Origin of the sequence: Paraburkholderia lacunae, assembly GCF_003353175.1 — a bacterium.
Classification (GTDB): domain Bacteria; phylum Pseudomonadota; class Gammaproteobacteria; order Burkholderiales; family Burkholderiaceae; genus Paraburkholderia; species Paraburkholderia lacunae.
On the sequence record NZ_QHKS01000010.1, the window covers coordinates 171,735 to 281,314 of the forward strand.

Below are 109,580 nucleotides of genomic sequence, written 5' to 3' on the forward strand. Positions count from 1 at the left end.
GCCGCGCGCAACGTGCCGAGCAGCTCGAGCAGACTGTCGGGCGAATTGATGAAGCGCTGCTGATCTTCACGCGGCGCACGCGAGCCGAAACCGCTGTACTGATACAGCACCGGCAGCATCGTCATGCCGATGCCGCTCGCCGATGCGGCGTCCACCACACGCTGCGCGAGTTCCGCCTGATTGACATAGCGGCTGCCGTCCGGCATGTGATGCACGTAGTGAAACTCGCAGACCGACGTATAGCCCGCTTTCAGCATTTCGATGTAGAGCCACTGCGCGACGGACGCCAGCCCTTCCGGTGTGATCTTTGCCGCGAAGCGATACATCAGATCGCGCCAGCTCCAGAAATTGTCGGTAGCGCCGGTGCCGGATGCGGCGCGATATTCGGTGAGGCCGGCCATCGCCCGCTGGAAGGCGTGCGAGTGGAGGTTCGGCATGCCGGGCAGCACGGGACCGGCGGCCTTTTGCACGCCGGCAGGCACGGCCGCCGAATCGGGCGTGACCGACTTCAAGATGCCGGTTGCGTCCCACTCCAGCAGCACGTTGCGGCGCCAGCCGTCCGGCAGGTACGCATGGTCGGCGAATAACGATTGCTTCGATTGCGTCATCTTCAGGCCTTAGTTCAATTCACGCCGCGTATAAACCGTCTCGCCCGAGCGCACGACCCGCGCGCACAACGGACGCCCTATCCAGTAAGCCAACTCCGCCAGCGACTCGACCGACCACACCGCGAAGTCCGCTGCGCGCCCTGCCTCCAGCGAACCGTGCGTATCCGCCTTGCCGAGCGCGCGTGCCGCGTGGGACGTCACGCCCTGCAGCACTTCGGGCACGGTCATGCGGAACAGCGTGGTCGCCATGTTCATCATCAGCAGCAGCGAGGTGGCGGGCGACGTGCCGGGGTTGCTGTCGGTGGCAATCGCGATCGGCACCTGATAGCGCCGCAGCAAGTCGAGCGGCGGCAATTGCGTCTCGCGGATGAAGTAGTACGCGCCAGGCAACAGCACGGCAACCGTGCCCGCTTCTTTCATCGCGGCGACGCCGGCTTCGTCGAGGAATTCGAGGTGATCCGCGGACAGCGCGTGGTGACGCGCGGCGAGAGCCGTGCCGCCGCCATTCGACAGCTGCTCCGCATGCATCTTCACCGGCAGCTTGTAGCGCTCGGCGGCTTCGAACACGCGCTCGCTCTGTGCAAGCGAAAAACCGATGCGCTCGCAGAACACGTCGACCGCATCGACGAGGCCTTCGCCGGCGAGCGCCGGCAACATCGTGTTGCAGACTTCTTCGATGTACGCGTCGGCGCGGCCTGCAAATTCAGGCGGCAATGCATGCGCGCCGAGAAAGGTCGTGTAGACCGACACCGGATAGCGTTCGCCCAGGCGGCGTGCGACGCGCAGCATCTTGCGTTCGCTCGCGAGGTCGAGGCCGTAGCCGGATTTGATTTCGACGGTTGTCACGCCTTCGGCGAGCAGCGGTTCGAGCCGCGCGGCGGATTGACGGAATAGCGACTCTTCGTCGGCCGCACGCGTGGCGCGCACCGTGGAGACGATGCCGCCGCCCTGCCGCGCAATCTCTTCGTAGCTGAGCCCGGCCAGACGCTGCGCGAATTCGTCGGCGCGCTGGCCGCCGTACACCAGATGCGTATGACAATCGACGAGACCCGGGCTCACCCACGCGCCGTGCAGATCTTCGCGCGGCCACGCGGCGTATTCGGCGGGCAGTCCGGAGGCTGCGCCGAGCCACGCGATCCGGCCGTCTTGCACGGCAATCGCGGCGTCGGGCAACGTGTGTTGGGGATCGCCCTGGGGGCAGAGTTTGAGGTGATGCCAGACGGTTTGCTTCATCGCGTGCTCTTTGCAGCTCGTTGCGTGTCTGTAGTGGTTCGCGGTGCGCTTGTTCTTCCAGCGTGGCCGCGAACCGTCGTCATCGTTGCGCGTAACGCAGGCTGATCGCGAGCAAGGCGCCCGCGCCTTCGACCGTGCATGACAGCGCGTTCGGCGTGTCGATGCGCAGCGTGTCGCCGGTATCGAGCGCGAACGGCTGAACCCCGGCGCCGAGCGAAATGGCAACCGGGCCGCTCGCGCAGAACAGCAGCACGACGTCGGCGGACAAGTCGCGCTGCGTACCGCCGCGCCATACTTCGACCTCGCCCGCCGCCGCGCCACGCCGCACCATCAGGTTGAAGTCGCGCGTCTCGCCGTCGACCAGACGCGCGTCGATGTGCGCTTCGCCCGCGAAACGCGCGATATCGAGCGGTTGCGTCAACGCATGCGTATTCAGCACGCTCGCGTGATCCGTTTCATCGAGCAACATACCCGCGCCGGACAACAGCACGAGCGTGCGGTCGATGCCCGCGAAACGCGAGAACGGCCCGGCCTGAGCCACGTCGGCCACGCTCACGCGCCACACGAACGTGTCGAGTCCGGCGCCTTCGGGAAACGCCGCCACTTCGCGCGTGATGCCGCCGCCGTTCTTCCATGGCGTCGCCACGAGGTCGGCGCCGCGGATCAGCGTGGTGCTGGCCGGCTGCGCCGTCGTGCCGTCACGCGTGCTGTGAGGCGTGCTGTGAGGCGTGCTGTGAAGCGTCACGATCAACGGCCCAGCATCGGCATATTCAGGCCTGCCTCGCGCGCCGTTTCCTGCGCGAGTTCATAGCCCGCATCCGCGTGGCGCATCACGCCGGTCGCCGGGTCGTTGAACAGCACGCGGCCGAGACGCTCTTTTGCCGCCTCCGTGCCGTCGGCCACGATCACGACGCCCGAATGCTGGCTGAAGCCCATGCCGACGCCGCCGCCATGATGCAGCGAGACCCACGATGCGCCGCCTGCCGTGTTCAGCAGTGCGTTGAGCAGCGGCCAGTCGCTCACTGCGTCCGAGCCGTCCTTCATCGATTCGGTTTCGCGATTCGGGCTCGCCACCGAACCGGTGTCGAGGTGATCGCGGCCGATCACGATCGGCGCCTTCAGCTCGCCGTTCTTCACCATTTCGTTGAACGCCTGGCCCAGACGATAACGATCCTTCACGCCGACCCAGCAGATCCGCGCCGGCAGCCCCTGGAACGCGATACGTTCGCGCGCCATGTCGAGCCAGTTGTGCAGATGCGGATCGTCGGGAATCAGTTCCTTGACCTTCGCGTCGGTCTTGTAGATGTCCTCCGGATCGCCCGACAGCGCGACCCAACGAAACGGACCCTTGCCTTCGCAGAACAGCGGGCGGATGTACGCCGGCACGAAGCCCGGGAAATCGAACGCGTTTTCGACGCCCATTTCCAGCGCCATCTGGCGGATGTTGTTGCCGTAATCGAGCGTGGCCGCGCCGCGTTCCTGCAGCGTCAGCATCGCCTGCACCTGCTTGGCCATCGACTGCTTGGCGGGCGTGACGATCGAATCCGGCGCGGTCTTCTGACGCTCGCGCCAGTCTTCGACGCTCCAGCCTTGCGGCAGGTAGCCGTGAATCGGATCGTGCGCGCTCGTCTGGTCGGTTACGCAATCCGGCGTGATGCCGCGTGCGACGCATTCGGCGAACACGTCGGCTGCATTGCCCAGCAGGCCGATCGACACCGGCTTGCCGGCCTGCTTCGCTTGTTCCAGCATGGCGAGCGCTTCGTCGAGCGTCTTCGCCTTCCTGTCGACGTAACGTGTCTTCAGACGGAAATCGATGCGCGTCTCGTCGCATTCGACGGCAATCATCGAGAAGCCTGCCATCGTCGCGGCGAGCGGCTGCGCGCCGCCCATGCCGCCGAGACCGCCCGTCAGAATCCAGCGGCCTTTCGGCTCGCCGTTGAAATGCTGGTTCGCCACCGAGAAGAACGTCTCGTAGGTGCCCTGCACGATGCCCTGGCTGCCGATGTAGATCCAGCTGCCCGCGGTCATCTGGCCATACATCATCAGGCCCTTGCGATCGAGTTCATGGAAGTGTTCCCACGTCGCCCAATGCGGCACCAGATTCGAATTCGCCAGCAGCACCCGCGGCGCATCTGCATGCGTGCGGAACACGCCGACCGGCTTGCCCGATTGAATCAGCAGCGTTTCGTCTTCGTTCAGATCCTTCAGCGACGCGAGGATCTGGTCGAAACAATCCCAGTTGCGCGCGGCACGGCCGATGCCGCCGTACACGACCAGCGCATGCGGATGCTCGGCGACTTCCGGGTCGAGATTGTTCTGGATCATCCGGTACGCGGCTTCCGCGATCCAGGTCTTGCAGATCTTTTCCGCGCCGCGCGGGGCGCGGATCGTGCGGCTCGGGTCCAGACGCGGGTCGATGTGTTTCGGGTTGTTCATGATGGCCCTCGGAATGCTTGAAGATGTTCGGGAAATGTTCGAAAAAAGCGGCGAAATCAGAAATGTCCGGTGAAGCGATAACGGCTGCCGGGATGCCAGAGATTGGCGATCGAGGCGACCTGGCTTTGCGACCACGTGCGCCGATGCAGCACGAGGCAAGGCTCGGTTTCGTCCATGGTCAGCAACTGGCGCGTAGCGGCGTCGGCGGCGAGCGCCTCGATGCGGTACTCCACGCGCTGCAACGGCGCCACTCTCACCAGATACTGATTCGGCGTGGTGTTCGTGAAGTCCTGCAACGCATACTCGGGCGCGACCGCCGGGTTCACCCAGCGCTCTTCGAGCTGCACCGGCTCGTCGTTTTCGGAATGCAGCACGCGCGAATGAAACACCGGGCTACCCTCGCTCACCTGCATTTCTTCGGCGAGCGATTCGTCCGCGATGGTTGCACCGATGTGCAGCACCTTCGCCTGATAACGATGACCGCGCGCGACGATTTCGTCGGAGATGCTGCGGATCGCCACCAGCGTCGATTCGTACTTGGGCCGGGCGACGAAGGTGCCCGAGCCCTGCACGCGAGTGAGGACCTGCTCCGAGGTCAGCTCGCGCAGCGCGCGGTTGACCGTCATGCGCGCGACGTTGAATTCGCGCGCGAGCTCGTTTTCGGAGGGCACCTGGTCGCCTTCAGCCCATTCGCCCGCATGGATGCGCGCGAGGATGAAGTCCTTGATGCCCTGGTAGGCCGGTGCGTTCATTGGCTTGTTCTGCCTGACTGAGTGCTGGGCGCCCGCTTACTGTTCGGACACGAACGAGAACGGGCTCAGCTTCGCGATCGTGCCGTCCTGCACGAGACGCGTCACGGCCGCGATATCGGGCGCGAAGTAATGATCGAGCTCGTAGTGCGCGACGTCCTTGCGCACCGCGTCCATCACTTTCTGCAGGCTCGGGCTGGTCTTATGCGGCGCGCGCAGATCCACACCTTGCGCGGCGGCGAGCAGTTCGATCGACAGGATGTTCGCGGTGTTCTCGGCAATGTCGCCCAGCTTGCGCGCGGCGAAGGTCGCCATCGACACGTGATCTTCCTGGTTCGCGGAAGTCGGCAGCGAATCGACCGAGGCCGGATGCGCGAGCGTCTTGTTCTCCGACGCGAGCGCCGCAGCCGTCACGTGAGCGATCATGAAGCCGGAGTTCACCCCACCGTCGCGCACGAGGAACGGCGGCAGGCCCGAGAGCGTCGCGTCGATCAGGAGCGCGATGCGGCGTTCGGCCAGCGCGCCGATTTCGGCGGCGGCGAGCGCCAGATTGTCCGCTGCGAACGCCACCGGTTCAGCGTGGAAGTTGCCGCCCGACAGCACTTCGCCGGTGTCCGGGAAAATCAGCGGATTGTCCGACACGGCGTTGGCTTCGATCAGCAGCACGTCGGCCGCATGGCGCATCTGGTCCAGACACGCGCCCATCACTTGCGGCTGGCAGCGCAGGCTGTACGGGTCCTGCACCTTGTCGCAATCGGCATGCGAGACGTTGATGCCCGAGCCCTGCAGCAGCGAACGGTAAGCGGCTGCCGCTTCGATCTGACCTCGATGGCCGCGCAGCTCCTGGATGCGCGCGTCGAACGGCTTGACCGAACCCGCCGCGGCGTCCACCGACAAGGCGCCCGCCACCAGCGCGGTGCGGTACAGGTCTTCGATCGCGAACATGTTGTAGAGCGCGAGCGCGGTGGAGGCTTGCGTGCCGTTCAGCAGCGCGAGACCTTCCTTGGCTTGCAGCGTGAGCGGCTTGAGGCCGACGAGCGCGAGGCCTTCGGTGGCCGGCATGCGCTCGCCCTTCGCGAACACTTCGCCGACGCCGAGCAGCACCGCCGACATATGCGCGAGCGGCGCGAGGTCGCCCGACGCGCCGACCGAGCCCTTGACCGGAATCACCGGCAGCACGTCGGCGTTGTACAGCGCAATCAGCGCTTCCATCACTTCGCGGCGGATGCCCGAGTGGCCGCGGCCGAGGCTCGACAGCTTCAGCGCGATCAACAGGCGCACGACCGGACGCGACATCGGCTCACCCACGCCGACCGCGTGCGAGAGCACCAGATTGCGCTGCAGCAGTTCGAGCTGGTCGCGGGGGATGTGCGTGCTGGCAAGGCGCCCGAAGCCCGTGTTGATGCCGTAGGCCGGTTCGCCCTTGGCGGCGATATCGGCCACGGCTTTCGCACAGGCGTCGATGGCGGCATGGCTGGCGGGATCGAGTTGCAGCGCGACGTGTTCGCGTGCGATCTGGCGCAGTTGCGGGAGGGTCAGGTAGCCGGGCTTCAGAATCATCATGGTTTTGTGTCCTGTCTATACAATTTGAAAGAAGTCTAGCGGCGTCGTCTTGTATATACAACTTGTTTTTGCAGGTTTCGGCCCAGGGCTTTCCATTAGGGCGGGATGCTTGCCTGGCGCTTGATATACAGCTTGCATAACGGTATGCCGCCAGAACCCTGACCCCGCGCGCCGGGGGCACCCGGCACGGCATTCGGTGCTTCACTCACATCAACTTGTCTATACACGTTACACGTTCAAAATGTCCCCAGACAAGCGGACAAAAAGATTTCGCGCGCCCGGCGCAGCCCGCCCGAACCTCGCCCCGCCGCCATGAGACAGGGTCCGGGCGCGCGCAGCCGGTTCAGTTCGTGATTGGCCACTCTTGGTCTGATTGTTGATTTCAAATCAAGATTGATTTGTTACTCAAGCGCTTTTTGCGAGAATCAAGACGACGGATACTGTTTTCCTGTCATCGCATTTCCACTCACAGGAGAACGTCTTGAAGATTTTCATCACCGGTGCAAGCGGCTTTATCGGCGGTTCCGTCGCGGCTCATCTGGTGCGCGCCGGCCATCGCGTGCGCGGTTTGATCCGCAAGCCCGAACACGCCGCCGAACTGCAGCGCCTCGGCATCGAACCCGTCATCGGCACGCTCGACGACCGCGCGCTGCTGATCAGCGAGGCGCAAGCGGCGGACGCCGTCATCAATGCCGCGAGCAGCGACCATGAAGGCGCCGTCACAGCGCTGATCGAAGGCCTTGCCGGCTCCGGCAAGCCGTTTCTGCACACGAGCGGTTCGAGCATCGTCGGCGATGCATCGGGCGGCGAAGCGGGCGAGGCGCGGATCTATCACGAAGACGCCCTGCCCGAGCCGGGCGCGGATAAAGCGGCACGTGTCGCGATCGACCGGCTCGTGCTCGACGCGGCGCAACAGAACATCCGTTCGGCCGTGCTGTGCAACACGCTGATCTACGGCAACGGCGCGGTGGCCGGCAGCGCGAGCGTGCAGTTGCCGCGGCTCGTGCGCCAGGCGCAGAAGAGCGGTGTGGTGCGGCATGTGGGCAGCGGCGGCAACATCTGGTCGAACGTGTATCTCGACGACGTCGCCGAACTCTATCGCCTCGCGCTGGAAAAAACGCCGGCCGGCACGTTCTATTTCGTCGAAAGCGGTGAAGCGTCGTTCCGCGACATGAGCGCCGCGATCGCCCGCGCGCTGAAGCTGGGCGCGCCGCAAGACTGGCCGCTTGAAGAAGCGCTGAAAGAATGGGGCTATGAAATGGCGTCGTACGGGCTCGGTTCGAACAGCCGGGTGCGCGGCGAGCGCGCGCGCAAGCTGCTCGGCTGGCAGCCTGGCCGCACATCCGTGATCGACTGGATCGAGCACGGCATGCTGGCCCACTAGGGGACTTCCTCCCCGGGGCGCCCCCCAAGAGGACTTCCTCCGGTGCGCCCCCTAAGGGGGCTTCCTCCGGGGCGTAAGCCATGTAAGCGCCGGCGTTGCGAATACGTAAGCTCGGCTCGTTAGAATCGCGCGAAATTAATAGCGCGATTCGACAATCCGGGTCGCGCGCAAGCCCGGGGTTGATCGATGAACTTGGTGCTGAACTTCGACTGGCTGACCAATTTTCTGGCGATTCTTTTCGTCGTGGCGTGCCTGTACGATGCACGCTACGACGAATACGGCACGCTGACCCTGTCGGCGGCCGCGATGAGCCTCGCCGTGATGGCGATCGAAGTCTTCCTCAGGCCAGCGTTCGAGATGGCGCTATAAGCGTCAAACCGCGACTTCCGGCGGCGCCCGGCGAAAGCCCCGCGTGAGCCAGCCCAGATAGCACAGCCCCGCCACGAACCACGCCGCGCCGAGCACCAGCGCGGTCTTCTCCAGGCTCACCAGCAGCCATACGTCCGCGATTGCGCCGGCCAGCGGAAACAGCAGGCCGCCGATCACCCCCATTGCATGCGCGCCGCCCTTCGCATTGAAGAACTGGCGGATCACGCACAAATTGACCGCGGTGAACGCGAGGAATGCGCCGAAGTTGATGAACGAGGTCGACGTCGCCACGTCGAGCTTCAATGCGACCAGCCCCACCGCGCCGGCAATCGCGATGTTCAATGCCGGCGTCTTGAAGCGGGGATGCACGAAACCGAAGATGCGCCTCGGCAGCACCTCGTCACGGCCCATCGCATACAGCAGACGCCCCACGCTCGCCTGCGCCGAGATGCCCGAGGCGAACTGAGCGAGAATCAGGCCGGCCAGAAACACCGTCACGAAGATATCGCCGCCCACTTTGCGCGCGACTTCGAACGCCGCCGAATCGGGGTCCTTGAACACCGCGCCCGGATGCGCCAGTTGCACCGTGTACGCGGCGATCACGAAGATCGCGCCGCCGATCAGCGCAATCAGCACGATCGCGCGCGGCATGGTCTTCTCAGGCGCAACGGTTTCTTCAGTCAGCGTGGAGACCGCGTCGAAGCCGAGATACGAGTAGGCGGCAATCGCGGCGCCGGCCATCGTCGCCGAGAACGGCACGTGCGGCTTGAAGAATGGCTCGGCTGAAATCAGGCCGCCGGGGCCGGCGGCTGCCGTCACGTAGTGGCAGCACAGCACGACGAACAACGCGACGATCGCCAATTGCACCACCATCAGCACGATGTTGAAGCGGTTCGCGAGTTCGATGCCGAGAATGTTCAGCGCGCTCGTCAGCACAATGAACGCAACGATCCAGATCCAGCTTGGAATGTGCGGAAACGCGGCGCTCAGGTACGCGGCGCCGATCAGCCAGATCACCATCGGCAGAAAGAAGTAATCGAGCAAGGTGGCCCAGCCGATCATGAAGCCCAGATGCGGATTGAAGGTCTTGCGCGTGTACGTATAGGCCGAACCGGCCACCGGAAAGAGCCGCGCGAGCTTGCCGTAACTAAGCGCGGTGAACACGATCGCGACCAGGGCGATCAGATACGCGAGCGCGGCGGTGTCGTTGCTGGCGCCCGCGAGCACGCCATAGGTGCCGTAGACGATCAGCGGTGCCATATAGGCCAGTCCGAACAGCAATACCGAAGGCAGGCCGAGCGTGCGCTTCAGATGCGCGGCCTGTGTGTCTGGGCGTTCTGCGGTGGATGAAGGGGTCATGCGATGTCTCCTCAGGCGAATGGGCGAGCGTCGCCGCGAGCGGCGCAGGTGCCGCCCGGTCGAGTCTCGGGTTCTATCAATCAGACTTGCCGGATGCGCGGGTTGCACGCCTTGCGGGTTTTCCTAAGTACGGCTCGAAGTGCAGCCCGGAATGCGGTTCGCCGCGCGCCTTAAGGTGCGCGGATCACCCGCGCACGTGCTCCCCGCTCGCCTTCCACGGTGGCGAGATCGAGCGCGATGCGCGTGTCGTGCAGATAACGGTAATGTTCACGCGCGCCCTCCAGACGCGCCGGATCGAGCGTGGCGCGCAGCACTTTCTCGCCGGCGCCCGCGTCGCACACCACGTCGCCGAACGGGTCGATCAACGCCGATTCGCCGGGGAACGTGAGATCGCCGTCGCCCGAACCCGTGCGGTTGACGAGCGCGGCGAACATCTGGTTCTCCATGGCCCGCGCAACGATCGCACGGCGATGCACGGGTCCGAACGGGTCCATATTGCCGTTGGTCACGATCAGCAGATCCGCGCCGAGCGAGGCGACCGCGCGCGCCGTTTCGGGAAACTCGATGTCGTAGCAGATCAGCATGCCGACGGTCATGCCTTTGAAGCTGCACACTTCGTAACGGTCGCCCGTTTCGAACACGCCGACGTCCGACGCCCAGAGATGCGTCTTGCGATAGCGCAGCGCGATGTCGCCGCGTTCGTCGACCAGCACCGTGGTGTTGAAAAAGCGGCTGCCGTCGCGCTCGGCGAGACCTACCGCGACCGCCACGCCCGCTTCACGCGCGGCACGACGCACCGTGGTCAGCGACGGCCCGTCGATCGATTCGGCGATTTCACCGATGTTGTGCCGCGTCGGGAAACCCGACAATGTGGCCTCGGGAAAGACGATCAGCTCCGTGCCGGGCGCGCGGTGCGCGATGGTGTCGAGCACGCGCCGCAAGTTTGTGGCGGTGCCGCTGTCTTCGATCGGGATCTGCGCGAGTTCGAGTTGAATCAATTTTGTCTCCTGTCCTTGCCGCCCCGCTTCGCGTTAAATGGCGGCTGCTGTGAGCCCCTTGCGATCAGGTCGGGCCTATTATTACCAGACATATTTTTGTTCGTAATCACCCGGCTGGGTTACCCTCAACGGAGCACGCATGGAACTCGAATGGCGCGATCTGGCGTTTCATCGGGAGATCGGTGCGGTCATCGAAGCACTCGATAGCGCGCAATTCTGGACCCGCCTTACGCGCGCGCTCGAACGCTATGTCGCGTTCGACAACTGGGTCGCGCTGCGCTTCACGCGAGAAGCCGCGCCGCTCGTATGCGCCGAATCGCCGACGCCGGACGGCGCGGTGGATGTGATGTTCCAGGACTATCTGGCCGCGCTCTATCAACTCGACCCGTTCTATCTCGCCGCCATCGAAAAGCCCGCGTCGGGCTTCGTCACCCTTGCCGACGTCGCGCCCGACAACTTCACGATGACCGATTACTACCAGCGCTACTTCAGGAAGAACATCGTCGGCGACGAAGTACATTTCAACTACATGATCGACGCGCGGCACACGCTGGCGTTCTCGCTGGGCGCAACGCAGCGCTACGGCGAGCGCGATCTCACGATGCTCGCCTCATGCGCGCCGTGGGTGATCGCGCTGATGCGGCAGCGCCTGCCGTACGAGGCGTTCGACACATCGGGCGCGTCATCGAACCTCGCGGCGACGGAAACAGAAACGCTCGCGCCGACCGACGCGCCAGCCTACGCGGCGCGCTTCGAACAGGTATCGTCGGTGAGCGGCCGCGCGGCGCTCACCGCACGCGAAGTGGAAGTGGCCATGCTGACGCTGAGCGGATTCTCGACGCGCGCAATCGCGGAAAAACTGACGATCTCGTTCGAGACCGTGCGCGCGCACAAGAAGCACATCTATACGAAGCTGAGCGTCAATTCGCAGTCGGAGCTGTTCGCGCTGTTTTACGAGGCGGGACGCAAAGGCGCGTGACGACCCGCTTTTTCAAGCAGGGATGCGCGTGCCGTCTGATGCGTCGACAAGATTCAGCGGGGAGGGAGCGGGCAAAAAAGATACGCGGCGTATCGCAGACAAACCCTGCAACGTGCCGCGTCAAGGTGGAGAACAACCGACTACTCGTTCGAGCAAAGCAGCCGGAAGTGACCGCCCCGCTCTCGCGCTACCGCAACATTCAACAACCTCAGATCGCCCAGCCGCCGACATAGAAACCGACCAGCACAACAGCGATCGCGACGGTGCCGACGTTCAGCTTGCGATACTCGCCGCTCACCACGCGGCCGATCACCAGCGTCGCGAAGCCGAGCATGATGCCCGTCACGATGTTGGCCGTCAGCACGATGAACACCGCGCACATGAGGCCCGACATCGCGTCGACCATGTCGTCCATATGCAGCTTGCTGACGTTGGACAGCATCAGGAGCCCCACGTACATCAGCGCCGGCGCGGTCGCATACGAAGGCACCAGGCCGGCAAGCGGCGAGAAGAACATCACCACCAGAAACAGCAGACCGACCACCGCCGCCGCCATCCCCGTCTTCGCACCGGCTGCGACGCCGACCGTCGATTCGATGTACGCAGCCGCCGGTGCGCCGCCGAGCAGTCCCGAGAAAATCGAGCTCAGCGAGTCGGCCGTCAACGCACGACCACCGTTGATGATGCGGCCGTTCTCGTCGAGCTGGCCCGCTTGTCCGGCGACGGCGCGGATCGTGCCAGTGGCGTCGAACACCGCGGTCATCACCAGTGCCAGCACGCTGGGCAAGACCGCCATCGACAGTGCGCCTTTGATGTCCATCGCGCCGATCAGCGAAGCATGGCCCGGCGCGCTCAGCGACGGCAGCGCGAATACGCCATGGAACGCCACCGCCGGATCGATCAGCAATCCGATCGCCGAGATCGCGACGATCACGATCAGGATCGAACCCGGCACGCGACGGCGCACCAGACCGAAGATCGCGGCCAGACCCGCCACCGACATGATCGCCGGCAACGCCGTGATATGGCCGAGCGACACCGGCAACCCGGCGCCCGGATTCTTGACGACGAGACCGACATCGTTCGCGGCGATCAGCAGCAGGAACAGGCCGATACCGATGCCCGTGCCGTGCGCGATGCCCGTCGGCAGATTGCGCAGGATCCAGGACCGCACGCCCGTTACCGAGATCCCGGTAAAGACGACGCCCATCAGGAACACCGCGCCGAGCGCGACGTTCGGATGCAGGCCCTTGCCGAGCACGAGACCGAACGCAGTGAACGCGGTCAACGAGATCGCGCAGCCGATTGCGATCGGCAGACGCGCCCACGCGCCCATCAGCAGCGAGCCGAAAGCGGTGGTCAGGCACACGGCGACGAACACCGCGCTGGTATCGAAGCCCGCTTTGCCGAACATGCCCGGCACGACGAACACGGAGTAGACCATCGCGAGGAAGGTCGTAATACCCGCGACGATTTCCTGACGCTGCGAACTGCCGCGCGAGGAGATTTCGAAGTAGCGGTCGAGAAAGCCCTTTCCGTCGAATGATTCGGCGCCGACTTCGGAAATCGGTTGGGCGTGGGGTTCCATCATGATGAGTGCCTCCTTTATCAGCGTACTGAAACGGCCGTCGATCCGGCCGCCATCAGGTTCGTCTCGTTGAGTTTGTCTAATCTTCTTTTGCTGTCCCGAAATGTAGGCCAACACAAATATGTCTCCAATCGCATGAATGGCATGCTCGACATGTCACGATGCTTATATCGTTCAGGCGACGGCCGATCGCGCGCGCAGTCCGCGCGTTTACACCTACGGTTTGCCATCGAATGGCGAAGCGGGTTTTTTGTTTCTCGCAGTTTTTTCTGCGGTTTTGAGGGGCTGAACGAGGTGCTAAAGGACGAAAGGCGGCACGAACCGTGCGTGCAGCGGACCTGCCGGATGGCCTGCAAAAGCGGCCGGCCCGGCGTCGCGGGTTACACTCTGGCCCGTAACAGTCTTGATTGCGCGCCTTGACGCGCGCCTTAATTGCGGCGGCCCACAGTGCTCGTCCGCACTGGTCCATGGAGTCCTTCTTGATGAGTGGCGGTTTCGCACGTCCTGCCTGGCGTCTTCTGATTCTTGCTGTGTTCGCAATGCTCGCGCTGTCCGGTTGCAGCCTGCTGTGGGGTCCGGTGCAGGCGCCGATCGTCGAAGCCACGGTCATGCCCGTCGAACCCGCGAGCGCGCCGGTAGCCGCCTCCGAGCCGGAACCGGCCGAGACCGAAACGGCCGGGCCCGAGCAGCCGCAAAAGCCGAAGAAGCCGGTCGTCAAGCCTCACAAGGTCGAACCTCCGCCGCCGGTCGCCGCGCCCGCGCCCGCGCCGCCGCCTCCGCCGCCCCCGCCGCTGATCGTGTTGCGCACGATCGAGCGCAACGAAGCGCACGGACTGCTCGATAGCCCGGTGCAGAAACCCGACGGCAAGGTGGTCGGCCGCGCGGTCGACATGCTCACGGACGCGGGCGGCAAGCCACGCGAGATGGTGGTCAACCTGCAGGGTTTCCTCGGCGTCGGCGATCGCAAGGTGAATTTCCCGTGGAGCGCGTTCCGCTTCACGCCGACCGCGAAGACCGCGCCGATCACGCTCACCGCACCGGCCGTGCCGGCGCCCGCGGTCAAGTCCAACGTCGCGCAGTTGCCGTTGCTCGACGCGACCGTCGAGCGTTCGAACGGCGCCAAGGTTGGCCGCGTGATCGACGTGCTGATCGACGGCAACGCGCAACCGCAAGCCGTCGTGCTCGACGTCAACGGGATGGTCAGCACGGAGCGGCGCACGATTGCCGCGAACTGGTCGGCGCTGCGCTTCGTCACCAAAGACAAGGAACTGCATCCGCTGATCGATCTGAGCGACGCGCAGATCAACGCGACGCCGCCTTACGCCAGCGACAAGCCGATCCGCGCGGTGTCGCCCGCGCCGCCGCCCGCGCCCGCGCCTGCACCCGCCCCGGCGGTAGCGGCCCCGGCGGCGCCGGCCACTGCCACGGCGGTTTCCAGTGCACGGGTGACCCGATGACGGGCCGCACTCTGGTCACTGCGCGCAGCCTGCGCGCGCTCGATTGGCTGAACTTCTTCGTTGCCAATGTGCAGACGGGTTTTGGGCCGTTCATCGCGTCGTACCTTGCGTCGCACAAGTGGACGCAGGGCGAGATCGGTATGGCACTCTCGGTCGGCACCATCAGTGCGATGGTGAGCCAGGTGCCGGGCGGCGCCGCGGTCGACGCATTGCGCAACAAGAAAGGCGCCGCCGCCTGGGCGATTTTCGCGATCATCTTCAGCGCGGTGCTGCTGGCCGCGAGCCCAACCGTGCTGCCCGTGATCGTCGCCGAGGTATTCCACGGCTTCGCCAGTTGCATGCTGACGCCCGCGCTCGCGGCGATCTCGTTCGCGCTGGTCGGACGTGCAAATCTTGGCGACCGGCTCGGGCGCAACGCGCGCTGGGCGTCGATCGGCAGCGCGGTCGCGGCCGGGTTGATGGGCGTATTCGGCGAATACTATTCGCCGCGAGCCGTCTTCTGGCTGACTGCGGCGCTCGCGCTTCCTGCGCTCTTTGCGTTGACGATGATCCAGCGCACCGACACGGTGGAACTGCCGAAGGCCGCACCCACGCCGGCACAGATCGAACGGCGCGAGAGCTTGCGCGAGTTGCTGCGCGACAAGCGCATGCTGCTGTTCGCTGCGTGCATCGTGCTGTTCCATTTGTCGAATGCGGCGATGTTGAATCTTGCCGCCGGCGAGGTGACGGCCGGCATGGGAGACAACGTTCAGCTCGTGATTGCTGCCTGCATCATCGTGCCGCAGGCGATTGTGGCGATGATGTCGCCGTGGGTCGGGCGTTCCGCCGAGCGATGGGGACGCAGGCCGATCCTGCTGCTCGGGTTCTCTGCTCTGCCGATACGGGCGTTGTTGTTTGCCGGGATCAGCAGCCCTTATTTGCTCGTGCCGGTGCAGATGCTGGACGGCTTGAGCGCTGCCGTGTTCGGCGTGATGCTGCCGTTGATTGCCGCCGATGTGGCCGGCGGCAAGGGACGATACAACCTCTGTATCGGGCTGTTCGGGCTGGCGGCGGGGATTGGGGCCACGTTGAGCACAACGGCTGCCGGGTTCATTGCCGATCACTTTGGCAATGCCGTGAGCTTTTTTGCGCTGGCGGCGGCCGGCGCGATGGCCGTGCTGCTGGTCTGGGCAGCGATGCCCGAGACGCGCGATGCGGCGGCCGATGATGAAACGGCCGCTGTGCCTGACGGGGGGAAGCCGGCGAAAAGTTAGGCTGGTTTTTTTGCCTTTGGCGGCAAATTCAGACACCCCCGTCAAAGGCAAAAACAAGCCTCAATCGATAGCTTGTCCCGCGGTCTCCCGCATAAACGGAAGCGGCAACAACGACACCACGCCACATCCAATCAGATACCACGCCGGCGCCAGATTATTCCCGGAAACCTGAATCAGCCAGGTGGCGAAAAACTGCGCAAACCCGCCAAAAATCGACACACCCAGACAATAAACAATCGACATCCCCGTAGCGCGAATCTCGCGCGGAAACAGCTCCGGCAGCATGACGATATTGGGCACGGCGGTAAAAGCCACGAACACCGCCAGCACGGCAACGACCGACAACAACACAGGCACCGTCGGCGACGCATTGATGATCATGAACGCGGGATACACCGCCACGATCAACAGCGCGCGAGCCACCCACAACACCCGCTTGCGTCCGACGCGATCGGACAACGCCCCCGCGAACGGCGAGCAGATCACCGTGACAACCGCCGCGGTCCAGGCGGCCCATAACGCCGACGACATCGGCAAATGCAGAATCCGGATCGCGTAAGTGGAGAGATAAAACAGCACGATATAGTTGGCCGCTGTCCCGCCGATAGTCGTCAGCACGCCCGTCGTAATCACCCGCGAATGGTCGCGAAACAACTTGCGCACCGGTTGCGCGGCAGGCATCGAATCCGCCTGAACCGTACCGTCTTCGACGCCCGGCAGCGTCTCATCCAGATGCCGCCGGATATAGATGCCGATCGGACCCATCGCCATGCCGATCACGAACGGCACCCGCCAACCCCAGCTTTCGAGCGCGGCCGTCGACAACGCCGCCGCCAGCGCAACGCCGAGCAAGGAGCCGCAGACCGTGTTCAATCCCTGGCTCACGAACTGCCAGCTGCCATAAAAACCGCGCGTCCTGTCGCTGCCGTATTCGAGCAGCAGCGAAGTCGATGCGCCAATCTCGCCGCCCAGCGCAAAACCCTGAATCAGCCGCGCGAGAATCACCAGCAGCGGCGCGGCCACGCCAATCGCCGCGTAAGTCGGCGCAAACGCGATGATCGCCGAGCCGAGCGTCATCAGCCACAGCGTCAAACTCATCGCGGCCTTGCGGCCTGCGCGGTCCGCATACGCGCCCAGCACGATGCCGCCCACCGGCCGCATGATGAAACCCACGCCGAATGTGCCGACCGCCAGCATCAGTTGCGCAAGCTGGCCTTCAACCGGGAAATACAGCTTGCCGATGATGGTCGCGAAGAAACTGTAGATCGTGAAATCGAAGAACTCGAGTCCGTTGCCAAGCGTGATCGCGGCGATCGCTTTCACGTGGCTCGTGCGCTGAACGGGCTGCGCGGCCAGTGTGTCCTGCATGTCGGCGCCCGTGGGTTGCGGTGTAGCGGAATAGTCCATCTGTGTCTCCATCGTGTCCCCCCTGCTGATGGGCGGCTCTGCGACCGCCTGCGTTCGATCTGCGTACGATCGCAGCTCACTCAGACGAGGAACGTCTGTGCGAGCCGCACCCAATAGGCCGCGCCGGTGGCAAGGCAGGCATCGTTGAAGTCGTAACCGGGGTTGTGCACCATGCAACCGCCCTCGCCGTCGCCATTGCCGATGATCAGGTAGCTGCCGGGGCAACGCTCCAGCAGGAACGCGAAGTCCTCGCTGCCGGTGAGCGGCTGCATATCGGCAATCAGGCCGTCTTCACCGAGCCAGTCGAGTGCGACTTGCCGCGCGAGGCCGGTCATGTCGGCGTCGTTGACGAGCACCGGGTAGCGGCGCTGATAGTCCACCTGCGCCCGCGCGCCGAACACCGCTGCCTGTGCGCACGCCACCGCCGTGATGCGCTCCTGCAAATAATCGCGAACCTCGGGCTTGAGCGCACGCACCGACAAACGCATCTCCGCGGTTTCAGGAATCACGTTGGGCGCAACGCCCGCGTGAATCGCGCCGACGGTGATGATCGCCATGTCGAGCGGCGCGATATTGCGCGACACGATGGCCTGCAACGCCAGCACGATCTGCGCGCACACCACCACCGGATCGACCGCCTTATGCGGCACCGCGCCGTGACCGCCGCGGCCGGTCACGGTGATGATCACCGTATCGGACGACGCCATGAACGAGCCCGCTAGGAAGCCGAACTTGCCCGTGGGAAAGCCAGGCATGTTGTGCATCGCAAAGACTGCGTCGCAAGGAAACTGATCGAACAGGCCGTCTTCGAGCATTTTCTTCGCGCCGGCCTGGCCTTCTTCGGCAGGCTGGAAAATCAGATTGAGCGTGCCGTCAAGGCACTTTTGCTGCGCGAGATGTTTGGCCGCGGCCAGCAGCATCGCCGTGTGGCCGTCGTGGCCGCAAGCGTGCATCTTGCCGGGCACCTTGCTCGCATACGGAAGACCGGTGGTTTCGTGGATCGGCAGCGCGTCCATGTCGGCGCGCAAGCCGAGTGTGCGCGTGCCCTTGCCGACTTTCAGCTGCCCGACAACACCGGTGCGGCCCAGCCCGCGATGCACGGTGTAGCCCCACGCCTGCAGGCGCTCCGCCACCAGGTCGCCGGTGGCGAACTCTTCGTAGGCCAACTCGGGCTGCGCATGAATGCGATGGCGCAGCGCGATCATTTCGTCTTCGAGTTCGGCGATGCCCGCCGGGATGGCCATGGTGTTCACGATGTCGTCTCCGTCTATGAAAGCGTGGACCGAGCATAGCGACGCCGATTTTCCAGCGGCAGGCGTAGAATCGTTGCGGCAGCAACCTATGGTTGCCACCTCCCTAACACTTTGTCAGATGAAACTGCATCAACTCAGTACCTTAGCGGCGATTGCGGATACCGGCAGTATCCGGGCGGCAGCCCGCTCGCTCGACCTGTCGCCGGCCGCCGTCACCAAGGCGATGCGCGAACTGGAGGCCGATCTGCACGCGCCGCTGCTGCTGCGCGGCGCAAGCGGCGTCGCGTTCACCGAGTTCGGCCGCGCGCTGGTCGTGCACGCGCGGCTCGTGCTGGGTCAATTGCAGCGCGCCGAAGCGGAGATCGAAGCGCTGCGCGGCGCGGCGGCCGGCAAACTGTCGATCGGCGTCACGCCGTGGGTCGCGCTGACGTTTCTGCCGCCTACCGTGCAGCGGTTCCGGCAACGCATGCCGCAAGTGCAGCTGGAATTTTTCGAAGGCTTGCTGGCGGTCGTGCAGCCGCGCTTGCGCGACGGCAGCCTCGACTTTTCGATCGGCCGCCCGCCCCCTGCATCGCCGCAATCGGAATTTCACAACGTGCCGCTCTTTTCCACGCATTCGGCCGTGGTCGCGCGCCGCGATCATCCGAAGGCCGGTTGCCGCACGCTGCTCGAACTGGAAGACGCGGAATGGGTGCTGAACTGGGACCCGGCGAGCCGCGAGTCGATTGCGGACAATCTGTTCCGCAAGCGCGGCATGAAAGTGCCGCACACGATCCATCTCGCGCATTCGCTCGCGATCGTACTCGGCTTGCTCGCGCAAACGGACATGCTCAGCATCTTCCCGTGGCCGCTCGTCGAGGTGAGCATCGCGAAGGAGAAGTTGTGGGCGCTGCCGCTGCGCGAAACGGTCGATGAAACCACCGTCAGCATCACGTCACGCCGCGGCGCGCCGACGAGTCCCGCGGCCACCTGTTTTCTCGATTGCTTGCGTGAAGTGATCGACGAAGGGGCGCGCTCGCAGGACCCCGAGCAGCGCCGCCTGTTTCATTCGATCGAACTGCTGCTTTAGGCGAGGCGCTTAAGCGGCGTAACCCACCACGCCCTTGATCTCCAGAAAATCCTCGAGACCGAACTCGCCATACTCGCGGCCATTGCCCGATTGCTTGAAGCCGCCGAACGGCGCGTCGGGACTGTAGTCCGCGTAGTTCAGATAGATCGTGCCGGTACGCAAGCGCTTCGCCACCGCACGCGCGTGCTCGATCGAACTGGATTGCACGTAGCCGGCGAGACCGTAGAGGCTGTCGTTGGCCATCGCGATCGCTTCGTCTTCGGAGTCGTAGGCGAGGATCGACAGCACCGGACCGAAAATCTCCTCACGCGCGATCGTCATATCCGGCGTGACGCGGCCGAACACCGTGGGCTTGACGAAATAGCCCTGGCCCGCACCTTCGGGACGCCCCGGGCCGCCGGCCACGAGCGTCGCGCCCTCTTCCACGCCGGCGCCGATCAGCCGCTGGATCTTGTCGAACTGCTGCTCGCTGATGACCGGCCCGAGATCGGTACCCTTCGCATCCGCCGGGCCGACCACCAGCGCTTCAGCCGCTTCCTTCGCATACGCCAGCGCTTCGGCTTCGCGTGCACGCGGCACGAACATGCGCGTGGGCGCATCGCACGACTGGCCGCTGTTGTCGAAGCAGGCGCGCGCGCCGCGCAGCACGGCTTCCTTCAGATCGGCGTCCTCGAGAATCAGATTGGCCGATTTGCCGCCCAGCTCCTGATGCACGCGCTTGACCGTATCCGCCGCTGCCTTCGCGACCTGCACGCCCGCGCGCGTCGAGCCGGTGAACGACATCATGTCGATGTCCGGATGACGCGACATCGCCTCGCCCACGGTACGGCCCTCGCCGTTCACGAGGTTGAAGACGCCGGCCGGCACGCCCGCTTCGTCGAGGATTTCGGCGAACAGCAGCGCGCTCATCGGCGCCAGTTCCGAAGGCTTGAGCACCATCGTGCAGCCGGCCGCCAGCGCCGGCGCGACCTTGGTGGTGATCTGCAAGGCCGGCCAGTTCCACGGCGTAATCAGCCCGCATACCCCGACCGCTTCCTTGCGGATCAGGATGCTGTTCTTCGTGTACTCGAACTCGAAGGTATCGAGCGTGCGGATCATCGTTTCCAGATGCGCGACGCCGGTCCACGCCTGTGCGTCGTTCGCGTATTGCAGCGGCGCGCCCATCTCGCGGCTGATCGCATGCACCATGTCGTCGTAGCGTTTGCGGTACACGTCGAGAATCGCCTGCAGCAAGTCGATGCGCTGCGCGATTGTCGTGTCGCTATACGCCGGGAAGGCGCGTTTCGCAGCCGCCACGGCGCGCTCGACATCCGCGGCGCTGCCCAGCGATATCTGCGCAAACGCGGCGCCGGTGGACGGATCGATCACGTCGAGCGCAGCGGGTTCGAGCGAGTCGGCCGGTACGACAGGGTCGACCCACTTGCCGTCGATGTAGAACCGTTTGGCGTGTTGCATGGGCTTGTCCTTTACATGAATGGTTTGGATCAGACGTCCAGTCAGCGTCACCACCACTGCTTCACTACTGCTCGATAAGGAACCGCACCCCGTAAGGTGCGGGTTTTTTATATTGGCAGCAATAAAAACTTGCTGCCGCCGCGGCCCCGGTCATTACATCGGAAAGCCCAGCGCCTTGATCGATTTGATCCACAGACGGCGCCAGCCGCCGCGACGCCGAACCCAAACTCAGACCTGCCCTCAGCTCGCGCGCCGCCGCTTGGCCGCCGCCAGGGTGGGCAGCGGAATCGGCACTGCGCCGGACACGCCCTGCTCGATCAGAAAATCGCGGAACAGGCTGGCGACATGCGGCAAGCGTTTATCGGACACGTGCATCACATACCAGTCGCGCTCGATCGGATTGGCGGGCAACGGCAGCAACGCGAGCAAGCCGGCCTGAAACTCCAGCGAACAGGCATGCAGCGACAGAAACGCGATACCCAATCCCGCTTCGACCAGTTGCTTGATCGCCTCGTTGCTCGACAGCTCAGAACCGATATGCAGTTTGTGACCGGCTTGCCGAAACAGATTCTCGACAGTCGAGCGTGTGCCCGAGCCCCGCTCTCGCACGAAGAGATTCGCGCTTTGCAGGTCGTCGAGCGACAGACGCTTTTTTTTCATCAGCGCATGCGCGGGCGAGGCGACGAACGCCATCGGATGCTTCGCGAACGCGGTGGCCACCGTGCGCAATTCGCGCGGCGCGCTGCCCATCACCGCGAGATCGATCTCGTGCGTGGCGAGCATGCGGATGATGTCGGCGCGATTGCCGACCTTGAACTGCACCTTCACTTGCGGGCGCAATTCGGTGAAGCGCACCAGAAACGGCGGGATCAGATATTCCGCGGTGGTGATCGCGCCGATCCGCAGGGTGCCGCCCTGCTCTCCGTGCAACGCGGCCAGATCGTCCGCCGCGCCGTTCCATAGATCGAGAATCTCCAGCGCGTAGCGAGCGAGGATTTCGCCCGCCGCCGTCAATTGCACGCCACGGCCGACCCGCTGCAATAGCGGCGCGCCGGCGGCGTCTTCGAGCAGACGCAGCTGCAGCGATACCGCCGGTTGCGTGAGGCGCAACTCTTCCGCCGCGCGCGACACGCTGCCGAGTTTCGCGACGGTATGCAAGGCCTTCAATTGACGGAACGTGGCTGCCTTTAACATAAGTCCTAACCTATATGTTCTTCATAAACATTAAATTGTGCTGCTGATTAGGCCGATTCTATACTGGCCCTGACAGATGAGGTCCGCGCATGGTTTGTACGGCGCGTCGACAGGTTGACGGCGTCTGCGGCTCATTGTGAATAACCAGTGCGGATAAGCAGCTCGGATAAGCAGCTCGGATAAGCAGTTCGAATAACTTCGGGAGGATACGGATCATGGGCGCAGTCGATCGGCAAGCATGCTCTACAGCAGCAGAGCTCACGCGAAGCGCGGCACACAGGATCGTGATCGTCGGCGGTGGCGTCGGCGGCCTTGGGCTCGCTACGCGTCTGTCCGAAACGCTCGGCCGCGAGGGGCTCGCGAAGATCGTGCTGGTCGACCGCTGGCCGACGCATTTCTGGAAGCCGTTGCTGCACGAAGCCGCTTCCGGCCAGCTCGATCCAGCCACGCATCAGCTGCAATACGCAGTGCAGGCGCAGCGGTACGGCTTCGAATTCGAACAGGGTGAACTCGCGGCGCTCGATCGCGCGCAACAGCACATTACCGTGAACGCGCTGCACGACGCCGACGGCCGCGAAATCCTGCCCGCGCGTCAGCTTGGGTTCGATACGCTGGTGCTGGCAATGGGCAGCGTCACGCAATATTTCGGCGTGCCCGGCGCGGCAGAACACGCATTGCCGCTCGAATCGGTCGCGCATGCGGAAGCGTTCCGCCGCAAGCTGCTCGACACCTGTCTCCGCGCGAACCATGCGCGCCGCGCTCGCACTTCGCAGGCGCACACCCCCGTGTCGATCAACATCGTCGGCGCGGGCGCGACCGGCGTCGAACTCGCCGCGGCCCTGCGCGACACCGTGCGTTTGCTGAAGCGCTATAGCCCGTTCGCACTCGATCCGGTGCATGACTTTCGCATCCGTCTGATCGAAAGCGGCCAGCGTGTGCTGCCCGGGTTGTCCGACACGATTTCGACACGCGCGCAACGGATGCTCGAGAACCTCGGCGTCGAAGTATTGATCGCGACGCGCGTCACCGAAGTGCGCGCCGACGCTGTGTTGACCGACGACGGCGCGCCGCTCGCGAGCGACATCGCGATCTGGACCGCGGGTATCGCGGGGCCGCCGGTGTTGCGCACGCTGGACGGCATCGCGGTCAATCGCAACGCCCAGGTGCTGGTGAACCGCACGCTACAGTGCACGAACGACGCGAACCTATTCGGGCTAGGCGATTGCGCGGCCTGCCCTTCTGACACCGCGGGTGCGTTTCTGGCGCCGCGCGCCCAGGTCGCGCATCAGCAGGCGCTGTTCCTTGCGCGGGCGTTGAGGTGTCGGGTGGCCGGCGAGGCGTTGCCCGAGTTCGCGTATCGCGACGCCGGCACGCTGGTCGGTTTTGGCCGTGAAGGCACGATCGGCAGCCTGAGCAGCAGCTTGCTGACGCGGCCGGTGTTCGTCGACGGCTGGCTGGCAACGGCCGTCTACAAGCTCATCTACCGCCGCCACGTGATGACGCTGACCGGCTTCGCTCGCATGGCGCTCGATACGGCGAGCCACTGGTTGCGCAGGCGCGTGCATCCGGTGATCCGGCTGCACTGAAGCCGGCAAGCTTCGACAAGCGCCGCGGATCTGCTTCGGAAGGGCCGCGGGCGGCCTCAGTCGAGAAACTCGGCCGCCCGTTGACGCAGCATCGCGCCGAAATCGTCGAGCCAGCCGATCGAGAGACGCCAGCTCTGCCAGTACAGATCGACGTCGAGATGCTTGCCGGGCGCCATCTCGACCAGTTCGCCGCTGGCCAGATACGGCGCGATCATCCGTTCCGGGCACATGCCCCAGCCGAGCCCCATCACGCCGGCGCGCAGGAAGCCGGCAACGTGCGGAATCCAGTGCAGCGGCGGATCGAGGTCCGCCCGCGTGATGCGGCGCATGAAGCGCCTTTGCAACTGATCCTTCGGATTGAAATCGACACACGGTGCGCGCCGCAAGGTCTCGCGCGTGACGCCACCGGCGAAATAGCGCGCCAGAAAATCGGGCGAACAGACCGCCAGATAGCGCATCCGACCGAGGCGTGTCGAGCGGCAGCCCTGCACCGGCTCGGCTTGCGTCGTCACCGCGCCCTGCACGCTGCCGTCGCGAATCCGCTCGGCCGTGTAGTCCTGATCGTCGATCACCAGATCGAGCAGCATTTCCCGCTCGGCACAGAAACCCGCCACCGCATCGATAAACCAGGTGCCCACACTGTCGTCGTTGACGGCCACGCGGAGCGCCGGCCACGGCTCGACCAGCGCGCCGGGCAGCGCCGGCAGCCGGCCGGTCAGCTCCGCCTCCAGTAACTGAACGCGTTCGGTATGGCGGCACAGCAACGCGCCCGAGGTGGTCGCCACGCACGGCTGACCACGCTTGACAAGCACGCTGCCCACCCGCTCCTCCAGCAGCTTGACCCGTTGCGATACTGCGGACGGTGTCACATTCAGCTCGCTGGCCGCGCGGTCGAACGAGCCGTGACGCACCACGGCGGCCAGCGCATCGAGCAGTGCATAGTCGAGCATTAGCGCTCCTTAATCTGCATTAAGTAAATTAGCTTCTCTTAGGCGAAGCAACACCGCAGACTAGCGCTGTTCGTTTCCCCCGTCTACTGGATCGATTATGAACTGGCTGTCTTTTTCCCACGGTGCGGCGCTGTGCGCGTCGCTGATCGTGACGATCGGCGCGCAGAATGCGTTCGTGCTGCGGCAAGGGATCATGCGCTCGCACGTCGGCAAGATCGTCGCGTTGTGCGCGCTCTCGGACTTCATCCTGATCGGCGCGGGCGTCGGCGGCGCGTCGGTGCTGGTGGAGCGCTATCCGGTGTTCGTGCACGCCATGCTGTACGTGGGGCTCGCCTATCTGGCGTGGTTCGGCATCAATGCGCTGCGGCGCGCGCTGCGGCCGGGGCATGCTGTTCTGGACGCGAACGCGAATGGCACGGTTACGCCTCCCGTGCAGCGCGCGATGCCGATCATCCTGATGACGCTGGCCTTTACGTGGCTCAATCCGCACGTGTATCTCGACACGTTCCTGCTGATCGGCACGGCCGGTGCGCGTGAACCGGAAGGCGCACGCGTGGCGTTCGCGCTCGGCGCCATGGCGGTGAGCGGGATCTGGTTTCTCGGCCTGGGTTACGGTGCGCGAGCGTTGGCGCCGCTGTTTCGCCGCGCAACCGCCTGGCGCGTGCTGGACGGTGCGATCGGCAGCATGGTGTTGCTGCTCGCGGTGACGCAGCTTCGTTGAGCCTTCGTTGAGCGGGTCGTCGAGCGTAACAGCGTTCGCGCCGGATTCTGCGCCGCCGTCGGCACGCGCGGCTCGCTTTCGCATCAGCCGAGGTGCAGTTCCTCGCAGAGAAAGGTCTGCAAAGTCTGCACGGCAGCCTCCTGCGCACCGGAGACCGCGCGCATGAAGAGCCCGAAATCGGCGGTGGGCGCATCGGGCAAACCATCGGCCTGGCTTAGCACACGCATCGACTCGGAGCGGATATTGCCCTCGAGCAGCACCGACACGCCGAGCCCCGCTTCCACCGCCGACTGCACCGCCGGCAAGCTCGTGCTGGTACACACGATGCGCCAGGCAATCCCCGCGCGCCGCAGCGCCGTCAGCACCTGCTGTTGCCACAGGCACGCGCCGCCGAATGCCACGACCGGCAATGGCGCTTCACCGTCATGACTGAAACCGCGCGCGCCGACCCAGAAGAGCGGCTGAGTCCATGTCAGCAGCGGCGCCGCATCGACCAGCGCGGGATCGCCGACCACCACGTCGAGGCCGCCGTCGGCGAGACGCTTCGACAGCGCCGCGCTCGTATCGACGACGATCTCCAGCGCCACCTGCGGATACGCCGTCGAAAAGCGCCGCAACGCGCGCGGCAGCCGCCCGACCGCGATGTCTTCCAGCATGCCGAGCCGCACGGCGCCGGACACCTGCTCCGCGCTCAGCGCTCGCCGCGCGTCGGCCCCGGCGCCGAGAATCGCATGCGCATAGGGCAGCAGCAGATGCCCCGCCTCGGTCAGTTGCACACCGCGCGGAGAACGGTCGAGCAAGCGCTGCCCCAGTTCCTCCTCGAGCCGGCGCAACTGCATGCTCACTGCGGCCTGGGTGCGCGCGAGGCGCACCGCGGCCGCTCCGACCGCGCCGGTCTCCACGACGGTGACGAAGGCGCGCAACAGACTGCTGTCGAGATCTCGCATCATCAAATTTATTGAAGATCGCATAAGAAATATCAACTTATCTTAATAGCGCTTGCGCCGATAAGATAGCCTCTGACGAACGCCGCGAACCACCACCGCAAACCACCCCATCAAATCGCCATGCAAGACACCACCATCAAACCGGCGCTGAACCCCGCGCCCAGCGCAACAACGCCGCTGAAGACCGGCAACGCGGCGGCCGGCGCGGCCCTGCTGTGCGTGCTGTCGATGTCGAGCGTGCAGTTCGGCGCGGCGCTCTCGGCGCCGACGATGGCCGCGTACGGCTCGCTCAGCACCACGTGGCTGCGTCTATGCTGGGCAGCGCTCGTGCTCGCGCTGCTGGTACGCCCGCGGTTTCTCGCCTACTCGCGTTCACGGTGGCTCGCGGCCGGCGCCTTGGGTGCGGCGATGGCCGGCATGACGCTGTGCTTTTTCGCGGCGCTTCAGCGGATTCCGCTGGGGCTTGCCGTCGCGATCGACTTTCTCGGCCCACTGGCGGTGGCGACCTTCGCGGTGCGCCGTGCCCGAGCACTGTTGTGGCCGGTGCTCGCGATTGCCGGCGTCGTGCTGCTGGCGCGCGATCGCGCCGGCTGGATCGGCGAGCCGCTCGGCGTGCTGCTCGCGTTCGGTGCGGCGCTCGGCTGGGGCAGCTACATCGTGCTGATGAAAAAGACCGGCAAGATGTTCGAGGGGCTCGAAGGATTGTCGGTATCGCTGCTCGCGGCGGCGCTGGTGGCCGCGCCCTTCGGTCTTGCCGAGAGCGGCGTGCACATCGCCACCGGACAGATTGCGGCGACCGCGGGTCTCGCGCTACTGGTGCCGCTTCTGCCGTATGCGCTGGAAATGGTGGCATTGCGCCACATGCCGGCCGCTTCGTTCGGGATCCTGATGAGCGTCGAGCCTGCCATCGGCGCACTGGCCGGTTTCGTGGTGCTGCATCAGCCGATGGGCCTGTTGCAGCTGGTGGGCACGCTGCTGGTGGTCACCGCCAGCGTCGGCGCGGTGGTGGCCATGCGCCAGGCGGCGCCTCGCCGTAGTCGGTTGCCGCCTACGGTTGCATGAAGCTGCCTGCGCTGCTTCTGGTTGCCGCGCGCCCCCTCAGGCGAAGTTTTCCGCTTCGTAAAGCCGCCGCCCGGCCGCATCCTTCGCGCCGAGGGTCGGCATGAAATCGATCGGCCACTCGATACCGATGTCCGGATCTCTCCACAAGATGCAGCGCTCGAGTTCGGGGAACCAGTATTCGGTGGTCTTCCACAGGCATTCGGCGCTGTCGGACAACACCACGAAGCCGTGCGCGAAGCCCGGCGGCACCCATACCTGCCGATGGTTGAGCGCGCTCAGATGCACACCGCACCATTTGCCGAAGCTCGGTGAACGAAGCCGCACATCCACCACGACGTCGAATACCTCGCCCACTACCACCCGCACGAGCCGGCCTTGCGGGCGCTGCACCTGATAATGCAGACCGCGCAGGACGCCACGCACCGCACGCAGATGACGATCCTGCACGAAGCTGAATCCGTGCGCCACGTCGTCGGTAAACTCGTCCGCGCTAAAGCTCTCGAAGCAGAAGCCAAATTCGTCGCTGAACACCTCAGGCTCGATGATCTTCACATCCGGCAATGCCGTCGCCGTTACCTTGTTGCCCATTGCCACTGTGCCCGAAAGAAGCCTGCCCGGCGAAAGCACGGCCGGCAATCCAGCCATGTCGAACGGTTTGAACGGTTTTGTTCCCTGCATCGTCGGCCCGGCGCCGGCGTAGGTCTACGCCTCGCTCGTTACGCGGCTGCGTGCACGATATTCGGTGGGCGACAGCGCCATGCGCTTGCGAAAGATCTTCGCCAGACGATCGCCGTTGCCGGTGCCGCTGCGCCGCGCGATCTTGTCGACCGGCAATTCGGTTTCGGTCAGGAAGTTGCAGGCAATGCGCAGCCGCATCTGCAGCAGATAGTCGGATGGCGTCACCTGCATTTCATGCTTAAAGCGGCGCAGGAAATTGCGCTCGCTCATGGCCGCCACCTGCGCAGCATCGGCAACCGACACCGGACGGTCGCAGTTCGCTTCCATCCAGCGCGCGGCGGCACGGATTTTTTCCGCCACGCTGAGCGTGCCACCTTCAGCCGGCAGCGGCACCCATGCGGCGGCCATGCCCGGCATCACACGATTGGCGACGCTGCGCGCGAGATCCGCGCCGAGATCGCGTTTGATGAACATCAGCGCGCTGCGCGCGCAGTCGTGACGGTCGTCGGCGGAGTTGGGCGCGGCCTCGGCCGCAACGCCGCCCAAATGACGGCTCGCCTGCAGGCCGTCACGCTCGAGCGGGCCGGCGGCTTCCAGCACGAGACGGCCCTCGCCGATCGTTTCGATCGTGCGAGTGCGCGTTTGCACCGATCGCAGCCAGCTCAACAGCCGCTCGTCGCGCGCGGCCACATGCGCGCCGTAGCCTCCCGCGATGAACAGCACGTCGAAACCGGCGCCGTAACGCGCATCGATCCGGTCGGTCCAGATGCGCACCGACGAAGAACTGGCGACGCTGCCGCCGTCCATCGACAGAAACTGCACTTCATAGGGCGGGTATTCTCCGGTCCTTGAACCGGCGAGTTCGTTGGCGGTCTGGAACATCTCGACCACCGTGGCGGGTCCGAGCAGCCAGAAACCGTCGAACAGCAATACGCCGATGCGCCGCGCGGCGGAACGCACGTTCAGGGTCGGCGTGCGTAACCAGGTGATCCTCGCCGTATCGATGCTCATGTGCGACATGATCTTTCCCCAAAGCGGTAATGCATTGTGGACCCCGTTGAACCGTCAGGCCGGCCGATATAAGTGTGTGTATTATGGCCTCTGAAATTCGCCGGCAAGGTTGTTTGGCTGATTATGCGAGATGTTAGCGGAATGCACCGCCATAGTAAATTTCAAAAAACAATCCGTCAGTTCAAATCCGATCGGTCAGCGCGAATCGGAATGTATGAAGAAAACCATTTTCGCGTGTTTCATGCGAGCGCAAGGAGATAAGCCCGCGAAACTACGGACTACGGCGGATTCGCGGCGAAGCGCGCCGCGCCTCGATCTCGCAGACCCTTATGCACACTACCTTTCAAGCCGGGTCAGGCGCGCGTCGGACAACCGCCCCAGTTTATTCCCACACTGTGAATCCGTCGCTTCGACTCGCGACTCCGGCTGACAAAAGTGTTTCAAACCTGAAATACAAACCTCGCAGATAATGAACATTCAATCCGGTTTTAAATTCGCAAACCGGGAATTTATTGACTCGACAGACGTGGTAATCCGCGCATTATATTGCTGCACGCCAGATTAAGTAATTCGGTGCCGGATTTGGAATGACAAAAATTGTTTCATTATTGAAACATCAGAGATCTTAATATCTTACATAACTTGACGATCTTGCATCGCGACATCGAAAACATCAGATGATTGAGCGGTTCGAATATCCCTTCGCTCCCCTGTACTTAAACAGAGCTTCATCCGCTGAACAGAGTTTCAGCCGCGGATCGCTGGCGTGGGTTTTTATGTCTTGATCCATAGGCTCATAAGGTCAATTCAAACGATCTCGCCAGGATGCCGGGCAATTGCATGCCGCCGGTTGCGCGCTCGCCCCATGTCGAGTCGCTCAGCAGCAACTCGGGTTGTGCGCCGAGCTGTTCGAGCTCGCCGCCGAGCAGCCGGTACAGGCTGTCGTCGAAACGCATGGCTTCGAGCGGCGCGACGATCTGCCCTTGCTCGACCCAGAAGGTCGCGAAGCGCGTCATGCCGGTCAGGCGGCAATTCATCCGGTCCGAGAAATTCACGTACCAGAGATTGCCGATGTAGAGGCCGGTATCGAGTTTCGCCAGCACGTCCTGTTCCGCCAGATCGCCGCCCTCCATCGAGAGCGCCGCCGGCGATTCGCTCGCCAGCGCGCCGTTGGGCGTCAAACCGTACTCTCGTGCGCTGCGGGCATTGGTCAGGCGTTCGGCGCTCCGCCCCGCCCGGATCAGCGGCACGCTTTCGCGCAGATAGCCGTCGTCGTTGAAACCCGGCGTGATGCCGAGATCGAGGTCTTCACTCAAGCTCACGCGCGGATCGAGCGCGACTTCGCCGGTGTGCAGTTTGTACAACTCGCTGCGCGAGCTCGCCTGGGCTCGCGCGGAGAAACCGCTCCATGAGCTCGTGCCGAGCAATTCCGCCACCGCCGCGGGCGCCAGATACGAGCGATAGCGCCCCGGCGCCAACGCACGCGGCGTGCGCGCGAGCACGGCAAGGCGGCCCGCCGCCTGCTCGACTTTGCGCGCGAAAACGGCATCGCTCCAGTCGTCGCCGGCGTAGGTCGTTTTGATCGCGCGGCCGCTCGGGTCGTACAGCGACCAGCTGAAATTGAAGTTGTCGACCTCGTACCAGCCGCGGCTGCCGCGGGTGGACGCGAAGCCGCGCACGATCGTGCCGCCCGCGTAAAAGCCGACGAAATCCAGCCCTTGCGCGCACCCGGCGACGGTGCGCAACAACGCTTGCGGATCCGGCAGCTTGCCGGAGCGCTGCGTGGCGCGCTGCCATCGCGATGTATCGAACAGCAGATGCGGATCGTCCGCCGCGTTGCGCAGGCCGTCGCGCAAGGTGTCGAGCGCCGCGCTCACCTCGTCCAGATCCTGTTGCAGGTCGCCGCATACGGTCAGTGTCGAATAGGCCTGGCGCGCGCCGTCGATCAGCCGCACGGTCAGCTTGCCTTGCGACACGCTGCCGATCTGCCGCACCTTGCCGGCATTGAAGCGAATGAAGTCGGACTGCTCGCCGGCAAACGAACTCAGCGTGATTTCACGACCCTGCTGCAAGCGCTCGATCGCCTCGGCCAACGCCGTGAAATGCTGCTGCCAGTCGAGCGACGCACCGGTTCGAGAGGACATGAACTGGCTCATCAGGCGCCTCCGAACACGTCGACGTTGCTGAACACGCAAGCCGGCGAGGCATGGCCGACGCGAATGATCTGCGCCGGTTCGCCCTTGCCGCACATCGACGTGCCGTACACCTCGCGCGTGCCCGCATTGCCCACCGCGCTCAGGCTGCGCCAGAAATTCGCCGAGATGCCGCGATAGTTCGGCTGCTTCACGACCTGGGCTAGCTGGCCGTTTTCGATCAGCTGGCCGAACTCGCAGCCGAACTGAAATTTGTTGCGATGGTCGTCGATCGACCAGGAGGTGTTGGTGCGCATCAGAATGCCGTGTTCGATGTTGCCGATCATGTCGTCCAGCGAACTGTGGCCGGGTTCGATATTCAGATTCGCCATGCGGTCGATCGGCGGCCGGTTCCAGTTCGACGCCCGCGAATTGGCGACGCCCGGCATCTGCGCGCGTTGCTGCGAGAGCGCGCCGCCAAGCGGCCGTTCAAGCACGCCGTCGCGAATCAGATACTGCTTGCGCGCTTCGCTGCCGTCGTCGTCGAACGCGTACGCGGCGGCTTCCTCGCGCAGTTCCGGATCGAAAGTGACGTTCAGCAGCTCCGAACCGTAGCGGTACGAACCGAACATCTCCTGCTTGACGAAGCTCCAGCCCGCGAAGTTGCGCTCGTCGCCGAGAATGCGGTCGAGTTCGAGCGGATGGCCGATCGACTCGTGAATCTGCAGCATCATCTGATCGGGCATCAGCAGCAGATCGCGCTTGCCCGAAGGGCAATTCGGCGCGGCCAGCAACTGCAATGCTTCATGGGCGACCCGCACGCCCGAGCCTTCGAAGCCGAAGCGCGCCAGCACTTCGATGCCGCCCTGCCCGAGCGTGCCGTAGTCGCCGCCGAGCGTGCGCACCTGGGTGTCCCCGTTCGCATGAGCGGCCACGCTCAATTGCGGCATGACAAAGCGGAACTGCTGATCGATCCGCACGCCGTCGCCGGTGATGTAAAGCTGATCGGTATGCGTGATCTGCACAGCCGCCACCCGCTCGACGATACGGGCATCGAGATTCGCGCTCGCGCATTCCACGCCCAACAGGTCGAGCCATTCGGCGCGGCCGGGTAACGCGCGCTGCGCATTCGGCGACACATAGCGGCCGCTCGCAGCCGGACGCGCCACCTCGCGATGATCGATCAGCGAGAGCGCGGCGCTCGCCTCCGCGCGCGCGGTCGCTATGTCGAGCGCGGCCTGCAAACCAGCGGCGGACAGATTCGCCGTGGCCGCGTAGCCCGCTCCCGCGCCCACCCAGGCGATCAGCATCGCACCGCGATCGCGCACCGTGCGCAGCGGCTGGGCGATGTCGTTGCGGATTTCATGGTCGTCGATCTGTTCGTCGACAATGCGCAGCGACCAGAACGCCGCACGGCTCGTCAGCGACCGGGCGGCTTGCGCCCAACGTTCGTCAATCATTCGAGGTTCCCGTATGAGTCCGTGCTCAGCCAGCCGCCGGCACAACCAGCGACGATGCCAGCAGCGACTGAGTATAGGGATGCGAAGGCGCGTGCAACACGTCGAGCGTGTCGCCGGCTTCCACGATGCGTCCCGACTTCATCACGATCACGCGATGCGCCATGGCTCGCATTACCGCCAGATCGTGCGTGATGAACAAGTAGCTAAGCTTGTACTTTTTCTGCAGATTTGTCAGCAGGTTCAGCACCTGCTTCTGGATCGACACGTCGAGTGCGCTGGTCGGCTCGTCGAGCACCAGCAACTCGGGCTCGACCGCCAGTGCGCGCGCAATCGCAATGCGCTGGCGCTGCCCGCCGGAAAACTCATGCGGATAGCGCAGCATCGCGTCGGCGGGCATGCCGACCTCTTCGAGCAGACCGGCCACGCGCGCGCGCCGCGCCTTGGCGTCCACTCCCGGCCGATGCATGACGAGACCCTCGCCGACGATCTGCTCCACCGTCATGCGCGGCGACAGCGAACCGAACGGGTCCTGAAACACGACCTGCATGCGCGAATACAGCGCACGGCGCGAGGTGGCGGTCTTAAGCGTCGACAACGGCATGCCGTCGATGTGGATGTAGCCCGCGGCCGGCTGCTGCAAGCCGAGCACGGTGGCCGCCAGCGTCGACTTGCCGGAACCCGACTCGCCGACGATGCCGAGCGTCTCGCCGCGCAGCACGCTCAAATCGACCTCCTGTACCGCGCGAAATGTCGAGCGCTGGAACAGCGAACGCCAGCCTTTCGCGGACGTGCGGTAATCGACGGCGAGCCCCTGCACTTCGAGCAGACGCCGCGTGCCGGCTTCGATCGGCTCGATCGCGCGTTGCGGGGCGCTGTCGAGCAGGCGCTTTGTGTACGGATGCTGCGGATCGGCGAACAAGGCTTCGGTCGTATTGGTTTCGACCAGCACGCCCTTCTCCATCACCGCGACGCGCTGCGCGAAGCCCCTGACCAGATTCAGGTCATGCGTGATCAGCAGCACGGCCATGCCGCGCTCGGCCGCCTCCTGTTCCTGCAACGCGATCAGCAAATCGACGATTTGCTGGCGCACGGTGACGTCGAGTGCGGTGGTGGGTTCGTCGGCGAGGAGCAGGCGCGGACGGCACGCGAGCGCCATCGCGATCATCGCGCGCTGCCGCTGGCCGCCGGACAGTTGATGTGGAAAGCTGTCGATGCGCCGCTGCGGCTCGGGAATGCCGGTCCGTCTGAGCAATTCGATGCCGCGCTCGCGCGCCGCGTTCGGCCGCAGGCCCTCGTGCAGGCGCAAGCTTTCGGCGATCTGCTTGCCGATCGTGAAGAGCGGATTGAGCGCCGTCATCGGTTCCTGAAACACCATCGCGACGTCGGCGCCGCGAATCCCGCGCATCTGCTGCTCGGTTTTTTGCAGCAGATCTTCGCCGTCGAGCAGCATGCGCCCGCTCAACCCGGCATGCTCGACGAGGCGCAGAATCGACAACGCGGTGACGCTCTTGCCCGACCCCGATTCGCCGACCAGCGCAACCCGCTCGCCGCGCGCGATCGAGAGGCTCAGTTCGTGCACTGCGACCTTCTCGCCGAAACGCACGGAGAAGCGGTCGATTTCCAGCAAAGGGCGGTTCAGCTTCGGGTCGCTCATCGCGGTCCTCCGCCGAAGGCCGAGCCGCGCGAGCGCGTATCCAGCGCGTTGCGCAGCGCGTCGCCCATGAAGGTCAGCAGCAGCAGCGTAGTCACGAGCGCCGCAAACGCCGACAACGAAATCCACCAGGCGTCGAGATTGTTCTTGCCCTCCTGAAGCAACTCGCCGAGGCTCGGTGTCGGCGGCGGCACGCCCAGGCCGAGAAAGTCGAGACTCGTCAGCGAGAGGATCGCCGCGCTCATGCGAAACGGCAGAAACGTAATCACCGGCGTCAGGCTGTTGGGCAGGACATGACGCCACATGATCTGCCAGTTCGACAGGCCCATCGTGCGCGCCGCCTTCACGTAATCGAGTGAACGGTTGCGCAGGAATTCGGCGCGCACGTAGTCGGACAGCACGAGCCAGCCGAACATCGAAAGAAGAATGAACAGCAGCCAAAGGGTCGGCTCGAATATCGACGCGAAGATGATCAGCAGATACAGATCCGGCATCGAGCTCCATATTTCGATCAGGCGTTGCCCGATCAGATCGGTGCGTCCGCCGTAAAAACCCTGCACCGCGCCGGTGAACACGCCGATCAGCACGCCGGACACAGTGAGCGCGAGCGCCATCAGCACGGACAAACGGAAGCCGTACAGGAGCCGCGAGAGTACATCGCGACCGTACTGATCGGTGCCGAGCCAGTTGTTCGAGGACGGCGGCGCAGGATACGGATGCGCCGCGAAGTAGTCGATCGTGTCGTAGTGGAAATGATTCGGCGGATAGAGGGCAAAGTTGCCTGCCGACTCGAGCCGCGAACGGATATACGGATCGAGGTAGTTCGCGCGGGCCGGAAAGTCGCCGCCGAACAAGGTCTCCGGATAGTCCTTCACGATCGGAAAGTAGTAGTGGCCGTCATAGCGCACCACAAGCGGACGATCGTTGGCCAGCACTTCGCCGAGCAGACTGATCGCGAACAGCGCGGCGAAGATCACGAGGCTCCAGTAACCGAGCCGCTGGCGCTTGAAGCGCAGCCACGTGCGCCGCCAGGGCGAAGGCGACGCCGCGTGCGCGACGCCCGCCGCGTCAGCGGTCCAGGCGGTTGAATTGGATGCGGGGGTCGACGAGGACATAGCAGACGTCAGCAATAAGTTTGGTTACGAGGCCGATCAGCGTGAACAGAAAGAGCGAGCCGAGCACGACCGGATAGTCCCGGCGAATCACCGAGTCGTACGAGAGTTGACCCATGCCGTCGAGCGAGAACAGCGTTTCGATCAGTAGGTTGCCGTTCAGGAAAGCGCCGACAAATGCGGCGGGCAAACCTGTCAGCAACGGAATCGCGGCATTGCGCAGCACGTGCTTCCACAGCACGTCGCGCTCCGGCGCGCCCTTGGCTCGGGCGGTCAAGACATATTGGCGGCCGATCTCTTCGAGAAACGTGTTCTTGGTCAGAATCGTGACGATCGCGAAGTTGCCCACTACCGAGGCCGCGACCGGCAGCACGATGTGCCACAGATAATCGAGTAACTTGCCGAAGGTGCTGAGTTCGCCGAAGTTGTCCGACGTGAGACCGCGCATCGGAAACACCTGCCAGAATGTGCCGCCGCCGAACAGCATCAGCAGCAGCACGCCGAGCACGAAGCCGGGAATCGCGTAGCCGGCCAGCACCAGCATGCTCGTCACGGTATCGAAGCGCGAGCCGTTGCGCACCGCTTTCGCAATGCCCAACGGCACCGATATCAGATACGTGAGCAGCACCGTCCACACGCCGAGCGTGATCGACACCGGCAGCTTCGAACGGATCACGTCCCACACGCTGTCGTGCTGGAAGTACGACTGGCCGAGGTCGAAGCTCGCGTAGTGCCTGAGCATCAGCAGGTAGCGCTCGAACGGCGGCTTGTCGAAGCCGAACTGCTTCCTGATCTGTTCGATCTGCAACGGATCGACGCCCTGGCTGCCGTGATAGCCGCCCGATCCCGCCCCCGCCTCTCCGCCACGGCCAGTGCCGTGGCGGAGTTGCGTCATCACCTGTTCGACCGGCCCACCCGGCACGAACTGCGTGACGACAAAGGTCAGCGTGACCACGCCGAGCAGCGTCGGCACCATCAACAGCAAACGTCTGAGAATGTAGGCAAGCATGCTTTACCCCGGTGAACTCGGTGCGACCTCAATGAGCCGCGGAGGTGACGGTCTGCGCGGTCTGTGGTTTCGCATACCAGTAGCTGACGACCCAGTCTTCGTACACATAGGACACCGGCACGACCTTCGGAAACCCAAGCGTGGTCTTGTAGCCGATCCGCGCGCCCGGCGCGTAGTACTCGGGCACGAGATAAAACGAGTTGATCAGCACACGGTCGAGCGCGCGCGTGGCTGCCTGCAGGTCGTCCAGACTGGTGGCCGCAAGCGCGGCGTGAATCAGCGCGTCGACCGCGCTGGAACGGATCCCCGGATAGTTGTCCGAACCGGGCTGTGACGCAGCCGCACTACCGAAGCGGCGCTGCAGTTCCGCGCCCGGAATCGTCACCGGGGGATAGATGTACGTGGTCATGTCGTACTCGAAATTGTCGAGCCGCTTCTGGTACAACGCACTGTCGATCTCGCGCATATGCGCCTCAATGCCGAGCGTGCCGAGCGCCTGCATGTACGGCAGGATCAAACGGTCCATGCCGGGCTGGTCGTCCATGATCTCGATGGTCATCGGCGTGCCGTTCGCATCACGCAACGCGCCGTCGCGATAGTGCCAGCCGGCTTGCGCGAGCAGATCGCGCGCCACCCGCAGATTGCCGCGCAATGAATTCGGCGCGATGGTGTCGGGCTGCCTGAGCATTGGACCGAACACTTCCGGCGACAGGCTCGCGCGATACGGTTCGAGCAGAGCGAGTTCCTTCGGGCCGGGCATGCCGGTCGCGCCGAACGGACTCGCGTCGAAATAGCTGTTGGTGCGCCGGTATTGACCGTGGAACATCATGCGGTTCATCCAGTCGTAGTCGAAGGCCATCGTCAATGCGCGGCGCACGCGCACATCCTGAAACATCGGCTTGCGCAGATTCATCAGGAGGCCCTGCATTTGCGCGGGACCGTCGGCGAACTCGCCCTTCTTCAGCAGACCGTTCCCGAAGTTCTTCCCGACGTATTTGCGCGCCCACTGGGTCGCGCTGTATTCGACGATGACGTCCGCGTCGCCGGCCTTGAAAGCTTCGAGCTGGGTGTAGTGATCGTGATACAGCTTGAACGTGATGCTCGCGAAGCGATACATGCCCCGCCGCGACGGCAGATTCGCGGCCCAGTAGTTCGGGTTGCGGCGATAGGCGATCTGCTTGTCGTTCTTGCGCGCTTCGATCAGATACGGGCCGCTCGCGATCGGCGCCTGGTTCGCAATCTGATCGAACGGCGCACGGGTGCCGTCGGCGCGCATGCCCCACTTCGGCGAGAAGATCGGCAGGTCGCCGGCAATCAGCGGCGCGCCGCGCTCGGCGCGCTTGAAATCGAAGCGCACCGTGGCCCGGTCGACCACCACGGCGCGCTTGATAACCGAGAACTGCGCGTTGTATACCGGCGAAGCTTGCGGGCTCGTCAGCGTATCGAACGAATATTTGACGTCGGCAGCGGTGATCGGATCGCCGTTCGAAAAGCGCGCAGCCGGATCGATGTGGAAGGTCGCCGAACCGAGGTCCGGCGCCACCTCGACGTCATCGGCGATCAGCGGATACTCCGAGGCCAGTTCGTCCCAGCTGCGCTGCATCAGCGTATCGAACATCAGATGCAGAATGTCCGGTGCGGGCGCGCCGCGCACGAGGAACGGGTTCAGCGAGTCGTAGCTCTGCAGCTCGTCGAAGTTCTGGAAGCTGAGCGTGCCGTCGGCCGGCGCCGTCGGATCGGCGTAGTCGAAGTGCGTGAAATCAGCGGGATATCCAGGCTCGTCGTATTGGGAAATCGACGGTTTGGCCTGCGCCGGCGCCGCGCTCAGGCTCACGCCAACGCACAGCGCGGCCAGCCATGCAGCGCCCAAGGTCGGCACCGGCATGCGCGCGATCGCCCACACGGCGCGCGGCCAGCGAAACGTCACAAGTCTCATCTTCGGCATGCTTGAAGACGCACGCCGGTTGGGAGCCGGCGCGCGGTACATCGAATCGGCGCGAGCGGCGGCCGGTCGCCATCGCTCGCGTTGCTTTCCCCGGCAGCGCAGCACTGCGCCCCGGCTTACTGGTCGTCGTCGCCCGGTGTGGTCTTGAACGAGAATGCGACTTCACCGACATAAGCCTCGGCGTTCTTCTCGCATCGATACGACTTCGCCGCGGCGATGACCGCCTCGTTGAACACCGAAGTGGGCGGGGTCACGCGCATGATCTTCACGTCGCTGACGCTGCCGTCCGGGCTGATCGACAGATGCGCGATCACGGTCGCCGAAATCCCTTCCTGCAGCGCGCGCCGCGGAATCTGCGGCTGTACGGCCTGACAATGACCGCGACCGTCGACCACCCCGTGCAACGCGGGTGGCGCCGCCGGCGCGGGCGGCGCGGCGGGCGCCGTGGCAGGACCCGGCGTCGCGTTCGCGGTCGCCAACGCGGGCGCGTTCGCGCTCGGACTGGCAGCGGGCGCGATGTTGGCCGGCTTCGGCGTGGGCGACGGCACAGCAGGCGGCGGCCTGGGTGTCGGCAGCGGCTTGGGCTGGACCTGCTTCGGCACCGGCTTCGCAGGCGTGGGCGCGGGCGGCGGCTCGAGCTTCTTCACCTCGGGCGGCGGAGGCGGCGGCGCCATCTCCACCTGCATCACCTTGCGCTCGGGCGGCGGCGGCTGTTTGAAGCTCACCTGCGAAAGCCCGACGATCACCAGCAGCTCGACCGCGAGCGCGACCCCCACGGCCGTTTTCATGGACATGCGGCCATGATGCGCCGGCGTGGACGATGCCCAGAGCGCGCCGTTCAGGCGCCTTTGCGGGTCTTTCATGTCGAGTACCGGAGAGCTCATGTCGTCGGATTTGTCGCCAGTGCAACCGAACTGATGCCCGCCGCGCGCACCAGGTCCATGACCTTGACGATGTTCTTGTAGCTCGTGCCTTCGTCGCCGGCGATCGCCACATCGACCTTCTTCGAGTCGTGCACCAGCCCTTGCAGATGCGCGGTCAGTTCAGTCGGCGTAACGGGCTTCGCGTCCAGGTAAATCTCGTCGGTCTTGGTGACGCCGATCGACACCTTCACCGTCTGCTGCAACTGCTCCGCCGTGCTCGATTGCGGCAGATCGAGCTTGATGCCCGCGCCCTGAATCATCTTCAGCGTGGCGAGCATGAAGAACACCAGCAGAAACATCATGATGTCGATCATCGGAATGATCTCGATGCGCGCCTTCTCTTCCGCGCCCAGGTAATGGCTGCGATGGTTACGCATGATCCTTCTCCTTCGATGCGGATTTTCAGGCGGCGAACCGCGACACGAGCAGCGATTTGATCAGGTCGAACTGGTTGACCGTCATGCGGATGCGCTTGTTGAAATAGTTCAGGAAGATCACGCAGATGATCGCGATCGTCAGACCGCAGGCGGTCGCCGTCAGCGCGTGGCCGATGCCGCCCGTGACGCCGTTCGGGTTCGCCGTGCCGCTCGTGCCGAGCACGTTGAACGACTCGACCATGCCGATGATCGTACCGAGCAGGCCGAGCAGCGGGCCGAGCGTCACGGCCGTATCGAGAATCCACAGATTGCGGTCGAGACGCGGCATCTGGAACATGATGGTTTCTTCGAGCTCGCGCTCCACCACCGCCTCCGGTTTGCCCTGGACCTTCAACGCGCTTTTGACGAGTTCGCCTTGCACGGTCTGCTTGTAGTGTTCGGCGACCTTCTGTGCGTCGGACAGATTAGCCGGCTCGACCATCTTCAGATCATGTTCGAGCGTCTTGCCCGCCTTGACCGCCCGCGAGAAGAACATGAAACGCTCGACGATGATCGAGATGCCCAGCAGGAAGATAAGGGCCAGCAGCGGAATCAGGCCCATCGATTGAACTGAATAGTTGATAAGGGTATTGAGCACGGGGAACTCCAAAGTACGTCTATAACAAAGTTAAGCCGCTCCGGTGAGGATGACCGGGAGCCGGAGCGGCCGACCGACTAAACAGACTGCGGGTGCATCAAAAAAGCGTTAGAAGCGGTACGTCGCACCGACCTGGAAGAAACGGCCGATATTGGTGTAGAGCGACTGGTCGTAACCCGTGATATCCGGGGTGGCCTGCCACTCGACGTCAAACGGCGGCTTGCGGTCGAAGATGTTGTTGATGCCGCCGTAGATCGTCCAGTTCTTGAAGCCGCGATACGTGGCCATCAGGTTGAACTGGCTGTACGACGCCACCGACAGCGTCCCGCCGTCGCCGAATTCGGCTGCCACCGCGTTGGTGTACGGACCCGTGTATTGCCAGGTCAGCGTCGTGGTCAACTTGCGGTAATCCCACGTCAAGCTCGTGTTGCCCTTCCAGCGCGGATTGCTGGCGCCGAACGGCTGCAGCAGCGCGAGGTTGTTGCCGGCGAAGTCCTGCGTCGGCGCGCCCGGACTATTCAGCTTGAAGTGCCACACGTAGGTCCAGTCGCCCGCCAGCGTGAACGTGCCGTATTTCGTGCCGACCGACTTGCGGAAATTCATGTCGAAGCCGTCGGTGTCGAGCGAGCCGAGGTTGATGAACTGTTCCTTGATATAGGCCACCGTGCCGTCCGGATTGCGGATCACCGTGGACGGGTTATTCGCATCGATCACGGCATTCGGATCGTTGGTGCCGATCACGCCATCGATGTGAATCTTGTAGAACGCCGCACCGATATCCGTCGACGAATCCGGCGAGAGCTGGAAGCCGATGTTGTAGTTCTTGGTGTGCTCAGGCTGCAGATTCGGATTGCCGTTGACCTGTTCGGTCGTGAAGTGCTTGGTCGGCACGCCGCTCGGATCGTTCGGATCGACCAGGTTCTGGTGCGCGAGGTAAGTCGCCTGCGAGTTTTCCACCAGTGTCGGCGCGCGAAAACCGCGGCTGTACGATGCGTAGGTCGTGACTGCCTGCACCGGCTGATAGCGCAGCGCGAAGCTCGGCGAGAACGCACCGCCGAAGTCGTTGTAGTGGTCGTAACGGCCCGCTTGCGTGAAGGTCAGGTTGCGGATGATCGGAATATCGACCTGATAGTAGACCGCGGCCACGTTGCGCGAACCGTCGACCGTCTGCACGTTGGCCGGCGCGCTGATGCCCAGCGCGCTATAGGTGCGCGAGTTGATCAGCGAGCTCTCGTGACGGAACTCGGTGCCGAAACCGACGCCGACCGGGCCGCCCGGCAGATTGAACAGGTTGCCGGTCGAGGTCTTCGCCGTGACGCTGTCGAGCTTCGAGATCGCCTGATCGTAGTCGCTCATGAAGACGCCGTTCAAGCCGTTCGGCGTTGCCGACGGGTTCGAGAAGTTGAACACGCCGTTCTGCAGAATGTTTTCGACGCCCGCCGCGTTCAGCACGTTCGAATAGTGCGTGTCGACCGTGCTCTGCGAATGACCGTAGTCCGCAGACCAATCCCAGTCGCCGAGCTTCTGCGTGGTGAACGAGCCCTTCACACCGGTCGATGCTCTCCAGAAGGTGGACACCGTGTCTGCCGAAACGGTTTCCGGGAACGTGTAGTTGATTTTCGCCGGCAAACCGAACGGGTTGTACGGATTGCTCGCCGGTACGATGCGCGACAGCGGCAAGGCCGAACCCGTGGCCGGATTGAATGCGTTGGTGTTGCTGCTCAGCGCCGCCGGACCCTGGTTCTGCACGGTTTCGTTGCGGCTCACCCAGAAGTCGGCATACGCCTGCGTCTCGTCGTTGATCTTGAAGGTGCCGCGCACCTTCGCGTTCAGGCGCGTGGTCGACGGCACCAGCGACGTGGCATTGGCGGGATTCGACTTGCACTCCGCGCCGCCGTCCGCCGATACGCTGCCGGGCGGGCATGGGTTGAGCGCCGTCTTGGTGCCGTCCGGCGCTGTCCAGTACGACTGCTGATTCGGGCCGAGCGGACCGGCGAGGCCGCCGGGAAACTGGCTGAAATCCTGGTTCGCGGTGAAATCGCGGTCGCCGAGCGACGAGCCGGTGTCGCGATAGTAGCTGGCCGCGGCCGTGACGTTGAAGCGGTCGGAATTCAGATCGCCAAAGCCGCCGAGCACGCTGAAGGTGCCTTGCGCATCACCCGGATGCTGCGCCTTGCCAAGCTGACCATCGATCTGCAAACCCTGGAAGTTTTTCTTCGTGATGATGTTGACCACGCCGGCAATCGCGTCGGAACCGTACACTGAAACAGCGCCGGTCTTCACGATGTCGATGTGGTCCACCATGTTGAGCGGAATCGAATTGACGTCGAAGAACGTGTCGGTGAAGTTCACCGCCTTGCCGTAATTCGCCACCCGCTGTCCATCCACCAGCACCAGCGTGTACTTTTCACTGAGCCCGCGCAACGCGATCCCCGCGCCGCCCTGCGCGGAACTGTTCATGTTGGTTTGCCCCCAGCTGCTGGCCGAGTTCACGGACGTGCCGCGCAGGAAGTCGGCGACCGTCGTGTAGCCGCTCTGCTCGATTTCCTTCGGCGTGATGGTCTGCACTTCCGTGTTGCCGACCCTGTCCGACGTGCGGATCAGCGAGCCGGTCACTTCGACCCGCTGCATCTTCGTCACGTTGCCCGAGTCCGTTGCGGCCGGTGTGGCTTCAGACGCCGGTGCTGCAGCAGTACTGCCGGTCGTGACCGGCTGGCTTTGTGCGAACGCCGGAGCGGCAATAGCAGCCGACAACGCGAGTTCAGCCCAAAGTATTCTTTTTATGGCTAACGCCAATGCCCTTTGTTTCATTTTCCCCTTCTCACTCGTCAGTAAGACCCACACCTGTTGTGCAAAGAAAAGTCTTGTGAACTTCTCCCTCGATTTGCAGCGACGACGCACCACGTTTAGCCAAAGTTGCCCCGTATCTGTGCAAAAACGCCTAATCGGTCAAGACGACCTGAACCGATTCGGCAATACCAGAACACTTCGGTCATTTTTTAATATCGCCGTCCTAATTTCTTACAAAGCAATTGGCGACTAACTTTCCAATTCATTTCAACCCGCGCGAATCGACTCACTCACGGAATGTCTTTTCCATGGGACTTCAGTCGGTGGGATTGAAATATATAAACTCTGTATAACTAATCTTTATTTCTTGATTGCTTCGCAACTTCGGCTGTGCCTATCCAGCTAGAACAACCTCGGCGTGCCAACCCAAACCAGCACAGTCTCTTCACCTGCGGTGTTGGTCCATGCATGCGGGACCGTTGACTCGTAATGCGCGGTGTCACCCGCCTGCAACACAAATGTCGTACCTTCGAGCGTGAGGGAGATCTCGCCGCTCATCACGTACAAGAACTCTTCGCCGGCATGCGTCGTCACTTCCGACGGTTGCTGGCCCGCCGGCATCCTCACCAGGATGGCTTCCAGCTTCCTGCTATCCGATAGATTCGTCAGCCTGCCGAACAGGTTGGCCGAATCGGCAAAACCAAAGTACTTCAACTCGGCGCCCCGGCATACCGACCCGGCTTCTGTCGGCGTGTCGATGAAGTACTGCACCGTCACACCCAACGCACGCGCAATGCCGACGAGAGAGGTAATCGACGGCGTCGCCTGACCGCGCTCCACCTGCGACAGAAACGGTTTCGATATCCCCGCCGCGGTCGGGTGTCTTCCAGCGTGCGCTTGAGCCTGTGACGCAAAGCGCGAATCTTTCTACCTATCGCCCGCGTTACAACCGCGGCCTGTTCCTTGTTATCGGGTGGCGGAAACATAGCAAGACAGAATCGTGGAGTCAAAATTTGTTTGATATAAGTAAATATTGTTTCATTCGGTGCGACATACCGTATCTGAGACTTGTATGAAATGAACGGCGCTCGCCTGAGACGGAAGCCGGACTGACATCCGGTCGCCCAGGCGACGACGAGAAAATCCAGCGCGAGCGAAAGACGCGGCCCGCATGCAGTCGCGCGACTTTTTAATCGACGTGTGGAAGCTTGAAGACAAACGATGCGCAGAACTCGCGCGTGTCTCGCCGGCCAAGCGCTAATCGTTGTAAAAGCGCTTAATGGAAGGGGACGATATCAAACCAAAATCGCGCGTCAAACTTTTTTTGATGGAGACATACCTTATTTGGAACCACGGCCCCAATTAGAAGGATGTCTCTAAAAATATGAGCGTGATGCGCGCACGCCGCCTGATGAACAGATCAGGCCGCAACTAAACAACGTGTCGCCGGGGACGAAACAATTCGCATGGCTCACAAAGCACACGGCCTGCATCGCGTTGCCGCGAAGCAGGCCGTGTGATTGCGCTGATATGCATCGCGCGTTCGTGCTAACCGTTGGTGCCTTCGCCCGCTTCGAGTGGCGCGACGCGCCCGTTTTCAGTGCGAGCCAGCACCGGTCTTAACGCCGCCCCCGTGTGACTCTCGGGTACTTGCGCTAGCCCTTCGGGGTCGGTGGCCGCAACGATCGAACCGCCGCCTACGCCACCTTCGGGACCAAGATCGATGATCCAGTCGGCCTCCGCAATCACGTCGAGATCGTGCTCGATGACGACGACGCTATGGCCGCCGTCCGCGAGACGGTGCAGCACGCGAATCAGCTTCGCGACGTCCGCCATATGCAAGCCGACCGTCGGCTCGTCCAGCACATACAGCGTATGCGGAGGCTTCTGTCCACGCCGCGTGAGGTCGTCGCGCACCTTGCTCAACTCCGTGACCAGCTTGATGCGCTGTGCTTCGCCGCCCGACAACGTAGGCGACGGCTGCCCCAGCGTGAGATAACCGAGCCCAACGTCCTTCATCAATTGCAACGGATGCGCGATGTTGGAAATCGGCGCAAAGAACTCGACGGCTTCGTCGATTTCCATAGTCAGCACGTCGCCAATGTTCTTGCCGCGCCAGGTGACCGCGAGCGTCTCCGGATTGAAGCGTTGACCGTGACAAACGTCACACGGCACTTTCACGTCGGGCAGGAAGCTCATGCCGATGGTGCGCACGCCTTGCCCTTCGCAAGCGGGACAGCGGCCTTCACCCGTGTTGAACGAGAAGCGCGACGCCGTGTAGCCACGCGCGCGCGCTTCGAGCGTGCCGGCAAACAGCTTGCGAATCGCATCCCACACGCCGATGTAGGTCGCCGGACATGAACGCGGCGTCTTGCCGATCGGCGTCTGGTCGACTTCGAGCACCCGGTCGATGGTTTCCCAGCCGGTCACCGCATCGCATCCTTGCCAGGCGTGCGTAACGTTGAGCGGTGCGCGGGGCGCCGTGCGCGCCAATACGCTCGAGCGCCGGTTCGCCGCAGGTGGCTCCTGAGCAGCCGCCGCACGCGCACGCCGCGTAGCCGGCGACGACAGCACCGAGCGGCCGACCGCATCCAGCAGATTGGCCATCAGCACATCGCGCGCGAGCGTCGACTTGCCGGAACCGCTCACACCCGTCACCGCGACCAGCCGCGCTAGCGGAATGCCGACCGTCACGTTGCGCAGGTTGTGCAGCTTGCCCCCATGCACCGTCAGCCAGTTCTCGGGGACGGCCGCTGCCCGTTTGGTCGGCGCGGCCACCTTGCGGCGCGGCTGCAACGGATGCACGATCGGCTGCGCGAGAAACTGCCCGGTCAGCGAATCGGGTTGCGCCGACAGATCGGCAACGCTGCCTTGCGCGATGAGCGTACCGCCGCGCTTGCCCGCGCCGGGCCCGATATCGATGATGTGATCGGCACGCCGAATGGTGTCTTCGTCATGTTCGACCACCACCAGCGTATTGCCCTTCTCCCCCAGCTTGCGCAATGCGTTCAGCAGAATCTGGTTGTCGCGCGGATGCAGACCGATCGTGGGTTCGTCGAGCACATAGCACACGCCTTGCAGATTGCTGCCGAGCTGTGCGGCGAGCCGGATGCGCTGCGCTTCGCCGCCCGACAAACTCGGCGCCGCGCGATCGAGACTCAGATAGCCGAGCCCGACTTCTTCGAGGAACTGCAGACGGCTGCCGATTTCACTGATCACGTCGCGCGCGATTTCCGCATCACGGCCCGTCATGTCCAGCGTGTCGATCCATTTGCGCGTATCGGAGACCGTCCACTGCGCGACATCGACGATCGCTTGCGCTTCGAACGTGACCGCGCGCGCGGTCGGATTCAGACGCGTGCCGGCGCAATCGGGACACGGTTCGTCGACGAGTCCTTCCGGTTCCTGCTCCTCCGACGGCAAGCTTTGCTCGCGGCCGCGATTGTCGTCGACGATCACGGTGTCGTCGTACGCCGCGCGTTGCTCGCGCGTCAGCGCGAGGCCCGTTCCGACGCACGTGGTGCACCAGCCATGCTTGCTGTTGTACGAGAACATGCGCGGGTCGAGCTCGGGATAGCTCGTGCCGCACACCGGACACGCGCGTTTGGTGGACAGCACCTTCACCGTGCCGAGGGTGGCCGTGGGATGGCCGCCGCTGATCGCGTCGTGCAAACCGTCGAGCGGCGCGAGCAGATGCATCACGCCCTTGCCGATTTCGAGCGTCTCGCCGAGCGCGCGGCGCCATTCGGCTTCGTTGTCCGGCGACACGACGATGTCGGCCACCGGCAACTCGATGGTGTGCTCGCGAAACCGATCGAGCTTCGGCCACGGGTCCACCGGCACGAACTCGCCGTCCACGCGAAGATGCGTATTGCCGCGCGCTTTCGCCCACTTCGCGAGATCGGTATAGACACCCTTGCGGTTCACGACGAGCGGCGCGAGGAAGCCGACGTGCTCGCCTTTGTGATCGCGCAGCAACTGCGCGGCAATCGATTCGACACTCTGCGACGTGACCGGCGTGCCGTCGTGAATGCAATGTTGCAGACCGAGCTTGACATACAGCAGACGCAGGAAGTGCCACACTTCCGACGTGGTCGCCACGGTACTCTTGCGGCCGCCGCGCGACAAACGCTGCTCGATCGCGACGGTGGGCGGAATGCCGTACACCGCGTCGACTTCGGGGCGCCCGGCCGGCTGCACGATCGACCGCGCGTAGGCGTTCAGCGATTCGAGGTAACGGCGCTGCCCTTCGTGGAACAGAATGTCGAAGGCGAGCGTGGACTTGCCCGAACCGGACACGCCGGTGATCACGTTGAACTTGCCGTGCGGAATATCGACGTCGAGCGCCTTCAGATTGTGCTCGCGCGCATTGACGATGCGCACCACGTCCTCGCCTTCGATCGCCCGGCGCGCACGCGCTGCGCTCAGCGCCTTTTGCAACGGAATACCTTGTGGCGACGGCTCGGCTGCGGCGCTCATCGCACGGTCGTATTGCAGCAGTGCCTCGCCGGTATGCGATTCAGCGCACTGCTTGACGTCTTCGGGCGTGCCCGCGCACAGCACCCGGCCGCCGCCGTCCCCGCCTTCGGGGCCGAGATCGATCAGCCAGTCGGCCGCGCGGATCACGTCGAGATTGTGCTCGATCACGATCAGCGAATGGCCGCTTGCGAGCAGCTTGCCGAACGCCTGCATCAGCTTGGCGATGTCGTCGAAATGCAGGCCGGTGGTCGGCTCGTCGAACATGAACAGACGTTTCGCGACCGCCTGTTTTGCGCTGCGCGCGGTGCGCGCCTGCGCCGCTTCCGCGAGGAACCCGGCGAGCTTGAGTCGTTGCGCCTCGCCGCCGGATAGCGTCGGCACAGGCTGGCCGAGCTTCACGTATTCGAGGCCCACGTCGACGATGGGCTGCAGCACGCGCAACACTTCGGCATCCTTCGCGAAGTAGGCGGTGGCTTCGCTCACCGTCAGTTCCAGCACGTCGGCAATGCTCAAGGCGCGCGCAGGCTCGCCTCGCTCGATCTTCACTTCGAGCAGTTCGGCGCGATAACGGCGGCCGTCGCAATCCGGACAGCGCAAATACACGTCGCTCAGGAACTGCATTTCGATGTGCTCGAAGCCCGAGCCGCCGCAGGTCGGGCAACGTCCTTCGCCCGAGTTGAAGCTGAACATGCCGGGGCCGTAACCGCGTTGTTTCGCCAGCGGCGCCCTGGCGAACAGCTTGCGGATTTCGTCGAACGCGCCGACGTAACTGGCCGGATTCGAACGCGCGGTCTTGCCGATCGGCGACTGGTCGACGAATACGACGTCCGTGACCTGATCGGCACCCGTCAGGCTCCTGAACGCACCCGGCGATTCAGTGGCGAGACCGAAGTGCCGTGCCATGGCCGGATACAACACGTCCTGCAGCAAGGTGGATTTACCGGAACCCGACACGCCCGTCACGCAGACGAGGCGTTGCAACGGAATATCAACCGTGACATCGCGCAGATTATGTTCGGTCGCGCCCTCGAGCACGATGCGCGGCGTGCTTGCATCGACCGGACGCTGCGACCAGTGCGCCGCGTCCGCCACGTGCCGGCGCCCGCCCAGGTACTCGCCGGTCAGCGTGCCGGACGAACGGATCGCCTCGGGCGAGCCGTCGTAAATGATCGAGCCGCCCCGTTCGCCCGGCCCCGGGCCCATGTCGATCAGGCGGTCCGCCGCGAGCATCACCGACGGATCGTGTTCGACCACCACCAGCGTATTGCCCGCGTCGCGCAGCCGGTGCATGGCTTCGACGATCCGGTTCAGATCGCGCGGATGCAGGCCGATGCTCGGCTCGTCGAGCACGAACAGTGTTTTGGTGAGCGACGTACCGAGCGCCGTGGTGAGGTTGATCCGCTGCACCTCGCCGCCCGACAGCGTGCGGCTTTGCCGGTCGAGCGTCAGATAGCCGAGACCGACGTCGCACAGATACTTGAGACGCGTACGCACTTCGGCGAGCAGCAGTTTGAGCGCGTCGTCGAGCAATGCGCTCGGCAGGCTGATCTCGTCGAAGAAACGCCGGATGCGCTCGATCGGCAGCAGCATCAGATCGTGCACGGTCAGGCCCGGCAACGCCTCGAGCTGCGTGCGCCGCCACTCGACGCCGCACGGCATGAAGCGCCGTTCGGACGCGAGCACCGAGTCGGCATTCGCTTTGGTGCCGAGGCGCCACAGCAGCGATTCCGTTTTCAGGCGCGCGCCGCCGCAGGTTTCACACGGCGTATAGCTGCGGTACTTCGACAGCAGCACGCGAATGTGCATCTTGTACGCTTTCGACTCGAGATATTCGAAGAAGCGTTTGACGCCGTACCAATGGCTTTGCCACTTGCCGTTCCAGTCCGGCGAACCGTTGATGACCCAATCGCGCTCGGCATCCGTCAGTTCGCCCCACGGCGTGCCGCGCCGGATGTCGGCTTTTGCCGCATAGCGCATCAGATCGTCCTGGCACTCCTTCCAGGCCGGCGTCTGCATTGGCTTGATCGCGCCTTCGCGCAGCGTCTTGCGCGCGTCGGGAATGACGAGACCGAGATCGACGCCGATTACCCGGCCGAACCCGCGGCAGACTTCGCACGCGCCGTAAGCCGAGTTGAACGAGAACAGCGCCGGTTGCGGGTCGGCATAACGCAGATCGCTTTCTGGATTGTGCAGACCGGTGGAAAACCGCCAGATTTGCGGCTCCGCTTCGTTAGCCTCGGGCGCTTCCGACGCTTGCGGCAGCACGTAGAGGTTGACGCGGCCACCGCCGCGTTTGAGCGACGCCTCGATCGCTTCGACCACCCGCTGCTTGTCGACCTGGCGCAAACGGAAGCGGTCGGCCACCACGTCCAGCAGTTTGCGCCTGCCGGTGGGCGAATCGACTTCGCGCTGCGCCTGCACCCGCGTGTAGCCGCTCGCGGACAGCCATTGCTCGACTTCCTGCTGCGACGCGGACTCCGGCAGCTCCACCGGGAACGTGACGACCAGCCGCGGATCGTGTTCCGCGGTGCGCGCCAGCAGATCCGCGTAAATCGTTTCCGGCGTGTCGTGGCGCACCTGCTGCGCGGTCTTGCGATCGAACAGCTCGGCCGCCCGCGCGTAGAGCAGCTTCAGATGGTCGTTGAGCTCGGTCATCGTGCCGACCGTGGAGCGCGAGCTGCGCACCGGATTGGTCTGGTCGATCGCGATGGCGGGCGGCACGCCGTCGACACGGTCGACCTGGGGCCGGTCCATGCGGTCGAGAAACTGCCGGGCGTAAGCGCTGAAGGTTTCGACGTAGCGCCGCTGCCCTTCCGCGTACAGCGTGTCGAACACGAGACTCGATTTGCCGGAACCGGACGGGCCGGTGACGACCGTCATTTCGCCGGTTCGCACGTCGAGATCGACGTTCTTCAGGTTGTGCTGACGCGCGCCGCGAATCTTGATAATGCCGTTAGATGCCAATTTATCCGACCGTCTGAATGAGTGGGCCACCTCTCACGGACGCCTCGCGACCGCGCAAGTTCGGCGCACCCTGGGCCCGCGGAACGACTCGCTGAAGGCCAGGCTGCAGCGGGATACTATACTGTATATTTATACAGTTTTCCATGCCGCGGCACGGCGTCGCTGCGGCACCGCTTCGGCCAATAGCCGGCGACGCCGGACACGCGCCGTCTGGCCGGTCAGCGTGGGTTGGGAGCGATTTGAAAGGGTGGCGTAAAACCGTGAGCGGTGGCGCTCCGGCAGCGGCCGGACCGGCGCCGCGGGTGAAGCGATCGAACGCACTGCGGGTTATGTGCTGCGCATCGGCTAGCCCGATCTAGCCGTATACGCTCGCCATGTTGAACCGGTCCGTCGTGGGCGCTGCTGAATCGACCAGCGTGTCGGCCGGCGTGTTGGCCGGCGTATCGACCGGCGTGTCGACCGGCACATAGGCACCCGAACTATCAGCCGCCCTATTGCCACACAGCGTCTCGCCAGCACCTCGGCGGGATCGATCAGCCGCACCACCAGTCCGCCGGGCCGCGCCAGCGTCGAGCCGCGCAGCAGCAGCGGCAGCTCGGTGCAGCCCAGCACGATCACCTGCACGCCTTGCGCGACCAGGTCGTCGACCGCGGCGGCGACGTCGTCGCTGCACTCGCCCGACGTATGGCCGGCCTTGGCGCCATGGCGTCCGTACACCGCGTTCATCAGCCGCGCCTGTGCCGCCGCGGACGGCGCGACCTGCACGAGGCCGCGCGCTGCGAGCGCTTTCTCGTAGACGCGGCTTGCGAGCGTACCCGAAGTCGCCAGCATGCCGACTTCGCGCAGGTTCGGGAACGACTCGCGCAGATAATCGGCGGTACAGGTCAGCATATTGACGATCGGAACGTTAAGCGCAGGCTGGATCCGCTCGACGAACGCATGCGCGGTATTGCATGGAATCGCGATGATATCCGCGCCGCCCTCTTCGAGCGTCTTGCAGGCCGCGTAGAGGGCGAGCGTCGGATCGTCGCCGTTGCCGAGCAGGGCTTCGGTGCGATCCGGAATCTGCGGATTCTGTTCGACCATGACCTTGATATGGTCCTGATCGCGCGCAGCCGGCGTGTTGCGCACCAGCTTCGCCATGAAATCGACGGTCGCCGCGGGTCCGACACCGCCCAGCACGCCCACCTTGAAGCGCCGCTGCGGCTGCGGGAATTGTGCCGCCGCGACGTAGCGCGCGTAGACCCGATTGGCGTCGACCAGCGGCACGTCCAGCGTTCCGAGCGCGCGCGCGACCATGGCGATTTCGGCGAGCCCGGGCACGATGATTTGCGCGCCTTGCGCGACGAGGTCCACGCAGGCCGCCCGCAGCAACTCGACTGGCCGGCCGTAGAGACGGCCGCTTTTAATGCCGTCGTCGCCATACACCGCGCGGGCGACGCAATCCACGCCGTGTTCATTGCGTGGATACAGCACGTCGTATTGCGCGGCGTCGAAATAGCGCTCGAAGAGGCCGTTGCCGCGTATGTAATGGGAAGTAAGGACACCGACGCGCCGAACCGACGGAAAGGCCTGCCGCACGTGCAGCGAAAGCGCCCGCATGATGTCGGCGATCGGGAGGGACGCGTTCGCCGTCAGCTCGTCGATGAAGGTATGGCTAAGGAAGCAGGGCAATACGATGGCATCGACCCCGCGTTTTTCGAAGGTACGGATCGAGTCGAAAACGTGGAGTTTGAATTCGGCGTTCGCCGCGTCGATCAACGCCGGGCCATGCCACGGCTGTTGCTCGAGCACGAGGTCGAATCGTCTTGCGGTGGGCGAACGGCGCCCGCCGGCGGTCATCTTGCTCAATACGTCGGCGCTCGCCAGCGGCGCCGCGCCGGTCACGATGCCCAGCGAACGATAGCGTTGCATGATGACCCCCGTCGGCTTGGTTGGCTTTGATATTAGGCCGCTTTTGCGCGGTTTGAAGATGGCATTATGGGGTTGTTGTATGACATGGGGTTAACGTTGAGCGGGTTGAGCGGTTCCTTGGGCGGCGGCATCTGTCTGGACGCCTGCCGCCTGCGGCCTCGATCATTGCCTGGTTGATTGCCTGCGCGCAGGCAATCAACCTCAGCCCTCGTCGTCTCGCGAACCATAAGCCGCCAGCATCTTGTGTGCAACCATATCCATAGCCGGCTTGACCAGGCCATTTTTGTCGGTCCAGACCTTGGGCGTCAACGCCCCGCTCAGGGCGACGCTATCGGCATCGCCCAGCGCCAGCAGTCCACGTTGGACATCGTCATCAAACGCAATCACATTGACGAAAATCGTATCGCCGTCATTAGTGGCGGCCCGCACCTTGCAGGTCACGAACCGCTTGCCGTTTTGCCCCGTGCGAACCTGCGCGTCGCCGAACAGCCTCCCGCCCACCAGTCCATCGATCATTGCCCTGCTCCTCTTATCCGCTCATCGTGCAAAAAAACAATATCGCCGGCACGGCACGCATGATCCCACGCTAAACAGCACCTGAGTTCAGTGCATGGCCTCGCGTTCACGGCGAGCCATTGGCCGCGCCGGCGGCTTCGAAGATATCGCGCAGCCACTGCGCAAACACCCGCACGCGCGACGACAACTGGCGGTTCTGCGGATAGAGCACCGACACCGGCAGCGGCGGCGGCGGAAAATCCGCCAGGATGACCTTCAACCGCGCTGAGGCCAGTTCTGCCGCCACGCGGTACTGCGGCACCTGCACGATGCCGAGGCCGGCCAGCGCCGAGCCGGTGTAGAGATCGGCGCCGGTCACCGACACCGTCGCCGGCAGATACACCGCGCTCTCGCGGCCGTCGACAGTGAATTCGAGCGGCACCGCTTTGCCGGTCGCGCTCGACAGGTAGTTGACCGCCCGGTGCGCGGACAGCTCCGTCGGCTCGGCAGGCTCGCCGTGGGCCGCCAGATAGGCCGGGCTCGCCACTGTCACTTGCGGCAGTTGCGCGACGCGCCGCCCCACCATCGACGAATCCTGCAAATGCCCCGCTCGCAGCACGCAATCGATCCCCTCACGCACCAGATCGACCAGCCGGTCGTCCTCGCCGATCGTCAGCTCGATCCCGGGAAACTGCGCGAGGAACTCCGGCAGCGCCGGCACGACGAAGTGCCGCGCCAGCGTGCCCTGCAAATTCACCCGCAACAGGCCCTTCGGCGCGATGTTCGTGAACGAGCCCTCCGCCTCCTCCATATCGGCGATGAGACGCACGCAACGCCGGTAATACGCCTCGCCGTCATGCGTGAGGCGCACCGAGCGCGTGGTGCGCTCCAGCAGCCGCGCGCCGAGCCGCTGTTCCATGCGCTTCATCAGATTGGTGACGGTGGCGCGCGGAATCTGCAGATCGTCTGACGCCCGCGTGAAGCTCTGCCGCTCGGCAATCCGCACGAACACCCGCATTTCCTCGAAACGATCCATGTTCAACGCCTATATATCGGGTCCGCCGGAAGGCCACCCGATAATTATTAAAGCAAATGGAATTCTAATAGCAATTTCAATCTGATTATCTCCGAGAAGAAAACACCGATGATTCGTCTCACCCACTCATCACACAGAAGGAAACGAACCATGAACACGATCAAAAACGCTCGAGTCGCCATCGTGACCGGCGCGTCCCGCGGCATCGGCGCAGCGGTTGCGCAACGCCTCGCTAAAGACGGTTTCGCAGTCGCCGTCAACTACGCATCGAGCTCGACGGAAGCCGACGCACTGATCGCCGAACTGAAGGCTGCCGGCGCCAGGGCGATCGCAGTGAAGGCCGACGTCTCGAAGGCCGACGAGGTACGCCGCATGTTCGAAACCACCGAACAGCAACTCGGCAAGGTGGACGTACTGGTCAACAACGCCGGCGTGCTGAAGACCGTGCCGCTCGCCGACACCAGCGACGCGCTGTACGACCAGACCTTCGACATCAACGTGCGCGGCACCTTCAACACCTTGCGTGAAGCCGCGGCCCGGATGAACGACGGCGGGCGCATCGTCAACTTCTCGAGCACCACGCTCGCGCTGAACATGCCTGGCTACGCGGTCTACAACGGAACGAAGGCCGCAGTCGAAGCGTTCACGCACGTGTTCGCCAAGGAACTGCGCGGCCGCAACATCACCGTCAACGCCGTTGCGCCGGGCCCGATCGCCACGTCGCTGTTCCTCGACGGCAAGACCGAAGAGCAGATCCAGACCTTCGCGAAGATGCCGCCGCTGCAACGCCTTGGCCAGCCGGACGATATCGCGTCGGTGGTGTCGTTCCTCGCCGGTCCGGACGCCGGCTGGGTCAACGGCCAGATCCTGCGGGCCAACGGCGGGCTCGCCTGAAACCGCGTGAACCTGTTCAAAAGGCGCCCTCGCCCGCCGCCGCTATGACGGCGAACTGTTCGCCGCTCCGGCCGAACTCGTGAAACGACGTCGGGCCGGAGAACGTTGACGCTTATTGCAAAGCGCTTAAACCGGCGGCGGATTGCGCTCGGCAAACCCTTCCTGATGCCAGTACGGATAAGCCGGACGCACGGCGCTCGCGGCATCGAGTTTGGTCACCTGTTCGGGCGTCAGATTCCAGCCGACCGCGCCGAGATTCTGCCGCAACTGTTCTTCGTTGCGCGCGCCGATCAGCACCGTGGATACCGTTGGACGCTGCAACAGCCAGTTCAGCGCGATTTGCGCCACCGTCTTGCCGGTTTCGGCGGCGACCTCGTCGATCGCGTCGAGCACACGGAACAGATACTCGTCCGGCACCGGCGGCCCCATGTCGGCGGTCTTATGCAGACGGCTCGTATCCGGCAGCGGCTGACCGCGTTTGATCTTGCCGGTCAGGCGCCCCCAGCCGAGCGGACTCCACACCACCGCGCCCACGCCTTGATCGATGCCGAGCGGCATCAGCTCCCACTCGTAATCGCGGCCGACGAGCGAGTAGTACGTCTGATTCGCGACATAGCGCGGATAGCCGTAGCGATCCGCGATGTCCTGCGATTTCATCAGTTGCCAGCCGGAGAAATTCGACACGCCGGTGTAGCGGATCTTGCCGGCGCGCACGAGATCGTCGAGCGTGGACAGGACTTCGGCGATCGGCGTCTTCGCGTCGAAGCCGTGCAACTGGAACAGATCGATGTAGTCCGTTTGCAGGCGCTTGAGCGCCGCATCGACCGCCCGAATCAGATGAAAGCGGGATGAGCCGACACTGTTCGGATCATCGTCGAAGCGGAAGGTCGCCTTGGTCGAGATGATCGCTTTGTCGCGCTTGCCCTTGAGCGCTTCGCCGAGCACCGACTCGGAAGCGCCGCTCGAATAGATGTCCGCACTGTCGAACATGGTGACGCCCGCGTCGAAGCAGATGTCGATCAAACGGCGCGCCTCGGCCACGTCGGTGGCGCCCCACGCTTCGAAGAATTCGCCCTTGCCGCCGAACGTGCCCGTGCCGAAACTCAGCACCGGCACCGTGAAACCGGACGCACCCAAATGTCTGTATTCCATTGATGAATCTCCATGGCATAGCCGTCGATAAACGGACATTCAGTCTACGCGCGTCGGCGCAAACACGTCAGCTGGCTCGCCGCCGCGCGCCGCGCTTCGGGTTTTTATCCTGGGTCTGCCGCCGGCAAGGCCGCACTACTCCATGCGGCCAGCGCGTCGCGCACGGCTCGAATCACGCTGTCCCAATCGCCCAGGGCCGGCTGCCGGAACAGGGTCGCGCACGGATACCACGGCGTATCCGTGCGCTCGAGCATCCAGCGCCAGCACGTGTCGAAGCGATTCAGAATCCATACCGGCTTGTCCAGCGCACCGGCCAGATGCGCGGTGGACGTATCCACCGAAATCACCAGGTCGAGGTTCGCCACCAATGCCGCGGTATCGGCGAAATCATCGAGTTCCGCGGTGTAGTCGAAGACGCGGTGAGCCGATTCGTCGGCGGGCAGTTGCTGCGCCGCCGAACCTTTTTGCAGACTGAAGAACCGCACGTTCGGCACGTCGAGAATCGGTGCGAGCCGCTCGAACGTAATCGAGCGGCGCGCGTCGTTCTTGCGAAGTTCGGCGATATGCGGCCGATTTCCGCCGGCCCAGACGAGCCCGACTTTCAGGCGGCCGTCCGCGTGTGCTTCGATACGGTCATGCCACAAGCGGGCGGCCTCGCCGTCGGCGAACAGGTAGGGTGTCTTCGACGGAATGCTCGCGATGCCGGTTCTGAATGCGAGCGGCAAACTCAGCAACGGGCAGTGACAATCGAACGGCGGCAGCGCCTGTCCGGCTTCGACCCATTGATCCACGCCGTCGAGTGTGGACATGAGCCGCATCAATTCGGGCGGCACTTCGAGCACGACTTTGGCCCCGAGCTTCGACACCAGCGCGGCATAGCGGCAAAACTGCAGCGTGTCGCCCAGGCCCTGCTCCGCGTGCAGGAGAATGGTTTTGCCGTCGAGTGAAAAATCGCCCAGCCAGAGGGGTTCGGCAAAGCGGCGCCTGCTTTGCTTGATCCGGCTGCGTTCCCAACGCCACTCGTACTTCTGCCACCCCGCTTCGAGCCGCCCCAGTTGCAGCAGACACAGCGCTTCGTTCCAATGCGTCTCGGCGGAAGCGGGATTCAACGCCAGCGCGCGCTCGTAGCTGAGCAACGCCTGCGCGTGCTCGTTGAGATCGATCTGAGTCAGGCCGAGATTGTTCCAGGCGTCGGCCAACGCGGGCGCGAGTTCGAGCGCGCGCCGATAGCTGCGTTGCGCCTCTTCCGGCTGGTTCAGATCGCTGAGCGCATTGCCGCGATTGCTCCAGGCGTCGGGATAATTCGGCTGCAAGGCGAGCGCGCGATCGCAGCTTGCCAACGCATCGGCCGGACGGCCCAGATCGCGCAGCACGCAAGCGCGATTATTCCAGGCTTGCGCGAAATCCGGCATCAAGGCGAGCGCGCGATCAAAGCTGCCGAGCGCCTGCGCGGGCCGATTCAGACCCGCCTGCGCGTTGCCGCGATTGTTCAACGCGTCGGGAAACCTGGCCTGAAGCGCCAGCGCGCGATCGGCGCTCGCGAGGCCTTCGTCGAAACGCTGCAACGCGTTGAGCGCATAGGCGAGATTCGAATGGATCGGCGCCTGTTTCGCATCGATGCCGATGGCTTTCCTGAGCAGCTCGATGCCCTCTTGCAGCCGGCCCGCTTGCAGGGCGAGCGCGCCCAGCAGTTGCAGCGCGCCGACATGGCGTGGCTTGAGTTCGAGAATCTCGCGATAGAGTTCTTCGGCCTCGGCGAATGCGCCGTTCTGCTGAAGCGCGACGGCTTGCCGAAGCATGTTGTCCAACTGTTGCGGCAGATTGGCAGGCTTGCTCATGGGTGAGCTTTTATCGAATGCGTGTGGGATCGGAAGACAGCTTTCGAATTGCTGAACCGCGCAAAACGCTGCGCAACCCTGACTCGAAAGAATGACGCCGATTATCGCCGAAAAGAACGCATTCGAACGGCCGCAACTACGCGACTTGAATCACCGCGCACGCAACGGGCGATGGTAGTAGCGCGCGTCACGCCGCCGCGTGACGCGCTTCAGGCATTACTGCGCTGCTGCGTGCAGATGCTTGCGTTTAGCGAGTTCCTGAGCCATGGCGTAGTGTTCCTGGACGGTCGGGAGCCCCTTTTTCGCTACGTCCTTCAATTGTTCGTCGCGACCCGACGCGATTTCCGCCTGAAATGCCGAGATTGCTTTTTGCTCGCCGGCGAGCGCGACCTGCTCGATGTAGGTCTTGTCGAATTCGGCGCCGCGCAGGTTGTTGATGCTCGCGAGCAGCGCGGTGTCCGGATCGTTCTTCGGCACGTCGACGCCGCGCGGGCTGGCGGCGCGCAGTGCCTCCGACAGTTTGGCGTTGTCGTTCGACACGCGTTCGGCAAATGCCTTGACTTCCCTATCGGTGGAGCGCGACGTGGCGATGCGCGCGGCATCGCGCTGCGTGGAGACGGCCCGGGTTGCATCCGCGATGAACGCCTGATCGGCGCCATGCAGACGACCGGCTTCCGGCGTTGCGGCCGACGGCGCAGCTGGCGAAGTTTGAGCGCTGGCGGCCGTAGCGACAACCAGAAGGCTGGCCATGCAGGCGCTGGTGATGGCGAGAGGCAAGCGAATCATACGTTCTCCTTGTAATGGAAGCGAAAGAGCACCGATGCGCGGTGCATGGCTACCGGCTTGCAGTTGACTTGCTGGCGAGTAGCGATGCCGCGATCGATCGCTTTGCATTCTAGGAGCCGCTTTACGTGGTGTGTGCAACGGTGCTGTCGTTTCTGTAACCTTAGGTAACGGTTTATTTTTTGGATTTTTTTCGGGTTTTTTTGCCTTGCAAAGCGTGTATTTGGGTGCCCCGCCTTATCGCAACCTTATCGCAGCCTTATCGCAGCCTTATCGCAGCCTTATCGCAGCCGCATCGCGGATTCGCGTTCCAGTCTTTGCAGCAGCACGGCAACGAAGGCCTCCGTCGCCGGCGACAGCGTTCGTCCGCGCTTTCTGATTAGCGCGATCGGTCGCACGAAGGCCGGTTCGTCGATCGGTCGGGCCACCAGGTTCGGCTCCGCCAGCACTTCGCGCGCGGAGCCCGGCAGTATCGTCACGCCGAGGCCGCCGCGCACCATCGCCACCGCCGTCATCATGTAGGTGGGCTCGCAACTCACCTCGGGCGTGCAGTGAGCGTTCGCCAGCGCGGCATCGACGACCGCGCGCACGCTCGTGCCGCGCGCCGTCAACACGAGCGGCACGCTGACGAGATCCTTCAACGTGATGCGGCGCTTGCGTGCCAGCGGATGATCCTGTGGACAGACCACGACCAACCGGTCTTCCCCGACGTGCAGCACCTCGAGCGCCGAATCGGATAGTTCGCCGCCAGTCAAGCCAACGTCGACCTCTTCGTTGCGCACCAGCGTGTTCACCATGCCCGCCACCACGTCGCGAATATGAAATCTCACGCGCGGGAAATCGTGTTTGAACGCGCGAATCAGATCGGGCAGCAGGCTCGCCGCAAACGACGGCAAGCACGCAACGCGGACCGTCCCCGTCGAACCGTCGCCGAGCGCGCGGGCGTCGAGCAACACATGCTCCATGTCGTAGAGCGATTTTTGCAGCACCGGCAGCAGCTCGCGTCCTGTCGGCGTCAACGCTACGTTGCGGCTATTGCGATCGAACAGCCGTGCGCCGACCGTCTCCTCGAGGCGGCGGATTTGCACCGTCAACGCAGGCTGCGACAGATGCAACTGCGCCGCCGCGCGCGTGAAGTTGCCTGTCTGCGCCACAGCGATGAACGCCCGGATATCGCGAAGATTCAGATCCATTACATTCCGTGATTGCTGCGATCAAATCATTTCAATTGCTTTATTGTCACCGCGAAACTACGCTGGAACGCACTAAAAAACAAGTTCGGAGACAAGCAGATGCTGCCATTGCTGGGGCTCGCCACCATCGCCGTCCTGCTCGGGGCGATCCTTTCAAAACGCATGTCGCCGCTGGTCGCGCTGATCATCGTGCCGATCGCCGCGTCGCTGATCGGCGGCTTCGGCTTGCAAACGAGCAAATTCGTCATCGACGGACTCAAGAGCCTCGCGCCGGTAGTCGGCATGTTCGTGTTCGCGATCCTCTATTTCGGCACGATCACCGATGCCGGCACACTCGATCCCATCATCGATCGCATTCTTCGCGCGGTCGGCACGAAACCGACGCGGATCGTCGTGGGCACCACGCTGCTCGCCCTGCTGATTCACCTGGACGGCTCCGGCGCGGTCTGTTTTCTGGTGACGGTGCCTGCGATGCTGCCGCTCTATGACCGCCTGAACATGGATCGGCGCGTGCTGGCCGCGGCGGTATCGATGGCGGCGGGCATCAACTTTCTGCCGTGGACAGGACCGATGATCCGTGCGTCGGCATCGCTTCATCTACCCATTTCCGCGCTGTTCAATCCGCTGATTCCAGTTCAGATCGCCGGCCTCGTGTTCGTCTTCGGCGTCGCGTTCTGGCTCGGCCGGCGTGAAGAAAAGCGCCTCGGCCTGTCCGCCGCCGACGGCGCCATCCCGATGCCCAAACGTGAACTCACGCAGGAAGAACAGGCGCTGCGCCGCCCGCAAAACTTCTGGTTCAACATTGTGCTGACGTTGATCGTGCTGGGCACGATGGTCGTGATGGGCGAGAAAATCCCGCCGGCGATCATGTTCATGGTCGGTTTGTGCATTGCGTTGATGGTGAACTATCCGAACGTGGAGCTGCAGCGCAAGCGGATCGATGCGCACGCGCGCGCCGCGCTGATGATGGCGGGCATTCTTCTCGCGGCAGGCGTATTCACCGGCATCATGCAGGGCAGCGGCATGCTCAAGGCGATGGTGCAGGCGGCTGTCGGCTTCGTGCCGCCCGCCATGGCCGGCCACATCCCGGTCGCGCTCGGCCTCGTTGCGATGCCGCTCAGCATGCTGTTCGATCCCGACTCGTTCTATTTCGGCGTGCTGCCGGTCATCGCCGAAGTGGCCGCGCAGCTCGGTGTGCCGGCGGTGCATGTCGGTCAGGCGGCGCTGCTCGGCCAGATGACGACGGGCTTTCCGGTCAGTCCGCTGACGCCCGCTACGTTCCTCGTGGTCGGCTTATGCGGCATCGATCTCGCGGACCACCAGAAATTTACATTCCCGCTTCTGTTCGGCGCATCGATCGTGATGACGATCGCGTGTGTCGTGCTGGGCGTTTTTCCTCTATGAGCGCATTCACGGGCGATACCAGCATGGCAGCAACTTCACACGCGCGCGTGGTCCGGCTTGGCGCGGGCGCCGGCTATTCAGGCGACCGCATCGAACCCGCGGTCGAACTGGCGGAACATGGCGCACTCGATTACCTCGTATTCGAGTGCCTGGCCGAGCGGACCATCGCGATCGCCCAGCAGGCGCGGCGCAAAGATCCTGAGCTTGGCTATGACCCGCTGCTGACGGCACGGATGAACGCTGTCTTGCCCATCGCCGTACGCAATGGCGTGCGGATCGTCTCGAACATGGGCGCCGCCAATCCGCGCGCCGCTGCGCGCGAAACGGCGCGAATCGCACAGGCGCTCGGCATCACCGGCTTGAAGATCGCCGCGGTCACGGGAGACGACGTGCTCGACGTCGTGCGACAAGGCGATTTCCATTTCGAGGAATCGGGCGAAAGCGTCGCGTCCTTTCATGACCGCCTCGTTTCGGCAAACGCCTATCTCGGCGCCGCGCCGATCGCGGAAGCGCTGGCGGCCGGCGCAGACATCATATTGACGGGCCGGGTCGCCGATCCGTCGCTCTTCACCGCGCCGCTGATTCACGAATTCGGCTGGAACATGGACGATTGGGCGACGCTGGGACAGGCGACCGTCGTCGGCCATCTACTCGAGTGCGCGGGACAGGTGACGGGCGGATACTTCGCCGATCCGGGCTTCAGGAATGTGCCGAACCTTGCGCGCCTCGGCTTTCCGATCGGCGAGGTCAGTGCCGATGGTTCCGTCTCCATCACGAAGGTGCCGCATGCGGGCGGCTGCGTCACCGAGGCGACCTGCAAGGAACAATTGCTCTACGAGATTCACGATCCGCAACGCTATCTGCAACCGGATGTGGTCGCCGACTTTACGCAGGTTCGCGTGATCGAGGAAGCGCATGACCGCGTGCGTGTCACCGGCGGCCGCGGCACGCCGCGCACGGATACGCTGAAGGTATCGGTTGCATATGTCGACGGATTTATCGGCGAAGGGCAAATTTCTTACGGCGGTCCGGGCGCGGTCGAACGGGCGCGGCTCGCACTCGATATCGTTCGGGAAAGGCTCGAACTGAGCGGCGTCGAAACGCGCGAATTGCGTTTCGACCTGATCGGCCTGAATGCCTTGCACGGCGAAAAGGCGGGCGCGCGCGGCGCCGAGCCGTATGAGGTGCGCGCTCGCGTGGTCGCGCGCACAGCCTCGGCCGAGCACGCCGAGCAGATCGGCAACGAGGTCGAGACGCTTTATACCAATGGCCCCGCAGGCGGTGGCGGCGCGACGAAAGCAACCCGCGAGGTGCTCGCCGTGCAGTCGATTCTGTTGCCGAGGACGCACGTCAGCCCGTCATTCGAATGGGTGGAGGCTTGAGATGAAACTGCGGGACCTCGCCCATTCGCGAACCGGCGACAAAGGCAATACGCTGAACGTTTCGGTGATTTGCTACGACGCGCGGCATTATGAGCATCTGCGGCAGCAAGTCAGCGCCGAACGCGTGAAAGCCCATCTGGCTGACGTCGTGCAAGGTCCGGTGACGCGTTTTGAATTGCCCAACCTCGGCGCGTTCAATTTCGTGCTGACGCAAGCGCTAGGCGGCGGCGTCACGCGCTCGCTCGCCCTCGATGCGCACGGCAAGTCTTTGAGTTCCGCGTTGCTGGATCTGGAGATCGACGCACCGTCATCGTAAGTATGCAGGCACAACAAACGGGAGCCGCCGCCCGGATTCACGCAAAAAACCTGGCTGGCCCATTCGACGGGTAACGAGGTTTCTGTGCAGCGCCGCGATGTTGTGCGAACATCCGGAAACCTCACTGCGGCACCGGAGTTGGCAATGACTGACCACGACACGCTGCATCCGTTACGTCCCTTCCTGAAGAATTACGTGTGGGAGCATGGCCGGGTCGGGACGCGCTATCTCGACTGCGTCGATGGCGAAATCAAGTTCGACGACGGCAAGAAGTCGCGTTTCGCCGCCGAGAAATACGTCTACGTGGCGCTCGGCAAAGACGCCGCTGACGATCCGCAGGCCGAGGGCCCCGCCATTCAGGAAGCCGGGCTCGCCCGCTTCCTGCGCGCCGCCCAGTTCGGCAAACCGGAAGAAGCGGGTTCGGCGGCCGAGGTGCAACGCGCGGTGCACGATTGCGTCGAGCTTGGCATCTTTAGCGCCTATCAGTTCGATGCCCAGCAGGCGATGGCACGCTACGCACAGGAAGCGATGTTCGACGATGAAATCCGCGCTGCCGTCGTCGCCGATATCCGGCGTGTGTATGTCGGCATGCGTGAACAACTCGCGCTTTATGACTTCACCGTGCTGCACGGCTTGCCCACGCCACTGCTCTTTAGCGAAACACCGTTTATCGATTGGCGGGTGCGCGCGAGCCCGGCTTTGCCGCTCGTCTCGCTTCCGCTTGGGCCTTACTCCCTGCTGGTCGGCACGCCGTCCGGAAGAACGAGCCGTGTCGCGCCGGTGGCGTGGAAAACCGCGGTCTCGATGGGCTCGTTGAAGGATCACAACCGGCATATGGTCGAGCGGGCGCGCTTGTGGCTCGTCGCCATCAGCGACGATCAGCTCGTTGCCGTGCAGAGCCGCTTCAAGCCGGCCGACCCGGGGGGCGCAAAGCCCGCTTGACGATGACGCACACGAAGCGTTAGGCAACGCTCGTACACGTGCCGTTACTGCGGACGCGGTTCAAGCGCGAGCGTGATCGAAAGATGTCCCGTTTCGATGCCCATCGTGTTGCGCATCGGCGGTGTGCGGTATGCATCGAGGGGGGCGCGTTGCTGCGCTCCGGCGGCATCGGCAAGCTTCGCAAAGAGACGCGCAAGGCGATCGAGCGCAAACGCCGGCGTCGGCAGATTGCAGCCGTCGGTCGCCCATTGCACGGCATCGTCTGCCAGATCGCATACGTCGGCAACCGTATGCTTCACGCGAGCCTGCAACGGATGTTCGGGCAGGTGATAGTCCTTCAGCGCCGCGCCGATGGCCTGCGCGCCGGCCAGCATGCCCGCGTGCTTGCCCGAGCAATTGCTGCACACCGCGCCCGGTTTGAAGTCGCGCTTCAGCCAGTCGACATAAATGGCATCGGACAAAGGAGGATGGCCGCCGCAACGCAAATCCGCCTCGCTGACCTGCGCCTTCTCCAGCATCTGCCGGGTGCGTTCGATATGGCGCGGCTCGCTGCTGTGAGAAGCGCACATCAGCGCGAGGTCGGCTTCGTTGAAACCAAACCGCTCGAGCGCCCCGGTTTCGATCACGGCCAACGCCTGCGCAGGCTTCGCCACGGAGCGCACCAGCGTCAAGCGCGACGGATCGCCGAACGAATACAGCAGGCGGCCGTCGGCCTGAACTACCGCAACATGAGCGATGTGCGTGTTCTCGATCACGCCGCCACGATAGACTGCGGCCGCGATCGGCCCGGTTTCGCGTTGACTCATGCTTGTGCTCCTCCCGTTTTTTCGATCGCGATGCATTCGCTAGGTAGCGTCGTCAAGCGAGCGATTCTACGTTTGTCTTTCGCGCAAGCCAAATCCGCGCCGCGCGACGCGCCTAACCTCTCATCACGCCGTGTCGTGAATATGCCCGACGAGGTAATCGATCAACGCCGCCACCTGTGTGCGTGACCAAACGCGTGATGCGCGATTCGTCGTTGCCGCCTTTGTCGGTGACCGCGGCTCAGTCGGGCGTGGTCGCCGCCGGCGGTGCGGCGCTGGCGTGGCTATTTGCGCAGCAACCCTGGAGCGGAGGTAAAGGAGCCGAGGTAAAGGAGCCGAGGTAAAGGAGCCGAGGTAAAGGAGCCGAGGTAAAGGAGCAATACGCATGATAATGACGATCGAGTGACGTAGACACCATCCTAGCGGATCGAAGCCCGCGTCAAATCATGCGCGCGACGCTTTCCGCAGTTGCGCGAGCTCCGCCTCGAGCGCTTCGATGCGCCGGTCGCGTTCGTCCAACGCAGCGGCCACGTCCGCTGCGTCGAAACGCTGCGGAATATGCTGCGGGCAGTTCACGTCCCATGCGCTCACCGTCATCACGATCGTGCGTTCGCCGCGCGCTTTGTACCCTTGCGGCATCAGCTTTGCCAGCAGCGCGGGATCGTCTTCGACCACGCGCGCCTCGCCCCAGACCTTGATGCGCTGCTGGTGTGCGTAGTCGATCAGAAACAGGTACGCCTTCGGATTGTCCGCGAGATTGCCCTGCGTAATGTATTGGCGGTTGCCGGCGAAATCGGCGAACGCAATCGTGCGGTCGTCGAGCACATGCAGGAAACCCGCGGGGCCGCCGCGATGCTGAATGTAGGGTTGCCCTTCGTCGTTCGCGGTGGCGAAGAACACGCTCGTCTGGCGTTCGATGAATCTCGCGACATCCGGCGTAATGCGGGTCTGCCAGCCGCGTTCGGTTTCCATGCGCGCATAGGCGGCACGCGAGCCGTGCCGCGTCTGGAACGCCTTCACAGTGGGCGTGAACGCGATGTCGCTCGAATACGGATGTGGGCGAATCATTGAACGGCTCCTTTTTCGCGGATGCCTCAGCAGGTGGCACGTCCAACGTTACAGGCTTCCATGTTCAACGAGAACCCGGCGATATCGGGAACCAGTCTTTCAAAAACTGAGAACATGGGCATGGCGCCTGGCCAGTTGCGCGCCCCACCACCCTGCCGTCACGGCGGATTCGAACTAGCCCGGTTGATTCGACATTCAGATTAAAAAATGAATTGACCTCGCTCACGCGACCCGGCATTTCGTCCGGCATACGCAGTTGCACGAGCGATAACCGCACCACTACGCTGTTGGTTTCCGTTGCATCGGACCAAAGTCCAATTGTCCATGCATCGCACCGTTTGTAGCTTGAATGACGTGATACTTGCGTTCGAATGAAACCTGTGCCGCGCGGATACGGACCGTCCGTTTCAGTTGGGTCAACGCCGAAAATAAGGCCACACGCCGCTCAGGCTGATCGCTGCGCGCCTCGTTCGCCATGCACATAAGACTTGTCTTAATTCAAGATAATTAATCCATCCGGAGTCCTATTCTGAGAATGCGTCTCAAATTCTAAAATCCAGATTACCCAATGGAATAATTAATTGGGTTGTGCCTTTTATTTTTATTCAAGGCAATTTAAATGGAGCGTGCGGCGTTTGCCGTCGCTTTTGTCCTGTCATTTCGCTGGAAACCAACCAAGTGAAAAAAATCACTCGTCTCGTCATGGCCGGCGCCGTCGCCGTCGCCTGTTCGTCCGCCTTCGCGGATTCGTTCGACATCAAGGTCAGCGGCGTCATCAAGCCGGCCGCCTGTACGCCGACGCTGGCCGGTGGCGGCACGTTCGACTACGGCAACATCGGCACGGCGGCCCTCAATCCGACCGCGCTCACGTTGCTCGACGTCAAGTCCGATACGCTCACGATCACCTGTGACGCCGTCGCACGCGTCGCGCTGAAGGGCGCGGACAATCGCGCCGGAACCGGCGCGTTCACCAGCACCGTCGCGTTCTTTGGCCTGAACGTTGATGCCAACTTGCAGTACGGTCTCGGCACCGCATCGGGCAAGAACATCGGTTCCTATGCGTTCCGCTTCAAGCCGGGCACGTTCACTGCGGACGGCACGAAGGTCGACTCGATTTACTCGACCAACGCCGGCAGTAGCTGGACGTCGTCATCCGGCTTCCTGGCGTCGAACGGTTCGCAGATCCAATCCTGGGCCAAGACCGGCCTGACGGTTCCCGTCGCGGCGAAGGTCTTCACCGGCACGCTGGAACTGCAAGCCGCGATCGACAAGACCTCCAACCTCGACATGAGCAAAGAAATCGACCTCGACGGTCTCGCTACCGTGTCGCTCGTCTACCTGTAACCCGGAAGCCACCCGCGTCTATTCATGCAGCGAGGCGCGCTCCCTCCAGGGGCGTGCCTGTTCGTGCCGCGACGTGTGCCGCGTCAACTCATACATCTCATATGCAATTCAATCTTCCGAAATGCCTCATGGCCGGCGCCATCGCCGTCGCCTGTTCGTCCGCCTTCGCGGATTCGTTCGACATCAAGGTCAGCGGCGTCATCAAGCCGGCCGCCTGTACGCCGACGCTCGCCGGTGGCGGCACGTTCGACTACGGCAACATCGGCACGGCGGCCCTCAATCCGACCGCGCTCACGTTGCTCGACGTCAAGTCCGATACGCTCACGATCACCTGTGACGCCGTCGCACGCGTCGCGCTGAAGGGCGCGGACAATCGCGCCGGGACCGGCGCGTTCACCAGCGCCGTCGGGTTCTTTGGCCTGAACGTTGGTGCCAACTGGCAGTACGGTCTCGGCACCGCATCGGGCAAGAACATCGGTTCCTATGCGTTCCGCTTCAAGCCGGGCACGTTCACTGCGGACGGCGCGAAGGTCGACTCGATTGACTCGGCCAACGCCGGCAGTAGCTGGACGTCATCATCCGGCTTCCTGGCGTCGAACGGTTCGTGGATCGGATCCTGGGCCAAGACCGGCCTGACGGTTCCCGTCGCGGCGAAGGTCTTCACCGGCACGCTGGAGCTGCAAGCCGCGATCGACAAAACCTCCAACCTCGACATGAGCAAGCAAATCGACCTCGACGGTCTCGCTAGCGTGTCGCTCGTCTACCTGTAACGTCTGTTCGTTCGGCAGGCGCGAATCACCGGGCCGCCCCAGGGCGGCAGCCCGGTGCGCTTGCCGGACCTTCCCATCCATACCTGCCCGATCGGCGCGAGCGCGCCGACGAATCCGCGTTCGCGCGCCTGATCTCATGAAAAACCCGTCGATTCGCAAGCTTGCAACACTCCTTACGGCCCTCATCGCCTGCCTGCTCGGTGCGGGCGCCTCGCACGCGATGGGCGTCGTGCCCGAAACATCGGTCATCATCGTCAACGAAGCGGACGGCGAAGGTTCGATCACCGTCAAGAACACCGACAGCACGCCCACGCTGCTCTATACGACGATCCGCCACATTCCCGAGGACCAGGCCGACCTGCTCGTCGCGACCCCACCGATCGCCCGCGTCGAGCCGGGGGCGTCGCAACTGGTTCGCTTCGTGCTCGACACCAACGAGCCGCTCAAGGCGCAGCGTCTGAGCCGCGTGATCTTCGAAGGCATCCCGCCGAAGCGGCCCAGCAAGAACGAGATCCAGACGGTCATCCAGCAGAACCTGCCCGTCATCGTCAGCCCTCGCGACCTCGCACGCAACGATGAGCCGTGGAAGCTGCTCAAGTGGTCGAGCCAGGACGGCGAGCTGATCCTGCGCAATGACAGCCGCTATGTCGTGCGACTCGAACAGAAGGTTCAACTGCTGCCGCAGCAACAGATCGTCGTGCTGCCGAAGCCCTACGTGCTGCCGGGCGACTCGATCAAGGTCGCGCTCGAGTCGCCCGTCGACGCGCAGCAGGTACGGATCTTCCCGGCTACGGTCTACGGCTATTCCGTCGAGCATTACGATGCCCCCCTCGGCGCTACGGCCGACGGTATCGCGGAGCACTGATAATGGCCAACGGGTCGAGCGTCTCGACACGCGATCTCGGGCGATATACGCGAAGGGGCACGATGTGCCTCCTGATGTGCCTTCTGTCGTTCGCGCTGAGTACCCGCGCCGCTTTTTCCAGCATCGCGCCAGCGCCGGCTGATCCGCATCCCGGCACACAAGCCGATTCGATCGAGTTTGATGCCGGAGCGTTATCCAAGCTTGGTATCGATACGAGCCTCGCTCGCCGCTTCGCGGATGCGCCGCGCTTCTTGCCCGGCGTGGTGCCGGTTCAAATCAGCGTCAACGGCCGGAAGAAAGGCCGCGCGGACGCGCGCTTCGACGACAACGGCCGGCTATGCGTGTCGCCGGCGCTGCTGCGCGCGGCCGGCCTCGTCGTGCCGCCGGCATTGCGCGACGACACGCCTTGCTATGACTATCGCAGTGCGTTTGCGCAGGCGGTCGTCACGTTGCATCCGGAGAAAGCCGCGATCGACTTCGTCGTGCCGACCGACGCGCTCGCCACGGCAACGCGCCGCGCCACCGACTACGCGACGGGCGGCGTCGCCGGACTCCTCAACTACGACCTGCTGTCGATGTCCGCCCGCAATCCGGGCGGCACGTCGCAGTACTGGCAAGCCGCGACCGAGCTTGGCGTCAACGCCAGCGGCTGGATCGTGCGCAGCCGCCAGATCGCCACGTCCCAGGACGGCCGCACGCGATTCGATCATCAGTCCGCGTACGCGCAACGAACGTTCGCAGCGCACGAGACCGTGTTGCAGGCCGGCCAGATCAACCCGCAGTCGACGCCGTTTGCGATCGGCTCGCTGTACGGCGTCCAGTTATTTCCCGAAGAAGCGCTCGTCGCGCCGCCGGAGTCCGGCGCCGTCGTCAGCGGGATCGCGCGCACGCAGGCGCGCATAGAAGTACGCCAGCTCGGCGCGCTGATCTACTCGTCGCAGTTGCCGCCGGGACCGTTCGCGCTGCGCGCGCTGCCGCTCGTCAGCGGTAACGCGGACCTCGACGTCACGATCGTCGAAGAGGATGGCGACAGGCAGCACTTCGTCGTGCCGGCGGCGTCGTTCAACCGGAGCGGATTCGGCGCCGTGCAAGGCTTGTCGTTTGCGGCGGGCCGCCTGGAGGGCGCCGGTGACGGGCAGACGCCCTGGCTTGCGACCGTTAGCCGGGGCTGGCAGTTCGGCCAGCGCGTCAACGTCAGTGCGGGCCTGCTGGCGTCGGCACCTTACCAGGCAGGCGCCGTGAGCGCCGAGTTCGCGCCGCTGCTCGGCATCCAGGCGGCCACCCGGCTTTGGCTCGCGCGCGCAACAGGAGGCGCGACGGGCGCACAGGCCGCCGTCTCGTTGAATAGCGCGTGGGAGGGCAACTTCAATTTCTACGCGTCAGTCAATCAGCGTACCGCCGGATACCGGGATCTTGCCGATGCCATACAGGAGGACGGCCAGGCCGCGCCGTCCTTTCGCACCCAATACTCGGCCGGCGTGAACTGGAACACCAGCGTACTCGGCTATTTCACGCTCGGCTACACACGCACCGAACAGTTCGGCGCGTCGAACATGCAACGCGTCACTGGCGCCTGGACCCGCGCGTTCAAGCGCGCTGCAGTGTCGCTGAACCTGGCCAAAAGCATCGGTGGCGGCACGCCCGGCGGCGATCAGCTCTACCTGAGCGTCAACGTGCCGCTCGGCAAGCGCAGCGTCACGACTTACGCGAACCTGTCCGATGGCGCCGCGCGCTTCGGCTCCCGCTATGCCGACCAGTTCGGCCGAACCGGACGCTACAGTGTCGCTGCCGACTACGACAACGCGCGTCGCACCGCATCGGCGCGCGCCACGCTGAGCGCCGTTCCGCGCTATACCCAAGTGGGTGTCACGGCGAGCACCTACGGTGCTGCCAGTTCGTCGTTCACGGCGAACCTGCGCGGCGGAGTCGTCGGTTACGGCGGCGGTGTCGTGTTGTCGCCTTACGAGGTGAGGGACACGTTCGGCGTGGCGACCATCGGCAAACAGCCCGACATCGAACTGTCGACGCCGTCGGGACCGGTGTGGACCGACCCGCGCGGCCACGCCGTGCTGGCCTCGCTGCCCGCGTATTCGAGTGCCCGGATCATGATCAACACGAAAACACTGCCGCGCAACGTCGATCTGAAGAACAGCGTGCAGGAGGTCGACGTCGCGCGCGGCTCGGTGAGCCAGCTCGACTTCTCGGTGCAACAGACGCGACGCGTGCTGTTGACTGCAAGACTCGCGAACGGCGAACCGCTGCCGAAACTGACCACGGTCATCGACAGCGGCGACCAATTCGTCGCGGTCGCCGGAGAGGACGGCAGGCTTATTCTCGAAGGGGCGGCGCTTTCCTCGTCGCTGCGGGCGGAGCTGCCGGACGGGACGGTTTGCCGCCTGACCTACACGCTGACGGACACGCCGTCGAAGCAGGCGAGGTTCTATGAGCGCGCCGACGCGCAGTGCGTGGCGTGATCGCCTACGGTCCCCGGTCGTGGTGCGCCGCTATAGTCAGGGACGTCGGCCTTCAGCGAGTGGTTAGGCGTCCGTGTGCCCTTGGCGCCGTAGGACGACATGGGTGGCCTTCTCCGATGCTACGAATTCAACGCATTCGTATCCCAGGGCCCGCAAGTCAACCCCTCCGAACAGCGATTCTCCCCGGCCGAGCAGGACCGGCGCGATAGCAATGTGCAGTTCATCAATGAGGCCCTCACGAAGATACTGCTGGATTGTGTCCGGCCCACCGCCGATCCGCACGTCCATTCCGGCAGCGGCCTCGCGTGCACGGTCGAGCGCCTCGCGAATGCCTCCTGTTATGAAGTGGAACGTCGTGCCGCCTTCCATCTCGATACGGGGACGAGCATGATGGGTCAAGATGAAGACTGGAACGTGATACGGTGGATTGTCTCCCCACCAGCCTTTCCAGTTTGTGTCCGGCCAGTCCCCACGAATGGGTCCGAACATGTTCCGCCCAAGAATCCAGGCCCCAACATTCTGAAAGCCACAGGCGGCGAAATCATCGTCAACCCCGGTCGTACCGCCGTCCTTGCCGAACAAGGCCCGCTGGAACGTGCGTGTTGGGACAAGCCACTGGTGCAGTTCCGTTCCGCCAACGCCGAGCGGATTGTTGATGTCTTGATTCGGGCCCGCTCCGTATCCGTCGAGCGAGATGGTGAAGCCCTCAACGCGAACTCGTGTCATCGTTTGCCTCCGTTTAGACGCCTAGCGTAATGTGAACAGCAAATCTGCAAGCCTCGCACCTTCGCCCAGTCCATGACGCTTTCAATGCGACCACGGACGCGAATTGCGGTCTCGTTCTTCGTCAGCCAGATAGGATGCGGCACGCGTAGCACGAGGTCCGTATCGATATCCTGCGGGCGTAGTGCCCCGATGACAGGAAAGGCATCGGTCTTTAGCGTGTTCGTCCACTGCTGCGCATGCTTTGAGTTTATCCATTCCGCACCGCGGGCTCCGACGTACGCCTCGGCGCATTGCCGGAACGTCATCGATTGCGCGGACTCGACCTTGCGTCGAGCCTTGTCGTGTTTAGGCAAGGTCGCCGGATGGTCGCCCCGTGAGACGGTCACCCGATGGTCGTTCCGCGCCGTCCGGGCCTGCTCAGGCGTGACACGCGGGTACGGCCCGATCTGGATCAGGCCTTCCCGGCCATCCGGCTTGGCGTATCGGAACTGCCAGTACTTCAGCCCGGTCGGCTTGATCAACAGAGCCAGGCCGCCGCCATCGTTCAGGCGATATACGTTCGCGCGTGGCTTGGCTATGCGGCATTGCAAATCGCGTAGAAGACTCGCAGGCATCGTCGTGAAATCGGCGTCAAAAAGTACCCGAAAGAGTACCCGGCAAATTGCTCGATTTTACGACTTTTACTGAATGCTCGCGGAGGTATCGGATCGCCGCGAAGCCTTATACAGCGTGGCTTTGCGGGTCGTCTTGAAAACACATGGAAGGTAATTCTGGCGGAGAGAGGGTCCGCTGTTGTTCTATATCTGACAACGGTTTCCACGATATTCACCACCTCTACCCACCAATGCACCCACCAAAACAGAAAATGAGGTGCCGCGCGCGCTGCTTTGCCAGCGTTAGCGCCGTAAACATAATGCCCGCAAGGGTTTGCTGGCATTTTTCACGGGTTTTGTTACGTGCGTAGTGTGTGTGCTATTGAAGAGGAGAGGCACGGAGGATAAATTGGCTGAGGGAATGCCCGGTCGCCCCCCCTTGTTGCCTTACCCCAAGCGTATGACGGAGGCACGAATGCCATCATCTAGTAAGCGTCCGTCGGATCTTGAATTCATTGCTATTGCCCGGGGCAAGCGCGTAAGCGCGACCGAAGCGGCCGAGATCCTCGGCATCCCGCGTTATGCCATAAGTAGACTCGACCGGGCCGGTGAGGTCATCAAACGGTACAAGCTCGGTCACAAAACCCACGTGTATGAACTCGACTCGCTCTACGAATTTCTTGCATCATGCCAATCGAAACCATCACAAAGGCCGGCCGTCGGCGCTACCGCTGGACGTTCGAACGCGTCATCGAAGGTAGCCGCGTTCGAAAAACCAAGCTTCTCCCTGCGGGAATTTCTGCCCAAGAAGCGGACGAGCTAGCGCGGAAATGGGAACGCGAACTCTACGTGCTGGTTAGTGGGCTAATCAGGCCGGCCGTGACTATCGGTGATTGCGTACTGGCACATGTGTCCGACAAGCACATGAGATGGAAGGACGCCACAAAACGAATCCAGACGCTGGAGAAGTGGAAGAGCGAATACAGCGAACAGGACGCGCTCGATCTCCATGAGTGGTCCAGGAGGTTTGCCGGGTATCTGCGCGCCAACCGTGACCACTCTGGCCAACCCAAGAGGCCGTTGACCGACGGTGCGATCCGGAACGTTATGGCCTACTTGCGCGCGGCAATCAAGTATGCGCACAAGATCGGCCGCCTGGAGGTCGACCAGACCGCGCGCATGGTAATCCCGGCCGTCAACAACGAGCGGCACCACTACCCGCAGCGACGGGAGATGCTCGAGATTGCGCGGGCCTGCGGAGACCGGGAGGTGCGAGCAGCGATCAGGATCGCGTTTTACTCGGGGATGCGCCGCGGCGAGATCATGCGAGCGAGGGTGACGCGCAACGGATATTCACTGGCCGACACGAAAAACGGCCGGCCGCGCATCATCCCGATCCATCCGAGGATCGCGGTGCTCGCGCGGCGGGTGCGCTTCACGGTCAAGGTAAAGAGATTCGAGACGGAATGGATAAAGGCGCGCGAGACGGCCGGGCATCCGGAAACCAATTTTCATGACCTACGGCATGGCGCGGCGTCGGAGATGATCAACGCCGGCATCGACCTTTTCACGGTCGGCGGCGTCCTCGGACATAAATCGGTCGTGTCGACGAAGCGATATTCGCACCTGGCGACTGACCGTTTGGCTGATGCTGTGGGGAGGATCGGGCAGAGGGGCCCTGAGGCAAGAAAATAGACGCCTCCTCAGGGCCGTCCAACATCATTAAACACGTGAAGCGGAGACCTCATGGTCGAAAAAAAAATTGAGCGGCATCAAAGCCTTGGCGATCTCGTGATTTCGAAGTCGGATGCTGCGGAGCGTCAACTCTGCACCGCCATATGGCTTTGGTTCCACGATTTCGATCCGGTCCCGATCCATGGACTGGCTTGCGCTGCCTGGAAAATTCTTTGGAAACTCCATCAGAAGCACGCGACCGGGTATAAGACAATGCGGGAGGTATTTCTAGAGAATGTGCGGGCTGAATATCGAGACGAAGTCTTGGCTTTGCTTAGCGAGACCGAGAATTTTATAAAGCACGCTGACCGTGATCCATTTTCGTTTCATTCTTTTCGACCGAGCACATCTGAATTCATACTGATGGATTGCGTGACTGCGCTTCGCGCTTTCAATGGACGTTTTCCGCTCGAAGCGCGGGTATTTTACAACTGGACCCTGGTCCACAACCCTAAGCTACTAGCGAACCCCACTGACGCGCAGTCTGAAGCGCTCAAGGGGATGCAAGATTGTGGATCGAATCTTTCCAAATCCGAGTTCTATCCCCTATTCGCAAAGGCCATCGCAATGTCAGACGAAAACAAGGCGGAAGACTCGTTGCGCACCGACTGGCGCTCGAACTGACGACCGCACCTTGCTGCGGCACTACGCTATCGCTCCTTCTTTTTGAACGCATCAAGATCTGGGCCGGACGCATACCGAAGATCTGATTTGCGCGTGCCTTCGTCCACGATACCAAGTTTCATGTCTCGGTATCGCCGCGCGACCTTTGGTAGGCCATTGCGATCTACAACGTGTACCCGCGCATTTGCGTCAGCGTTCGGAGAAATTGGCTTCCGGCTCGCCGAGATGGCTGATCTAGCGGTGGACGTCCTGCGCGAGCAATGAAGTGACTTTATTCGTCGATCGGTATATCGAACTGCGTGCGGCAGTGCGGGCATTTGACGGGTTCAAACTTGCCCTGAGCTGGTAGCGCAGCCAGCGGCTGCTCCTCGCCGGCTAGATAGCAGACGGGACACGGAAACGCCTCGTGCGGCCGCAGGCGGTGCCATCGGTCGACAAAGCGGTCTATGTCGGTGGCCGGAGCGTCGATCGCTTCCAGATGGTCCAAAAGGACGTGAAACAGAGGGGGATTTTGCATCGCAGCCTCCGCAACCATTTCAACCATCGTAGCACTTGCGACCGGCGAGACCGGCCGCCGCCATCAAGGAGTGGCCGTCGCCGCTATTGCTTGCTCTATCTTTGCCACAGCCTCGCGCGCGACCGTTTGGCGTTTGCCAATTTCAGCGGCGTTGCCGCGCCACCCTGGGTTGGATGCCCAGATTTGAGTTTGAACCGCGGTGTAGTCGTGCTGCACGCCACGCAGGGAGCGCTTTACCTCGAAGACAGCCACGATAGTGGCGCCGTCATGGAATTGGTCGACGGGTATTTTATCCAGAGCCGCATGAACGTCTTCGATTGACGCAAGATCAATAGACTGATTCACCTTGCCTTGAGCATGGGTCTCGTCATCCTTCTCATTTGGCAGTGAGTCCAGCAAGCGCACTGCTTCCCTCGAAATCGCCAACGCGGACGTTAGCAGCGCTTTCTGCGCCCAGACGCGCCGACGCTCTTCCATCAAAAGCGTCTCGCGATGTTGCCTACTTGCAATCTCCAACGCGATAAGCACCGCAGCGATGGAGCCCCCTGCCTGCACCCATGCAGCTATCTTTTCGCTGTTGTGGAAAATCAAGAACGCGCCAACAAAGATCGCGGCGAAAATTGTCCAGCGTTTCTTGGATGACCAGTTGTCCATGTATCCCCCGATTTAAGCCTTGCGTAGAGGCCTATCGCAGCGTGCCCGCGTTCGGCTGCATCCTCTCGATTTCGACGGATGACAGCATGCTTGCAAACTCACCGAAGTCGATCCGCCATAACCACATTGATCTGCGCTGCTCTATCTGCTGCGCGTGTTCGTAGTGGTAATCCAAATACCAAGGTAGCTCGTTAGCATCTATGCCATTCACCACGTAGAAGTGACTTCGGATTGCAGCAAACTGCTCTCCAGAGAGTTTGCCTTCCCTCCATCGGATTCCAGTGTTCGTAAAATGCTCGACGCTGTGACACTTGGAGCAGACTATTGCAATGCGTTCGAGCTTGGCTACGCTTGGATGAGCGTGTTCATCGTAGGACCATTCTTCGTGGGCGTGACAGTCCGACGCAGTTGCTGGGAATGCGCCACAGATCTCGCACAGCGGGCCGCGCTCACGCTTGATCTTGTCGGCAAAGGGCCGCCACCTGTCTCCCAGCGCAACGCGCAAATTTCGGCGGTGCAACGGCCGCGGGATCAAATTGATCGATAGTTTGAGGTGCCGTGGGACCTTCGACCAATCCCGGACTTCGAGGCGAGGGTCGCGCTTTCTTGGCATAGTCTTCCTTGCGTTCATCGATGATGCCGGCACTCGGTTGTCCCTACCGTCGACCGCAGGCTTACTGACTAGCCACGGTCGATCGGCGACGTTCCGCCGCTATGCATTGTAAGTTCACTCGGCCGTCTCGGCGAGGCGAGGTGCCTAATTGCCGCCCGCCGAGGGTTAGCCTGACAGGATCCAGGAGAGGTACCCCTCTTACACTTCGTCGGCAACATGCGGGGGTTTCTGCCCACCGCCCGCTGGGGTCTCCCTCATTACGGCTGAGTCTGCAGTTCGCCAAACGGGCGAGCCAACAGATCCAGCGAATCGGGGTCGACCGGTATCACGTCGTCATCGTCCTGGGTGATCGCGCCGTCGACATCAAGGCGAGCGCTTATATGGTCACGCACCATCTCGAGGACGTCGAAAGCGTCGAGATTGAAGCCGTGGCCACCCTGAATCACATCGCAGCTCAGCTCATCGGCCGAGAACTGAGCGATCCGTAGTTGATAGCCACCCCAGTGACCGTCGTCCCGGCTGGCGGAGGTAACGGCGTCCCAACCGATGCACCTTGCCGCCCGCCTAACTCGCTGGTCGACCGCCGCCGGTGACCAATCGAACGTCTGTTTCCAGTCCAGCGCGCGCAGGCGTGCCTCGAGTTCACCGACCGATAGCAGCTCGGTGCTGGCAGTTTTGTTACCTTTGCGGGTAACAAAATCGCTCTCGCGCCTGCGTTTTGTTACCCCATCATCCGCCAGGGTAACAATTTTTTCGGGCGCGTTTTTGATCGGCGAACCCTCCCGATGAAGCCTGCTCATGCGAGCTTCCGTTTCCTCGACATCGACCCGCTTCCCTTGCATGACAAGCTTTCCAAGCGATGCCCAGGTTGTCACCGTCTTGCGCGATACGTCACACATCCGCGCGAATTCTGCCTGACTGACCAGCGTCATAGTTTTCTCCTATTGTTACCTTTCCGAGGTTTTGTTACCCAATTTTGAAAGTTCATACCTGCAGAGACCTTGCGGTGTGCAATGGCCCGCCTGTAGGAGTGCCTCCAGAGGGACCCAAGCTATTTGTAAGGTGGCATCGACCGTCGACGGACTGTCCTGAAGGGCTGGTTTGGGCCTCAAGCGCCTCCGCTCGGCGGTGCGAATTCCCGATTACTCTTGGTAATTCTTGAAGCCTTGCGCAGTGGTTCATTGGGGGGCATCCATCGCCACTGGCGCGCCATCGCCTGATTGACGCAATCCGAAGCCGAGTTTCTCGCCGATGCGCTCCTGTCCGCGTGACACTGAGTCCATGCTCGATTCCAGATAGCCCATGGTGGTCAGTGCGCTCTTGTGGCGGAGTGCTTTCTGGACGTTCTGGACCGGTACGCCGCTTTCGCTGAGCAGGGTTGCATACGTCGCCCTTAGCCGGTGAGGCGTGACGTGTGGAGCGCCTACAGCCTTGTTGGCGCAGAGCATTGCGTGACGGGTGAAGCCAGGTGTGTATGGCTGCCCAGTGGGCTTCGTGACGATCGGGCCCGTTGCCTGCCTGTATGGCATCAGGAAGTCGATCAGCCAGTTAGGGCACGGCAACGGGTCCGCCTCGCGTCCCTTGGTTTCGCCGGGTGTGTACGTGCGCCGATCCCAGTCCATCCACTCCCATCTCGCGGTGTGCGTTTCCGCCTCCCGGAGCCCAAGCCCGATCATCAAGCGAACGGCTATACGAATACCCAGGCGCCTACCGGCACGCTCGTCGAGCGCGGCCATCCATGCCTGCGCGAGCGGGACTGGAAGCACAACGCGCGGCTTCTTCTGGATCTTCAGGACCAGCACGACAAATGGCGATGTCGGAATGATCTTGCGCCGCACCGCCCAATTGATCAACAGCCGAACCGTTTTGAGCCAGTGATTTGCCGACGTCGGCGCATGGTCTTTCAGGTACTCGCACCGCGCCTGCTCGACTGCGGTCGTCGTGATCTCGTCTATGGGCATTCCTTCAAGGCCGTACAGGTGCAAGCGGCAGAAGGCATCGATGCCCCGCCAATGCGATTGGCTAGCTGTGGCTTTGTGCGTGCTTAACCACTCGGCAACCAGTTCTTGCATCGTCGGAATTTTCCTGCCATTGCGAGCCCACAATGTGGCCTCTCGAAAAGCACGTGCCGCAACCTTTTCAGCGATGGACCGATCAGTCTCGAAGGTCGATCTCTGCTCCCGGCTTCCGTCGACCTGGAACCGGTAGTGCCAAATCTTCCCGACCTTGAACAATTTGTATTTCATGGATTCCCCAACCCCCAAGCAAAGGGTGCGAACCGCCGACGTGCGAGAATCGAAGCTCTCTACTTCCTCAACCCACTCACGAAAGGGGCACGACGCATGACTGTCGAAATCAAAGCAGATTTCTACGAGATGCCTGACAAGACGCATCGCGTTGAAATAACCTACGAAGGCCATACCCAATCATTTACGCCCGAAACTCTGTCGGCGTTCATGAACGGACTTGCCCAAGTCAGAGAGCAGTTGAATCCACCAATCCAGAGTGATCCTCCTTTGGGAGAGATGACTCACGTGTCGCTCGATCCCAAGTTCTACACGGAGCCAAATCCGATGATCGATGGCTCGTCCCTATATGTCCGGCATCCCGCATTTGGATGGCTTGGTTTTGGAATTCCTTTGGAAAGCCTAGAGACGCTGCAGGGCTTACTGAGTGCCCAGATCGAACTTGGAAGGCAAGCGCGCGGGAAAAACCCGAACTGACAGATCTGCAAAATGCGCCGCCGTCAGACGGCGCAGCGGGTCAGCAGATCACACCCGAGGGGTAACATCCACGCGAATCGTCGTCTTTCGAATAAATCGCCCACGAGTAGCACTCTCCTCGAGCGCCGGGCGTATAAGCCAAAGAGTCAGCCGCGCATACAGTCGTTTCATCTCAAAGTCCCCTTCGTTTGCGGGCACGCTTGTCAGTTTTAGCGTGCCGCCTCACCATTTTGGCGATTCGTTACACAGGAGTGGACGGCGGCGGAGCGTAGTTGGTGCCGTCGAACGTGAAACCCGAGCTGACAGGAGATCCGCCAGGCAACAGATTCGCAGTTGCCCCTCCCGGCGGCTGCCACGTCTCCGTGTTGCCATCCCACAAGATGACGTTCGTGACAACGCCGTTTTCTACGATTGCATATCGGCTGATCATTTCACCCCCTTACGCGTATTCATCAACAAACATAATTGCCGGAGCGCCCTGATTCCCAGCCGCAGCCGCAGCGCTTTGCCCATTGCCCGTGCCCATGCCGCCCGCGCCATATCCATTGCCGTTCGCAGCAGCGGTTCGGCCGCCCGAGCCATAAGGCGATGTTCCGCCATCGCCGTTTAGGGTTGCACCGGTCGAAAAGCAAATCCCGTTGCCACCGACTTGGCCGAGCGTGTTGAGAATCGCCGTCACACTCCCGAACGTAGATGTGGCGTTGAATACGCCGTTTGAGCTAACCCCAGGGAATGTTGCCAACGTGCCGCCCAAACCACCTCCCTTACCGCCGCGAATCGTTGCGTATGACCCGATTACCAAGTCGCCGCCGTTTCCGCCGTTTGCGCCCGATACGCCAAGGCCGGCCGCGCCAACGGTGATCGTCTGAGAGGCAAGGCCGCTAGTGACCAAAAATTCAAATGGGTTGCCTGCGCTCCCGCCGCCGCCCGCTGAAGCTTGGCCTGAGCCGGTTGCCGACGCGCCGCCACCCGCACCGCCAGACGCCGTACCGCGGAAACGCGCTTTTGTGGCCGTGACGCTTCGACCCGCGACCGTGTAAGTCCCTGGCGTGTAAGTGCCGCTCGCCGTAATCACCTGGGTACCAAGGTAAAGACCGAGTGCCTGCCCCGCTTGAAGCGCATGTAGCGGTTGCGTAGCGGCAGGGATCTGTTGAGCGCCGCCAGAGCACTCGAGCAAAACGGCAATCGGGTTGCCGCTATTCACGCCGGCGATCGTCTGCTTCATCATGATCGCGGTGCCGCCGGCGAACATCTCGTTGCCTTGAAGCGGTTGCAGGCCGAGGCCGTAGATCGGAATCGCGGTCAGCGCATCCGGCGAATAGGTCGATGCGCCCGTGTTCGTATGCGCCACGACGATCTGCTGCGTGACGCCATTCGTCCAGGTGCCAGCCGTCAGCGGCGGAACGTTGACTGCGGTATAGGCGTTGACTGCGCCCGTATCGGTCAGAACCGCCTGATTCTGCACCAGTCGCTTGATTGCGAGCAGCACCTGGTTATAGGTCGTCTTGCTCAACGTCAGCCCGGCCGCCGTCACGATATTGACCAGTTCCATCATGGTCATGTTGAGAAAGTCGGCGTCGAGAATCGTCGCCGGCACCCCCGTTCCCGGATTGCCGTTCGTGAAATAGCCCTGCGTGGCCGCTGCTGCCGGTGTCGGCAATACGGTCGCTGCTGTTGCTTGATCGGTTTGGAACATGCTTATTTCCCCTGTTGCTCTGCTTAGTCGTTGAGATCGGTGGTGGAAGACTCGCGCACGACGCCGCGCTCACAGCGATCACCAGCGCGAAAGACGCCAGAGTGATCAGGTCCGCCGGCCGTTGCGTTACCAGCCGAGTCTTCTGCGCTAGGGTGAGCGATCTCGCCACGTGCCATCTGGTCGCCCATACGCACGAGGCCCATATGCCCTGCGGTGCCGGCTTCGGCCATCGGTTCATCAGCTCGCTGTGTTGCGTCGGCGTCGACGTTCGTTTTCATGAAATCTCCAAATAAGTACTGCTAATCTCGTTACTCTGAATCAGTCAGGTTCTGCCGCCCGCCCCAGTAAGGCGGCTGAAACTTTCGCGAAGACCGCGCTACTGGGTCACTGCGCCGCGCAGATGCCGGGGTTAATTAACGCCCACTGGCCGGCCGGGGCTTGTTTCTCAAATCGCTTTCTGCGCGAAACCGACTTCGGAACGATCCAGAAGCTTCAGCATGCTTGCGGCGCTTTCTTGAGCGGGGGCCGCGACGTCGTCTGGGCTGGCGAGAATGCCAAGCCGCGTCAGTCGCTCGACTTCCGAGGCCGGCAGCTCGACCATCTCGCCGGGGCCCTTCTCGCCGGCCGGTTTGACGATGTCGACCTCCTTGTGAAGGACGTGATCCCATCCCTTCACGGCTATCACATCGGTGAAAACCGTGCCGCGCCTCACGATTGCCTTAACCAACTTCTCTTTTGCTGCGGATGCTGTTGATGCCATGATGTTTTTCCTCTCTACTGAAAATGGAGTGTTGCTGGTGGGTGAGGCTATCGGCGCCGAGCAGTGTCGGGGCCGTTCGCTTTTATCTGGGCGGTGACATCCATGATGCGGATCGCGTCTTCGACGTCAAAATCCGACTGAAATGCCAAGTGCGATGCTTGATTCATCTGCCCCTTTTCGAGCCCATATCGAACGATCGTCTTGCATCGATCGCGCTCGATCCGCACTGCCTTGGCTCGCTCCGATGGGTCCAGTTTTGGACGCGTCGGCTGCGCTGCGGCAACCATCTCGACAAAAGTCTTCGTCGCCGGCAAGATCGCTTGCGCTTTCGCTCGCCTCACGAAAGGTCTTTTCGCTGCTGCTGAAAACTTTGCGGCAGCTGGCCGGAGTAGGTGCAAAAGATACCCGTATCGATCTGCGGTTTTGGTTGCCATGTCAATGCCTCTTTTCCTGTCATCGATTACTGCGCGCCCGCCGCGAATATTGCCGGCCCATAGACCGGAGAGCCATCCGCTTCCATGAGCGTCGCGCAGTTGCCGGGGTTATTGCCCACTAGCCGGCTGGGGTGCTCCGCTCGCCGTTCAAAAGCGGTATCTGATGTGTCCTATCGCGCAGACCCGTATCGACGGTTAGGCGCCTGCGCCGCCGGCACATACTTACGCATTGCCGCATCCCACCCACGCACCAACGTTCGCGCGTTCGCCGCTTGGGTGATTCCAGCAATCTGCTCCGGGCTCAGATCAGAGAGATACGCAAATCGAGAGTCCTTCTCGGAAAGTGCTGATTTTTTGATCGCCATCGTTTCACCTGTGATTTAAGTGCTGCGGCAATCTCGCTCATTTCGCCTCATGCCCCAGTTCGTTATCTCTGCCGCGCCAGCTCCGCTCCGATTGAGCTGGAACTGCCTTCAAGCACGATCGATTTCCTGATATACGGTTGAGGGCGCTTTGCCAGCGGCACATACGACTTATGGTTGCGTCCCCGAATCAGCGCGTCGGTGATTGGCTTCAACGCGTCGGTAATCTGCGCTTCGGCCGCGTGCGTGTCCGGGTTGGTAACTGCCAGGAGATTCGGCGAACGGTTGTAGTGGTTGCCAGTGCCGGATTCAATTCGCATACACGTTTCGAGATCGGGCAGGTACGCGTCGAGAATGAAATCGCTCGTGCGAGCCATTGGAATGAGGCGCTGAAGGGCGCGCACCTTCGCGTAGACGGCCTGCAGATCGGCAACTTTGCTCCGAATCTCTTCGGCAAGTTCGACCTGTATGGCTTCCGATGCCATCGCTGCCTCGATGCGGATCGCACCTATGGCAAGATCGATTTGCGCATCGATGTCGGGCATCTTCGCCTCGATGGCGTTCAGTCGGGTTTGCAGTCGGCGAAGGCGGAGGCCGCATTCAACCTGCTGCTGCTCCAGGTCTTCACGCTGTTTCAGCGTGGCCGAAAGTTGTTTCTCCGTTACCTCCAGCGACGCGAGTTCGGAGTCGACTGTCTTCGCGCCGATTGCGTCGATCTCGGATTGCGCTGATGCGATTTGAGCGGGGATCTCGTTGGCAAGAGCTTCAAGCTTGCTGCGCTGCTCAAGCAGGGAGCTAAACTCGCGCAGCGCCTCGAGATCGGCGAACTCGTTGGCCGGTGCTGCTGCCGCGGGTGTTTTCTTCATTGATGCGCTCTCGTTTGGGGATTCGATGAGCGCAGTATGCATACCGTACTGCTCGGTGAAGGCTGCCCTACGGTGACAGCGTCAATGGATGCGCCATGAGAGCAGCACGACTACGGCGAATTCAGGGATAGACCGAACCAAACAATACGGTCAAGATAGCGGACGCTACGGTAACCGGACGACCGAACGCTCTGTCGAGGTCGCCACGGAAGTGGGACTGCGAGACTTTTTTAAGCTGGGGAGTGGAGATGGCGAAAAGCGTTGGTGGGTGGGTCTTGCTGAAGGTCGAGGACTCGCTCCGAAAACTAATCAGGTATGCACTTGAGGATGACGGTTCACTGTACCTTTGGTTTTACCGCTCAGGCGAAGTCCAAGCCAGTTACAGGCTCAATGGCCTGGATGGGGTGCCGAGCGAGGATGCCGCGCGTGTTGGCAAACCCCGCACAAAAAAGCTTTCTTACCACGCGACAGGGCGCGTGCACTTTGACCACAAAAAAGAGGAGAAGATTTTCCTAGAGCCGCTTATGCGGCTTACCGGACGGAACGCGTTTGCCGCCTATCGAATTCCGGGCGCCGATCACCTTGATCTGCACGATGCGGACGCGCGCGACACTGACCTGGTTCTTCCAGCCGATTCCGATTCGGTGCGGACATTCAACATCTGCGTCTGCCCGCCGACTGAAGCAGTGCACCCTGGAGAGGCTCAAATAACCTTCAACGGATTATTCTCACTTCGGCTTTTAGAGACTGTCGGCCCAGACAATCTTCCGGCAGAAGTGCAAGGGCATTTCGTAACCTGCCAGCCCAGTGCGGGCATTTACGCGACGCCCGCCGTCAGAGAAGACCAGGCTTTCGTAGACTTTCAGCAGAGGATCAATGGCTGGGACGGCCTGCTCATCTTTCCTCCGGCATCGAAGAATGATAAAGGCGTCTACCGCGTTGTCCCAGCTGTGCCAATGAGAACGCGCCCGAAGCTATTGGTAGATTTTTTTGATCCTTCGTTCGAACTATGCGAGATCGATGTCGAGCCGCGCCGCGAGAACGTCGACATCCGATTTAGGGTCCGTCGGAAAGGTTCCTTCTTGCCGGACGCCGTGCCGATCCGCAGACTCACCCTCGATGCAGATATATATTGATCCTCGGAGAGCTGCACGGTATCGGCACTCGTGGCGACACCGTGCGGTCTAGTGCGTTGCCGGCGCACTCGGCCGATCGATGATGGCCGCAGGACTAGCGGTCCATCATGTCGTAATCATCCGGATAGTTGTCCTTGAGCGCGGCTTTTACGGACTTTTGAGACATGTGCCCGTTCTTGATTAGCCAGATCACGACCCCCGCTGCCCGCCAAGCTGATCCTCGTGGCCTCGAAGTCAGAACGCGGTAGCGCTTCAGTTCCGGCCTACCCCGTAGATCGCCTAGCGTTTTCTTGAGCCATGCGGCGTCCTTCCCTCCAGAGAGGAATGGTCCCAGATCTTCAGCAAGCTTTGCAGTGTCAGGAAGCGATCCGTCGGGCCTTGCCCCGATACCGACGTTCAACTGCTCGCGATGCTTGCCGTCGATCTGCACGCCGTTGCCAACTCCGTCCAGCCACGCGTTCAGATCGCGCTCGCGTATCATGCATCCATTGAATGCGATGGTACTGCCGGGCCGATTCCGGTCAATCTGGATTCGCGTGTCAGGGTAGCGGCCAATCAGGCCGCCGGCGCATAGGGCGTCATAAATCAGGTTTCGATAGATCTCGCAGACATCGAGTCGCATCGCCTTGTCGTCCGGGTGAAGCTCTGCGGCAATCGCGGCGGCTGCCTGGTCCCGGGTGTAGAACTCAATCATATGGGTCTCCGCTAAACAGATGGTGCGGCTGGCGCCGTGGCGCCTGTTTCGGCTACATCTCCGGTGGCGTTCACGATGCACAGCGACGGGGGATTGCGCAGTATCGTTCCGTCTGTATGCCGGGTGTACTTTGGCGCGCCTCCGAACATCCCGCCGGGTTTAAACAGGCTAGCGCCGAGCGCCCGACCGTTTGGCGTGTCGCACAGGAAGTCCAAGAATACTAATTGCATCGCGTAGAAGAGTGGACCGCCCTTGCAGTCCTCCCGTCGCCGCTCGGCGGAATCCTCTAATCCATGGGCGAAAACTATATGCACAATGCCCGTCGACTCTTCCAGCCCTTCACGATCAGCGATATTCACGTTCAAGACCTCGCAGCGCTCGTTGAGCGTGGTGCATGCGTCAATGATTGGCGCAGCATGCATCAGTAGCCTCGCCAGTTCGTTACTCTTCTCCCTCAGTTCACGGAAACGTGGGTCGAGTTCGCGCACCATGTTGTGAAGCTTCCGAATCCGTGCTTTGTCGAAGGGATTCCCGCCGGCTTTGAGCACCCGCGCCTGTCGTTCAATGTGGCGCCTGTCGTCATGCAGGCGGGCACGCGCACGAGCGGCCGAACGGAGCGTGCGGCGCACGCGGATAATCAGTTCGAACGCGTCCTTTGTCTTGTCGTCCGTCATCGGTCGAATCTCCAAGTTCTCTGCTCCAGTGCGGCACGCGTTGCGGCTTCGGCACGCGCCGCCGTCAGCCGCTCGTTGAAGTGGTGCATGTTCGGCATCAGGTCGGCCAGCGGCCCGCGTATCGCCCGGCTCAGCACGTCATCGCGATGATCCGCGGGCCAGCGTTCCATGTCGGCAAGCGTTTCGATCATCGCCACAAGCTCGGCACGCATCCGGCGAACGTCGTCGGAGCCCAAATATGGCGCCCACGGCCAAAACTCGCCAGCCCTCACGCCGTTGCTCTCGGCATCCCGCAGGTAGGCCAGTATCTCTGCCTTGTGCGGAGCCAACTTTGGCTTGACCGCCTTCATGGCCTCGACTGGGCCACGCAATTTGACCTTGCCATCCTTCAGGTACAACCGGACACCGGCGGCTTTCGCTTCGTTGACAAGTGTGGTGACGTTCATAGGTCGTCCTCCGGTTGGCCGGGTGCAGTTTCCGAAGAATTCGCCGAAGATTGCACTCCCTGTCCCGTGAAATCTTCGGCGGCAGACCCAAAATCGACCGCCCGCAAACCCGCGTGGTTGCGGAAGATTTCACGGCCTCCCGAAGATTTCACGGTATAGAGAGTGGAAATCTTCGTGAAATCTTCGCCGGCTGAAATCTTCGGGAGCGCCCAGACCCACCCCTCTTTCATCCCGAGCTTGCGCTTCTCAACGCCCAGCTCCGACGCTGCCCGGTGAATCGTCGGCCAACTGAAGCCGGCACCATCGGCATCCTTGCGCAGCTCTTTGGCGTTGACTGGGCCATCCGAAAGCACCGCCGCGAGGAATTCTTTAGCTTCCTCGCGTGGGCCTTTCTCGGTGTCCGTTTCCTCCACATCCCCGAGAATGTCCCGAGCCGTCCCTTCGATCAGTTCGCCCCAGACAACGCGGCTCGCTTCGATACCGTCCGTCTCGATCTGCTCGAGCGTGTAACTCACGCCGCCGTCATCAGGTGCGATGTTCGATTTGGCTCGAGCAAGGATGCGCCGCTCGGCGGCTTCGTCTTTTCCGGCCACCAGGACCATTCGGGCGAGTGCCACGAACGCCTGCGAGCCGATAACGCGCTCAGCAGGGGAGCTGCCCTTGGTTCCCTTTGCAAAGTGGCTGATACCCAGCACGGCGCATCGGTATCCGGCGGCCATGTCGACCAGCGCTTGCAGGTTGCGCCGAACATCGTTGACGCGGTGCGCGTCGCCGGACACCGCAGACACAATCGGGTCAACAATCAGCATCGCGGCGCCGCCCATATCGGCCAGGCGTTCGCTCAGAAGCGGAATGTCGCACGATGGATCGAACGGCTGGATCTCGCCGTTTTTATCGGTGCTACCGGTGACGATGTGGATGCGGTGCATGTCTGCACCGGCCGCCATCAACCGCGGGACGATCGTATCGGCTGGATTGTCTTCGCCGCTCCACATCAGCACGTCGCCCGCACGACTACATGCGGACCCATCCGGCCACTTTCCCCCGCGTGAGATTGCCGCCGCCAGTGCAATTGCAAGCGTTGTCTTACCCGTTCCCGGAGACCCGGCGAGCAGCGTCAACTTGCCTTCCGGGAGCCAGCCAGGCCAAAGCCACCGGATAGCCTCCGGCACAATGTCGGACGCTCGCGTGAGCAGGGCAGACGGGCGCGGCGCGCGCGGCGGCTCAATGCCACCAGGCGCAGCCGCGGCGTCGACGCACCGGCGCAGAGCATCGAGCCCATCGAGCGCATGCAAATCGTTGAAATCGCTAGATCGGCCGGGACGGTCCGGTCCGAAGTCAGGCACGGCCAGCAGCGCACCGACCGCGCGTGCGGCCTCCAGTGCCTTCGTCATGCCCGGATTTCCGGCGGTTTCGGCGTCGTCATCAGCGCAGATGACTATCCGCACGCGTGGATATTTGGCGCGCCATGCCTTCGCCACGTTCAGCAGGTTGCCGGCGTTCATTGCCGCCGCCACCGGGAAGCCAGTCGCCTCGTGCAGTGAACAGGCGGTCGCGAAGCCTTCGCAGATCAGCAGGGGCGAGGCGTTACCCGGTTTTGCGCCGGCAGTCACGGCCGCAAAGCATCCGCTGATCCGGCCGCCAGTCTGGAACGTCTTGCCGCCGTCCGTCTGAATGTACTGCGCGGAATGGTGCGCGCCGTCCACGTCCTGAATCTTAATGACGAGCTGCTCGCGCAGTTGCTTCGCACCGTAGGGTTTGATCTTCTTCGATCGGACGTATGCGTGATCGGCGTGGACCGTTCCGCTCTTCTCCCATAGTTCGCGCGCTTTGTCGGCGGCTTCGGCCTGGGTGCGCCCATGGCGCGCCGCCGCCTCCTTTGCTTCCTGCTCGCGAGCGGCCCTCCGCCGCGCATGCTCGGCCGGGTCGATCGGCTTAAGCGGTTCGCTCTCGGTGTAGCCGTGGGCGATCGCTTCCTTGAATAGCGACGCGATCGTGATACCACCGGCCTTGAACGAACGCCAGACGGATCGTGCGCCGCTCTCGTTGTAGGTGTCGCTGCTTCTCGACCAATCGTCCCAAAGGTCAAAGCCTCCCTCGCCGAGCTCAGCCTTGACGGCCATTCCCATCTGTACCCACGTTTCTCTGTGGTCCGCTGGGACGTGGCTCAGTGCCGCACGAATGCGATCTTCTTCAACGTATGCACTCATGCGCCGCCCCGTAAGGAGTCCTCAGCGCTGTGCAAACGCCGAAATGGATTACCTGTCAGTGCAACCGAGAAGCGCTCGGTGTGAGCGTTGTAGTCGCCGCAGTACTTGGTGAAATCGCCTTCGTGCGTTTCGCAGTTGTTGATGCCCAGCTGCGCGAGCCGGCTGATCAGCGACCCCTCCGCCGCCGCGGCCCGGATCGCTTCGAAGATCGCGCAGGTGTCGGCGAACGACTGGGCGGCATATGCAAGCAGGCCTGAGGCCGTATCGACATGGCCCACGACTTCCTTGATGTCGATCGGCTCCCCGGATGGCGCTCTGGTTCGGTTCTCAGTCATGGTCTACCTCTGCCGTTGAATCAATTTTTTCGAGCCCTGCATCCGCTTGCCGTTTGAGTACAGCAGCCGCATACGAGATACGCTTGAGCTTCGTTCGCACATCACTTTCGTCCTCGCATAGTTTGAGGATCACGCTTGCTGCGGCGGCGATAGTTGTCATCTCAGTCATGACGCATACCCCTGCTTATTCAACTCGATTGCAAACTTGTCGGCCATTGACTCGGCCGTGCCCATCCAGTTGGTCGAGACGTTACTGCCAAGCTCAGCCAGGCGGTGTATTCGCAGAAGCGCGGCGCCAGGGATCATCTCCCTATCGCTCGCACAGTCATCGATAGATGCAAACAATTCATTGAGCCAACCAAACACGCCGACAAGGCAGGTTAGGTCTTCGTGCGCATCAGTTGCGAGTTCGAACTCGTTCGCCATATCCAGGGGCTTAGCCATGACGCACCTCCGCACGGGATTGACGGGCGATCGACAGAGCGATCTCTCGAGCAAATGCGTCGTTGAAGGCGTCGCGTCGCGCGGCGTCGCCGGCGAACGAAGTGTCGCCAGCGACCAGGTTGCGAAAGCGCAGATCGCGGAAGTCGCAGGCGCTAAGCGGGGCACCGAGAAGCCAGAGCTCGGCAGCATTGCGGCCGGCGTAGGCGAACAGGGGGAATCTTTCGGTGAGGGTATTCGGGAGAGACGTTTGCTCAGGACGAGCGAGGATACGGCGCATGGTGCGGCCTCTTCGGTTTGGGTTAAACCCGCGCCCCACTGCTAAATGGGGTGAGCGGGCACAAGGCAGGGTTAGCAGACCGGCAACCGAAGGAACCGGCGCATCCGAAGATGCCCCCACCAAGGCCCGCCCATTGAAAGGGGCGCACGAAGGCAGCACGCACAAAAAAGCCGCTCGGCGCGGCTGTGCGCTTCGATTGTTCAGCCTGCTAAAGCTGGCGTCTGTTGTCTCAGACACATAAAAAGTATACGCGCCGGGGTTTACGGCTTGCAAGGTCTTTTTGAGGCGCGCCATCAATTAGCCCCCTTGGGATCGATCGCGCGAGACGCCAGCAAGAGACCCTGTGTGACTTCCGCAATCTGATCGGGGCGCAGCGAGACGCCCGCACGGCCCGGCTTGAACTCGCCGGATTCCGTCACGTACCAGGCGCGCAGATCAACGAACATCCTGCCGCGGTATTCGGAGATGGTGACGCGCAAGCGCTCGCTGTCGCTCTTGCGAATGTCGAGGAACGTATTGGCGCTGGATGCGATCTCAGTGGATTGCGACGTCATGCCGGCACTCCCAAGAGAACGGCACGCAGCTCGCCGACGTTCCAGCGGGTCGATCCGCCGATTTTTCGAGGCTTGGGGAGGACGCCGCGCCTCGCACGATCCCAGGCTGTGGCGACGCTGCAACCACAAAGCGCGGCGACCGTGTGGACGTCAACAGCCGCCGCGTTCGGAAGGCTGTCGAAGTTTTTGAGTTTGTCTGTCGATTTCATCCGTATGGCTCCAATTCCCGACCGGGTTGGACGGGGCCATACGAAATTTATTGACTAACCGGGCGCCTGTTTGCCAGCTGGCAGTGAGATTTGCCAGTTGGCAAACCTCATTACTCCAGCAGCGCAATGCCGGTGCGGATGGTTTCGCGGATAGACGTCTTGCTAACCCCGTGAGTCCGCGCATCGGGGAGCGCCGCCAAAATCTCGTCGACGGCATCAGCAATCTGATTGGCGTTAGGGCGATCGCCTTTCCGGTAGCGGTTGTGTTTCTCCGCTAGCACGAGTGCTAGAGCGGCGACCTGCTTCTGAAGGGACGAACGTTCCCGCTCGCCCAAAGTCTCGTTGGCTGACACTGGCAGCGCCTTCTTTTCCGGTGGCGAAGCGATGGTGCCTTTACCGTCCAGTGAAAACGCCGCTTGCAGGAAGGTGGGGCATTGGTCGATTTCCGGAAACAGATTTGCATCAAGAGATACACCTCGGTCGGATACAAACTTCCAGAAGTCGTCACGTAGCCAACCAACCATGTCCCAAGCCTTCATTGCTGACCGGTCGATGTCATCGCGAGGATAGGAGACCGCGAAGTCCAACCCGGCTCTGATGAGTTTGCGTGTCTCGTCCCGATCTGCGTCCGATGCAAGCTCTCGTCGACTCGGCCCAAACTCTTGTCTGTCCCATCGGATCAAAACCGGCGACAAATGGTCTGCTCCATCCTGGTCGTGAAGCCACGCGGCAGCCTGTGCCATGGTGACGCCCTCGAATTCAGCCAGCCAAGTGAGTGCCTCAAATACCGATATACCTGGTTTGATCCCGCGTTTAAGGTCGTCCAAGATGCCCATTTGCTCGCCCTGTAGCAAAGCCCTATTAGGGAGCCGCGCCGACCGGGTAGGGCACCCGGCTTTCGCCCCGTCGGGCTAGGCGCGCCAAACCGGTTACCCGTGCTTGTTGATTGGAATCACCGCACCTGCCTTGCGAGGCTTAGCAATAAAAACCGCCCAGTCGATCATCATGCGGCGGCGCTTCTCGAGCACGTCGCTTCGCCAGTACGCAGCCTCAGTGGCGTCACCCTTCAAGTGGGCGAGCGCGACCTCCGCCAGCTCGCGCGGATAGTTGGTGTACTCCCCCGCCCAATCCCGAAAGGTCGATCTGAATCCGTGCGGAGTAGCTTCCAGCTTCTGACCACGCATGAGCTCGAGCAATGCCATATCGCTGAGCATGCTGCCCGATCGCTGGTTCGGGAAAATCAGATTGACGTCCTCTTTCCGCTCGATAGATTTCAGGAGTTTCACCGCGGCCGGCGACAATGGGACGCGGTGTTCGCGCTGCATTTTCATTCGCGGCCCGGGCACCGCCCAGATGGCCTTCTTGAGATCGATCTCGGTCCAGGTGGCGCCGCGCGCCTCGCCTGATCGGGCCGCGGTCAATATCGCGAACTCAAGGCACCGGGCGCTGATACTGTCCATCGCGCGCAGCTTCGTCATGAAGTCCCCCATCTGCTCGATCGGCAATGCGGGGTGATGCCGCACCCGCGTCGTCTTTTTCGGTTTTGAGAGCAGCTTTTCGAGGTTGCCGCGCCACGCGGCCGGATTGATCCCGTTCTCCCGGAGTCCGTTCACCCGCGCCCAATCGAGAATCGCCTCGACGCGGCCGCGCACACGTGACGCCGTTTCTGTCTTGGTCGTCCAGATCGGTTCCAGCACCTCGACGACATGCGATCGATCGACGTGCCGGACCAGCAACTTCCCGATAGTGGGATAGGCGTAGGTCGTCAGAGTATTGGTCCACTGTGCAGCATGCTTCGCGTTGCGCCACTCGGGCGCCTTCGCTTTGATGAACCGCTTTGCGGCCTCTTCGAAAGTCACCTCGAGCGCCTGCTCCGCGCGCAACCGGCTAGCAGCCTCTCGTCGCGCCATAACTGGATCAGTGCCGGCGACGACCTCGTCGCGAGCCGCCTGCGCCTTCTCCTGGGCTTCCTTCAGAGATACGCCAGGATAAGCGCCAAGTCCGATCTCGCGTCGACGCTCGCCGATGGTGATGCGAAGCACCCATGAGCGGGCGCCGCTTGGCGTGATCTGCAAGGCGAGACCTGCGACTTTGCCAACCGTATGACGCCCTGGTGCCGACAGACGTGATACCGCCAGCGCGCCAAGCTCTTTCGCCGTTCTGGGCATGTGTGGTTCGAACTGTTCGCACAAAAGGCCCGCCTAGCGGGGGCTAGGATCAGTTCGGTGGAGACATGGCAGCAAGTGCCTAGGCGTGGATGCGAAAAATCGCCTACCCACCTACCGACCCACCAAAAACTTTACGACTAAACCGGATTAAACGCAATCGTTCCGGACTGTTCCATTTTGGGATTTTGCCCCGTGAGCCTTGTGCAGCAAGGGTTTGGGCGATTGAACCGGACGGTTCTGGATTGCTTCGGAAGGGCGTCCTGGCGGAGAGAGGGGGATTCGAACCCCCGATAGGTTATTAACCTATACACGCTTTCCAGGCGTGCGACTTAAACCGCTCATCCATCTCTCCGGCGGGGAGCCGAATTATAGCAAACTTCGGGCCTTGCGCCACACCCGCCTGCAAACCCGCTTACGGATGGCGGATGTAGTCGACCAGCGCCCGCGTATAAGCATCCGGTTTCCGGTCGATCAAACTCACGCCGATCGCCACCAGAAACCCGGCCGGCACGCCAAACACGCCCGAGCTGATCGGCTCGATTCCAAACCACCGCGCGCCCGCGAAGCCCGTCATCTGGGTCAAGAACGGATACGTCGACACGATGTAGTAAATGCACACCACCAGCCCCGCCACCATCCCCGCTACTGCGCCAAGGCGTGTGGTGCGCTTCCAGAACACGCCCAGCACCAGCACGGGAAACAGACTCGACGCTGCCAGCGAAAACGCCGCGCCCACCAGAAACAGAATATTCCCGGTATTCAGCGACGCCACATAGGACGCGAACAGCGCCACCCCCAGCAGCAGAATCTTCGAGATCGTCACGCGACGCTGGCTCGATGCCGACGGATCGACCATGTGATAGTAGACGTCGTGCGATAACGCATTGGCGATCGTCAGCAGCAGACCATCCGCGGTCGAAAGCGCCGCGGCCAGCGCGCCCGCCGCGATCAGCCCGGACATCACATACGGCAGCCCCGCGATCTCCGGCGCGGCCAGCACCACCATGTCAGGCTGCATCTGGATCTCGCTCCAGCGCACAATGCCGTCGCCGTTCGTATCGGCAAGGCTGATCAGACTCGGCTCGACCTTGCTCCATTGCGTCAGCCATTGCGGCAAATCGGCGAAGTGATGACCGACCAGATTGCTGAGCATCTCGTACTTGATCAGCACGGCGAGCACCGGCACCGTCAGATAAAACAGCGCCACGAAGAACAGCGTCCAGCCGACCGAGCGCCTCGCGGAAGCCACCGAGGTCGTCGTGTTGTAGCGCGTGAGGATATGCGGCAGACTCGCCGTGCCGAGCGACAGACATAACAGCAGCGACAGAAAATTGCGCTCATGGGTGCGCCGGTCCTCATCGCTCGTGGCGGGAAACGGTTCATGCATCGGCACCGGTGCGGCGGCACGCATCAACATCTCGTCGCGGCGCTGGGTCCAGACGATCTGCGCGGCGGCGGCATCGCGAGGAAACTGTTCGAGCGCCCGCTCACGCTCCTTGATCTCGCGCAGCGGACCGTTGTGGCGCCGCAAGTCCGCCACTTCCTGGGTGAGCCGCTGCTTCTCGTCGACGAACGACTGCGGCAACGTATCGAGGCGCGTCTGCATCAACGCTGCGCGCCGCCGGTAGTCGTCGCGTACGGTTTGCTCGAGAGGCGCGTCGCGCACGTGCTTCTCCAATCCCTCCACGCGCTCCATCAGACGGCCGTAGTTGAACTGCGGCACCCAGCCGAGGCCGTCCTTATGCGCGATCATCGACACCGGAATCAGAATCGCCGCGATCAGGATGATGTATTGCGCGACCTGGGTCCAGGTCACAGCCCGCATACCGCCCAGAAACGAGCACACCAGAATGCCAGCCAGTCCGCAGAAAATGCCGACGGCGAAATCGACGCCGATAAAACGCGTAGCTATCAGGCCGACGCCCTGAATCTGCGCGACCAGATAGACGAACGAGCACAAGATCGCCGCCAACGCCGCGAGCCCACGCACGGCGTTGCTCGAAAACCGGGTGCCGAGAAAATCGGGAATCGTGTAGCGCGCGAGCTTGCGCACGTAAGGCGCAAGCAGAAACGCGACGAGGCAGTAGCCGCCGGTCCAGCCCATCACGTACGCGAGACCGTCATATCCCGTCGCATAGATCGACCCGGCGAGGCCGATGAAGGAGGCCGCGGACAGCCAGTCGGCGGCGGTCGCCATACCGTTGAAGGCGGACGGCACGCGCCGCCCCGCGACGTAGTATTCGACCAGATCGGAGGTGCGCGACAGCAAGCCGATCACCGCATACACCGCGATCGGTACGAACAGGAACACATAGCCGATCCATACACCGGGACCCGTGGTGCGCTCGATGCGCCACATCACATAGATGAATAGCAGGAAGCCGAGCGTATAGAGCGCGTACGAGCGGATCAGCCGATGCGTGAGCTTCATCGGCTCAGCTTCCGCGCGCGGTGGAATCGGCGCCGGCGTCGGTATCGAGAGCGCGTTGCAACTGTCGGTCGGCGCGCTGCATCAGCACGATATAGACGACGATCAACGCCACATACACGAGAATCGCCCCTTGCGCGCCGAAGTAGAACGGCATTCTGAAGCCGCCGATGCGCACCTGCGCCAACGCCGGCGCCACTAGCGGCACGACGAACGACACGACGAAGCCCAAGGTCATCAACGTCACGATCAGCGCGATATTGAAGCGCCAGTACTTCTGATGCGCGCGCGCCATCGCTGCCGAAACCGCTGGCGGTTCGGGCGCTGGATTGAGCGTAGCGTGAGAGGAGTGATGCGGCGCGGCCATGCGCCTATGTATCAAAAAGCCACCGGGCAGGCAATCGGGATTGTCCGCGCGGTGGCTTCAATGAACGGGTCGGAGGCGCGATACTGGCAGTCGATCGAGGGCGCATGATTGCTTGCGCCCTTGCCGCACTATCCAGGCCACTCGGGCTCAGAGCGACTCGCCCAATTGGTCGAGAATCGCCGGGTTCTCCAGCGTCGACACATCCTGCGTAATGGCCTCGCCCTTCGCGAGCGAACGCAACAGGCGGCGCATGATCTTGCCCGAACGCGTCTTCGGCAGGTTCTCGCCGAAGCGGATGTCTTTCGGCTTGGCGATCGGACCGATCTCCTTGCCGACCCACGCGCGCAATTCGTTCGCGAGCTTCACCGCTTCCTCGCCTTCCGGACGCGCGCGCTTGAGCACGACGAATGCGCACACGGCTTCGCCGGTCGTATCGTCAGGGCGTCCGACGACGGCGGCCTCGGCGACGATCGGGTTCGACACCAGCGCCGACTCGATCTCCATCGTGCCGAGGCGGTGGCCGGACACGTTGAGCACGTCGTCGATACGACCCATGATCGTGAAGTAGCCGGTTTCCTTGTCGCGCACCGCACCGTCGCCGGCGAGATAGAGCTTGCCGCCGAGTTCTTCGGGGAAGTAGCTCTTCCTGTAGCGCTCCGGATCGCCCCACACGTTCCGCAGCATCGACGGCCACGGCCGCTTCACCACCAGAATGCCGCCCTGCCCGTTCGGCACGTCCTGACCGGTTTCATCGACGACCGCCGCCATGATGCCCGGCAGCGGCAGCGTGCACGAACCCGGCACGAGCGGCGTGGCGCCCGGCAGCGGCGTGATCATGTGGCCGCCCGTTTCGGTTTGCCACCACGTATCGACGATCGGGCAACGGCTGCCGCCGACGTTCTCGTAATACCAGACCCACGCTTCAGGATTGATCGGCTCGCCGACCGTGCCGATCACGCGCAACGAAGACAGGTCGTAGCTCTTCGGATGTACCTTCGCGTCAGCTTCGGCGTATTTGATCAGCGAGCGGATCGCCGTCGGCGCCGTATAGAACAGCGAGACCTTGTGCTTTGCGATCATCTCCCAGAAGCGGCCGGCGTTCGGATAGGTCGGCACGCCTTCGAACACGACCTGGGTGCCGCCAAGCGTCAACGGTCCGTACCCGATGTAGCTATGCCCGGTGATCCAGCCGATGTCGGCGGTACACCAGAACACATCCGTGGGCTTCCAGTCGAAGGTCCACTTCATGGTCTGCGCGGCCCACAGCAGAAGGCCGCCGGTGCTGTGCTGCACGCCCTTCGGCTTGCCGGTCGAACCCGACGTATAGAGGATGAAGAGCGGATGCTCGGCGCCGACCCACTCGGGCTCGCATTGATCCGACTCGGCCTGCGTGACTTCATGCATCCACAGGTCGCGGCCTTCGTACCAGGCGATCTTGCCGCCGGTGCGCTGATAGACGATCACGCTCCGGACCGCTTCGCAGCCGCCCATGGCGATGGCTTCGTCGGCGATGCTCTTCAGCGGCAGCGCTTTGCCGCCGCGCATCTGTTCGTCGGAGGTGACGAGCGCGACCGCGCCTACGTCCACCAGCCGCTCGTTCAGCGACTTCGACGAGAACCCGCCGAACACGACCGAATGCGTCGCGCCGATACGCGCACACGCCTGCATCGCGACGATGCCTTCCATCGACATCGGCATGTAGATCACGACACGGTCACCCTTCTTCACGCCGCGCGTCTTCAGCGCGTTCGCAAAGCACGACACGCGTTGCAGCAGATCTTTATAGGTGACGTTGGTAACGGTGCCGTCGTCGGCTTCGAAGATCACCGCGACGCGCTCGCCGTTGCCGGCTTCGACGTGACGGTCGATGCTGTTGTACGAAGCGTTCAGTTGGCCGTCTTCGAACCACGTATAGAACGGCGCGTTCGATTCGTCGAGCACCTTTGTGAAGGGCTTGTGCCAGCTGAGCGTCTCGCGGGCGAGGCGCCCCCAGAAACCTTCGTAATCGCGTTCCGCTTCGGCGGCAAGCGCCCGGTACGCATCCATGCCGGAAATCGTCGCACCGGCCGCTGCTTCAGCGGAGGGCGGGAAAACGCGGCGTTCCTGAAGAACCGATTCAATCGCAGACATCGACAACCCCTTGGTGAAGATGAAACGTAAAACCTGTGCCGGCGCGCCAGTGACGCACCGTGTCATGGTGACGCCGCAATGTGCGGCGCCTTGTCTCCAACCCTCGTGCCCGGGCCGCATAGGCCGCAGCACAGCAAGCCATCCGCTTGAACAGGCGATCCATGCGGCGGTGCAGCATGGATGCGCGTTCAATGAAATGCCCGCTCTCGCAGCAAAGATAAGCGTCGCAACTTACCGGCCACTTACGCGAGCGGCATCGAGTTGCCGGCGAAAACCCCAATGCGGTCAAGCTCTTCGACGTTCACGCAATTCATGTCCCGCATGCTACGCGCCACTTTCCATTCATGCGTTCGGCCCGGCGCATGGCAACGCGCGGCATCATCACGTTTGCTGCCGCGCCGCCCGCGCCGGCATTCACGCTGGTGAACGCGCCCTTTTACAATGCTAACTGAACTAGCCGTCCGGATTCCAGCTTGAATCGCGCTGTCCTGCCTGTGGCCGCGGCGATTGACGGCATCGTCCGCCCGCCCATCCTGCCCGTGCCGTCGCGGCAAATTCAGGAGGCGCTGTACAATAGCGCGCCTGGCGCGAGTTTTCCGGCCCGCCCGGGCCGTTCAGCGGGCCGTCCGCGCGTCGTCCGTGTGCTTTGCCGCGTGCCCGATCCGGCCGTTGAGCCCGAGCGCAAAGCCGGCGCGTTTAGTCCGCGTATTTAATCCGCATTCCATCACCTGCGCCTCATCCGACTCTAGCCCATGTCCGCCACGCGACCCGACTTTGCCCGTCAGCGCCGTCCGATGCGCCCGCTGCCCGTCATCATCTTCATGAGCCGCTGGCTGCAGGTGCCGCTCTATCTGGGCCTGATCGTCGCCCAGGCTGTATACGTAGTGCTGTTCCTCAAAGAAGTCTGGCATCTCGTCTCGGCTTCAATGACACTCGACGAAACCAACACCATGCTGGTCGTGCTCGGCCTGATCGACGTGGTGATGATCTCGAACCTGCTGATCATGGTGATCATCGGCGGGTACGAAACCTTCGTGTCGCGCCTCGGCGTGGAGGGTCATCCGGACGAACCGGAATGGCTCGACCACGTGAACGCCGGCGTGCTGAAAGTGAAACTGTCGATGGCGCTGATCAGCATCTCGTCGATCCATCTGCTGAAAACCTTCATCAGCCCGGACCAGAATTCGACGCATACCATCATGTGGCAGGTGATCATTCACGTCGCGTTCCTCGTCTCGGCACTGGTCATGGCGCTGGTCGACCGCCTCACCACGCACACGCACCCCAAACATTTTCAGGAACCCACGGCATTGCATGTCGTGAGTTCAACCAGTTCACACGATTCCACTCCCCTGAAGGCGCACGACTGACCGCATAGCCCGCGACCAGAAAACAAGCGCCAATTGTCCCCACTGAGCTAGCCATGACCGTCATCAAACAGGAAGATCTGATTCAGAGCATTGCTGATTCGCTTCAGTACATCAGCTACTACCACCCGCTCGATTACATCCAGGCCCTGGGCCGCGCGTACGAACTCGAACAGAGCCCGGCCGCGAAGGACGCAATCGCGCAGATCCTCACCAACAGCCGCATGTGCGCCGAAGGCAAGCGGCCGATCTGCCAGGACACCGGCATCGTCACGGTGTTCGTGAAGGTCGGTATGGACGTGCGTTGGGACGGTGCGACGATGGGCGTCACCGACATGATCAACGAAGGCGTGCGCCGCGGTTATCTGAACCCGGACAACGTGCTGCGCGCATCGATCGTGAGCCCGCCTGAAGGCGCTCGCAAGAATACGAAAGACAACACGCCGGCCGTGATCCACTACGAGATCGTGCCGGGCGACAAGGTCGACGTGCAGGTCGCAGCCAAGGGCGGCGGCTCGGAGAACAAGTCGAAGTTTGCGATGCTGAACCCGTCGGACTCGATCGTCGACTGGATCCTGAAGACCGTGCCGACCATGGGCGCCGGTTGGTGCCCGCCGGGCATGCTCGGCATCGGCATTGGCGGCACTGCTGAGAAAGCGATGGTGATGGCCAAGGAATCGCTGATGGATCCGATCGACATCCAGGACGTGATCGCACGCGGTCCGAAAGACTGGATCGAAGAATTGCGCGTCGAACTGCACGAGAAGGTCAACGCGCTGGGTATCGGCGCACAAGGTCTCGGCGGTCTCGCAACGGTGCTCGACGTGAAGATCATGGCCGCGCCGACGCACGCCGCGAGCAAACCGATCGCGATCATCCCGAACTGCGCCGCCACGCGGCACGCGCACTTCACGCTGGACGGCTCGGGCGTCGCCAGGCTCGAAGCGCCGTCGCTCGACGCATGGCCGAAGGTGCAGTGGGAACCGAACACGGAAACCAGCAAGCGCGTCGACCTGAACACGCTGACGCCGGAAGAAGTCGCCGGCTGGAAGCCGGGCCAGACGCTGCTGCTCTCGGGCAAGATGTTGACGGGCCGCGACGCCGCGCATAAGCGCATCGCCGACATGCTGGCCAAGGGCGAAAAGCTGCCGGTCGACTTCACGAACCGCGTGATCTACTACGTCGGCCCGGTCGATCCGGTGCGCGACGAAGCAGTCGGCCCGGCCGGCCCGACCACCGCCACGCGGATGGACAAGTTCACCGAGACGATGTTGTCGCAAACCGGTCTCATTTCGATGATCGGCAAGGCCGAGCGCGGCCCGGTCGCGATCGAGGCGATCAAGAAGCACAAGGCCGCGTATCTGATGGCCGTGGGCGGCGCCGCCTACCTCGTGTCGAAAGCGATTCGCAGCGCGAAGGTTCTCGCGTTCGAAGACCTCGGCATGGAAGCGATCTACGAGTTCGACGTGCAGGACATGCCCGTCACGGTTGCGGTCGATTCGAACGGCACGTCCGTGCACCAGACCGGCCCGAAGGAATGGCAAGCAAAGATCGGTAAGATTCCGGTCGCGACGGTTTGATGCGCTGCTAACGCCTGTCACGTTTGTCGAGAAGCCGGGGCCGCAGTCCCCGGTTTTTTCGCGACTGAGGCAAACGCAGCGCGTGAGGCTGGAAACAATGTCAAAAGATGCATACGTTTCCTTGGCTTTTTCAGGTCCGGCGTTTATTGTTGTTGAAAATTCAAAGCCCCCAACAAGGAATCATCATGCAAGGCGACAAGAAAGTTATCGAGTATCTGAACGCTCAGTTGAAGAACGAGCTGACCGCCATCAATCAGTACTTCCTGCATGCGCGGATGTATAAGCACTGGGGCCTCGAAAAACTCGGCAAGCATGAATACGACGAATCGATCGGCGAAATGAAGCACGCCGACTGGCTGATCGAACGCATTTTCATGCTCGACGGCCTGCCAAACCTGCAAGACCTGCACAAGCTGCTGATCGGCGAGGAAACCAAGGAAATTCTCGAATGCGATCTGAAGCTCGAACAGATTTCGCAAGGCACCTGCAAAGAGGCGATTGTGTATTGCGAATCGGTTCGCGATTTCATCTCGCGTGAAATCTTCGTCAAGATTCTCGACGACACCGAAGAGCACATCGACTGGCTCGAAACGCAACTCGACCTGATCGACAAGGTCGGCATTCAGAACTACCAGCAATCGGCAATGGGTTCGTCCGAATCCTGATCGAACCAGGCTGGAAAGCCCGCTCGCGTGCCCATGTCCGCGCTCATCCACCAGACCATGTGTCAGGCTGTGCGCCGCGCGGGCGATATACTGACGCGCTTTCCTGCGCATTTTCCCGCGCGTCTCACTATTTTCGCGACTTTTCCCTGACCGCTGTGCCGCGAGCATCCTCTTCGCCTATGCCTACAGAATCGCCTTCTTCGGCTGCAACGCTTGCCGGTGCCGGCTTGCGCGCACCCGTCGGTATTTTCGATTCGGGTCTCGGCGGATTGTCGGTGCTGCGTGCGGTTCGCGCGCAACTGCCTGACGAAGCGATGCTGTATGTCGCCGACTCACTGTACGCGCCCTACGGCGAACGCGACGACGACTTCATCGCTGACCGCACCCTCGCGATCGGCGAATGGCTAGTCAAGCAAGGCGCGAAAGTGCTGGTGGTCGCGTGCAATACGGCGACCGCGCAGTCGATCGCACTGGTCCGCGAAAAGCTGCCGATTCCGCTCGTGGGCGTGGAGCCCGGCGTCAAACCGGCCGCGCTGCAATCGAAAACGCGCGTCGCTGGTGTGCTGGCCACGCAAGTCACCTTGCGCAGCGCCCGCTTTCAGGCTCTGCTCGAACGCTACGCCGAGGATTGCCGCTTTCTGTGCCAGCCGGGCCACGGGCTAGTACAGGCGGTGGAACGCTGCGACGTGAATTCGGCCGAATTGCGTGCGCTGCTGCGCAGCTATCTGCAGCCCATGCTGGATGCCGGCGCCGATACGCTGGTGCTCGGCTGTACCCACTACCCTTTTCTCGATGCGGCGATCCGCGACATTGTCGGCGACCGGTTGACGCTGATCGATACGAGCATCGCGATTGCGCGCCAGCTGGAGCGGGTACTCGACCAGCACGGCCTGCGCGCCGCTCCGCAAAACGGCAGTACTCTGCCCCGTTTTTATTCGACGGGCGACGGCGCGCACCAGCAACAGCTCGCCGCCACCCTGCTGCATATTGACGCGGCGGTCGAACGGGTGCTGATCCCGTCTCGTCGTACAGCAGCGCCGGATTCCCAGCCGGCCTGACTGACGTCCGCCTGGAGCCCAGCCTGGCACCGCGCCCGGTGGCTTTCTTCCCGCGCCCCCCTTCGCGGCCGTTCGCGCCCCGTCGCCTCCATAGACGAAACCCTTCTAACAGTCTGGTTTTGTTACAAAAATTCCCGCAGGACGCTTGCCAAACGCCCCAAACAAAATGATAATAATTCGCATTAACGTTAGCTATGACGCTCTACCATGATTGTCTGTGTCTGCAAGTCTGTTTCTGACCGAAAGATCCGTGCCTCGATCGCGGAAGGCGTCGATTCGTTCGACGAGCTCCAGTTCGAACTGGGCGTCGCCTCCTGCTGCGGCAAGTGCGCGGACTCCGTGCGCGACGTCATGATGCAAAGCGGCGTCTGCGCGAGCCGCTGCGGCTTCGAGCATCACCCGCAAGCCATGCCGCTGACGTTTTACGAACGCAAGGCGGCCTGAAGCCACGTCCACTGCGCGGCCCATGCCGCGCCAGAAGCGCTCATTGCTCGCTTATCGCACCGCTTCGCCGACTCACCCTGCTTCACGCGCTGCTTCACGCGCTGCTTTGCGCGCTGCTTTGCGCGCCGCTTCACGCGTTATCCCACTGCCGTCAGCAAGCCAGTACCCGTACCAGCCAGCTACCCGCCTCCCCCGTTAAAAGGAGCTTGAGATGGAATTGCTGATCGGTTTCGTGACTACTTTGTGCATTTCGCTGCTGATCTTCCGAACATGACGCTGTCTTGTCTGACGTGCAGTATCGACGGCGCGCCGCCACGCTAACATGCAGGCTTCGCATACCGTCTCAGCCGGCGCCGCGCCGGCCGCTTCCGTCCGAATGAATTCCCACGCCTTGACCGTGACTGCCGCGGTGGTCGCGATTCACGTCGCGCTGCTGGCCATCGCGCTCACCCTGCGCAACGAACCCGTCGTACGACCAGTCGAGTCGCGCACCATGGTGGCCGAGTTGCTGAGCCCCGCACCGGTCGCGGCACCCGTCGCGCTGCAGTCGATCGCGCCGCCGCCGAAGCCGACGCCGCAGGTTCACACCAATCCGAAACTCCAGCCGAAGCCCACGCCAACGCCCAAACCGGCGCCTACGCCGCTGCCGCAGGCCGCCGCGCCGTCGCCGACGCCGGTCGCTGCGCCCGATCCGGCTCCGCCCGCACCCGCAGCGCCGGCGGCACCCGCCGCTCAGGCCGCGCCCGCGATCGGCCGTCAGACGATGGAGATCACCGCGCCGAAGAACGTCTCGCACCTCGACTGCAATATCGCCAAGCCGGAATACCCGTCGCTGGCGAGGCGGCGCGGCGAAACCGGCACCGCGTATGTGAAGTTCGTGGTGGGCCTGACCGGCAAGCTCGAAAACATCGAACTGAAGAAGAGCAGCGGCTTCAGCCGTCTTGACGACGCCGCGCTCGCCGCCGTGCACGCGAGCGCCTGCAAACCCTATCTCGAGAATGGCCAGCCGATTCGGGCCGCTTACACCCAGCCTTACGACTTCAATCTGAACGATTGAGGCAGATTTCAAAGAAAAAGGAATTGCAATGCAAAACTACGGATTGGCGCACGTGTGGGCGCAAGGGGATTTCGTGACGCGCGGTATCGCGCTCGCGCTACTGATCATGTCCGTGATGTCTTGGAGCGTGATCGTCATCAAGGGCTGGAACGTGATGCGGCTGAAGCGTCTCACGAAGAATGCCGAGCAGGCGTTCTGGCATTCGGACGATCTCGCCGACGGCGTGAAAAAGCTCGGCGCGGAATCGTCGACGCCGCAGGACAACCCGTTCCTCGCGCTGGCGCTGTCGGGCCAGGAAGCGGCCGACCACCATCATCAGACGCAACCGCATCTGCATGACCGCATGGATGTGTCGGACTGGGTCACGCGCTGCCTGAAAGACACGATGGACGAAAGCGTGGCACGCATGCAGAGCGGCCTCGCGATTCTCGCGTCGATCGGCAGCACGGCGCCGTTCGTCGGGCTGTTCGGCACGGTGTGGGGCATTTATCACGCGCTGCTGGCGATCGGCGCGAGCGGCCAGTCGTCGATCGATCAGGTGGCCGGCCCGGTCGGCGAAGCGCTGATCATGACCGCGTTCGGCCTGTTCGTCGCGATTCCGGCTGTGCTCGGCTACAACGCATTGACGCGCGCCAACAAGGCGATCGTCGCCAAGCTCAGCCGTTTTGCACACGGCCTGCACGCGTTCTTCGTGACGGGCGCCCGTCTGTCGTCGTCCAGGCGCGGCGACGGTCTGCGCCTCGCCGCGCGCGCAAACTGATTAGCGAGGCACTCCGATGGCAATGAGCCCCTTCGCCGGCGACGAGGACGACGGCCTGATGAACGAAATCAACATGACGCCGCTCGTCGACGTCATGTTGGTTCTCCTGATCGTCTTCATGGTGACGATTCCGGTGATCCGTCACGCAGTCAAGATCGATCTGCCGCATGCAAGCAGCCAGAAGGAAGACACCAAGCCCGCGCAGATCTCGGTTTCGATCGACGCGGACGGCAATGTGCTGTGGGACCAGCAAAAGGTCGACGAAGCAACGCTGCACGCAAAGATCGCCCAGGCCGCGCAAGCGAACCCGCAGCCGGAATTGCATCTGGATGCGGACCGCAAGGTCGCGTATGAGAAAGTGGCCGAGGTGATGTCGGCGGCACAGGCCGGCGGCCTGACCAAGATCGGCTTCGTTACCCAGCCCAAGGCCAAATGAGGCCCGATAAACGCGAGGTAAAACGCTGTTAAGCAGCGCCTGCCGAAGAACAGAAATGCCCTTGTTTCAATGACTCAAAGTAAAAGGCCCTCATCGTCAGATGAAGGCCTTTTTTTGTGCGCACTCGGCGCCTTCGGGCGGCGGGTTCACTTGCCATCGGAATGATAGCCGGAGCCATCGCATGCGACAGCCGTGGTCGACACGGACAGCGCTGTCAGCCCTATCAGGCCGGCTATTATAGCGGCCATGAGTTTCCGCATAAGAGACTCCTTAGCGAAGGGATTTCAATATATCCCTGCAAGGGCGCGCATTCAAGTGAGCAGCCATTGAAAGTACTCATGACAAACGGCGCTTAAATGCTAAAAGCGATGCCGTGCCGCGCAACAAGTGCTATGACACGACGGCCAGAACCTGCTGCGCGCCGGTCTTCTTTGCCTCGCTCGTCGGACATTCGCCAGCGATGTGTTTGCCGTCGTCCGGGTCCAGCATCTCCACCAGATAGTCGACGAACGCGCGCACCGCCGGCACCATCCCCTGCCGCGACACGAACACGGCATACAACTGCGGCGTCGGCAAGGTCCAGCCCGGCATGACCGGCGACAACTGCCCCGCGCGCAGCGCGGCGCCGTACATCATTTCCGGCAGCGCCGCTATGCCGACGCCGGCCAGCACCGCTTCGCGTATGGTCATCAGATCGGCGGTCACCAGACGCGGCTCGTGTTCGTGAGCATGACGCGTGCCGTCAGGCGCGATCAGGTTGAATACGTGGCGGCCGTCGCCGGTCGGCACATCGAGTGTTTCGAAACGGCTCAGGTCGGCGGGCAACAGCGGCGGCGCATTCTGCTGCAACAGGCTCGGAGCACCGACCAGCATCTGCTGCGTTCGCCACAGCGGCCGCACGACGATGTTGGCGTTGTCCGGCGGATCGGAGCGCACGCGCAACGCGACGTCGATCGAATCTTCGAACAGATCGACCACGCGGTTCGTCACGCGCAGCACGACGCGCACTTCCGGGTAGCGATGCATGAATTCCGGCAGGATCTGCGACAGGATGGTCTGCGAAATGGTCACCGGCACGCTCACGCGCACCGTGCCGCGCGGCGACGAACGCAACTGCTGCACCACGTTAACAGCGGCCTGCGCCTCGCCGAGCATCGCCTGACAATGCTGATAGAACAGCTGCCCGGCTTCGGTCAGCGCCAGCTTGCGGGTGGAGCGCTGCAGCAAACGCACGCCCAGCGACGCTTCCAGTTCAGTCAGCCGGCGCGAGAGCCGCGACTTCGAGATGCCCAGCACGCGCTCGGCAGCGGAAAAACCACCATGTTCGACGACCTGCGAGAAGTACATCAGGTCATTCAGATTGTGTGAATCGATCTTCATCTCATCGTTCCAGTAATAGAACAATCCATTGCGTGACGGTGGCTGGTACCTCGAAAAACGGTCCCTATAATAGCTCCATGTTTCAAAAATGACGCTATTCCCCATTTTTTAAGGTGACTTTGATGAGCACGACCCGCACGATCGAACGCACGTATCCCGCCGTTCGCACGACTGAAGGTGGCGGCTTTATCGTCCACCGGCCGTTTCCGACCCGCAATCTGATGGATTTCGACCCGTTCCTGCTGCTCGACGAAATGGGCCCGATCGACTACGCGCCCGGCGAGGCCATAGGCGCGCCGGACCATCCGCACCGTGGCTTCGAAACGGTCACGTACGCGCTCGAGGGTCAGTTCGGCCATAAGGATTCAGCAGGCCATTCGGGTACGCTGCATGCCGGCGACGTGCAATGGATGACCGCGGGCGCCGGCGTCGTGCACAGCGAAATGCCGGATCCGGCGTTTGTCCGCACCGGCGGGCGTGTGCACGGCTTACAGCTGTGGGTGAATCTGCCGCGCCGCGACAAAATGATCGCGCCCCGCTACCAGGAGATACCGTCGTCGAGCATTCCGGTGGCGACTTCCGCGGACGGCAAGGTGCGTGTCAAGGTGATCGCCGGCGAGGCGCTCGGCGTCAAGGCGGCAATCGAAACGCGTACGCCGATCCTGTATCAGCATTTCTCGCTGCAGCCGGGCGCGACGATTACGCAGCAGGTGCCGGCGGATTATCGTGTGTTCGCCTACGGCCTGTCGGGCAAGGGCTTCTACGGCGAAGGCGAAGCGCGCCAGGAGATCGACGCGCGGGAGATGGTCGTATTTCAGAACGACGGCGACAGTGTCACGCTCACAGCCGGCGCTGAGCCGCTCGAAGTGCTGCTGCTCGGCGGCGTACCGCTGAAGGAGCCGGTGGTACGTTACGGCCCGTTTGTGATGAACACCGAAGATGAAATCCGCCAGGCCGTCACCGACTACCAGGCCGGACGCATGGGCCGTATCACACACTGATCGTGAATTGATCGGGCGCCGCGCGCGCGTGGCCGCACGCGGCAACGGCGCGGCGCGCTCCTGGCGTCGCGTCAAACCGCGCGCCGCACCCCGTGACGCGGACACCGCTGAATTCGTTCACAATAGCGATTCATGCCGCGCGCCGCGCCGTTTAGCCCGCTGTGTAGCCGAACGGGCGCCGGCGCGCGGCGGTTTTCGTCCCTGTTCAGGAGCGCGCATGGCAGAGTCCACCGTCACCGCCCACATCGGCGCGACAAATTTCCAGGTTCTTTTCGACGACGGCAAGCATACGTGGCTCGCCGACGAACCCGAGTCGCTGGGTGGTGGTGATCGCGGGCCGGCGCCCATCGCGCTATTGCTGTCGAGCCTCGGCGCCTGCACGTCGATCACGCTGAAGATGTATGCGCAACGCAAGAGCTGGCCGCTCGCTGGCGTGCGCGTGGCGCTATCGATGGAAACCGGCGACGCCGGCTCGACCATCGACCGCCGAATCGTACTGGAGGGCGATCTGTCCGACGAGCAGCGGGAACGGCTTTTACAAATTGCCAATGCGTGTCCGGTTCACAAGATCCTGACGCATTCGATCACGATCCGCACGGGGCTCGCCGTCGCATAATGTCGCGCAACGTCGCGCGAGGCGCGGCGATATACGCAAGACCCCGCTGAACAGGGCAGAACGTAATGCAACGCTTTCATAGGAAGCTGTCGTCTTGAATTTCGAACACCTTATCCAGATCAACGATCCGTTGAATCCGTTAGTCGACGCGATGACCCGCGAGCAGTTATGGGAGGGTCTTGTGCTGCGCGCCGAGCAGCCGCAACTGTTTGTGATCGGACTCGACAGTTGCACCATCCTTTCTCGCGAAGGCAACATCCTCGAGCGGGAGCTGCACTACGGCCAGGCCACCGTGCACGACCGCGTCACGCTGCAAGAACGCCAAAGCGTGCGCTACGACATTCTGCCGACCGCGGACCATGTCGGCGGCTCGCTGACCATGACCATTGAGCAGCCCGATGAACTGCAGTTGTTCCTGCGCTTCGAATATGCGACAACCCTGCCCGTCTCCGACGACCAGGATGCCGTGCAGACGCAGGAAATCGTCAAATCGGCGTATCGCGAGAACGATATCGATACCGTCCGGCTGATTCGCCAGTACGTTCAAACGAAGCAGGAACCCGGTTCGTTGCATTGAATCTCCGCGTGCGGGCGCGCTGCCCGCACGCGCCGGTCAGGCTGCCACGTCGAACGCGCGCCCTTATCCGTGTCCCTCGTCTCTGTTCGCCCTGCCCCACCCAATCAGCTATCGAAAGTCGATTCCGATCAATTTCTCTTTCTTGTAAATGGGAATGGTTATCATTTAGAATTAGTCCATCGAATCGACCAACAGCAAAAACGAATGACCGATCTCACGCGCTCTTCCACGCTCAGCCTGCGCCGCCCGGCGGCCGCACTGACCAGCCGTCCGAAACCGTCGACGGCTACGGCCGTCGCCACGAAGCCCGCCGCGAACCGTGTCAGCAGTTCAGGCGAGACATCGGATCGAGTCGTGCGCAGCGACGCACTGCTGCAAGGACATAGCCACGTCAGCATCATCCATAACGGCGAGACCTACCAGTTGCGCGCCACGCGTCTGGGCAAGCTGATCCTGACGAAGTAACGAACAGAGGTAACTACCGGGTATTGTGGGGACCACCTCCTCGAGAGGTGTTGGGCATTAGCCAGCCACGACGGCTTGCACGTGAGAACTAGACCCCTTCGTGCAGACACCAAGCCAGCCGTCGCAGCCAGCCAGGCCGCTTTTTTGGTTCTCATTTTGGTTTGTCTGGGTTGTCATCCAATGCGGATGCACGAAACGCCGTGTGTCGCAGATCAAGTGACCCGTCCTGACATAGGTTGACACCTACGCACCGCTGTTCGCGGTTAGAAACGCCCGATGAACTTCATCGGGCGTTCTGTATTTTAAAGAATGATGCGGTCGTTCCTGGTTGTAGATCTG

The 109,580-nt window shown here is 62.8% G+C and carries 97 protein-coding genes, 1 tRNA gene and 3 pseudogenes (1 of these 101 only partly in view); 34 read left to right on the forward strand and 67 right to left on the reverse strand.

Translation table 11 applies throughout. The annotated features are described in order from the left end of the window. The 6 genes from DLM46_RS17285 to hutH form a co-directional block, all read right to left on the reverse strand. Positions 1-608: the 5' portion of a formimidoylglutamate deiminase gene (locus DLM46_RS17285; protein ID WP_115101952.1), read on the reverse strand. 790 nt of this gene lie to the left of the window's left edge; the window shows 608 of its 1,398 coding nt (coding positions 1-608); the start codon lies at positions 606-608; its stop codon lies off the left edge, out of view. Between the two features lie 9 nt (positions 609-617). Then, positions 618-1,841 carry an imidazolonepropionase gene (gene hutI, locus DLM46_RS17290; protein WP_115101953.1) on the reverse strand — a complete coding sequence of 408 codons (1,224 nt, stop codon included), beginning with the start codon at positions 1,839-1,841 and terminating at the stop codon, positions 618-620. A 79-nt stretch (positions 1,842-1,920) separates the two neighbouring features. Next, positions 1,921-2,508: a HutD/Ves family protein gene (locus DLM46_RS17295; RefSeq protein WP_244306275.1), complete on the reverse strand. Its 588-nt coding sequence runs from the start codon at positions 2,506-2,508 to the stop codon at positions 1,921-1,923. An 80-nt stretch (positions 2,509-2,588) separates the two neighbouring features. Further along, positions 2,589-4,277, reverse strand: a complete 1,689-nt coding sequence (gene hutU / locus DLM46_RS17300; protein WP_115101954.1) for a urocanate hydratase — start codon at positions 4,275-4,277, stop codon at positions 2,589-2,591. A gap of 56 nt (positions 4,278-4,333) precedes the next feature. Then, on the reverse strand, positions 4,334-5,029 hold the full coding sequence (hutC, locus tag DLM46_RS17305) for a histidine utilization repressor (RefSeq protein WP_115101955.1): 696 nt from the start codon (positions 5,027-5,029) through the stop codon (positions 4,334-4,336). A gap of 36 nt (positions 5,030-5,065) precedes the next feature. Next, positions 5,066-6,589, reverse strand: coding sequence for a histidine ammonia-lyase (gene hutH, locus DLM46_RS17310; protein ID WP_115101956.1), 1,524 nt, complete (start codon positions 6,587-6,589; stop codon positions 5,066-5,068). Between the two features lie 481 nt (positions 6,590-7,070). Between hutH and DLM46_RS17315 the strand changes: the two genes are divergently transcribed. Both DLM46_RS17315 and DLM46_RS17320 read left to right on the forward strand, forming a co-directional pair. Next, positions 7,071-7,973 carry an NAD-dependent epimerase/dehydratase family protein gene (locus tag DLM46_RS17315; RefSeq protein ID WP_115101957.1) on the forward strand — a complete coding sequence of 301 codons (903 nt, stop codon included), beginning with the start codon at positions 7,071-7,073 and terminating at the stop codon, positions 7,971-7,973. A gap of 186 nt (positions 7,974-8,159) precedes the next feature. Continuing rightward, positions 8,160-8,342 carry a hypothetical protein gene (locus tag DLM46_RS17320; protein WP_115101958.1) on the forward strand — a complete coding sequence of 61 codons (183 nt, stop codon included), beginning with the start codon at positions 8,160-8,162 and terminating at the stop codon, positions 8,340-8,342. 3 nt (positions 8,343-8,345) lie between these two features. Here the strand turns inward: DLM46_RS17320 and DLM46_RS17325 are convergent, their stop codons facing one another. Both DLM46_RS17325 and DLM46_RS17330 read right to left on the reverse strand, forming a co-directional pair. Then, a complete protein-coding gene (locus DLM46_RS17325; RefSeq protein WP_115101959.1) occupies positions 8,346-9,701 on the reverse strand; it encodes an APC family permease in 1,356 nt (451 codons plus the stop codon). A 170-nt stretch (positions 9,702-9,871) separates the two neighbouring features. After that, positions 9,872-10,696: a carbon-nitrogen hydrolase family protein gene (locus DLM46_RS17330; RefSeq protein WP_115102082.1), complete on the reverse strand. Its 825-nt coding sequence runs from the start codon at positions 10,694-10,696 to the stop codon at positions 9,872-9,874. Between the two features lie 142 nt (positions 10,697-10,838). Between DLM46_RS17330 and DLM46_RS17335 the strand changes: the two genes are divergently transcribed. Further along, a complete protein-coding gene (locus tag DLM46_RS17335) occupies positions 10,839-11,678 on the forward strand; it encodes a helix-turn-helix transcriptional regulator (RefSeq protein WP_115101960.1) in 840 nt (279 codons plus the stop codon). 208 nt (positions 11,679-11,886) lie between these two features. On the opposite strand, the gene DLM46_RS17340 is transcribed toward DLM46_RS17335, so the two are convergent. Next, positions 11,887-13,269, reverse strand: a complete 1,383-nt coding sequence (locus tag DLM46_RS17340; protein WP_115102084.1) for an NCS2 family permease — start codon at positions 13,267-13,269, stop codon at positions 11,887-11,889. A gap of 479 nt (positions 13,270-13,748) precedes the next feature. Here DLM46_RS17340 and DLM46_RS17345 point away from each other — a divergent pair, with 479 nt between their 5' ends. Together DLM46_RS17345 and DLM46_RS17350 are read left to right on the forward strand one after the other, a co-directional pair. Further along, the gene (locus tag DLM46_RS17345; protein ID WP_115102086.1) at positions 13,749-14,723 is read left to right on the forward strand and encodes a PRC-barrel domain-containing protein; all 975 of its coding nucleotides are present in this window, start codon (positions 13,749-13,751) and stop codon (positions 14,721-14,723) included. Next, entirely contained in the window at positions 14,720-15,976 is a 1,257-nt protein-coding gene (locus DLM46_RS17350; protein ID WP_115101961.1) for an MFS transporter, read from the forward strand. The genes DLM46_RS17345 and DLM46_RS17350 overlap by 4 nt, the downstream gene beginning before the upstream one ends. A gap of 60 nt (positions 15,977-16,036) precedes the next feature. On the opposite strand, the gene DLM46_RS17355 is transcribed toward DLM46_RS17350, so the two are convergent. Beyond that, on the reverse strand, positions 16,037-17,383 hold the full coding sequence (locus DLM46_RS17355) for an MFS transporter (protein ID WP_115101962.1): 1,347 nt from the start codon (positions 17,381-17,383) through the stop codon (positions 16,037-16,039). Between the two features lie 80 nt (positions 17,384-17,463). Continuing rightward, positions 17,464-18,636: a M20 aminoacylase family protein gene (locus tag DLM46_RS17360; protein WP_115101963.1), complete on the reverse strand. Its 1,173-nt coding sequence runs from the start codon at positions 18,634-18,636 to the stop codon at positions 17,464-17,466. A gap of 118 nt (positions 18,637-18,754) precedes the next feature. Between DLM46_RS17360 and DLM46_RS17365 the strand changes: the two genes are divergently transcribed. Further along, entirely contained in the window at positions 18,755-19,705 is a 951-nt protein-coding gene (locus DLM46_RS17365) for a LysR substrate-binding domain-containing protein (RefSeq protein WP_115101964.1), read from the forward strand. Between the two features lie 9 nt (positions 19,706-19,714). Here DLM46_RS17365 and DLM46_RS17370 read toward each other — a convergent pair whose 3' ends face one another. Both DLM46_RS17370 and DLM46_RS17375 read right to left on the reverse strand, forming a co-directional pair. After that, the gene (locus DLM46_RS17370; RefSeq protein WP_115101965.1) at positions 19,715-21,160 is read right to left on the reverse strand and encodes an aldehyde dehydrogenase family protein; all 1,446 of its coding nucleotides are present in this window, start codon (positions 21,158-21,160) and stop codon (positions 19,715-19,717) included. Between the two features lie 240 nt (positions 21,161-21,400). Beyond that, a complete protein-coding gene (locus DLM46_RS17375; RefSeq protein WP_115101966.1) occupies positions 21,401-22,354 on the reverse strand; it encodes a LysR family transcriptional regulator in 954 nt (317 codons plus the stop codon). A 215-nt stretch (positions 22,355-22,569) separates the two neighbouring features. Here DLM46_RS17375 and DLM46_RS17380 point away from each other — a divergent pair, with 215 nt between their 5' ends. Then, positions 22,570-23,940 carry an NAD(P)/FAD-dependent oxidoreductase gene (locus DLM46_RS17380; protein ID WP_115101967.1) on the forward strand — a complete coding sequence of 457 codons (1,371 nt, stop codon included), beginning with the start codon at positions 22,570-22,572 and terminating at the stop codon, positions 23,938-23,940. Between the two features lie 56 nt (positions 23,941-23,996). Here the strand turns inward: DLM46_RS17380 and DLM46_RS17385 are convergent, their stop codons facing one another. Then, positions 23,997-24,890 carry a LysR family transcriptional regulator ArgP gene (locus DLM46_RS17385; protein WP_115101968.1) on the reverse strand — a complete coding sequence of 298 codons (894 nt, stop codon included), beginning with the start codon at positions 24,888-24,890 and terminating at the stop codon, positions 23,997-23,999. A gap of 97 nt (positions 24,891-24,987) precedes the next feature. Here DLM46_RS17385 and DLM46_RS17390 point away from each other — a divergent pair, with 97 nt between their 5' ends. Then, entirely contained in the window at positions 24,988-25,611 is a 624-nt protein-coding gene (locus DLM46_RS17390; RefSeq protein WP_115101969.1) for a LysE/ArgO family amino acid transporter, read from the forward strand. A gap of 83 nt (positions 25,612-25,694) precedes the next feature. Here the strand turns inward: DLM46_RS17390 and DLM46_RS17395 are convergent, their stop codons facing one another. After that, positions 25,695-26,561, reverse strand: a complete 867-nt coding sequence (locus tag DLM46_RS17395) for a LysR substrate-binding domain-containing protein (protein ID WP_244306269.1) — start codon at positions 26,559-26,561, stop codon at positions 25,695-25,697. A 117-nt stretch (positions 26,562-26,678) separates the two neighbouring features. Between DLM46_RS17395 and DLM46_RS17400 the strand changes: the two genes are divergently transcribed. Further along, positions 26,679-27,620, forward strand: coding sequence for an EamA family transporter (locus DLM46_RS17400; RefSeq protein WP_115101970.1), 942 nt, complete (start codon positions 26,679-26,681; stop codon positions 27,618-27,620). A gap of 36 nt (positions 27,621-27,656) precedes the next feature. On the opposite strand, the gene rfbC is transcribed toward DLM46_RS17400, so the two are convergent. The 17 genes and pseudogenes from rfbC to DLM46_RS17485 form a co-directional block, all read right to left on the reverse strand. Then, on the reverse strand, positions 27,657-28,208 hold the full coding sequence (gene rfbC, locus DLM46_RS17405; RefSeq protein WP_115101971.1) for a dTDP-4-dehydrorhamnose 3,5-epimerase: 552 nt from the start codon (positions 28,206-28,208) through the stop codon (positions 27,657-27,659). Positions 28,209-28,322: 114 nt separating this feature from the next. After that, complete coding sequence (locus tag DLM46_RS17410) at positions 28,323-29,318, reverse strand: GlxA family transcriptional regulator (protein ID WP_115101972.1); 996 nt, start codon at positions 29,316-29,318, stop codon at positions 28,323-28,325. A 785-nt stretch (positions 29,319-30,103) separates the two neighbouring features. Beyond that, positions 30,104-31,465: a TldD/PmbA family protein gene (locus DLM46_RS17415; RefSeq protein ID WP_115101973.1), complete on the reverse strand. Its 1,362-nt coding sequence runs from the start codon at positions 31,463-31,465 to the stop codon at positions 30,104-30,106. After that, complete coding sequence (locus tag DLM46_RS17420) at positions 31,465-32,901, reverse strand: TldD/PmbA family protein (RefSeq protein ID WP_115101974.1); 1,437 nt, start codon at positions 32,899-32,901, stop codon at positions 31,465-31,467. The genes DLM46_RS17415 and DLM46_RS17420 overlap by 1 nt, the downstream gene beginning before the upstream one ends. Before the next feature lie 25 nt (positions 32,902-32,926). Further along, complete coding sequence (locus DLM46_RS17425) at positions 32,927-34,555, reverse strand: ABC transporter ATP-binding protein (RefSeq protein ID WP_115101975.1); 1,629 nt, start codon at positions 34,553-34,555, stop codon at positions 32,927-32,929. Then, positions 34,552-35,667, reverse strand: a complete 1,116-nt coding sequence (locus DLM46_RS17430) for an ABC transporter permease (RefSeq protein WP_115101976.1) — start codon at positions 35,665-35,667, stop codon at positions 34,552-34,554. The genes DLM46_RS17425 and DLM46_RS17430 overlap by 4 nt, the downstream gene beginning before the upstream one ends. Further along, positions 35,621-36,673, reverse strand: a complete 1,053-nt coding sequence (locus DLM46_RS17435; protein ID WP_115101977.1) for a microcin C ABC transporter permease YejB — start codon at positions 36,671-36,673, stop codon at positions 35,621-35,623. Before DLM46_RS17435 ends, DLM46_RS17430 begins: the two co-directional genes overlap by 47 nt. Before the next feature lie 28 nt (positions 36,674-36,701). Then, positions 36,702-38,609, reverse strand: a complete 1,908-nt coding sequence (locus tag DLM46_RS17440) for an extracellular solute-binding protein (protein ID WP_115102090.1) — start codon at positions 38,607-38,609, stop codon at positions 36,702-36,704. Between the two features lie 125 nt (positions 38,610-38,734). Next, complete coding sequence (locus DLM46_RS40945) at positions 38,735-39,502, reverse strand: energy transducer TonB (protein ID WP_115101978.1); 768 nt, start codon at positions 39,500-39,502, stop codon at positions 38,735-38,737. Further along, positions 39,499-39,918 carry an ExbD/TolR family protein gene (locus DLM46_RS17450; protein WP_006051605.1) on the reverse strand — a complete coding sequence of 140 codons (420 nt, stop codon included), beginning with the start codon at positions 39,916-39,918 and terminating at the stop codon, positions 39,499-39,501. The genes DLM46_RS40945 and DLM46_RS17450 overlap by 4 nt, the downstream gene beginning before the upstream one ends. Positions 39,919-39,943: 25 nt before the next feature. Then, positions 39,944-40,555, reverse strand: coding sequence for a MotA/TolQ/ExbB proton channel family protein (locus DLM46_RS17455; RefSeq protein ID WP_115101979.1), 612 nt, complete (start codon positions 40,553-40,555; stop codon positions 39,944-39,946). Between the two features lie 108 nt (positions 40,556-40,663). Beyond that, a complete protein-coding gene (locus DLM46_RS17460; RefSeq protein ID WP_115101980.1) occupies positions 40,664-43,366 on the reverse strand; it encodes a TonB-dependent receptor plug domain-containing protein in 2,703 nt (900 codons plus the stop codon). Between the two features lie 381 nt (positions 43,367-43,747). Beyond that, positions 43,748-44,331 (reverse strand): annotated as a pseudogene (locus DLM46_RS17465) (helix-turn-helix domain-containing protein). A gap of 562 nt (positions 44,332-44,893) precedes the next feature. Continuing rightward, a complete protein-coding gene (gene uvrA / locus DLM46_RS17470) occupies positions 44,894-50,788 on the reverse strand; it encodes an excinuclease ABC subunit UvrA (protein WP_115101981.1) in 5,895 nt (1,964 codons plus the stop codon). Positions 50,789-51,133: 345 nt separating this feature from the next. Beyond that, positions 51,134-52,702 (reverse strand): cysteate racemase, encoded by a 1,569-nt coding sequence (cuyB, locus tag DLM46_RS17475; RefSeq protein WP_115101982.1) that lies wholly within the window; start codon positions 52,700-52,702, stop codon positions 51,134-51,136. Between the two features lie 201 nt (positions 52,703-52,903). Then, positions 52,904-53,218 (reverse strand): single-stranded DNA-binding protein, encoded by a 315-nt coding sequence (locus DLM46_RS17480; protein WP_115101983.1) that lies wholly within the window; start codon positions 53,216-53,218, stop codon positions 52,904-52,906. A gap of 106 nt (positions 53,219-53,324) precedes the next feature. Continuing rightward, positions 53,325-54,233 carry a LysR family transcriptional regulator gene (locus tag DLM46_RS17485; RefSeq protein ID WP_115101984.1) on the reverse strand — a complete coding sequence of 303 codons (909 nt, stop codon included), beginning with the start codon at positions 54,231-54,233 and terminating at the stop codon, positions 53,325-53,327. Between the two features lie 150 nt (positions 54,234-54,383). Here DLM46_RS17485 and DLM46_RS17490 point away from each other — a divergent pair, with 150 nt between their 5' ends. Beyond that, a complete protein-coding gene (locus DLM46_RS17490; protein ID WP_115101985.1) occupies positions 54,384-55,127 on the forward strand; it encodes an SDR family oxidoreductase in 744 nt (247 codons plus the stop codon). A 126-nt stretch (positions 55,128-55,253) separates the two neighbouring features. Here DLM46_RS17490 and DLM46_RS17495 read toward each other — a convergent pair whose 3' ends face one another. The 4 genes from DLM46_RS17495 to DLM46_RS17510 form a co-directional block, all read right to left on the reverse strand. After that, positions 55,254-56,279, reverse strand: a complete 1,026-nt coding sequence (locus DLM46_RS17495) for an aldo/keto reductase (protein WP_115101986.1) — start codon at positions 56,277-56,279, stop codon at positions 55,254-55,256. Positions 56,280-56,383: 104 nt separating this feature from the next. Continuing rightward, on the reverse strand, positions 56,384-58,117 hold the full coding sequence (locus DLM46_RS17500; RefSeq protein ID WP_115101987.1) for a tetratricopeptide repeat protein: 1,734 nt from the start codon (positions 58,115-58,117) through the stop codon (positions 56,384-56,386). A 216-nt stretch (positions 58,118-58,333) separates the two neighbouring features. Then, positions 58,334-58,903 (reverse strand): DUF4142 domain-containing protein, encoded by a 570-nt coding sequence (locus DLM46_RS17505; RefSeq protein ID WP_115101988.1) that lies wholly within the window; start codon positions 58,901-58,903, stop codon positions 58,334-58,336. Between the two features lie 278 nt (positions 58,904-59,181). Next, positions 59,182-60,093, reverse strand: a complete 912-nt coding sequence (locus DLM46_RS17510) for a LysR family transcriptional regulator (protein WP_115101989.1) — start codon at positions 60,091-60,093, stop codon at positions 59,182-59,184. 99 nt (positions 60,094-60,192) lie between these two features. On the opposite strand from DLM46_RS17510, the gene DLM46_RS17515 reads away from it, so the two are divergent. The 4 genes from DLM46_RS17515 (at position 60,193) to DLM46_RS17530 (ending at position 64,137) form a co-directional block, all read left to right on the forward strand. Then, complete coding sequence (locus DLM46_RS17515; protein WP_115102092.1) at positions 60,193-61,497, forward strand: CitMHS family transporter; 1,305 nt, start codon at positions 60,193-60,195, stop codon at positions 61,495-61,497. 23 nt (positions 61,498-61,520) lie between these two features. Continuing rightward, the gene (locus DLM46_RS17520) at positions 61,521-62,879 is read left to right on the forward strand and encodes an acyclic terpene utilization AtuA family protein (protein ID WP_115102094.1); all 1,359 of its coding nucleotides are present in this window, start codon (positions 61,521-61,523) and stop codon (positions 62,877-62,879) included. Position 62,880: 1 nt separating this feature from the next. Beyond that, the gene (locus DLM46_RS17525) at positions 62,881-63,195 is read left to right on the forward strand and encodes an AtuA-related protein (RefSeq protein WP_115101990.1); all 315 of its coding nucleotides are present in this window, start codon (positions 62,881-62,883) and stop codon (positions 63,193-63,195) included. Positions 63,196-63,339: 144 nt separating this feature from the next. Further along, on the forward strand, positions 63,340-64,137 hold the full coding sequence (locus DLM46_RS17530) for a hypothetical protein (protein WP_115101991.1): 798 nt from the start codon (positions 63,340-63,342) through the stop codon (positions 64,135-64,137). A gap of 155 nt (positions 64,138-64,292) precedes the next feature. Here DLM46_RS17530 and DLM46_RS17535 read toward each other — a convergent pair. From DLM46_RS17535 to DLM46_RS41275, 3 genes and pseudogenes are all read right to left on the reverse strand, one after another. Next, positions 64,293-64,943: pseudogene (locus DLM46_RS17535) on the reverse strand (asparaginase); the annotation flags it as partial. 441 nt (positions 64,944-65,384) lie between these two features. Next, complete coding sequence (locus DLM46_RS17545) at positions 65,385-66,008, reverse strand: pyridoxamine 5'-phosphate oxidase family protein (protein WP_115101993.1); 624 nt, start codon at positions 66,006-66,008, stop codon at positions 65,385-65,387. Positions 66,009-66,137: 129 nt separating this feature from the next. Then, positions 66,138-66,309: pseudogene (locus DLM46_RS41275) on the reverse strand (MFS transporter); the annotation flags it as partial. Positions 66,310-66,686: 377 nt separating this feature from the next. Between DLM46_RS41275 and DLM46_RS17560 the strand changes: the two are divergent. The 4 genes from DLM46_RS17560 (at position 66,687) to DLM46_RS17575 (ending at position 71,461) form a co-directional block, all read left to right on the forward strand. Then, positions 66,687-67,352, forward strand: a complete 666-nt coding sequence (locus tag DLM46_RS17560; protein WP_244306271.1) for a DUF1120 domain-containing protein — start codon at positions 66,687-66,689, stop codon at positions 67,350-67,352. A 128-nt stretch (positions 67,353-67,480) separates the two neighbouring features. Beyond that, complete coding sequence (locus DLM46_RS17565) at positions 67,481-68,122, forward strand: DUF1120 domain-containing protein (protein WP_244306272.1); 642 nt, start codon at positions 67,481-67,483, stop codon at positions 68,120-68,122. Positions 68,123-68,258: 136 nt separating this feature from the next. Next, positions 68,259-68,987, forward strand: coding sequence for a fimbria/pilus chaperone family protein (locus tag DLM46_RS17570; protein ID WP_115101996.1), 729 nt, complete (start codon positions 68,259-68,261; stop codon positions 68,985-68,987). Between the two features lie 62 nt (positions 68,988-69,049). After that, positions 69,050-71,461, forward strand: coding sequence for a fimbria/pilus outer membrane usher protein (locus tag DLM46_RS17575; RefSeq protein WP_165848001.1), 2,412 nt, complete (start codon positions 69,050-69,052; stop codon positions 71,459-71,461). Between the two features lie 63 nt (positions 71,462-71,524). Here DLM46_RS17575 and DLM46_RS17580 read toward each other — a convergent pair whose 3' ends face one another. Together DLM46_RS17580 and DLM46_RS17585 are read right to left on the reverse strand one after the other, a co-directional pair. Then, entirely contained in the window at positions 71,525-72,187 is a 663-nt protein-coding gene (locus DLM46_RS17580) for a dihydrofolate reductase family protein (protein WP_115101998.1), read from the reverse strand. After that, entirely contained in the window at positions 72,184-72,801 is a 618-nt protein-coding gene (locus tag DLM46_RS17585; protein ID WP_115101999.1) for a tyrosine-type recombinase/integrase, read from the reverse strand. Before DLM46_RS17585 ends, DLM46_RS17580 begins: the two co-directional genes overlap by 4 nt. 666 nt (positions 72,802-73,467) lie before the next feature. Here DLM46_RS17585 and DLM46_RS17590 point away from each other — a divergent pair. Next, positions 73,468-74,475, forward strand: a complete 1,008-nt coding sequence (locus DLM46_RS17590) for a tyrosine-type recombinase/integrase (protein ID WP_115102000.1) — start codon at positions 73,468-73,470, stop codon at positions 74,473-74,475. Positions 74,476-74,526: 51 nt separating this feature from the next. Continuing rightward, on the forward strand, positions 74,527-75,138 hold the full coding sequence (locus DLM46_RS17595) for a hypothetical protein (protein ID WP_115102001.1): 612 nt from the start codon (positions 74,527-74,529) through the stop codon (positions 75,136-75,138). Positions 75,139-75,409: 271 nt separating this feature from the next. Here DLM46_RS17595 and DLM46_RS17600 read toward each other — a convergent pair whose 3' ends face one another. The 4 genes from DLM46_RS17600 to DLM46_RS17620 form a co-directional block, all read right to left on the reverse strand. Beyond that, positions 75,410-75,655, reverse strand: coding sequence for a hypothetical protein (locus DLM46_RS17600; protein ID WP_133300353.1), 246 nt, complete (start codon positions 75,653-75,655; stop codon positions 75,410-75,412). A 63-nt stretch (positions 75,656-75,718) separates the two neighbouring features. Next, the gene (locus DLM46_RS17605; RefSeq protein WP_115102003.1) at positions 75,719-76,309 is read right to left on the reverse strand and encodes a hypothetical protein; all 591 of its coding nucleotides are present in this window, start codon (positions 76,307-76,309) and stop codon (positions 75,719-75,721) included. Between the two features lie 870 nt (positions 76,310-77,179). After that, the gene (locus tag DLM46_RS17615) at positions 77,180-77,854 is read right to left on the reverse strand and encodes a hypothetical protein (protein ID WP_115102005.1); all 675 of its coding nucleotides are present in this window, start codon (positions 77,852-77,854) and stop codon (positions 77,180-77,182) included. 246 nt (positions 77,855-78,100) lie between these two features. Beyond that, entirely contained in the window at positions 78,101-79,168 is a 1,068-nt protein-coding gene (locus DLM46_RS17620) for a tyrosine-type recombinase/integrase (protein WP_115102006.1), read from the reverse strand. A 96-nt stretch (positions 79,169-79,264) separates the two neighbouring features. On the opposite strand from DLM46_RS17620, the gene DLM46_RS17625 reads away from it, so the two are divergent. Next, a complete protein-coding gene (locus DLM46_RS17625) occupies positions 79,265-79,645 on the forward strand; it encodes a hypothetical protein (RefSeq protein WP_115102007.1) in 381 nt (126 codons plus the stop codon). Positions 79,646-80,084: 439 nt separating this feature from the next. On the opposite strand, the gene DLM46_RS17630 is transcribed toward DLM46_RS17625, so the two are convergent. The 5 genes from DLM46_RS17630 to DLM46_RS17650 all read right to left on the reverse strand — a co-directional run bounded on the left by DLM46_RS17630 (position 80,085) and on the right by DLM46_RS17650 (position 83,763). After that, positions 80,085-81,341, reverse strand: coding sequence for a hypothetical protein (locus DLM46_RS17630; RefSeq protein ID WP_115102008.1), 1,257 nt, complete (start codon positions 81,339-81,341; stop codon positions 80,085-80,087). Positions 81,342-81,364: 23 nt separating this feature from the next. Further along, positions 81,365-81,619 carry a hypothetical protein gene (locus DLM46_RS17635; RefSeq protein ID WP_115102009.1) on the reverse strand — a complete coding sequence of 85 codons (255 nt, stop codon included), beginning with the start codon at positions 81,617-81,619 and terminating at the stop codon, positions 81,365-81,367. Positions 81,620-81,786: 167 nt separating this feature from the next. Then, positions 81,787-82,101 carry a hypothetical protein gene (locus DLM46_RS17640; protein ID WP_115102010.1) on the reverse strand — a complete coding sequence of 105 codons (315 nt, stop codon included), beginning with the start codon at positions 82,099-82,101 and terminating at the stop codon, positions 81,787-81,789. Between the two features lie 47 nt (positions 82,102-82,148). Then, complete coding sequence (locus DLM46_RS17645; protein ID WP_115102011.1) at positions 82,149-82,535, reverse strand: hypothetical protein; 387 nt, start codon at positions 82,533-82,535, stop codon at positions 82,149-82,151. Positions 82,536-82,962: 427 nt separating this feature from the next. Beyond that, entirely contained in the window at positions 82,963-83,763 is an 801-nt protein-coding gene (locus DLM46_RS17650; protein ID WP_115102012.1) for a hypothetical protein, read from the reverse strand. Between the two features lie 248 nt (positions 83,764-84,011). On the opposite strand from DLM46_RS17650, the gene DLM46_RS17655 reads away from it, so the two are divergent. Then, positions 84,012-84,899, forward strand: a complete 888-nt coding sequence (locus tag DLM46_RS17655) for a hypothetical protein (RefSeq protein WP_115102013.1) — start codon at positions 84,012-84,014, stop codon at positions 84,897-84,899. A gap of 94 nt (positions 84,900-84,993) precedes the next feature. Here DLM46_RS17655 and DLM46_RS17660 read toward each other — a convergent pair whose 3' ends face one another. From DLM46_RS17660 to acs, 16 genes are all read right to left on the reverse strand, one after another. Then, entirely contained in the window at positions 84,994-85,593 is a 600-nt protein-coding gene (locus DLM46_RS17660) for a hypothetical protein (RefSeq protein ID WP_115102014.1), read from the reverse strand. A gap of 11 nt (positions 85,594-85,604) precedes the next feature. Next, entirely contained in the window at positions 85,605-86,267 is a 663-nt protein-coding gene (locus DLM46_RS17665) for a hypothetical protein (protein ID WP_115102015.1), read from the reverse strand. Next, on the reverse strand, positions 86,264-86,713 hold the full coding sequence (locus DLM46_RS17670) for a TubC N-terminal docking domain-related protein (protein WP_115102016.1): 450 nt from the start codon (positions 86,711-86,713) through the stop codon (positions 86,264-86,266). The genes DLM46_RS17665 and DLM46_RS17670 overlap by 4 nt, the downstream gene beginning before the upstream one ends. After that, positions 86,710-88,923, reverse strand: coding sequence for an AAA family ATPase (locus DLM46_RS17675; protein ID WP_115102017.1), 2,214 nt, complete (start codon positions 88,921-88,923; stop codon positions 86,710-86,712). The genes DLM46_RS17670 and DLM46_RS17675 overlap by 4 nt, the downstream gene beginning before the upstream one ends. Then, complete coding sequence (locus tag DLM46_RS17680) at positions 88,920-89,258, reverse strand: hypothetical protein (RefSeq protein ID WP_115102018.1); 339 nt, start codon at positions 89,256-89,258, stop codon at positions 88,920-88,922. The genes DLM46_RS17675 and DLM46_RS17680 overlap by 4 nt, the downstream gene beginning before the upstream one ends. Then, entirely contained in the window at positions 89,251-89,427 is a 177-nt protein-coding gene (locus tag DLM46_RS39460) for a hypothetical protein (RefSeq protein WP_165848002.1), read from the reverse strand. Before DLM46_RS39460 ends, DLM46_RS17680 begins: the two co-directional genes overlap by 8 nt. Then, on the reverse strand, positions 89,424-89,702 hold the full coding sequence (locus DLM46_RS17685) for a hypothetical protein (RefSeq protein ID WP_115102019.1): 279 nt from the start codon (positions 89,700-89,702) through the stop codon (positions 89,424-89,426). Before DLM46_RS17685 ends, DLM46_RS39460 begins: the two co-directional genes overlap by 4 nt. Further along, a complete protein-coding gene (locus tag DLM46_RS17690; RefSeq protein ID WP_115102020.1) occupies positions 89,695-89,979 on the reverse strand; it encodes a hypothetical protein in 285 nt (94 codons plus the stop codon). The genes DLM46_RS17685 and DLM46_RS17690 overlap by 8 nt, the downstream gene beginning before the upstream one ends. 293 nt (positions 89,980-90,272) lie before the next feature. Continuing rightward, positions 90,273-90,533, reverse strand: a complete 261-nt coding sequence (locus DLM46_RS17695) for a transcriptional coactivator p15/PC4 family protein (RefSeq protein WP_115102021.1) — start codon at positions 90,531-90,533, stop codon at positions 90,273-90,275. Further along, positions 90,530-90,742: a helix-turn-helix transcriptional regulator gene (locus tag DLM46_RS17700; protein ID WP_115102022.1), complete on the reverse strand. Its 213-nt coding sequence runs from the start codon at positions 90,740-90,742 to the stop codon at positions 90,530-90,532. Before DLM46_RS17700 ends, DLM46_RS17695 begins: the two co-directional genes overlap by 4 nt. Positions 90,743-90,852: 110 nt before the next feature. Next, a complete protein-coding gene (locus DLM46_RS17705; protein WP_115102023.1) occupies positions 90,853-91,578 on the reverse strand; it encodes a hypothetical protein in 726 nt (241 codons plus the stop codon). 93 nt (positions 91,579-91,671) lie between these two features. Then, positions 91,672-92,910 carry a tyrosine-type recombinase/integrase gene (locus DLM46_RS17710; protein WP_115102024.1) on the reverse strand — a complete coding sequence of 413 codons (1,239 nt, stop codon included), beginning with the start codon at positions 92,908-92,910 and terminating at the stop codon, positions 91,672-91,674. A 261-nt stretch (positions 92,911-93,171) separates the two neighbouring features. Further along, positions 93,172-93,262: transfer RNA gene (locus DLM46_RS17715), tRNA-Ser, on the reverse strand. 60 nt (positions 93,263-93,322) lie between these two features. Further along, the gene (locus DLM46_RS17720) at positions 93,323-95,341 is read right to left on the reverse strand and encodes a sodium:solute symporter family protein (protein WP_115102025.1); all 2,019 of its coding nucleotides are present in this window, start codon (positions 95,339-95,341) and stop codon (positions 93,323-93,325) included. A 4-nt stretch (positions 95,342-95,345) separates the two neighbouring features. Beyond that, positions 95,346-95,705: a DUF4212 domain-containing protein gene (locus tag DLM46_RS17725; protein ID WP_115102026.1), complete on the reverse strand. Its 360-nt coding sequence runs from the start codon at positions 95,703-95,705 to the stop codon at positions 95,346-95,348. Between the two features lie 147 nt (positions 95,706-95,852). Next, positions 95,853-97,835 carry an acetate--CoA ligase gene (acs, locus tag DLM46_RS17730; RefSeq protein WP_115102027.1) on the reverse strand — a complete coding sequence of 661 codons (1,983 nt, stop codon included), beginning with the start codon at positions 97,833-97,835 and terminating at the stop codon, positions 95,853-95,855. Positions 97,836-98,629: 794 nt separating this feature from the next. Here acs and DLM46_RS17740 point away from each other — a divergent pair. The 8 genes from DLM46_RS17740 to DLM46_RS17775 all read left to right on the forward strand — a co-directional run bounded on the left by DLM46_RS17740 (position 98,630) and on the right by DLM46_RS17775 (position 105,202). Next, complete coding sequence (locus DLM46_RS17740; protein ID WP_244306277.1) at positions 98,630-99,205, forward strand: TIGR00645 family protein; 576 nt, start codon at positions 98,630-98,632, stop codon at positions 99,203-99,205. A 53-nt stretch (positions 99,206-99,258) separates the two neighbouring features. Continuing rightward, positions 99,259-100,782 (forward strand): fumarate hydratase, encoded by a 1,524-nt coding sequence (locus tag DLM46_RS17745; RefSeq protein WP_083085112.1) that lies wholly within the window; start codon positions 99,259-99,261, stop codon positions 100,780-100,782. 185 nt (positions 100,783-100,967) lie between these two features. Continuing rightward, positions 100,968-101,447 carry a bacterioferritin gene (bfr, locus tag DLM46_RS17750; protein WP_115102030.1) on the forward strand — a complete coding sequence of 160 codons (480 nt, stop codon included), beginning with the start codon at positions 100,968-100,970 and terminating at the stop codon, positions 101,445-101,447. Positions 101,448-101,626: 179 nt separating this feature from the next. Next, a complete protein-coding gene (gene murI, locus DLM46_RS17755; protein WP_115102031.1) occupies positions 101,627-102,505 on the forward strand; it encodes a glutamate racemase in 879 nt (292 codons plus the stop codon). 207 nt (positions 102,506-102,712) lie between these two features. Further along, positions 102,713-102,949 carry a (2Fe-2S)-binding protein gene (locus DLM46_RS17760; RefSeq protein WP_063495347.1) on the forward strand — a complete coding sequence of 79 codons (237 nt, stop codon included), beginning with the start codon at positions 102,713-102,715 and terminating at the stop codon, positions 102,947-102,949. Between the two features lie 322 nt (positions 102,950-103,271). After that, a complete protein-coding gene (locus tag DLM46_RS17765; RefSeq protein WP_115102032.1) occupies positions 103,272-104,006 on the forward strand; it encodes an energy transducer TonB in 735 nt (244 codons plus the stop codon). Positions 104,007-104,034: 28 nt separating this feature from the next. Continuing rightward, entirely contained in the window at positions 104,035-104,766 is a 732-nt protein-coding gene (locus DLM46_RS17770) for a MotA/TolQ/ExbB proton channel family protein (RefSeq protein ID WP_115102033.1), read from the forward strand. 16 nt (positions 104,767-104,782) lie between these two features. Further along, a complete protein-coding gene (locus DLM46_RS17775) occupies positions 104,783-105,202 on the forward strand; it encodes an ExbD/TolR family protein (RefSeq protein WP_115102034.1) in 420 nt (139 codons plus the stop codon). Between the two features lie 390 nt (positions 105,203-105,592). Here the strand turns inward: DLM46_RS17775 and DLM46_RS17780 are convergent, their stop codons facing one another. Then, positions 105,593-106,582, reverse strand: a complete 990-nt coding sequence (locus DLM46_RS17780; RefSeq protein WP_115102098.1) for a LysR family transcriptional regulator — start codon at positions 106,580-106,582, stop codon at positions 105,593-105,595. Positions 106,583-106,704: 122 nt separating this feature from the next. Between DLM46_RS17780 and DLM46_RS17785 the strand changes: the two genes are divergently transcribed. The 4 genes from DLM46_RS17785 (at position 106,705) to hemP (ending at position 109,241) form a co-directional block, all read left to right on the forward strand. After that, positions 106,705-107,583, forward strand: coding sequence for a pirin family protein (locus DLM46_RS17785; RefSeq protein ID WP_115102035.1), 879 nt, complete (start codon positions 106,705-106,707; stop codon positions 107,581-107,583). 217 nt (positions 107,584-107,800) lie between these two features. Continuing rightward, positions 107,801-108,199 (forward strand): OsmC family protein, encoded by a 399-nt coding sequence (locus DLM46_RS17790; protein ID WP_115102100.1) that lies wholly within the window; start codon positions 107,801-107,803, stop codon positions 108,197-108,199. 94 nt (positions 108,200-108,293) lie between these two features. Continuing rightward, complete coding sequence (locus tag DLM46_RS17795; protein WP_115102036.1) at positions 108,294-108,776, forward strand: SRPBCC family protein; 483 nt, start codon at positions 108,294-108,296, stop codon at positions 108,774-108,776. 204 nt (positions 108,777-108,980) lie between these two features. Beyond that, the gene (hemP, locus tag DLM46_RS17800) at positions 108,981-109,241 is read left to right on the forward strand and encodes a hemin uptake protein HemP (protein WP_115102037.1); all 261 of its coding nucleotides are present in this window, start codon (positions 108,981-108,983) and stop codon (positions 109,239-109,241) included. Positions 109,242-109,580: the final 339 nt, after the last annotated feature.

Excerpts from the sequence above, each read along its gene's own strand:
- hutH (WP_115101956.1), bottom strand. The coding sequence starts at position 6,589 with ATGATGATTCTGAAGCCCGGCTACCTGACCCTCCCGCAACTGCGCCAG.
- DLM46_RS17545 (WP_115101993.1), bottom strand. The coding sequence starts at position 66,008 with ATGATTCGCCCACATCCGTATTCGAGCGACATCGCGTTCACGCCCACT.
- DLM46_RS17605 (WP_115102003.1), bottom strand. The coding sequence starts at position 76,309 with ATGGACAACTGGTCATCCAAGAAACGCTGGACAATTTTCGCCGCGATC.
- DLM46_RS17695 (WP_115102021.1), bottom strand. The coding sequence starts at position 90,533 with ATGACGTCGCAATCCACTGAGATCGCATCCAGCGCCAATACGTTCCTC.
- DLM46_RS17480 (WP_115101983.1), bottom strand. The coding sequence starts at position 53,218 with ATGATCGATGGACTGGTGGGCGGGAGGCTGTTCGGCGACGCGCAGGTT.
- DLM46_RS17420 (WP_115101974.1), bottom strand. The coding sequence starts at position 32,901 with ATGATTGACGAACGTTGGGCGCAAGCCGCCCGGTCGCTGACGAGCCGT.
- DLM46_RS17515 (WP_115102092.1), top strand. The coding sequence starts at position 60,193 with ATGCTGCCATTGCTGGGGCTCGCCACCATCGCCGTCCTGCTCGGGGCG.
- DLM46_RS17530 (WP_115101991.1), top strand. The coding sequence starts at position 63,340 with ATGACTGACCACGACACGCTGCATCCGTTACGTCCCTTCCTGAAGAAT.
- DLM46_RS17435 (WP_115101977.1), bottom strand. The coding sequence starts at position 36,673 with ATGCTTGCCTACATTCTCAGACGTTTGCTGTTGATGGTGCCGACGCTG.
- DLM46_RS17635 (WP_115102009.1), bottom strand. The coding sequence starts at position 81,619 with ATGAAAACGAACGTCGACGCCGACGCAACACAGCGAGCTGATGAACCG.
- DLM46_RS17660 (WP_115102014.1), bottom strand. The coding sequence starts at position 85,593 with ATGATTGAGTTCTACACCCGGGACCAGGCAGCCGCCGCGATTGCCGCA.
- DLM46_RS17620 (WP_115102006.1), bottom strand. The coding sequence starts at position 79,168 with ATGAAATACAAATTGTTCAAGGTCGGGAAGATTTGGCACTACCGGTTC.
- DLM46_RS17710 (WP_115102024.1), bottom strand. The coding sequence starts at position 92,910 with ATGCCCAGAACGGCGAAAGAGCTTGGCGCGCTGGCGGTATCACGTCTG.
- acs (WP_115102027.1), bottom strand. The coding sequence starts at position 97,835 with ATGTCTGCGATTGAATCGGTTCTTCAGGAACGCCGCGTTTTCCCGCCC.
- DLM46_RS17725 (WP_115102026.1), bottom strand. The coding sequence starts at position 95,705 with ATGGCCGCGCCGCATCACTCCTCTCACGCTACGCTCAATCCAGCGCCC.
- DLM46_RS17615 (WP_115102005.1), bottom strand. The coding sequence starts at position 77,854 with ATGACGCTGGTCAGTCAGGCAGAATTCGCGCGGATGTGTGACGTATCG.
- DLM46_RS17765 (WP_115102032.1), top strand. The coding sequence starts at position 103,272 with ATGCAGGCTTCGCATACCGTCTCAGCCGGCGCCGCGCCGGCCGCTTCC.
- DLM46_RS17780 (WP_115102098.1), bottom strand. The coding sequence starts at position 106,582 with ATGAAGATCGATTCACACAATCTGAATGACCTGATGTACTTCTCGCAG.
- DLM46_RS39460 (WP_165848002.1), bottom strand. The coding sequence starts at position 89,427 with ATGACTGAGATGACAACTATCGCCGCCGCAGCAAGCGTGATCCTCAAA.
- rfbC (WP_115101971.1), bottom strand. The coding sequence starts at position 28,208 with ATGGGCAACAAGGTAACGGCGACGGCATTGCCGGATGTGAAGATCATC.
- hutC (WP_115101955.1), bottom strand. The coding sequence starts at position 5,029 with ATGAACGCACCGGCCTACCAGGGCATCAAGGACTTCATCCTCGCGCGC.
- bfr (WP_115102030.1), top strand. The coding sequence starts at position 100,968 with ATGCAAGGCGACAAGAAAGTTATCGAGTATCTGAACGCTCAGTTGAAG.
- DLM46_RS17505 (WP_115101988.1), bottom strand. The coding sequence starts at position 58,903 with ATGATTCGCTTGCCTCTCGCCATCACCAGCGCCTGCATGGCCAGCCTT.
- DLM46_RS17395 (WP_244306269.1), bottom strand. The coding sequence starts at position 26,561 with ATGATGCGAGATCTCGACAGCAGTCTGTTGCGCGCCTTCGTCACCGTC.
- DLM46_RS17640 (WP_115102010.1), bottom strand. The coding sequence starts at position 82,101 with ATGGCATCAACAGCATCCGCAGCAAAAGAGAAGTTGGTTAAGGCAATC.
- DLM46_RS17460 (WP_115101980.1), bottom strand. The coding sequence starts at position 43,366 with ATGAAACAAAGGGCATTGGCGTTAGCCATAAAAAGAATACTTTGGGCT.
- DLM46_RS17705 (WP_115102023.1), bottom strand. The coding sequence starts at position 91,578 with ATGGGCATCTTGGACGACCTTAAACGCGGGATCAAACCAGGTATATCG.
- DLM46_RS17655 (WP_115102013.1), top strand. The coding sequence starts at position 84,012 with ATGGCGAAAAGCGTTGGTGGGTGGGTCTTGCTGAAGGTCGAGGACTCG.
- murI (WP_115102031.1), top strand. The coding sequence starts at position 101,627 with ATGCCTACAGAATCGCCTTCTTCGGCTGCAACGCTTGCCGGTGCCGGC.
- DLM46_RS17720 (WP_115102025.1), bottom strand. The coding sequence starts at position 95,341 with ATGAAGCTCACGCATCGGCTGATCCGCTCGTACGCGCTCTATACGCTC.
- DLM46_RS17340 (WP_115102084.1), bottom strand. The coding sequence starts at position 13,269 with ATGATGGAACCCCACGCCCAACCGATTTCCGAAGTCGGCGCCGAATCA.
- DLM46_RS17760 (WP_063495347.1), top strand. The coding sequence starts at position 102,713 with ATGATTGTCTGTGTCTGCAAGTCTGTTTCTGACCGAAAGATCCGTGCC.
- DLM46_RS17585 (WP_115101999.1), bottom strand. The coding sequence starts at position 72,801 with ATGCCTGCGAGTCTTCTACGCGATTTGCAATGCCGCATAGCCAAGCCA.
- DLM46_RS17770 (WP_115102033.1), top strand. The coding sequence starts at position 104,035 with ATGCAAAACTACGGATTGGCGCACGTGTGGGCGCAAGGGGATTTCGTG.
- DLM46_RS17525 (WP_115101990.1), top strand. The coding sequence starts at position 62,881 with ATGAAACTGCGGGACCTCGCCCATTCGCGAACCGGCGACAAAGGCAAT.
- DLM46_RS17365 (WP_115101964.1), top strand. The coding sequence starts at position 18,755 with ATGAAACTGCATCAACTCAGTACCTTAGCGGCGATTGCGGATACCGGC.
- DLM46_RS17430 (WP_115101976.1), bottom strand. The coding sequence starts at position 35,667 with ATGTCCTCGTCGACCCCCGCATCCAATTCAACCGCCTGGACCGCTGAC.
- DLM46_RS17595 (WP_115102001.1), top strand. The coding sequence starts at position 74,527 with ATGGTCGAAAAAAAAATTGAGCGGCATCAAAGCCTTGGCGATCTCGTG.
- DLM46_RS17495 (WP_115101986.1), bottom strand. The coding sequence starts at position 56,279 with ATGGAATACAGACATTTGGGTGCGTCCGGTTTCACGGTGCCGGTGCTG.
- DLM46_RS17410 (WP_115101972.1), bottom strand. The coding sequence starts at position 29,318 with ATGTCGCACATGAGCATCGATACGGCGAGGATCACCTGGTTACGCACG.
- DLM46_RS17570 (WP_115101996.1), top strand. The coding sequence starts at position 68,259 with ATGAAAAACCCGTCGATTCGCAAGCTTGCAACACTCCTTACGGCCCTC.
- DLM46_RS17700 (WP_115102022.1), bottom strand. The coding sequence starts at position 90,742 with ATGAAATCGACAGACAAACTCAAAAACTTCGACAGCCTTCCGAACGCG.
- DLM46_RS17355 (WP_115101962.1), bottom strand. The coding sequence starts at position 17,383 with ATGGACTATTCCGCTACACCGCAACCCACGGGCGCCGACATGCAGGAC.
- DLM46_RS17350 (WP_115101961.1), top strand. The coding sequence starts at position 14,720 with ATGACGGGCCGCACTCTGGTCACTGCGCGCAGCCTGCGCGCGCTCGAT.
- DLM46_RS40945 (WP_115101978.1), bottom strand. The coding sequence starts at position 39,502 with ATGAGCTCTCCGGTACTCGACATGAAAGACCCGCAAAGGCGCCTGAAC.
- DLM46_RS17485 (WP_115101984.1), bottom strand. The coding sequence starts at position 54,233 with ATGGATCGTTTCGAGGAAATGCGGGTGTTCGTGCGGATTGCCGAGCGG.
- hemP (WP_115102037.1), top strand. The coding sequence starts at position 108,981 with ATGACCGATCTCACGCGCTCTTCCACGCTCAGCCTGCGCCGCCCGGCG.
- DLM46_RS17385 (WP_115101968.1), bottom strand. The coding sequence starts at position 24,890 with ATGCTCGACTATGCACTGCTCGATGCGCTGGCCGCCGTGGTGCGTCAC.
- DLM46_RS17380 (WP_115101967.1), top strand. The coding sequence starts at position 22,570 with ATGGGCGCAGTCGATCGGCAAGCATGCTCTACAGCAGCAGAGCTCACG.
- DLM46_RS17500 (WP_115101987.1), bottom strand. The coding sequence starts at position 58,117 with ATGAGCAAGCCTGCCAATCTGCCGCAACAGTTGGACAACATGCTTCGG.
- DLM46_RS17450 (WP_006051605.1), bottom strand. The coding sequence starts at position 39,918 with ATGCGTAACCATCGCAGCCATTACCTGGGCGCGGAAGAGAAGGCGCGC.
- DLM46_RS17745 (WP_083085112.1), top strand. The coding sequence starts at position 99,259 with ATGACCGTCATCAAACAGGAAGATCTGATTCAGAGCATTGCTGATTCG.
- DLM46_RS17520 (WP_115102094.1), top strand. The coding sequence starts at position 61,521 with ATGGCAGCAACTTCACACGCGCGCGTGGTCCGGCTTGGCGCGGGCGCC.
- hutI (WP_115101953.1), bottom strand. The coding sequence starts at position 1,841 with ATGAAGCAAACCGTCTGGCATCACCTCAAACTCTGCCCCCAGGGCGAT.
- DLM46_RS17320 (WP_115101958.1), top strand. The coding sequence starts at position 8,160 with ATGAACTTGGTGCTGAACTTCGACTGGCTGACCAATTTTCTGGCGATT.
- DLM46_RS17390 (WP_115101969.1), top strand. The coding sequence starts at position 24,988 with ATGAACTGGCTGTCTTTTTCCCACGGTGCGGCGCTGTGCGCGTCGCTG.
- DLM46_RS17590 (WP_115102000.1), top strand. The coding sequence starts at position 73,468 with ATGCCAATCGAAACCATCACAAAGGCCGGCCGTCGGCGCTACCGCTGG.
- DLM46_RS17415 (WP_115101973.1), bottom strand. The coding sequence starts at position 31,465 with ATGAGCCAGTTCATGTCCTCTCGAACCGGTGCGTCGCTCGACTGGCAG.
- DLM46_RS17775 (WP_115102034.1), top strand. The coding sequence starts at position 104,783 with ATGGCAATGAGCCCCTTCGCCGGCGACGAGGACGACGGCCTGATGAAC.
- DLM46_RS17400 (WP_115101970.1), top strand. The coding sequence starts at position 26,679 with ATGCAAGACACCACCATCAAACCGGCGCTGAACCCCGCGCCCAGCGCA.
- DLM46_RS17650 (WP_115102012.1), bottom strand. The coding sequence starts at position 83,763 with ATGAAGAAAACACCCGCGGCAGCAGCACCGGCCAACGAGTTCGCCGAT.
- DLM46_RS17325 (WP_115101959.1), bottom strand. The coding sequence starts at position 9,701 with ATGACCCCTTCATCCACCGCAGAACGCCCAGACACACAGGCCGCGCAT.
- DLM46_RS17690 (WP_115102020.1), bottom strand. The coding sequence starts at position 89,979 with ATGCGCCGTATCCTCGCTCGTCCTGAGCAAACGTCTCTCCCGAATACC.
- DLM46_RS17580 (WP_115101998.1), bottom strand. The coding sequence starts at position 72,187 with ATGACACGAGTTCGCGTTGAGGGCTTCACCATCTCGCTCGACGGATAC.
- DLM46_RS17625 (WP_115102007.1), top strand. The coding sequence starts at position 79,265 with ATGACTGTCGAAATCAAAGCAGATTTCTACGAGATGCCTGACAAGACG.
- DLM46_RS17785 (WP_115102035.1), top strand. The coding sequence starts at position 106,705 with ATGAGCACGACCCGCACGATCGAACGCACGTATCCCGCCGTTCGCACG.
- DLM46_RS17645 (WP_115102011.1), bottom strand. The coding sequence starts at position 82,535 with ATGGCAACCAAAACCGCAGATCGATACGGGTATCTTTTGCACCTACTC.
- DLM46_RS17440 (WP_115102090.1), bottom strand. The coding sequence starts at position 38,609 with ATGAGACTTGTGACGTTTCGCTGGCCGCGCGCCGTGTGGGCGATCGCG.
- DLM46_RS17670 (WP_115102016.1), bottom strand. The coding sequence starts at position 86,713 with ATGAACGTCACCACACTTGTCAACGAAGCGAAAGCCGCCGGTGTCCGG.
- DLM46_RS17375 (WP_115101966.1), bottom strand. The coding sequence starts at position 22,354 with ATGTTAAAGGCAGCCACGTTCCGTCAATTGAAGGCCTTGCATACCGTC.
- DLM46_RS17685 (WP_115102019.1), bottom strand. The coding sequence starts at position 89,702 with ATGGCTAAGCCCCTGGATATGGCGAACGAGTTCGAACTCGCAACTGAT.
- DLM46_RS17490 (WP_115101985.1), top strand. The coding sequence starts at position 54,384 with ATGAACACGATCAAAAACGCTCGAGTCGCCATCGTGACCGGCGCGTCC.
- cuyB (WP_115101982.1), bottom strand. The coding sequence starts at position 52,702 with ATGCAACGCTATCGTTCGCTGGGCATCGTGACCGGCGCGGCGCCGCTG.
- DLM46_RS17565 (WP_244306272.1), top strand. The coding sequence starts at position 67,481 with ATGGCCGGCGCCATCGCCGTCGCCTGTTCGTCCGCCTTCGCGGATTCG.
- DLM46_RS17335 (WP_115101960.1), top strand. The coding sequence starts at position 10,839 with ATGGAACTCGAATGGCGCGATCTGGCGTTTCATCGGGAGATCGGTGCG.
- DLM46_RS17665 (WP_115102015.1), bottom strand. The coding sequence starts at position 86,267 with ATGACGGACGACAAGACAAAGGACGCGTTCGAACTGATTATCCGCGTG.
- DLM46_RS17790 (WP_115102100.1), top strand. The coding sequence starts at position 107,801 with ATGGCAGAGTCCACCGTCACCGCCCACATCGGCGCGACAAATTTCCAG.
- DLM46_RS17345 (WP_115102086.1), top strand. The coding sequence starts at position 13,749 with ATGAGTGGCGGTTTCGCACGTCCTGCCTGGCGTCTTCTGATTCTTGCT.
- DLM46_RS17510 (WP_115101989.1), bottom strand. The coding sequence starts at position 60,093 with ATGGATCTGAATCTTCGCGATATCCGGGCGTTCATCGCTGTGGCGCAG.
- DLM46_RS17600 (WP_133300353.1), bottom strand. The coding sequence starts at position 75,655 with ATGCAAAATCCCCCTCTGTTTCACGTCCTTTTGGACCATCTGGAAGCG.
- DLM46_RS17425 (WP_115101975.1), bottom strand. The coding sequence starts at position 34,555 with ATGAGCGACCCGAAGCTGAACCGCCCTTTGCTGGAAATCGACCGCTTC.
- DLM46_RS17370 (WP_115101965.1), bottom strand. The coding sequence starts at position 21,160 with ATGCAACACGCCAAACGGTTCTACATCGACGGCAAGTGGGTCGACCCT.
- DLM46_RS17740 (WP_244306277.1), top strand. The coding sequence starts at position 98,630 with ATGCGCCCGCTGCCCGTCATCATCTTCATGAGCCGCTGGCTGCAGGTG.
- DLM46_RS17630 (WP_115102008.1), bottom strand. The coding sequence starts at position 81,341 with ATGTTCCAAACCGATCAAGCAACAGCAGCGACCGTATTGCCGACACCG.
- DLM46_RS17680 (WP_115102018.1), bottom strand. The coding sequence starts at position 89,258 with ATGACTGAGAACCGAACCAGAGCGCCATCCGGGGAGCCGATCGACATC.
- hutU (WP_115101954.1), bottom strand. The coding sequence starts at position 4,277 with ATGAACAACCCGAAACACATCGACCCGCGTCTGGACCCGAGCCGCACG.
- DLM46_RS17575 (WP_165848001.1), top strand. The coding sequence starts at position 69,050 with ATGTGCCTCCTGATGTGCCTTCTGTCGTTCGCGCTGAGTACCCGCGCC.
- DLM46_RS17675 (WP_115102017.1), bottom strand. The coding sequence starts at position 88,923 with ATGAGTGCATACGTTGAAGAAGATCGCATTCGTGCGGCACTGAGCCAC.